General features: G+C 67.8%; 109 protein-coding genes and 2 pseudogenes. 57 read left to right on the forward strand and 54 right to left on the reverse strand.

Going from position 1 to position 112,599, the window contains the following annotated elements:
• Positions 1-144 precede the first annotated feature (144 nt).
• From ACWEQQ_RS35635 to ACWEQQ_RS35645, 3 genes are read right to left on the reverse strand one after another with little or no spacing between them, the layout of a single operon-like run.
• Positions 145-411, reverse strand: a complete 267-nt coding sequence (locus tag ACWEQQ_RS35635) for a hypothetical protein (RefSeq protein ID WP_452351307.1) — start codon at positions 409-411, stop codon at positions 145-147.
• Between the two features lie 43 nt (positions 412-454).
• Complete coding sequence (locus ACWEQQ_RS35640) at positions 455-1,087, reverse strand: MBL fold metallo-hydrolase (protein WP_452351308.1); 633 nt, start codon at positions 1,085-1,087, stop codon at positions 455-457.
• On the reverse strand, positions 1,084-2,169 hold the full coding sequence (locus tag ACWEQQ_RS35645) for an S-(hydroxymethyl)mycothiol dehydrogenase (protein WP_452351309.1): 1,086 nt from the start codon (positions 2,167-2,169) through the stop codon (positions 1,084-1,086). Before ACWEQQ_RS35645 ends, ACWEQQ_RS35640 begins: the two co-directional genes overlap by 4 nt.
• Before the next feature lie 183 nt (positions 2,170-2,352).
• On the opposite strand from ACWEQQ_RS35645, the gene ACWEQQ_RS35650 reads away from it, so the two are divergent.
• The gene (locus tag ACWEQQ_RS35650) at positions 2,353-3,645 is read left to right on the forward strand and encodes a LuxR C-terminal-related transcriptional regulator (RefSeq protein WP_452351310.1); all 1,293 of its coding nucleotides are present in this window, start codon (positions 2,353-2,355) and stop codon (positions 3,643-3,645) included.
• Between the two features lie 273 nt (positions 3,646-3,918).
• Here ACWEQQ_RS35650 and ACWEQQ_RS35655 read toward each other — a convergent pair whose 3' ends face one another.
• On the reverse strand, positions 3,919-4,551 hold the full coding sequence (locus ACWEQQ_RS35655; protein WP_452351311.1) for a TetR/AcrR family transcriptional regulator: 633 nt from the start codon (positions 4,549-4,551) through the stop codon (positions 3,919-3,921).
• A gap of 52 nt (positions 4,552-4,603) precedes the next feature.
• Between ACWEQQ_RS35655 and ACWEQQ_RS35660 the strand changes: the two genes are divergently transcribed.
• Both ACWEQQ_RS35660 and ACWEQQ_RS35665 read left to right on the forward strand, forming a co-directional pair.
• The gene (locus tag ACWEQQ_RS35660; RefSeq protein ID WP_452351312.1) at positions 4,604-7,690 is read left to right on the forward strand and encodes an amino acid permease; all 3,087 of its coding nucleotides are present in this window, start codon (positions 4,604-4,606) and stop codon (positions 7,688-7,690) included.
• Positions 7,690-8,685 carry an NAD-dependent epimerase/dehydratase family protein gene (locus ACWEQQ_RS35665; RefSeq protein ID WP_452351313.1) on the forward strand — a complete coding sequence of 332 codons (996 nt, stop codon included), beginning with the start codon at positions 7,690-7,692 and terminating at the stop codon, positions 8,683-8,685. The genes ACWEQQ_RS35660 and ACWEQQ_RS35665 overlap by 1 nt, the downstream gene beginning before the upstream one ends.
• Before the next feature lie 12 nt (positions 8,686-8,697).
• On the opposite strand, the gene ACWEQQ_RS35670 is transcribed toward ACWEQQ_RS35665, so the two are convergent.
• The 5 genes and pseudogenes from ACWEQQ_RS35670 to ACWEQQ_RS35690 all read right to left on the reverse strand — a co-directional run bounded on the left by ACWEQQ_RS35670 (position 8,698) and on the right by ACWEQQ_RS35690 (position 11,425).
• Complete coding sequence (locus ACWEQQ_RS35670; protein WP_452351414.1) at positions 8,698-9,027, reverse strand: sugar transferase; 330 nt, start codon at positions 9,025-9,027, stop codon at positions 8,698-8,700.
• A 229-nt stretch (positions 9,028-9,256) separates the two neighbouring features.
• Positions 9,257-9,646 (reverse strand): hypothetical protein, encoded by a 390-nt coding sequence (locus tag ACWEQQ_RS35675; protein ID WP_452351314.1) that lies wholly within the window; start codon positions 9,644-9,646, stop codon positions 9,257-9,259.
• Between the two features lie 159 nt (positions 9,647-9,805).
• On the reverse strand, positions 9,806-10,183 hold the full coding sequence (locus ACWEQQ_RS35680) for a hypothetical protein (protein ID WP_452351315.1): 378 nt from the start codon (positions 10,181-10,183) through the stop codon (positions 9,806-9,808).
• Between the two features lie 45 nt (positions 10,184-10,228).
• Positions 10,229-10,342, reverse strand: a pseudogene (locus tag ACWEQQ_RS35685) (3,4-dihydroxy-2-butanone-4-phosphate synthase); the annotation flags it as partial.
• Between the two features lie 426 nt (positions 10,343-10,768).
• Positions 10,769-11,425, reverse strand: a complete 657-nt coding sequence (locus tag ACWEQQ_RS35690; RefSeq protein ID WP_452351316.1) for a flavodoxin family protein — start codon at positions 11,423-11,425, stop codon at positions 10,769-10,771.
• Positions 11,426-11,513: 88 nt separating this feature from the next.
• Between ACWEQQ_RS35690 and ACWEQQ_RS35695 the strand changes: the two genes are divergently transcribed.
• The gene (locus tag ACWEQQ_RS35695) at positions 11,514-12,407 is read left to right on the forward strand and encodes a sigma-70 family RNA polymerase sigma factor (RefSeq protein ID WP_452351317.1); all 894 of its coding nucleotides are present in this window, start codon (positions 11,514-11,516) and stop codon (positions 12,405-12,407) included.
• Between the two features lie 222 nt (positions 12,408-12,629).
• Here ACWEQQ_RS35695 and ACWEQQ_RS35700 read toward each other — a convergent pair whose 3' ends face one another.
• Complete coding sequence (locus ACWEQQ_RS35700) at positions 12,630-14,045, reverse strand: NlpC/P60 family protein (RefSeq protein ID WP_452351318.1); 1,416 nt, start codon at positions 14,043-14,045, stop codon at positions 12,630-12,632.
• A gap of 297 nt (positions 14,046-14,342) precedes the next feature.
• Positions 14,343-14,885 carry an Rv1476 family membrane protein gene (locus ACWEQQ_RS35705; RefSeq protein ID WP_452351319.1) on the reverse strand — a complete coding sequence of 181 codons (543 nt, stop codon included), beginning with the start codon at positions 14,883-14,885 and terminating at the stop codon, positions 14,343-14,345.
• A 249-nt stretch (positions 14,886-15,134) separates the two neighbouring features.
• Between ACWEQQ_RS35705 and acnA the strand changes: the two genes are divergently transcribed.
• Together acnA and ACWEQQ_RS35715 are read left to right on the forward strand one after the other, a co-directional pair.
• Positions 15,135-17,927, forward strand: coding sequence for an aconitate hydratase AcnA (acnA, locus tag ACWEQQ_RS35710; protein ID WP_452343179.1), 2,793 nt, complete (start codon positions 15,135-15,137; stop codon positions 17,925-17,927).
• 201 nt (positions 17,928-18,128) lie between these two features.
• Positions 18,129-18,695: a TetR/AcrR family transcriptional regulator gene (locus tag ACWEQQ_RS35715; protein WP_452343180.1), complete on the forward strand. Its 567-nt coding sequence runs from the start codon at positions 18,129-18,131 to the stop codon at positions 18,693-18,695.
• Positions 18,696-18,723: 28 nt separating this feature from the next.
• On the opposite strand, the gene ACWEQQ_RS35720 is transcribed toward ACWEQQ_RS35715, so the two are convergent.
• Positions 18,724-19,062: a hypothetical protein gene (locus tag ACWEQQ_RS35720; protein ID WP_452351320.1), complete on the reverse strand. Its 339-nt coding sequence runs from the start codon at positions 19,060-19,062 to the stop codon at positions 18,724-18,726.
• An 86-nt stretch (positions 19,063-19,148) separates the two neighbouring features.
• Here ACWEQQ_RS35720 and ACWEQQ_RS35725 point away from each other — a divergent pair, with 86 nt between their 5' ends.
• A complete protein-coding gene (locus ACWEQQ_RS35725; protein WP_452351321.1) occupies positions 19,149-19,727 on the forward strand; it encodes a TetR family transcriptional regulator in 579 nt (192 codons plus the stop codon).
• A 189-nt stretch (positions 19,728-19,916) separates the two neighbouring features.
• Here ACWEQQ_RS35725 and ACWEQQ_RS35730 read toward each other — a convergent pair whose 3' ends face one another.
• On the reverse strand, positions 19,917-20,423 hold the full coding sequence (locus ACWEQQ_RS35730) for a MarR family winged helix-turn-helix transcriptional regulator (RefSeq protein ID WP_452343183.1): 507 nt from the start codon (positions 20,421-20,423) through the stop codon (positions 19,917-19,919).
• A gap of 71 nt (positions 20,424-20,494) precedes the next feature.
• On the opposite strand from ACWEQQ_RS35730, the gene ACWEQQ_RS35735 reads away from it, so the two are divergent.
• The 4 genes from ACWEQQ_RS35735 to ACWEQQ_RS35750 all read left to right on the forward strand — a co-directional run bounded on the left by ACWEQQ_RS35735 (position 20,495) and on the right by ACWEQQ_RS35750 (position 23,374).
• Entirely contained in the window at positions 20,495-20,992 is a 498-nt protein-coding gene (locus ACWEQQ_RS35735) for a cupin domain-containing protein (RefSeq protein WP_452351322.1), read from the forward strand.
• A gap of 337 nt (positions 20,993-21,329) precedes the next feature.
• Positions 21,330-21,746, forward strand: coding sequence for an acyl-CoA thioesterase (locus ACWEQQ_RS35740; protein ID WP_452343185.1), 417 nt, complete (start codon positions 21,330-21,332; stop codon positions 21,744-21,746).
• 291 nt (positions 21,747-22,037) lie between these two features.
• Positions 22,038-22,403, forward strand: a complete 366-nt coding sequence (locus tag ACWEQQ_RS35745; RefSeq protein WP_452351323.1) for a hypothetical protein — start codon at positions 22,038-22,040, stop codon at positions 22,401-22,403.
• Between the two features lie 11 nt (positions 22,404-22,414).
• The gene (locus ACWEQQ_RS35750; protein ID WP_452351324.1) at positions 22,415-23,374 is read left to right on the forward strand and encodes a hypothetical protein; all 960 of its coding nucleotides are present in this window, start codon (positions 22,415-22,417) and stop codon (positions 23,372-23,374) included.
• Positions 23,375-23,511: 137 nt separating this feature from the next.
• Here ACWEQQ_RS35750 and ACWEQQ_RS35755 read toward each other — a convergent pair whose 3' ends face one another.
• Both ACWEQQ_RS35755 and ACWEQQ_RS35760 read right to left on the reverse strand, forming a co-directional pair.
• Complete coding sequence (locus ACWEQQ_RS35755; protein WP_033087059.1) at positions 23,512-23,757, reverse strand: helix-turn-helix domain-containing protein; 246 nt, start codon at positions 23,755-23,757, stop codon at positions 23,512-23,514.
• 130 nt (positions 23,758-23,887) lie between these two features.
• A complete protein-coding gene (locus ACWEQQ_RS35760) occupies positions 23,888-25,519 on the reverse strand; it encodes an ABC-F family ATP-binding cassette domain-containing protein (protein ID WP_354845378.1) in 1,632 nt (543 codons plus the stop codon).
• Between the two features lie 586 nt (positions 25,520-26,105).
• On the opposite strand from ACWEQQ_RS35760, the gene ACWEQQ_RS35765 reads away from it, so the two are divergent.
• Complete coding sequence (locus ACWEQQ_RS35765; protein ID WP_452351325.1) at positions 26,106-26,399, forward strand: hypothetical protein; 294 nt, start codon at positions 26,106-26,108, stop codon at positions 26,397-26,399.
• Between the two features lie 94 nt (positions 26,400-26,493).
• Here ACWEQQ_RS35765 and ACWEQQ_RS35770 read toward each other — a convergent pair whose 3' ends face one another.
• Positions 26,494-26,622 (reverse strand): hypothetical protein, encoded by a 129-nt coding sequence (locus tag ACWEQQ_RS35770; RefSeq protein ID WP_452351326.1) that lies wholly within the window; start codon positions 26,620-26,622, stop codon positions 26,494-26,496.
• Between the two features lie 253 nt (positions 26,623-26,875).
• On the opposite strand from ACWEQQ_RS35770, the gene ACWEQQ_RS35775 reads away from it, so the two are divergent.
• Complete coding sequence (locus ACWEQQ_RS35775; protein WP_452351327.1) at positions 26,876-27,502, forward strand: hypothetical protein; 627 nt, start codon at positions 26,876-26,878, stop codon at positions 27,500-27,502.
• Positions 27,502-29,040: a hypothetical protein gene (locus ACWEQQ_RS35780; RefSeq protein WP_452351328.1), complete on the forward strand. Its 1,539-nt coding sequence runs from the start codon at positions 27,502-27,504 to the stop codon at positions 29,038-29,040. The genes ACWEQQ_RS35775 and ACWEQQ_RS35780 overlap by 1 nt, the downstream gene beginning before the upstream one ends.
• A gap of 214 nt (positions 29,041-29,254) precedes the next feature.
• Here ACWEQQ_RS35780 and ACWEQQ_RS35785 read toward each other — a convergent pair whose 3' ends face one another.
• Entirely contained in the window at positions 29,255-30,559 is a 1,305-nt protein-coding gene (locus ACWEQQ_RS35785; protein ID WP_452351329.1) for a carotenoid oxygenase family protein, read from the reverse strand.
• A gap of 120 nt (positions 30,560-30,679) precedes the next feature.
• On the opposite strand from ACWEQQ_RS35785, the gene ACWEQQ_RS35790 reads away from it, so the two are divergent.
• On the forward strand, positions 30,680-31,204 hold the full coding sequence (locus ACWEQQ_RS35790) for a PadR family transcriptional regulator (RefSeq protein ID WP_452343192.1): 525 nt from the start codon (positions 30,680-30,682) through the stop codon (positions 31,202-31,204).
• Between the two features lie 10 nt (positions 31,205-31,214).
• On the opposite strand, the gene ACWEQQ_RS35795 is transcribed toward ACWEQQ_RS35790, so the two are convergent.
• The gene (locus tag ACWEQQ_RS35795; protein ID WP_452351330.1) at positions 31,215-32,240 is read right to left on the reverse strand and encodes an alpha/beta hydrolase; all 1,026 of its coding nucleotides are present in this window, start codon (positions 32,238-32,240) and stop codon (positions 31,215-31,217) included.
• 214 nt (positions 32,241-32,454) lie between these two features.
• The gene (locus tag ACWEQQ_RS35800) at positions 32,455-32,862 is read right to left on the reverse strand and encodes a hypothetical protein (RefSeq protein ID WP_452351331.1); all 408 of its coding nucleotides are present in this window, start codon (positions 32,860-32,862) and stop codon (positions 32,455-32,457) included.
• Between the two features lie 268 nt (positions 32,863-33,130).
• Here ACWEQQ_RS35800 and ACWEQQ_RS35805 point away from each other — a divergent pair, with 268 nt between their 5' ends.
• Positions 33,131-34,549: an amidase gene (locus tag ACWEQQ_RS35805; RefSeq protein WP_452351332.1), complete on the forward strand. Its 1,419-nt coding sequence runs from the start codon at positions 33,131-33,133 to the stop codon at positions 34,547-34,549.
• Positions 34,550-34,644: 95 nt separating this feature from the next.
• Here ACWEQQ_RS35805 and ACWEQQ_RS35810 read toward each other — a convergent pair whose 3' ends face one another.
• The 3 genes from ACWEQQ_RS35810 to ACWEQQ_RS35820 form a co-directional block, all read right to left on the reverse strand.
• Positions 34,645-35,874 (reverse strand): cytochrome P450 family protein, encoded by a 1,230-nt coding sequence (locus ACWEQQ_RS35810; protein ID WP_452351333.1) that lies wholly within the window; start codon positions 35,872-35,874, stop codon positions 34,645-34,647.
• A gap of 10 nt (positions 35,875-35,884) precedes the next feature.
• Positions 35,885-37,054: a cytochrome P450 gene (locus ACWEQQ_RS35815; RefSeq protein WP_452343197.1), complete on the reverse strand. Its 1,170-nt coding sequence runs from the start codon at positions 37,052-37,054 to the stop codon at positions 35,885-35,887.
• Between the two features lie 223 nt (positions 37,055-37,277).
• Entirely contained in the window at positions 37,278-38,780 is a 1,503-nt protein-coding gene (locus tag ACWEQQ_RS35820) for a serine/threonine-protein kinase (protein ID WP_452351334.1), read from the reverse strand.
• A gap of 250 nt (positions 38,781-39,030) precedes the next feature.
• Here ACWEQQ_RS35820 and ACWEQQ_RS35825 point away from each other — a divergent pair, with 250 nt between their 5' ends.
• Entirely contained in the window at positions 39,031-39,477 is a 447-nt protein-coding gene (locus ACWEQQ_RS35825; protein ID WP_452351335.1) for a hypothetical protein, read from the forward strand.
• Positions 39,478-39,505: 28 nt separating this feature from the next.
• Here ACWEQQ_RS35825 and ACWEQQ_RS35830 read toward each other — a convergent pair whose 3' ends face one another.
• Complete coding sequence (locus ACWEQQ_RS35830) at positions 39,506-40,243, reverse strand: FadR/GntR family transcriptional regulator (protein WP_452351336.1); 738 nt, start codon at positions 40,241-40,243, stop codon at positions 39,506-39,508.
• A gap of 123 nt (positions 40,244-40,366) precedes the next feature.
• On the opposite strand from ACWEQQ_RS35830, the gene ACWEQQ_RS35835 reads away from it, so the two are divergent.
• The 7 genes from ACWEQQ_RS35835 (at position 40,367) to ACWEQQ_RS35865 (ending at position 50,999) form a co-directional block, all read left to right on the forward strand.
• A complete protein-coding gene (locus tag ACWEQQ_RS35835; protein WP_452351337.1) occupies positions 40,367-41,776 on the forward strand; it encodes a GntP family permease in 1,410 nt (469 codons plus the stop codon).
• Positions 41,777-41,784: 8 nt separating this feature from the next.
• Entirely contained in the window at positions 41,785-42,321 is a 537-nt protein-coding gene (locus ACWEQQ_RS35840; RefSeq protein WP_379469520.1) for a gluconokinase, read from the forward strand.
• Between the two features lie 47 nt (positions 42,322-42,368).
• Positions 42,369-43,313 (forward strand): extracellular catalytic domain type 1 short-chain-length polyhydroxyalkanoate depolymerase, encoded by a 945-nt coding sequence (locus ACWEQQ_RS35845; RefSeq protein WP_452351338.1) that lies wholly within the window; start codon positions 42,369-42,371, stop codon positions 43,311-43,313.
• A 164-nt stretch (positions 43,314-43,477) separates the two neighbouring features.
• Positions 43,478-47,377: a Pls/PosA family non-ribosomal peptide synthetase gene (locus ACWEQQ_RS35850; protein WP_452351339.1), complete on the forward strand. Its 3,900-nt coding sequence runs from the start codon at positions 43,478-43,480 to the stop codon at positions 47,375-47,377.
• Positions 47,377-48,732: a M1 family metallopeptidase gene (locus ACWEQQ_RS35855; RefSeq protein WP_452343205.1), complete on the forward strand. Its 1,356-nt coding sequence runs from the start codon at positions 47,377-47,379 to the stop codon at positions 48,730-48,732. Before ACWEQQ_RS35850 ends, ACWEQQ_RS35855 begins: the two co-directional genes overlap by 1 nt.
• Positions 48,733-48,968: 236 nt before the next feature.
• Entirely contained in the window at positions 48,969-50,624 is a 1,656-nt protein-coding gene (locus ACWEQQ_RS35860) for a DEAD/DEAH box helicase (protein WP_452351340.1), read from the forward strand.
• 210 nt (positions 50,625-50,834) lie between these two features.
• Positions 50,835-50,999 carry a hypothetical protein gene (locus ACWEQQ_RS35865; RefSeq protein ID WP_452343207.1) on the forward strand — a complete coding sequence of 55 codons (165 nt, stop codon included), beginning with the start codon at positions 50,835-50,837 and terminating at the stop codon, positions 50,997-50,999.
• Positions 51,000-51,002: 3 nt separating this feature from the next.
• On the opposite strand, the gene ACWEQQ_RS35870 is transcribed toward ACWEQQ_RS35865, so the two are convergent.
• Positions 51,003-51,860, reverse strand: coding sequence for a phytanoyl-CoA dioxygenase family protein (locus ACWEQQ_RS35870; RefSeq protein WP_452351341.1), 858 nt, complete (start codon positions 51,858-51,860; stop codon positions 51,003-51,005).
• A gap of 42 nt (positions 51,861-51,902) precedes the next feature.
• Between ACWEQQ_RS35870 and ACWEQQ_RS35875 the strand changes: the two genes are divergently transcribed.
• Both ACWEQQ_RS35875 and ACWEQQ_RS35880 read left to right on the forward strand, forming a co-directional pair.
• On the forward strand, positions 51,903-52,481 hold the full coding sequence (locus ACWEQQ_RS35875; RefSeq protein WP_452343209.1) for a TetR/AcrR family transcriptional regulator: 579 nt from the start codon (positions 51,903-51,905) through the stop codon (positions 52,479-52,481).
• A 50-nt stretch (positions 52,482-52,531) separates the two neighbouring features.
• A complete protein-coding gene (locus ACWEQQ_RS35880) occupies positions 52,532-52,933 on the forward strand; it encodes a nuclear transport factor 2 family protein (protein WP_452351342.1) in 402 nt (133 codons plus the stop codon).
• A 35-nt stretch (positions 52,934-52,968) separates the two neighbouring features.
• On the opposite strand, the gene ACWEQQ_RS35885 is transcribed toward ACWEQQ_RS35880, so the two are convergent.
• Positions 52,969-53,688, reverse strand: a complete 720-nt coding sequence (locus ACWEQQ_RS35885) for a MerR family transcriptional regulator (protein WP_452351415.1) — start codon at positions 53,686-53,688, stop codon at positions 52,969-52,971.
• A gap of 112 nt (positions 53,689-53,800) precedes the next feature.
• Between ACWEQQ_RS35885 and ACWEQQ_RS35890 the strand changes: the two genes are divergently transcribed.
• On the forward strand, positions 53,801-55,000 hold the full coding sequence (locus ACWEQQ_RS35890) for an erythromycin esterase family protein (protein WP_452351343.1): 1,200 nt from the start codon (positions 53,801-53,803) through the stop codon (positions 54,998-55,000).
• Between the two features lie 27 nt (positions 55,001-55,027).
• On the opposite strand, the gene ACWEQQ_RS35895 is transcribed toward ACWEQQ_RS35890, so the two are convergent.
• The 4 genes from ACWEQQ_RS35895 to ACWEQQ_RS35910 all read right to left on the reverse strand — a co-directional run bounded on the left by ACWEQQ_RS35895 (position 55,028) and on the right by ACWEQQ_RS35910 (position 58,998).
• The gene (locus ACWEQQ_RS35895) at positions 55,028-56,152 is read right to left on the reverse strand and encodes a PLP-dependent cysteine synthase family protein (protein ID WP_452351344.1); all 1,125 of its coding nucleotides are present in this window, start codon (positions 56,150-56,152) and stop codon (positions 55,028-55,030) included.
• 176 nt (positions 56,153-56,328) lie between these two features.
• A complete protein-coding gene (locus tag ACWEQQ_RS35900; RefSeq protein ID WP_452351345.1) occupies positions 56,329-57,288 on the reverse strand; it encodes a LysR family transcriptional regulator in 960 nt (319 codons plus the stop codon).
• Positions 57,289-57,336: 48 nt separating this feature from the next.
• Positions 57,337-57,996 carry an arsenate reductase ArsC gene (locus ACWEQQ_RS35905; protein WP_452351346.1) on the reverse strand — a complete coding sequence of 220 codons (660 nt, stop codon included), beginning with the start codon at positions 57,994-57,996 and terminating at the stop codon, positions 57,337-57,339.
• Between the two features lie 219 nt (positions 57,997-58,215).
• Positions 58,216-58,998: a 2-phosphosulfolactate phosphatase gene (locus tag ACWEQQ_RS35910; protein ID WP_452351347.1), complete on the reverse strand. Its 783-nt coding sequence runs from the start codon at positions 58,996-58,998 to the stop codon at positions 58,216-58,218.
• 125 nt (positions 58,999-59,123) lie between these two features.
• Between ACWEQQ_RS35910 and ACWEQQ_RS35915 the strand changes: the two genes are divergently transcribed.
• Positions 59,124-59,786, forward strand: a complete 663-nt coding sequence (locus ACWEQQ_RS35915) for a hypothetical protein (RefSeq protein ID WP_452351348.1) — start codon at positions 59,124-59,126, stop codon at positions 59,784-59,786.
• A 54-nt stretch (positions 59,787-59,840) separates the two neighbouring features.
• Here ACWEQQ_RS35915 and ACWEQQ_RS35920 read toward each other — a convergent pair whose 3' ends face one another.
• Positions 59,841-60,821 (reverse strand): AraC family transcriptional regulator, encoded by a 981-nt coding sequence (locus tag ACWEQQ_RS35920; protein WP_452343216.1) that lies wholly within the window; start codon positions 60,819-60,821, stop codon positions 59,841-59,843.
• Between the two features lie 88 nt (positions 60,822-60,909).
• Positions 60,910-61,761, reverse strand: a complete 852-nt coding sequence (locus ACWEQQ_RS35925; RefSeq protein WP_452351349.1) for a hypothetical protein — start codon at positions 61,759-61,761, stop codon at positions 60,910-60,912.
• 199 nt (positions 61,762-61,960) lie between these two features.
• Between ACWEQQ_RS35925 and ACWEQQ_RS35930 the strand changes: the two genes are divergently transcribed.
• Positions 61,961-62,989: a terpene synthase family protein gene (locus ACWEQQ_RS35930; RefSeq protein WP_452351350.1), complete on the forward strand. Its 1,029-nt coding sequence runs from the start codon at positions 61,961-61,963 to the stop codon at positions 62,987-62,989.
• Positions 62,990-63,004: 15 nt separating this feature from the next.
• Here the strand turns inward: ACWEQQ_RS35930 and ACWEQQ_RS35935 are convergent, their stop codons facing one another.
• Both ACWEQQ_RS35935 and ACWEQQ_RS35940 read right to left on the reverse strand, forming a co-directional pair.
• Positions 63,005-63,712 carry a response regulator transcription factor gene (locus ACWEQQ_RS35935; protein WP_452351351.1) on the reverse strand — a complete coding sequence of 236 codons (708 nt, stop codon included), beginning with the start codon at positions 63,710-63,712 and terminating at the stop codon, positions 63,005-63,007.
• A gap of 83 nt (positions 63,713-63,795) precedes the next feature.
• Positions 63,796-65,415, reverse strand: coding sequence for a sensor histidine kinase (locus ACWEQQ_RS35940; protein WP_452351352.1), 1,620 nt, complete (start codon positions 65,413-65,415; stop codon positions 63,796-63,798).
• A gap of 784 nt (positions 65,416-66,199) precedes the next feature.
• Here ACWEQQ_RS35940 and ACWEQQ_RS35945 point away from each other — a divergent pair.
• A complete protein-coding gene (locus ACWEQQ_RS35945; RefSeq protein WP_452351353.1) occupies positions 66,200-68,257 on the forward strand; it encodes an ArnT family glycosyltransferase in 2,058 nt (685 codons plus the stop codon).
• Positions 68,254-68,901 (forward strand): DUF47 domain-containing protein, encoded by a 648-nt coding sequence (locus ACWEQQ_RS35950; protein ID WP_452351354.1) that lies wholly within the window; start codon positions 68,254-68,256, stop codon positions 68,899-68,901. Before ACWEQQ_RS35945 ends, ACWEQQ_RS35950 begins: the two co-directional genes overlap by 4 nt.
• 12 nt (positions 68,902-68,913) lie before the next feature.
• Here ACWEQQ_RS35950 and ACWEQQ_RS35955 read toward each other — a convergent pair whose 3' ends face one another.
• Complete coding sequence (locus tag ACWEQQ_RS35955; RefSeq protein WP_452351355.1) at positions 68,914-69,918, reverse strand: oxygenase MpaB family protein; 1,005 nt, start codon at positions 69,916-69,918, stop codon at positions 68,914-68,916.
• Positions 69,919-70,309: 391 nt separating this feature from the next.
• Here ACWEQQ_RS35955 and ACWEQQ_RS35960 point away from each other — a divergent pair, with 391 nt between their 5' ends.
• The 12 genes from ACWEQQ_RS35960 to ACWEQQ_RS36015 are packed head-to-tail and all read left to right on the forward strand — an operon-like array spanning position 70,310 to position 81,346.
• A complete protein-coding gene (locus tag ACWEQQ_RS35960) occupies positions 70,310-70,534 on the forward strand; it encodes a hypothetical protein (protein WP_452343224.1) in 225 nt (74 codons plus the stop codon).
• Positions 70,535-70,723, forward strand: coding sequence for a hypothetical protein (locus ACWEQQ_RS35965; RefSeq protein WP_452351356.1), 189 nt, complete (start codon positions 70,535-70,537; stop codon positions 70,721-70,723).
• The gene (locus tag ACWEQQ_RS35970; protein ID WP_452351357.1) at positions 70,723-71,592 is read left to right on the forward strand and encodes an MlaE family ABC transporter permease; all 870 of its coding nucleotides are present in this window, start codon (positions 70,723-70,725) and stop codon (positions 71,590-71,592) included. Before ACWEQQ_RS35965 ends, ACWEQQ_RS35970 begins: the two co-directional genes overlap by 1 nt.
• Position 71,593: 1 nt before the next feature.
• Positions 71,594-72,457 (forward strand): ABC transporter permease, encoded by an 864-nt coding sequence (locus ACWEQQ_RS35975; protein ID WP_452351358.1) that lies wholly within the window; start codon positions 71,594-71,596, stop codon positions 72,455-72,457.
• 8 nt (positions 72,458-72,465) lie between these two features.
• Positions 72,466-73,869 carry an MCE family protein gene (locus ACWEQQ_RS35980; RefSeq protein WP_452351359.1) on the forward strand — a complete coding sequence of 468 codons (1,404 nt, stop codon included), beginning with the start codon at positions 72,466-72,468 and terminating at the stop codon, positions 73,867-73,869.
• Positions 73,866-74,888 (forward strand): MlaD family protein, encoded by a 1,023-nt coding sequence (locus tag ACWEQQ_RS35985; RefSeq protein WP_452351360.1) that lies wholly within the window; start codon positions 73,866-73,868, stop codon positions 74,886-74,888. The genes ACWEQQ_RS35980 and ACWEQQ_RS35985 overlap by 4 nt, the downstream gene beginning before the upstream one ends.
• Positions 74,885-75,925: an MlaD family protein gene (locus tag ACWEQQ_RS35990; protein WP_452351361.1), complete on the forward strand. Its 1,041-nt coding sequence runs from the start codon at positions 74,885-74,887 to the stop codon at positions 75,923-75,925. Before ACWEQQ_RS35985 ends, ACWEQQ_RS35990 begins: the two co-directional genes overlap by 4 nt.
• Positions 75,925-77,031, forward strand: coding sequence for an MCE family protein (locus ACWEQQ_RS35995; RefSeq protein WP_452351362.1), 1,107 nt, complete (start codon positions 75,925-75,927; stop codon positions 77,029-77,031). The genes ACWEQQ_RS35990 and ACWEQQ_RS35995 overlap by 1 nt, the downstream gene beginning before the upstream one ends.
• Positions 77,028-78,176: an MCE family protein gene (locus ACWEQQ_RS36000; protein ID WP_452351363.1), complete on the forward strand. Its 1,149-nt coding sequence runs from the start codon at positions 77,028-77,030 to the stop codon at positions 78,174-78,176. The genes ACWEQQ_RS35995 and ACWEQQ_RS36000 overlap by 4 nt, the downstream gene beginning before the upstream one ends.
• Positions 78,173-79,348, forward strand: coding sequence for an MCE family protein (locus tag ACWEQQ_RS36005; RefSeq protein ID WP_452351364.1), 1,176 nt, complete (start codon positions 78,173-78,175; stop codon positions 79,346-79,348). The genes ACWEQQ_RS36000 and ACWEQQ_RS36005 overlap by 4 nt, the downstream gene beginning before the upstream one ends.
• A 10-nt stretch (positions 79,349-79,358) precedes the next feature.
• Positions 79,359-80,120, forward strand: a complete 762-nt coding sequence (locus ACWEQQ_RS36010; RefSeq protein WP_452343234.1) for a hypothetical protein — start codon at positions 79,359-79,361, stop codon at positions 80,118-80,120.
• Positions 80,117-81,346, forward strand: coding sequence for a TetR/AcrR family transcriptional regulator (locus ACWEQQ_RS36015; protein WP_452351365.1), 1,230 nt, complete (start codon positions 80,117-80,119; stop codon positions 81,344-81,346). The genes ACWEQQ_RS36010 and ACWEQQ_RS36015 overlap by 4 nt, the downstream gene beginning before the upstream one ends.
• Before the next feature lie 19 nt (positions 81,347-81,365).
• Here ACWEQQ_RS36015 and ACWEQQ_RS36020 read toward each other — a convergent pair whose 3' ends face one another.
• A complete protein-coding gene (locus ACWEQQ_RS36020; protein ID WP_452351366.1) occupies positions 81,366-81,878 on the reverse strand; it encodes a DUF2231 domain-containing protein in 513 nt (170 codons plus the stop codon).
• Positions 81,879-81,998: 120 nt separating this feature from the next.
• The gene (locus ACWEQQ_RS36025; protein ID WP_452351367.1) at positions 81,999-82,763 is read right to left on the reverse strand and encodes a sigma 54 modulation/S30EA ribosomal C-terminal domain-containing protein; all 765 of its coding nucleotides are present in this window, start codon (positions 82,761-82,763) and stop codon (positions 81,999-82,001) included.
• A gap of 243 nt (positions 82,764-83,006) precedes the next feature.
• Here ACWEQQ_RS36025 and ACWEQQ_RS36030 point away from each other — a divergent pair, with 243 nt between their 5' ends.
• The gene (locus tag ACWEQQ_RS36030; protein ID WP_452343238.1) at positions 83,007-83,966 is read left to right on the forward strand and encodes an acyl-ACP desaturase; all 960 of its coding nucleotides are present in this window, start codon (positions 83,007-83,009) and stop codon (positions 83,964-83,966) included.
• Positions 83,967-83,975: 9 nt separating this feature from the next.
• Here the strand turns inward: ACWEQQ_RS36030 and ACWEQQ_RS36035 are convergent, their stop codons facing one another.
• Positions 83,976-84,365: a VOC family protein gene (locus tag ACWEQQ_RS36035; protein WP_452351368.1), complete on the reverse strand. Its 390-nt coding sequence runs from the start codon at positions 84,363-84,365 to the stop codon at positions 83,976-83,978.
• Positions 84,366-84,370: 5 nt separating this feature from the next.
• Positions 84,371-84,649, reverse strand: a complete 279-nt coding sequence (locus ACWEQQ_RS36040) for an ArsR/SmtB family transcription factor (RefSeq protein ID WP_354845514.1) — start codon at positions 84,647-84,649, stop codon at positions 84,371-84,373.
• A gap of 232 nt (positions 84,650-84,881) precedes the next feature.
• Between ACWEQQ_RS36040 and ACWEQQ_RS36045 the strand changes: the two genes are divergently transcribed.
• Both ACWEQQ_RS36045 and ACWEQQ_RS36050 read left to right on the forward strand, forming a co-directional pair.
• Positions 84,882-85,838 (forward strand): DUF1152 domain-containing protein, encoded by a 957-nt coding sequence (locus tag ACWEQQ_RS36045; RefSeq protein WP_452351369.1) that lies wholly within the window; start codon positions 84,882-84,884, stop codon positions 85,836-85,838.
• 65 nt (positions 85,839-85,903) lie between these two features.
• Positions 85,904-86,383, forward strand: a complete 480-nt coding sequence (locus tag ACWEQQ_RS36050) for a nuclear transport factor 2 family protein (RefSeq protein WP_452351370.1) — start codon at positions 85,904-85,906, stop codon at positions 86,381-86,383.
• 92 nt (positions 86,384-86,475) lie between these two features.
• On the opposite strand, the gene ACWEQQ_RS36055 is transcribed toward ACWEQQ_RS36050, so the two are convergent.
• From ACWEQQ_RS36055 to ACWEQQ_RS36065, 3 genes are all read right to left on the reverse strand, one after another.
• Positions 86,476-87,399, reverse strand: a complete 924-nt coding sequence (locus ACWEQQ_RS36055) for a universal stress protein (RefSeq protein WP_452351371.1) — start codon at positions 87,397-87,399, stop codon at positions 86,476-86,478.
• A 157-nt stretch (positions 87,400-87,556) separates the two neighbouring features.
• Positions 87,557-87,688 carry a hypothetical protein gene (locus ACWEQQ_RS36060; protein ID WP_452351372.1) on the reverse strand — a complete coding sequence of 44 codons (132 nt, stop codon included), beginning with the start codon at positions 87,686-87,688 and terminating at the stop codon, positions 87,557-87,559.
• Positions 87,689-87,784: 96 nt separating this feature from the next.
• Positions 87,785-88,267 carry a pyridoxamine 5'-phosphate oxidase family protein gene (locus ACWEQQ_RS36065; RefSeq protein ID WP_452343271.1) on the reverse strand — a complete coding sequence of 161 codons (483 nt, stop codon included), beginning with the start codon at positions 88,265-88,267 and terminating at the stop codon, positions 87,785-87,787.
• A 217-nt stretch (positions 88,268-88,484) separates the two neighbouring features.
• Between ACWEQQ_RS36065 and ACWEQQ_RS36070 the strand changes: the two genes are divergently transcribed.
• The 7 genes from ACWEQQ_RS36070 to ACWEQQ_RS36100 all read left to right on the forward strand — a co-directional run bounded on the left by ACWEQQ_RS36070 (position 88,485) and on the right by ACWEQQ_RS36100 (position 94,046).
• A complete protein-coding gene (locus tag ACWEQQ_RS36070; RefSeq protein ID WP_452351373.1) occupies positions 88,485-89,363 on the forward strand; it encodes a DUF302 domain-containing protein in 879 nt (292 codons plus the stop codon).
• 112 nt (positions 89,364-89,475) lie between these two features.
• Entirely contained in the window at positions 89,476-91,191 is a 1,716-nt protein-coding gene (locus ACWEQQ_RS36075) for a sensor histidine kinase (protein WP_452351374.1), read from the forward strand.
• 136 nt (positions 91,192-91,327) lie between these two features.
• Positions 91,328-92,032: a hypothetical protein gene (locus tag ACWEQQ_RS36080; RefSeq protein WP_452351375.1), complete on the forward strand. Its 705-nt coding sequence runs from the start codon at positions 91,328-91,330 to the stop codon at positions 92,030-92,032.
• A gap of 193 nt (positions 92,033-92,225) precedes the next feature.
• Positions 92,226-92,621 carry a carboxymuconolactone decarboxylase family protein gene (locus ACWEQQ_RS36085; protein ID WP_364611923.1) on the forward strand — a complete coding sequence of 132 codons (396 nt, stop codon included), beginning with the start codon at positions 92,226-92,228 and terminating at the stop codon, positions 92,619-92,621.
• 19 nt (positions 92,622-92,640) lie between these two features.
• Positions 92,641-92,802, forward strand: a complete 162-nt coding sequence (locus tag ACWEQQ_RS36090; protein WP_379445727.1) for a hypothetical protein — start codon at positions 92,641-92,643, stop codon at positions 92,800-92,802.
• A gap of 67 nt (positions 92,803-92,869) precedes the next feature.
• A complete protein-coding gene (locus ACWEQQ_RS36095; protein ID WP_452351376.1) occupies positions 92,870-93,343 on the forward strand; it encodes a MarR family winged helix-turn-helix transcriptional regulator in 474 nt (157 codons plus the stop codon).
• 40 nt (positions 93,344-93,383) lie between these two features.
• Positions 93,384-94,046, forward strand: coding sequence for an SDR family NAD(P)-dependent oxidoreductase (locus tag ACWEQQ_RS36100; protein WP_452351377.1), 663 nt, complete (start codon positions 93,384-93,386; stop codon positions 94,044-94,046).
• A gap of 330 nt (positions 94,047-94,376) precedes the next feature.
• On the opposite strand, the gene ACWEQQ_RS36105 is transcribed toward ACWEQQ_RS36100, so the two are convergent.
• The 4 genes and pseudogenes from ACWEQQ_RS36105 to ACWEQQ_RS36120 form a co-directional block, all read right to left on the reverse strand.
• Entirely contained in the window at positions 94,377-96,884 is a 2,508-nt protein-coding gene (locus ACWEQQ_RS36105; protein ID WP_452351378.1) for a sulfatase-like hydrolase/transferase, read from the reverse strand.
• A gap of 155 nt (positions 96,885-97,039) precedes the next feature.
• Positions 97,040-97,951 (reverse strand): formylglycine-generating enzyme family protein, encoded by a 912-nt coding sequence (locus ACWEQQ_RS36110; protein ID WP_452343250.1) that lies wholly within the window; start codon positions 97,949-97,951, stop codon positions 97,040-97,042.
• 914 nt (positions 97,952-98,865) lie between these two features.
• Positions 98,866-99,051, reverse strand: a pseudogene (locus tag ACWEQQ_RS36115) (Rieske 2Fe-2S domain-containing protein); the annotation flags it as partial.
• Positions 99,052-99,118: 67 nt separating this feature from the next.
• Positions 99,119-100,114, reverse strand: coding sequence for an alpha/beta hydrolase (locus ACWEQQ_RS36120; RefSeq protein ID WP_452351379.1), 996 nt, complete (start codon positions 100,112-100,114; stop codon positions 99,119-99,121).
• Between the two features lie 95 nt (positions 100,115-100,209).
• On the opposite strand from ACWEQQ_RS36120, the gene ACWEQQ_RS36125 reads away from it, so the two are divergent.
• The 4 genes from ACWEQQ_RS36125 (at position 100,210) to ACWEQQ_RS36140 (ending at position 103,845) form a co-directional block, all read left to right on the forward strand.
• Positions 100,210-100,800 carry a TetR/AcrR family transcriptional regulator gene (locus ACWEQQ_RS36125; protein ID WP_452351380.1) on the forward strand — a complete coding sequence of 197 codons (591 nt, stop codon included), beginning with the start codon at positions 100,210-100,212 and terminating at the stop codon, positions 100,798-100,800.
• A 159-nt stretch (positions 100,801-100,959) separates the two neighbouring features.
• The gene (locus ACWEQQ_RS36130) at positions 100,960-102,312 is read left to right on the forward strand and encodes a cytochrome P450 (RefSeq protein ID WP_452351381.1); all 1,353 of its coding nucleotides are present in this window, start codon (positions 100,960-100,962) and stop codon (positions 102,310-102,312) included.
• Positions 102,313-102,356: 44 nt separating this feature from the next.
• Complete coding sequence (locus ACWEQQ_RS36135) at positions 102,357-103,601, forward strand: cytochrome P450 (protein WP_452343253.1); 1,245 nt, start codon at positions 102,357-102,359, stop codon at positions 103,599-103,601.
• Positions 103,602-103,698: 97 nt separating this feature from the next.
• Positions 103,699-103,845, forward strand: a complete 147-nt coding sequence (locus ACWEQQ_RS36140) for a DUF1059 domain-containing protein (protein ID WP_354845559.1) — start codon at positions 103,699-103,701, stop codon at positions 103,843-103,845.
• A 114-nt stretch (positions 103,846-103,959) separates the two neighbouring features.
• On the opposite strand, the gene ACWEQQ_RS36145 is transcribed toward ACWEQQ_RS36140, so the two are convergent.
• From ACWEQQ_RS36145 to ACWEQQ_RS36185, 9 genes are read right to left on the reverse strand one after another with little or no spacing between them, the layout of a single operon-like run.
• On the reverse strand, positions 103,960-104,565 hold the full coding sequence (locus tag ACWEQQ_RS36145; RefSeq protein ID WP_452351382.1) for a hypothetical protein: 606 nt from the start codon (positions 104,563-104,565) through the stop codon (positions 103,960-103,962).
• A 46-nt stretch (positions 104,566-104,611) separates the two neighbouring features.
• Entirely contained in the window at positions 104,612-105,565 is a 954-nt protein-coding gene (locus ACWEQQ_RS36150) for an MlaD family protein (RefSeq protein ID WP_452351383.1), read from the reverse strand.
• Entirely contained in the window at positions 105,562-106,662 is a 1,101-nt protein-coding gene (locus ACWEQQ_RS36155) for an MlaD family protein (protein ID WP_452351384.1), read from the reverse strand. The genes ACWEQQ_RS36150 and ACWEQQ_RS36155 overlap by 4 nt, the downstream gene beginning before the upstream one ends.
• On the reverse strand, positions 106,659-107,765 hold the full coding sequence (locus tag ACWEQQ_RS36160; RefSeq protein WP_452351385.1) for an MlaD family protein: 1,107 nt from the start codon (positions 107,763-107,765) through the stop codon (positions 106,659-106,661). The genes ACWEQQ_RS36155 and ACWEQQ_RS36160 overlap by 4 nt, the downstream gene beginning before the upstream one ends.
• Positions 107,759-108,784 (reverse strand): MlaD family protein, encoded by a 1,026-nt coding sequence (locus ACWEQQ_RS36165; protein ID WP_452351386.1) that lies wholly within the window; start codon positions 108,782-108,784, stop codon positions 107,759-107,761. Before ACWEQQ_RS36165 ends, ACWEQQ_RS36160 begins: the two co-directional genes overlap by 7 nt.
• The gene (locus ACWEQQ_RS36170) at positions 108,772-109,776 is read right to left on the reverse strand and encodes an MlaD family protein (RefSeq protein WP_452351387.1); all 1,005 of its coding nucleotides are present in this window, start codon (positions 109,774-109,776) and stop codon (positions 108,772-108,774) included. The genes ACWEQQ_RS36165 and ACWEQQ_RS36170 overlap by 13 nt, the downstream gene beginning before the upstream one ends.
• On the reverse strand, positions 109,776-110,831 hold the full coding sequence (locus ACWEQQ_RS36175; protein ID WP_452351388.1) for an MlaD family protein: 1,056 nt from the start codon (positions 110,829-110,831) through the stop codon (positions 109,776-109,778). The genes ACWEQQ_RS36170 and ACWEQQ_RS36175 overlap by 1 nt, the downstream gene beginning before the upstream one ends.
• Before the next feature lie 4 nt (positions 110,832-110,835).
• A complete protein-coding gene (locus tag ACWEQQ_RS36180; protein ID WP_452351389.1) occupies positions 110,836-111,693 on the reverse strand; it encodes an ABC transporter permease in 858 nt (285 codons plus the stop codon).
• A complete protein-coding gene (locus ACWEQQ_RS36185; RefSeq protein WP_452351390.1) occupies positions 111,690-112,547 on the reverse strand; it encodes an MlaE family ABC transporter permease in 858 nt (285 codons plus the stop codon). The genes ACWEQQ_RS36180 and ACWEQQ_RS36185 overlap by 4 nt, the downstream gene beginning before the upstream one ends.
• Between the last annotated feature and the right edge of the window lie 52 nt (positions 112,548-112,599).

Raw genomic sequence — 112,599 nt, forward strand, 5'->3', positions numbered from 1 at the left:
GACCCGACGGGACGGCAGACTTGGCGGTGTAGAGGCGGGCAATCAGGTATCTGTTGACGTAGCCGTAGCCCCAGTGGAGTTGACACCCGCGCTGCCACGCCGCTACGAAAGTCGTTGTCCCCGTTCAGAGCTTCATCTCCACCTCTACCACGACAGTTGTATTTTGGTGTGCTGCAGCAGAGTCGCCTTTGCAGGAGGACCTGCTTCAGGTGCGCCGTTCGCGCCGAATATGACCGCGAGTTGGGGTGTGGTGCCGGATTGCAGGCGGCTTGGCCAGGCTTCGATGTTCCTGTAGTCGATCGTGGACGTGTCGACCGGGTAGTCCGAGTTCAACACCGCCGCACGGGTTTTAGGCGCAGTGAGTGCGTGCTCGGTCGCGCCTGCATCTCGAATCGACGCGTTGCGGTGCATGGCCGGGGATCACTCTCATTCGAATTCGAAGGGCTGCAGGGGATCAGAAGCCGCGTGCGATCCACTCCGACAGGTGGGGTGTCTCCACGCCGATGGTCGTGCCGTCACCGTGGCCGGTGTAGACCCGGGTGTGCTCGGGCAGGGTGAACAGGCGCTCGCGGATGGATCCGATGATGGTCGGAAAATCGGAGTACGAGCGCCCTGTGGCTCCCGGCCCTCCGGCGAACAAGGTGTCACCTGAGAACAGGGCGTCGGCCTCGGGTATGTAGAGACAAACCGATCCCGGGGAATGTCCGGGAGCGTGAATCGTGTGAATCTCCGTTCCCGCCAGGGCGATTCGCTGCCCGTCGGCCAGTGACCAGTAGGCCTGACCCGGATGCGTGAGCTGCCACAGCGGGTCATCGCCTGGATGCACCAATACGGGGGCGAACAGGTCTTCGGCAATTTCGGGCGCGAAGGTGATGTGGTCGTTGTGCGCGTGGGTGCATACCACCGCGACGACGGTGCGATCACCGATCGCTTCGATGACCGGCTTGGCATCGTGGGCGGCGTCGATCACCACAACCTGGTCGTCGTCGCCGACCACCCAGACGTTGTTGTCGACATCCCAGCTACCGCCGTCGAGCTCGAACACACCGGAAGTGACGACACGGTCGATGCGCAGTTGCCCGCTCACAGCACCACTACCGACCGCAGGACCTGGCCCTCGTGCATGGTATGGAATGCCTGCTCGACTGCGTCGAGGCCGATGCGCTCGGTGACGAACCGGTCCAGTGGCAGCCGGCCCTGCTGGTACAGGTCGACCAACATCGGGAAGTCCCGCTCGGGCAGGCAGTCGCCGTACCAGGAGGACTTGAGCGATCCACCGCGGGAGAAGAAGTCGAGCAGTGGCATGTCCAGGCGCATGTCGGGCGTGGGTACGCCGACCAGGACCACGGTCCCGGCGAGGTCGCGGGCGTAGAACGCCTGTTTCCAGGTTTCGGGACGACCCACGGCGTCGATGACGACGTCGGCACCGAACCCGCCGGTGAGGTCCTGGATGGAGGCAACGGGATCCAGGTCAGTGGCGTTCACCGTGTGGGTGGCTCCGAGTTCGCTTGCCCAGGTGAGCTTCCGGTCGTCGCGATCGACCGCGATGATTGTCGATGCGCCCGCCAGCCGGGCACCGACGATGGCAGCGTCGCCCACACCACCGCAACCGATGACGGCCACCGAGTCGCCGCGCCCGACGCCACCGGTGTTCACCGCGGCGCCGAGGCCGGCCATGACGCCACAGCCGAGCAGTCCGACGACCGCGGGATCAGCGGCGGGGTCGACCTTTGTGCACTGACCCGCGTGGACGAGGGTCTTGTCGGCGAACGCGCCGATTCCCAGTGCGGGCGTGAGTTCGGTGCCGTCGGTCAAGGTCATCTTCTGGGTGGCGTTGAACGTGTCGAAGCAGTACTGCGGTCGGCCTCGCTTACAGGCGCGGCACTGGCCGCAGACAGCGCGCCAATTGAGTACGACGAAATCTCCGACGGCGACCGAATCCACGCCTGCGCCAATGCTTTCGATGATGCCGGCTGCCTCGTGTCCGAGCAGGAACGGGAATTCGTCGTTGATCCCGCCCTCCCGATAGGTCAGGTCGGTGTGACAGACGCCGCACGCGGAGATGCTGACGACGACCTCCCCCGGGCCTGGGTCCGGAATGATGATGTCGGTCAACTCGACGGGCGATCCCGCCTTGCGGGCGATGACTCCACGGACCTGCTGTGGCATGAGTGGCTGTTCCTCCGATGAATGATCGCGTCATGCGTTCGCGCGCATGCTCAGGCAGCGACGCTAATGCCGGGTGGGTGAACTGCGGACCTGGTCGAAGGGACAGCGCTACCTGTCCTTTTTGACGGGTCCTGCGGCACCCGCGTGTGGTACACCAGTCGTGCCGTTTTTAGACTCGCTGAAATGAGCGATCGGGCCAATGATCATCCCGGGGACCAGAGGTCCGCATTGGCGGGGTTGCGCGCCGTGATCGATGGTCCGCTGCCCGATATCGCGCGCCGTCTCTCGTTCTTCCTGTCCGACCGGTGGCCCCATCGTGCGCTGGTGATCTTCACCCGCGAGTGCACCGGCCGTCCACACAAGGTCGCCGGTGCTGCCGAGATCATTGATCGGATCACCATCGCCGAACTCGAGGAGCTCAAATCGGCTGTCGAGCCCGGTGATTCATACTCCGGACCGGTTGCGCTGGCCGGCGGTAGCCTGCCCGTGTGGGCAGTTCGAGACACGACGAACACCTTGCTGGTGCTGGTTCCCCGAACATTCAGCGAGCTGCTCGCACGCTCGGAACTGTCCGCGGTGTTCGGCATCGTAGCCACCTCGATCCGACAACAGGTGGTCCAAGCCAGCCCGGAATATCTGGCCGAATCGAGAGCGGCGTCGAACGCGCGGGCCCGCGCCAACGCGGAACTGGCCGCCTCGCACGAGGCGGCGCTGGCTGCCATTCTGGTGGCCCTGCGCTCTCCCGGCCTCGACGACCGACAAGCACGGATAGTGGCCACCCAGTCCGCCTCGGATGCCCTGATCGCTCTACGATCACGGCAGGCCACGGATCGGGATCTGGCAGAGGAACCCCCGCTCACCGCCTTCGAGCAGATGCACCGCGAGATGGCCCCGATACTGAGTCATCGCCAGGTGGATGCGGAATTCGTCGCGCCGCGCGTCAGTGGGCAGCCGATCCCGGGCGAAGTCGCGTCCGGCGCGCGGGCGATGACGCAGGTCGCGGTTGTGGCGCTGGCGACCCAATCTGATCTCGATCGCCTGCGGATCGCGTGGACGTGCGAAAGCGGTGGCCTGGTTGTGGATATCCGGGATCGCGGTGCCGGACAGTTGGATCCGGTGGAACTGCGGCGCAGCCTGGAAGGCCGCGGCCGAACGCTCGGAGCCGACCTCGAGATCGAGTCGGTACCGGGGTGGGGGACCCGCGTACAGATCCACCTACCGCTCACACCACCAGCAGTCCTGGGCGAGCAGCCCGAGCTGGCGCGCCTGAACCGCCGCGAGCGTGAGGTCCTCGCATTACTCGCGGCGGGCAAACGCAACAAAGCGATCGGTGCCGAGTTGGGAGTGGCCGAGAGCACCGTCAAGTTTCACGTCGCCGCGGTGCTCAGGAAGCTGGAGGTCTCCTCGCGCGGCGAGGCAGCAGCGATCGGTATGCGCGCCGGTCTGGGCGCGCCCCTCGGCTCGACTGCTGGCTGACAGCGTTCGCAGTCGCAGTCGCCCTCCGTGGTCTCGTTCGCCGATATCGCCTGAACACCAATGGTTTTCACGGAATCTGCGCCACAGCCGAATTGTCAAAGGCCAGCCACATCCGAACTGTTCGGTACGGTGAGTTGGCTGCCGGGGGTCAGCGGTGACCGCACTGCGGTGAAGTTTGAATATTTCGATAGCCAAACTTTGGCCAAATGGTAAGCACAGGTCGAGGTGAACTGCAAGATGGAGCGACTGGGCGACGGTAGTTTTCGAATCGGATCAGTTATCGGCCGACATCCTGGCTGTTCGGTCGGCGTGGTCTGACAGGTTCCGACCAGGGCCCGCGCCCGGATTCAGGGTGAGTCCGGCGGTCAGGGCCGCGAGACCTTCGACCAGATTCACCCGCGGTTCCCCCACAGCGAGGCGTCGCAGTCCGAAACCGTCTATGAGCGCTCCCAGTAGTGGAGCGAATCGTTCGGGTTCAGCGATACCGAGTGTTCGCAACACTGCGGCGGCTAGTTCGTCATAGGCCTGGTAGCAGCGTGAGGCGACGGCACGCAGCTCGGGGCTGCGTGTGGCGTGCAGATACAACTCGAGCTGGGCGACTTGCGCGGCGCGGGTGGTGGAGGCCTCGATCGCCGCGCGGGTCCTGCGCAAGACCTCGTCGACCTCGGTTTCCGAGGTGCTGTCCAATCGCGAGGTGAGTGCGGTCAGCCGCTCTATCTCGTCGTTCACGAAGAGCTCCAGGGCCTGCCCGAGCAGGTCATCCTGAGATGCGAAGTGGTAGGTCAGCGTGCCCAGCGATACACCGGCGGTCCGTGCGATGGCCCGATTGCTGAGTCCGCCGATGCCGTGCTCGCCGATGAGATCGAGAGTGACGTCGAGGATGCGTCGTCGAACATCGGTGCTCATGCAGTCTCCGTAGTAGTCGATCGTCGGGCAGTCCAGGCTGAACGCTACAGCGATGCTGGCCCGGGGGATCCGCTGGCGGCAGAGCTCTCGCCGAGATACGAGTCGGTACCGGTTAATCGCGTGGAAATATTCCATTTCTCGTTCGTTCGAACGAACGGTATGTGATTATCTTTCTTGCACGCCTCGAGCCACTGTGCCGGGGCAGGGAGTAGGACCGGCGACGCATCAGCGGTTCGCGCGGCGGCCAAGCTCCGACTGTCGAGAATTCACGGAGGTCTACATGTCTGCCACTGACGACGGAACCCGGGCCGGACCGGACCCGGCGCGCGCGCTCACCACCAGCCGGGTGGTTTTCCTGGTCATTGCCGCCGCCGCGCCGATGGCCGCGCTGGTCGGCACCATGCCGCTGGCCCTGATTCGCAGCAACAACATCATCCTGCCCACGACTTATCTACTGGCCGGAGTCGCGTTGTTGTGTTTCTGCGCCGCCTATTCGGCGATGACCCGGCGAGTCGCCAACGATGGAGCCTTCTACCTGCTGGTGGCCCGTGCACTGGGCAAGCCATGGGGTGCCGCGTCCGCCTATGTTGCGACGCTGGGATACTGCGCCTTGGCTATCGGGCTGCCGGCGTCCTTCGGCTACTTCACTTCGCTCGTCCTGAACAGCTCCGGGGTGAATGTTCCGTGGTGGGTGTGTACCGCAGTTGCTGTCGCGCTCGTAGCGTTCCTCGGGTACCGCAACGTAGATCTGTCCGCGAAGATTCTCGGTGTCCTGATGGTGCTGGAATTCGCGGTCCTGATCGTGCTGGACCTGCTGGTTGTCGGCAGGCACGGCGCCGCAGCGTTCCCGTTGCAGGCGTTCAGCCCGCACGCGGTGGTGGCTGGTTCGCTGGGTGTGGGTGCGATGTTCGCGTTCACCAGCTTCGTCGGTTTCGAGTCCGCCGCGCTGTACGGTGAGGAGACCCGCAACCCCGAACGCAGCATCCCGCGAGCGGCTTTCACTGCCGTGTCGATCATCGCGGTGTTCTACATCGTCACTTCGCTGATCCTGATCGGCGGCGCCGGTGGTGACGCCGCGCCGGCGATGGCCCGCACCGAGGTCGGCAACTTTGTGTTCGCGCTGGCCCAGCAGTATGGCGGCACTGTGCTGTACGACGCGACGGCGGTGCTGCTGTGCACCAGCGTCCTGGCGTCGTATCTGGCATTGCACAACGCGGGATCCCGATACGTCTTCGCCCTGGGCCGGGACAGCTTCCTGCCGCGGGCGCTGGGGAACTACCACCCGCGCCACCTGTCGCCGCACGCCGCGAGTGTCGCGGTGTCGGCGCTGACGGTCGTGGTCCTGGCAGTGCTGGGTCTGGCCGGTGCGGACCCCTATTTGGCGATCGCCGCTAGCCTGATCGGTCTCGGTACCTTGGGAATCGTTGCGGTGCAATCGATTACCGCGCTGGCGGTGCTGGTGTTCTTCTGGCGCCGGACCGATCGGCACTGGTTCTCCGGTCTGGTCGCGCCGGTTCTCGGCTTCGTCGGTCTCACCACCGGGGTGACTCTGTCCACCGTCAACTATGCCGCGTTGACCGGAACGAGTAATCTCGCAGTCGATCTCGTGCCCGTGCTGCTGATCATGGTGGCGGCGGCGGGCATCGCGGTCGCGGTGCGGATGCGCCGGACCAGCCCTGCGGTCTATGCGGCCTTCGCCGCGAGCAAACTCCGCAAGCGGACCGACGCGGTGCTCACGCGTCCCGCCGTCGAGTACACGCGCAAGTACGTGATCGTCGGCGGCGGCCCGAGTTCGATGATCATGGCGCGAGCCTTGATGAAGGAGGGCGTGCCGTTCGATTGGTTCGAGCGGCACAGCGACTTCGGCGGGATCTGGGACATGGACAACCCGGGGACTCCGATGTACGAATCGGCGCACTTCATCAGTTCCAAGTACACCAGCGGCTTCTACGGAAAGCCGATGCCCGACCGCTTTCCCGACTATCCGGTGTGGTGGCAGGTCCGCGACTACATCCGGGACTTCGCCCGTGACTGGGGCCTCTACGAGAAGATCACTTTCAATACGAATGTCGAACAGGCACAACCACTTCCCGGTGACCGGTGGCGGGTCCGGCTGTCCGACGGCACGGTCCGGGAGTACGACGGGCTGATCGCCGCGCCGGGTGTGACCTGGCACCCGAATTCGCCCAGCTTCAGCGGAATGGACGCATTCGGTGGCGAGATCCGGCACTCGGTTACCTTCCGATCCGGCCAGGAGCTGCTCGGCAAGCGCGTACTGATCGTCGGCGCCGGCAACTCCGGGGTCGATATCGCCAGCGACGCTGCCCGCCATGCCGAGCGGGCCTTCTTCTCCGTCCGCCGCGGCTACCGGTACTTCCCCAAGCACATTGCGGGTCTGCCCACCGACGCGGTGGTCAACGGAATCCTCGAACCCCCACGAGGATTGGCGATTTCCGCGGACGTCAACAAGCTGATCGACGTGCTGGTGGGCGACCTCACCCGGTTCGGGCTGCCCGCGCCGGATCACGACGCGCTGTCCAGCCACCCGATCATGAACTCCCAGGTTCTGCACCATCTCGCGCACGGCGACCTGATCGCGAAACCGGATATCGATCACTTCACCGCGGACGGTGTCGTGTTCACCGACGGGACATCGGAGGATCTCGATGTAGTGCTGCTGTGTACGGGATACGAGTACCGGCTCCCGTTCCTCGACCCGGATCTGTTCACCTGGAAGGTCGGTCATCCGCAGCTGTACCTGAACGTGTTCAACCGGGAACACGACAGTCTCTATGTCCTGGGCTTCATCGAATTCGCCGACGCGGCCTACAAGCGGTTCGACGAGATGGCGCAGCTGATCGTGATGGACATCCGGGCCCGCGAAACCGGCGAACACCGTGCGGAACTGCTCGAGTGCAAGGCGAGTGATCATCCCGATCTGCGGGGCGGCATCGCCTACATCGACAGTCCCCGGCACGCCAATTATGTCGAATCGCAGGCGTACCAGAGCTATCTGGCCAAGCTGCGCGACCGCTTCGGATGGCCCGATCCGGATCACTCGTACTACGACGGCCTCCGCCTCGCGGCGGGCCGCGAGCAGTCCACCGCCACCACACCACAAGCTGAAGGAGTGCACTGATGCGATGCCTCGTCACCGGCGCCACCGGATTCGTCGGCAGCAATCTCGTCCGGACCCTGCTCACCGCGGGACACGACGTATTGGCCACCGGCGCACCGGGATCCACCACCCGCTACCTCGATGATCTGCCGGTCGACGTGAGGCTGGCGAACCTGCTCGATCCCGCCGAACTGCCGGACCTGGTGAAGGACTGCGACTGGGTATTCCACGTCGCCGGCGATACCTCCACCTGGCGCAAGTTCGCGGGCCGACGCCAGGCGGTCAACGTCGTCGCGGCCGACCGCCTTGCTGCGGCGTCCCTGCAGGCGGGCGTCGGCCGATTCGTGCACACCAGCACCCTCGATGTGCACGGCTACAACCGGGACGGATCGGCGCTCCCGGAGCAGCAGGGGGAGCGCAGTCTATGCGGGATCGGTTACGACTACGCCGACACCAAGGCCGCCGGTGAAGCGGCTGTGCTCGGCTACGTGGACAAAGGACTCGACGTCGTCGTGGTCTACCCTGGATTCATGATCGGCCCGTACGACCACACTCTGCAGATCGGCCGCATCATCCGCGAAATGCAGAGCGGGCAGACGACCTTCGCTCCACCGGGCACTTCGTCGTTCTGTGACGTGCGGGCGGTCGCTGACGGCATGCTGGCCGCGGCGGAGCAGGGCCGCAACGGGCAGGGATACAACCTCACCGGATTCAACCGCCCTTACGCCGACGTGTTCACCCGTATGGGCGAGATCGTCGGTGCCCGCAAACGACCGATCCGGCTGTCGGCCGGTGTACTACGCACTTATGCAGCCTTGGCTGATTTCGGTTCTGTCTTCACCGGGAAGACCCCCGAGATGGATCCTGGGATGGCGAAATACCTGTCGGTTCCGCAGGCATCGGACTGGAGCAAAGCAGAACGCGAACTCGGCTACCGCCCCGGCAACATCGACCAGGCGATTCGCGACGCCGCCGCTTGGTACGACACCTACATGCCGATCGGCCGGCCCAGCTGACGGCACCGGTCCCTATGCGGGCCAGCGTAAGCCGTGGACGTCTGCGGCCGGCGTCACAGGTGGCGGTCGATGTCCATGCGCTGGTGCAGGGTCGAGGCTGTACCTGCGCAGGAATTTGCCCACCAGCGTGACGCGCGGATCGTCGCGCATCCTGAACCACAACGGTGAGGTGTCCTCGCGCAGGAGCGTGACGGGGTACTTATCCGCGTCGCGGTACATGGTGCGGAACTTAAACACCCGGAACGGCTCACCGGCTAGGCCAATTCCGGGTGGTCGTCGTGGTCGCTTGGGCCGGGTCCGTCGTCGTAGGTGAATCGGCGGCGATGGGATCGGCTGTGGCAGGTCTGGCGTCCGGCGTCACGGTGTCGATCGGGACAGGCACGTCACTCGGAGTGACCGGGCTCGCTCAGCACCGGGGCGTTGGCAACCACGCCGGAATGGTTGAAACTATGGTTGCCGCAGGGAAACTCGGCGTTGACGTTGTTCTGCTCAACGCGGCCAACGCGGTCGTTGCTGTGCCCCGTGACGGCGAGCTGGCCCGCAATGAGAACGCTGCTCTCCTACACGGCGTTTACCTGAACGCAGCAGGTATTCCCGGTGACGCGATCGGCCTGGCCGCCCACCCGCTCGAGATCATCAATACCCTGCTCGGCGGCCTGACCAGGATTTCGAAGCTCCCGGTGCGGACGATCTCGAGGAAACCGGGCCCCGATGCCGCCACGTCCGCGAACACGGCGGTACTCCCCGTCGACAGTTCGCCGGTGAGTTCGGCGGCGAGCTGGTTGGGTGGCTCACCGATCCGCTTGGCCAGCGGTAGCGCGACGTTGGATTGCAAATCGGCCCGATCCGATCGGCGCACCACCGGGTCCGCTCCCGAGCATTGCGGGCGGACTCGCACGATCGCCTCCGACACAGGGGTAGCGACTTGTGCGAGCGGCGGCACGACAGTGGCAGCACTCACCTCGAGTTCCCTTCATCGACAGGAAGATCGAACAGGGATTGAAGGGTCCAGTATCTCAGTGCCCGCCAGCCGTTTTCGGTTCAGCCAGGCGCCACGGCGGGAGCCGGTGGAAGCGCTGCCCGTCGTCGACACACACCGCTCCGTCGACCGCGAGCGCGGTCATCCCGGCGTGCAGCGCCGAGCACAGGTGTGCGGTCGGCGTGTACCCCAGGAAGTCCTTGCCGTGTTCGCCGCCGGGCCCGCGGGCAGGGCTTGCACGGCCTGGTCAAGGGTCGTATCGGTCGCGAGTGACCGCATCCCCAAAACCTGCCACGCCAGCGCCTTCTCAGCACGGTCGCGGTCGCCGCGATACAGGTCGGCATCGCCGCTTAAGAAGACGTGTTCACTGGTCAGCGCATTGAGCAGCCGCACCGCGAAGCGTTGCGAGTTGAGCCAAGTCGGTTCGGCGCGGACCGGCTCAGGTGTGATCTGATCGCCCGAGCGGTCGAAACAGCCCAGGTTGACCGCGTCTTCGATGTCGGGACGGTCGGCAACCAATTTCGGGCTCGACCTCGATACCGAGGTGGATTACGAATCCAAGCTCGCCGCGAAGATGAGGTCGTCCTCGTTCTCCCGGCCCTCGTCGTCGACGACGACAACCGCCTTACCGGTGGCGATGTCGGCGACTGCGCGCTCTACGGTGTCGAACCTGGTCACGTCTGTTGTGCTCCATCTCGAAAAGCTGTGCACCTGAAACCATCTCACCGAGAAGATGAGGGATCGACATATGTGACTCGATATCAGTAATCGACCAGGAGAACTGCGTCGGACGTTGTGCAACGCAACCACCGGCGTCCCGGATCGACCAAGACCCGCCGCGGCCACCGGTCCGCGCAACCTGACCCGACCACCGGTCCGAGCGATCTCGAAAACGTGATCTATCTCATATGCGGTGAATCGGGTCTGAGCTTGATCGTTCAGCGCCGAACGTGCGTGCTACCAATAGCATTCGTCAGTTGGAGGTCAAATGCGTTCTGCTGCAGTAGACCCACTTCATCAACTGATTTCCGATCGGTCGATTTGCAGGTTGGCGGACCCTTCTGCGCGGCATTGGCCGCCTCGAGGTCGTCCAGCAAAGTGTCCTCACTGCACGGGCTGCAGCTTCGCAGATTGTTGAATTGCGGTCCCGGACCGGTGGATCCAGGTAATCTCGGCGACCCGCTCTCCCAACCGGAACGCCGTGCGCAGGTCCGAGCCAGGAGGTGCGAGTTCTGGGCCTTCATCGGCGTTGGCTTGGGCCATCGCTCCGAGCCAGCTGCCGATCCGATTGAGGTCGTCCTCGGTTCCGTTGCTGGTGGACCATCCGGCGGGTAGATCGAGTCCGACCCAGATCATGCCGTGTTGGGCCGCGAACACCGTCAGATCGACCAGAGTGTTGAACTTGTCACCGCTTTTGCCACCGCTGGTGGTGAAGCCGGCCGCGATCTTGTCCCGCCAGCGCAGGTTGTCGGCCAAGACTTTGCTCGTGCGCTCGGTGAATGCCTTGAACACCGCTGACGGGCTGCCCATGTAGGTGGGAGCGCCGAAAATGATCGCGTCCGCGGCTTCCAACGTCAGCCACAGCGCCTGATCCTCGGGATCATCGACATTCACCAGGTCCACCACAGTGCCCTGCACCGAGCCGGCGCCGGATGCCACCGCTTCCGCTTGTCGGGCAGTGTGGCCGTAGCCGCTGTGGAAGGCCACTGCGATACGCACCGATTCAATTCGGAGGTCCTGTGGTTGCGTCGATTCGGTCATGTAATCATCCTTGGGGTGTTCGAGGACTGACGGCCCGACTGGGTCGGCAGTTGCCCTTATGACGGACCGGGACGCAGAAAGGTGACCGATGGACGAGCGAGACGTGTTGGCCAAGCGTTTCGAGGTTCATCGTGGTCATCTGATGGGTGTCGCTTTCCGACTGCTCGGATCATTGAACGATGCCGAGGACGCTGTACAGGAAACGTGGATTCGGCTTGATCGCGCGGGGGCTGACGGTGTGGAGGAGCTCGCCGCCTGGCTGACCACAGTGGTCGGGCGAATCTGTCTGGACATGCTGCGGGCACGCACAACACGCCGTGAAGTCTCCGGTGACCACGACTTGGCGGCCACCGCCGCCGATGAGAGCTCGGCGGATCCCGCGCACGAGGCGATCCTGGTCGAGTCCGTCGGCCGTGCCCTGCTTGTGGTCCTGGATCGACTTGCCCCTGCAGAACGGGTCGCATTCGTCCTGCACGACATGTTCTCTGTGCCGTTCGACGAGGTCGCCGTTATCGTCAATCGGACACCTGTGGCAGCCAAGAAACTCGCTAGCCGGGCACGGCTTCGAGTCAGCGGCAGCGACACGCGGTCGATCGGAGACATCGATCCAGCACTGCACCGCCGGGTGGTCGAGTCCTTCCTCGCCGCTGCCCGTGGTCGCAACATTGCAGGCCTGCTCGAGGTGTTGGATCCCGACGTCATCCGCCGCGCGGACGCGGCCGCACTGCCGCCCGGCACACAGCTCGAGATCCACGGTGCGACAACCGTTGTCGAGGAAACACTGCTCCTGACCCGCAATGCGATGGCCGCCGACATCATCCTCATCGACGGGAGAGTCGGCCTGGCCGTCGCTCCGCAAGGCCGCCTGCTGCTGGTGCTGACATTCAGCATCAAGAATGGCCTGATCACCGAGTACTCAGTCGTCGCCGACGCAGAACGTCTGCGCCATCTCGACCTGGCGATACCAAGTTCACCTATCTGAGCAACTAGCTGGACATAATCACCCTGGCCGTAGATGACCCGGTCGTCAGGTGGTCTATCCAGGTGCATGATCGGCACTTTGCATGTGGACCAGCCGCCCTGAGCGACCAAGGTGCGCACCGGAACCGATGCTCGGCGGTGCGGCACTGCCGATCAAGCTGGGAATACGCAGGAAACCCAACAACTCTGGACAAAGTGAGAACCTACAGGAGGAGGACGAGGGTCAGGTGACGATGCGGACTGCGTAGGGCATGATGCCGTCTTCGCGGACGGCGGCTACGCGGACGACGTCGCCGCTTTGCGGGGCCTCGATCATCTTGTTGTTGCCGAGGTAGAGGGCGACGTGTTCGCTGCCGCCGGGGCCCCAGAAGAGCATGTCGCCGCGGGCGCGTTCGGCGACGGGAACCCTTGTGCCCATGGTGTATTGGTAGCCGGAGTAGTGGGGTAGGGAGACGCCGATGCCGGCGAAGGCGTAGATCATCAGGCCGGAGCAGTCGAAGCCGGTCTTGTTGTAGTCGCCGTAGCTGTCGGCGGTGCCGCCGTCGCGGATGCCGAGGGTGGGGCCGTTCTCGTCGCCGCCGCCCCAGGCGTAGACGACGCCCAGCTGGGACATGGCACGGTCGACCACGGTCTCGATGAGCTGGGAGTTGGAGCCCGGTGGCCGGTTGGGCTGGATGGAGCGCTTCGGTGGCGGTGAGGTGTCCTGCACGACGTGCGGGCGGTGGCCCTGGCCAACCTGGCTGGCGCGATCGGTGGCGGCGCGGTCGGCGGCCACGCGGGCGGCGGCGGCCACCGCGGCGGCGCGGGCCGCGGCCTCCTCGGCCTTGCGCTGCTGGTCCCAGGCGACGAAGGTGTCGCGCTGGCTCTGCAGGCCCGCCACATTGGCGCGGGCCGCGTCCAGCCGCTGCTGGGCCGAATCACGCTGACCGACAATGTCGTTGCGGCGCAGGTTCTGCTGGTCGAGTTCGGCCTGAGCGGCAGTGACCGCGTTCTGGGCGTCGGTCTTCTTGGCGTCGGCGGCGGCCGCGGCGGCGTCGGCGGCCTGCTGGGCCTGTTTGGCGGCGGAGGTCTTGTTGGCCTGGTCGATCTGGGCGTGGCGCAGGCCGTCGACCACCTGCTGCTGGTTCTTGGAGGCGATGGTCAGCACCTGCGCGCGGTTGAGCGCGATCTCGGGGCTGGGCGCGGCCAGATAGCTGACCAGTGAGGTGGAGCCGGGGCGCATGTAGACCTGGGCGACGTACTTGTCGAAATTCCCGTGCGCGGTATCGACTTTCGCGCCGGCATCGGTCAGATCCTGCTGGCACTGGGTGACGGCGCGGCCGGCGGTGTCGGCGGCGTCGCGGGCCATCTGCAGATCCACCAGGGCCTTGTTGACGGCCTCACGGCGACCGGCGACCGCGTCGTCGAGTTGCTGCAGCTGCTGTTCGGCGGCGGCCACCTGATTGATGAGGGCGCCGACCTCGCCGACACCGGCGTCGACCTGGGCGCCTGCGGCATTGAGGTCGCTGTCGCTGGGGTTGGGGGGCGGCGGTGGTACCGCGTGCCCGCCGGCCATGGGCATTGCCAGCACGATGAGCGCTACGAGCAACTCCGTAGCGACCCGCGCCGGGCGTCGTAGTCGCTTCGCCGGTCGTCGCATCGCACCTCCCTGGAGTCCCATCCGGCACAAAATCCCCAACCGTGCCATCGCGAAACCGTACGGCACGTTCAGGATCCCGCCGCTCAGGCACGCCACAATCACATGCATGTAATTCGCTGGTAGCCAAGAAGTTGCAGGTAAATCCCACAATCACCACGCGTCACAACACGCGACACTCGGTGCGTTTTCGGCGTGTCGCGGACGAACCGGACTCTGCACACCCCGATCCGGGCATGAAAAAGGGGCCGGGACGAACCCGAACCCCGAACGGAGACACCGCCTCCCAGCGTGAACGCGCTACCCGACCGGCGTCGGCGCACCCGACGCACGCTGCCCGCGCCGCACCTTCACCGCGTACAACCCGCCGATCGTCGCAATCAGCACACCGAGGATGACCAGCGTGATCACCGTCCACGACACGGTCTCCGGCTGCTCGAGCCGATCCACGAAAACCCGCGCGGCGTCGGTGGTGTGCTCGGGGCCGCGGTACTTGGCCTTGTCCTCGGCCCACTCCAGGTGCCCGCGGCTGAACTGGTCGCTGTAGGTGCCCACCCAGTCGTCACTGAAGACCACCACGGTGCCGTGCTCGATCTTGCCGACCTCGTTGGCCAGATCGCGCAGGTTCGCCTCGATCCCCGGATTGCCCTGCACCACAATGATGTCGAGCTGAACGCCGTGCTCACGCGCGTCGGCGGCGATGGCGGCGAGGGCCTCCTGATCGCGTCCGGTGGGGGCGGCGACATGATCATCGGCGAGATCGGCGATGATGGCATTCAGGTCGGTGTTCGGCGGTAGTTCCGCCTTCGAGGGCGTGAAAACCGAGGAGTGCGGAGCGGTCACGAAACGCAGGGTACGGGACGGCGTGTCATATCACCTCACCGCGCCGTGCGAATCACCTCACCGATCGCGCGAAATCGTGTCTCGCGCTGGGCGGAATCCCGGGCCCGACGGCCCGATAACCCGCCCCCCGATGTGCTCACAGGACAAGCGTACTGTTAATGTCGGAAAACGGACGAGGCCCGCGCCTCGACGAGCCATCGGCACAGCCCCGCCGGTGGCCCTCCCATTCACAGACGAGTGGAGCTGAACGTGACGAGTATCGATACCTTCGGCGCCAAGGGCACCCTCGAGGTCGGAAGCAACTCTTACGAGATCTTCCGCCTCTCGGCCGTGCCCGGCACCGAGAAGCTGCCCTACGCCCTGAAGGTCCTCGCGGAGAACCTGCTTCGCACCGAGGACGGCGCGAACATCACCGCCGACCAGATCCGCGCCCTCGCGACCTGGGACCCGAACGCCGAGCCGGACACCGAGATCCAGTTCACGCCCGCCCGCGTGATCATGCAGGACTTCACCGGCGTGCCCTGCATCGTCGACCTCGCCACCATGCGTGAGGCCGTCACCACCCTCGGCGGCGACCCGAACAAGGTCAACCCGCTGTCTCCCGCCGACATGGTCATCGACCACTCGGTCATCCTCGACGTGTTCGGCACCGCCGACGCCCTCGAGCGCAACGTCGACCTGGAGTACGAGCGCAACGGCGAGCGTTACCAGTTCCTGCGCTGGGGCCAGGGCGCGTTCGACGACTTCAAGGTCGTCCCGCCGGGCGTCGGCATCGTGCACCAGGTCAACATCGAGTACCTGGCCCCCACCGTCATGGTCCGCAACGGCCAGGCCTACCCCGACACCTGTGTCGGCACCGACTCGCACACCACCATGGTCAACGGCCTGGGCGTGCTGGGCTGGGGCGTCGGCGGCATCGAGGCCGAGGCCGCCATGCTGGGCCAGCCGGTCTCCATGCTGATCCCGCGGGTCGTCGGCTTCAAGCTGACCGGTGAGATCAAGCCGGGCGTGACCGCCACCGACGTCGTGCTCACCGTCACCGACATGCTGCGCAAGCACGGTGTGGTCGGCAAGTTCGTCGAGTTCTACGGCAAGGGCGTCGCCGAGGTGCCGCTGGCCAACCGCGCCACCCTGGGCAACATGTCCCCCGAATTCGGCTCCACCGCCGCGATCTTCCCGATCGACGAGGAGACCATCAACTACCTGCGCCTGACCGGCCGCAGCGACGAGCAGCTCGCGCTCGTCGAGGCGTACGCCAAGGAGCAGGGCCTGTGGCACGACGCCGACAACGAGCCGGCCTACTCGGAGTACCTGGAGCTGGACCTGAGCACCGTGGTGCCGTCCATCGCCGGCCCGAAGCGCCCGCAGGACCGGATCCTGCTGTCGGACAGCAAGACCCAGTTCCGTCAGGACATCCGCACCTACACCAACGACCCCGTCCCGCACACCGCCCTGGACGAGGCGCTGGAAGAGTCCTTCCCGGCCAGCGACCCGGTCGCCTCCGGCACCGCCTCCGACGGTTCGGCCGTGCCGACCGCCGCCAACGGCAGCGCCGGTCGCCCGTCGAAGCCGATCAAGGTCTCCGACCCGGAGCGCGGTGAATTCGTCCTGGATCACGGCGCCGTCGTGGTCGCGGGCATCACCTCCTGCACCAACACCTCCAACCCGTCGGTCATGATCGGCGCGGCCCTGCTGGCCCGTAACGCCGTCGAGAAGGGCCTCGCGTCCAAGCCGTGGGTCAAGACCAACATGGCCCCGGGCTCGCAGGTCGTCGCCGACTACTACGAGAAGGCCGGTCTCTGGCCGTACCTGGAGAAGCTGGGCTTCTACGTGGGTGGCTTCGGCTGCACCACCTGCATCGGCAACACCGGTCCGCTGCCGGAGCAGATCTCGGCCGCGATCAACGACAACGACCTGTCGGTCACCGCGGTGCTCTCGGGCAACCGCAACTTCGAAGGCCGTATCTCCCCCGACGTCAAGATGAACTATCTGGCCTCGCCGCCGCTGGTCATCGCGTACGCGCTCGCGGGCACCATGGACTTCGACTTCGAGACCGACGCCCTGGGCAAGGACCAGAACGGCAACGACGTCTTCCTGAAGGACATCTGGCCGTCCGCGCAGGAGATCGACGACACCATCAAGTCGGCGATCAGCCGGGACATGTTCACCAAGTCCTACGCCACCGTGTTCGACGGTGACCAGCGCTGGCAGGGCCTCAACACCCCCGAGGGCGACACCTTCGCGTGGGACGACAAGTCCACCTACGTCCGCAAGGCCCCCTACTTCGACGGCATGTCGATGGAGCCGGCCCCGGTCGAGGACATCAAGGGCGCGCGCGTGCTGGCGCTGCTGGGCGACTCGGTCACCACCGACCACATCTCCCCCGCCGGTCCGATCAAGCCGGGCACCCCGGCCGCGCAGTACCTGGACGCCAATGGTGTTGCGCGCAAGGACTACAACTCGCTGGGCTCGCGTCGTGGTAACCACGAGGTGATGATCCGCGGCACCTTCGCCAACATCCGGTTGCGCAACCAGCTGCTGGACGACGTCTCGGGCGGCTACACCCGCGACTTCACCCAGGACGGCGGCCCGCAGGCCTTCATCTACGACGCCTCGCAGAACTACCAGGCCGCGGGCATCCCGCTGGTCGTGCTGGGCGGCAAGGAGTACGGCTCGGGTTCCTCGCGTGACTGGGCTGCCAAGGGCACCCGTCTGCTGGGCGTCAAGGCCGTCATCACCGAGTCGTTCGAGCGCATCCACCGCTCGAACCTGATCGGCATGGGCGTTGTGCCGCTGCAGTTCCCGGCCGGCGAGTCCGCCGCGTCGCTGGGCCTGGACGGCACCGAGGTCTTCGACATCGAGGGCATCACCAAGCTGAACGAGGGTGTGACTCCGAAGACCATGAAGGTGACCGCCACCAAGGAGAACGGCGAGAAGGTCGTCTTCGACGCGGTCGTCCGCATCGACACCCCCGGTGAGGCGGACTACTACCGCAACGGCGGCATCCTGCAGTACGTGCTGCGCAACATGATTCGCGGCTAGTCACCGCGATACCGCCTCGGTTTCGAAGGGCTGTTTCGAAGCCGAGACGTGGTGGCAGGCGGTGGATCTCGCGATTGTCGCAGGTCCGCCGCCCGCCACGCGGCCCGCTCCCGGGCCGCTTCGCTCGTCGCTCGTGCGGGTTCCCCGATTTGGTCGCAAGATCGATAAGGAGAACCCGCACAACACGTTTCGGAGGAGCCAGTGCCCAAGGTCAGTGACGACCACCTCGCCGCCCGGCGCAGCCAGATTCTCGACGGAGCCCGCCGCTGCTTCGCCGAGTACGGCTACGAGGGCGCCACCGTGCGTCGACTGGAGGAAGCGACCGGTCTGTCGCGGGGCGCGATCTTCCACCACTTCCGCGACAAGGACGCCCTGTTCCTGGCCCTCGCCCAGGAGGACGCGGGCCGCATGGCCGAGGTCGCGGCCACCCAGGGCCTGATCCAGGTCATGCGCGATATGCTGGCCCGCCCGGAGGATTTCGACTGGCTCGGCACCCGCCTGGAGATCGCCCGCCGCCTGCGCAACGACCCCGAATTCCGGGCCAACTGGGAAGAACGCTCCGAAGAGCTCACCGCCGCCACCGTCGCCCGCCTCGAACGCCGCAAGGCCGCCGGCGCCCTGCGCGACGACGTCCCCACCGAAGTCCTCCTCGGCTACCTCGACCTGGTCCTCGACGGCCTCATTGCCCGCATCGCCTCCGGCCACGCCAACGACAACCTCGAAGCCGTCCTCGACCTGGTGGAAGCCTCCGTCCGCCGCAAGCAGTGACGAACCCGTAGATCGCCGGGCGCAGAGATCATCCCTCGGTGAGTTGCGCCGCGACCCGGCGGGGCGGATTGGGCAGGCCCAGTGCCTCATTCAGGCGATAAGCGCCACCGCGGCCGTGGAAGACGGCCATCACGAACGTTCCGGCACCTATACCGAGGACGGCGGGCCAGGGGTGCGCGGGCAGCTCCGTCGCATAGATCAGCAGGCCGGTGATGATGAGTCCGAGCCAGCCGGCGAGGGCGTTCCGCAGGGGCGAGTTGCCCAGGACGTTCGGGAACTCTTCACCGACAAGACCTTTGATGAAGTGCGGGAGGGCATTCGCACCCATGACTCCGGCGAGAACGGACAGCAGCACCGTGTACCACATGGGGCACCTCTTCAGTTTCAGTCAACAGCGGTAGACCGAAACTACGCCTGGGGGTTGAATCGAGTCAACATCCGTAGACTGAACAAATGGATCCCGCCACCACTCGCGCGCAGCAACGTCGGAATACCGAGGCCCGGATCCTGACGGCCGCGGGGCGGCTGTTCGCCGAATCAGGCTACGACCGCACCACGATTCGCGCCGTGGCAGCCGAGGCCGACACCGATCCCGCGCTGGTGATGCGGTACTTCGGGTCGAAGGAGAATTTGTTCGCACAGGTCGCCGTGGTGGGGAACGTGGAGGCGATCACGGGAACGCCCGAGCAGGCCGCGGAACTACTGCTGAAAGCACTCGCAGCCAAGCTCACCGAGGAACCGGTGAACGCGCTGGCGGCGATTCGGTCCATGCTCACCCACCCGGACGCCACCGGCGAGGTGCGCGCGGCCATGGCCGCGCAACAGCGCCAGGCCGCCGGGCACCTCGCCGAGGGCGAGGCCGAGTTGCGCGCCGGGCTGCTCGGCACGCTCACCCTCGGCGTGGTGATCGGGCGCCACCTGCTGCACCTGGACGGACTCAGTGACGCGCCGCCGGAACGGATCACCGCACTGCTGCGCGCCGCGTTCCACGACATCGCCCACGGCCGCGCCCAGCCCGATCCCCTCGCCTGACCAGTCGCTCGCGGCACGCGTCCGGAACCCGGCCCGGTCAGATCACGCCATGCAGTGGTGGAGGTTGAGTTCGGCTGCGGTACTGCGGGTTCCGCCGACCTCGAACACCGCCGCGGAGACCTCGTCGGCGGCGCGGTCGGCGCGCACCTTCACGCCGGGCGTGTCCGCCGGCCGCACCGTGCGCCCGGGTCAGCCCTCGCGTTCGAGCTCGGTCAGCAGGCGCCGGGTGAGGCGATCGAGGGAGGCGCGCTCCTGGTCGGAAAGCACGGAGAGGATCCGGGTCTCGTTCTCGAAATGCTCGGTGACGACGATGTCGATGAGGTGCAGGCCGCGATCGGTGAGCGCGACCTTGATCGCGCGCCGGTCACCCGGGTCGGCGATCCGCCGGACCAGTCCCGCCTTCTCGAGCCGATCCAAGCGGCCGGTCATGCCGGCTCGCGACATCATGAGGGTGTCCGCGAGGCCGGAGGGGTTGAGCTCGTAGGGCTCGCCCGAACGTCGCAGTGTCGCAAGCACATCGAACTCGCCGCGCTGCAATCCGTGTGCCGTGAACACGGATTCGATCCGCTCGGTCGCCACCACGGTGAGCCGACCCAGCCGCCCGATGATGGCCATGGCCGCGCCGTCCAGGTCCGGTCGCTCCCGCCGCCACTGCTCCTGGATCACGTCCACGGCGTCGGTCTTCTTCTCACCCATGGACAACACTCTATTCGATGCCATATAGTTCGGTAGCGAATTATCTCCCACCGAATCACATGGAGTTCGACATGACCACCGCTTCCCGCCCCGCCGCCATCCGCCAGCCGCAGGACGCCGAGATCATCGGCGGCGAGCCCGTCTCGGTACGGCTGCTCATCGACTCCAATGAGGCGGGCGGGTCGGTGAGCACCGTCGAGGTCACCATGACCCGCGGCGCCGACGGCGCGGCGCCGCACTACCACACCCTGTCCGACGAGCTGTTCTACGTGGCCGACGGCGAACTCCAGGTCATGGCCGGGGACAAGATCGTCACCGTCGGCGCGGGCGGCGCCATCGTCGTCCCCAAGTTCATGCCGCACGCCTTCGGCGCGGCCCCCGACAGCCCGGCCCGCATCCTCATCGCCCTCATGCCCGGCGTCGAACGCCACGGCTACTTCCGCTTCCTCGAGCGGCTCGCCCATGGCGAGACCACCCCGGCCGATATCCAGGCCGCCCAGCAGGAATACGACAACTACTTCATCGACGCACCGCAGTGGTGGGCCGAGCGCAACGGCAACCGCGCCTGACCCCGCGCACCACCCGCGCGGATCCGCGAAAACAGCACTGCCGCAGGCGAATCCGGCGAACCGAATCGGTGATCACGCGATTCCCACGACGGGCCGTGCGGCACACCGGCTACACCGGCCGGTTCCCGTTGCACCGCCACGATCCCGAGCGCGCAATCCAGGGCACGATGACCGATCCGCGGGTCACGCACCGGCACCGAGAGCGGCACGGCAACCCGCCGCTATACGCGAGAACGCCGTCCTGACTCCCCAGTAGCCCGGCGGTCGCCGGCGGAGGTGTGCCACAGACCACCGAAAACGCGGAATGATCATTGCCGCGAGCCGGGTTGGTACGTTCATGGCATTCTCTGTCCCCATCACCGTCCGCGGGTACGAGCTCGATATCAATGGGCACCTGAATCAGGCCGTCTATCTGCAGTACGCCGAGCACGCGCGCTGGGAGCTACTACGGGCGGGCGGGCTGCCGGGCGAGAAGATGGTGGCCGCGGGAATCGGGCCGGTGGTGCTGGAACAGACCGTCAAATACCTGCGCGAACTGCATCTGGGTGACGAGGTCGCGGTGAGCTGCGAATTCGAATGGACCGGCGGCAAGATCTTCCGGATGCGCCAGCAGATTGTGAAACTCGACGGCACGGTGTCGGCGCAGATCGATGTCGTCTCCGGCATTCTCGATCTCGCCGCCCGCAAACTGGTTGCGGATCCCGGTGCGGCCCTGCGGGCGGTGGCCGACTCGCCGGACATCCTCGGCCTCTGATCGCACGCCGACCACACCGGCCGGTCCGGGTTTTTCTGCGAAAATCTTTCGGCGGGAGCGGTTTCCGAAAACCGGTCAGAGTTTGCCGGAGTAGCTGAAATCTTTCGTTGCGGACCGAATTCGGTGCCCAGCGGGATATGATTCAGATCACGCTCGGCCCCGCAGCAAATCCCGAGCAGATCGGAGTTCAGCATGACCGGCGCCCTGCACCGAACGGGATCGGCGATCCTTGCCAGCACCTCGCCATCGCTACCGGGCTATCTTGTCGCAGCGACCGAGCGAAGTATCAGCGTGCGTGTCGGCGACGGCACCACCTGGACCTTCCATCGGACCGATGTCCTCGACATCACCCGGTGGGATGCTGCGACGGCGCAGGGCAGCTGTGACGGCCGCCCGGTGCTGGTGCGCGTACGGTCCGGCGCCACTGCCGATTTCACGCGGCGCCGTCGTGTCGAGGTCACCGATCGTCCCCTCACCCTGTCGCCGGACCACAGTCCCGCACGGGGCGACGACGAACTGCGCGCGCTCACCGAAATCTGGGCCCGCGGACTGGATCTCACCACTCGTCCCGGTGCCGGCGGGGCCACCATGACCTGCTGCCAGACCCGGTCGCACCTCGGCAGCGACGACGGCATCGCCTGCGACAGCCTGGACTGACGGAAGCGCGCATGGCCGCCCGCACCATGGGATCGGTGCTCATCGTCACCGAGGCCGAGGACCTCCACGGCGACGCCCTCGCCGCCACCCTGCGCAAACACCACGGGCACAACCCGATTCGCCTCGATATGCGCGACTTCCCACGCGAGAACGGCACTTTCCGACTCGGCGGGGACGGCTCCTACCGCAGCCTGTCGCACATCTTCGGGCTCGACGACGTCACCTCCGTGTGGTGGCGTCGGCCTCACCCCTGCGCTGTACCGGCCGGTCTGTCCGAGGAGGACGACACCTACCGCCGCGCCGAATGCGACGGCTTCCTCCAGGGACTGCTGTGGTCGATCCCGGCCCTGTGGGTCAACGACCCCGGGGCCGACCGCACCGCGAGCCGCAAGGTCGTGCAGCTGGAGACGGCCCACCGCGCCGGCTTCGCCGTCCCGGAGACCCTCGTCACCAATGATCCCGACGAGGCGCGCGCCTTCATCGAATCCCGGCCCGGGTCAGTGGTTTACAAGCGCACCGGCACCGGGCGCGGCGCGTTCACCGAGACCCGGCTGTTCGCCCCGGCCGATTTCGACCGGCTGGCCACGATCCGCAACTCCCCCACCATCTTTCAGAACTACATCCAGGCCGAGAGCGATCTGCGCATCGTCTGGGTGGACGGCATCGAGTGGGTGGTGCGTATCGACTCGCAATCCGGTGTGGGACGGGTGGATTCGCGCCTGGACACGTCGGTGGCCTTCACCGCCGATCGCCTGCCCGCCTCGGTGAGCAAATCGCTGACCACGCTGATGGGCGCGCTGGGACTGGCTTTCGGCGTGCTCGACCTGCGGGTGGGTCTCGACGGCGAGTTCTACTTCCTGGAGGTGAACCCCCAGGGGCAGTTCGCCTATCTCGAAATCAAGACCGGTCTGCCGATCTTCCAGAGCCTCGCAAACCTACTGGTTCTCGGCGACGGGACCGTGATGCCCTAGCGGCCGCACGCCATCGCGAATCGCCGAACATCGCACCGTATCGTCCGAATTCGCGGCTGGTCGTCCTGAATCGCAAGTCGTCGACCGGCTTTCGCCGGTCGAGAACCCGCAATCCACTCCCGGAAAAGGGAAAGACGCTACTTGCCGGCCTTGGCGGCCTTACGGCGGTTCGCACCGCCCCGGCTGCGGAGTTGCACATGCGACTCCACGAGCACGTTGTGGATGAAGCCGTACGACCGCCCGGTCTCCCGGGCCAGGGACCGGATGCTGGCTCCGGCCTCGTACTGCTTCTTCAACTGGGATTGCAGGCGATCGCGGGATTTCCCGGTGACGCGCGTGCCTTTACCCAATACGGCTTTACCCTGTGCGGGCCTGTCACTCATGGCTTCCTCCGAGTCGCCGTGGGCGCCTCATTCCAGGTTAGAGACTCGGATGCCTATGATCAACGAAACGCTGTGATGTGAGTCACCGACTTTTGGCGACCACGCGTTTTTCCGTGTGGGAGGCGCATTCTCACGCCAGCTGGATCAGTTCCAGGTAGTCCTGCGACCAGTGATCCTCGGTGCCGTCGGGGAGCATGATGACCCGCTCGGGGTTGAGCGCCTCGGCCGCACCCGGGTCGTGGGTCACCAGGACGACCGCGCCCGCGTAACTGCGCAGCGCGTCGAGCACCTGTTCACGCGAGACGGGGTCCAGGTTGTTCGTAGGTTCGTCCAGCAGAAGGACATTCGCGGCCGAGGAGACCAGACCGGCCAGTGCCAGACGGGTCTTCTCACCACCGGACAGGGTGCCGGCGGGCTGCTCCAGCTGCGGGCCGGAGAACATGAACGCGCCGAGCAGACCGCGCAGATCCTGTTCGCCCGCATCGGGTGCGGCGTGGCGGATGTTCTCCCAGACCGTGGCCTGATCGTCCAGAGTGTCGTGCTCCTGGGCGAAATATCCGACCTTCAAGCCGCGTCCGGGCTCGATCTGCCCCGCGGTCAGGGTCTCCACCCCGGCCAGCAGCCGGAGCATGGTGGTCTTGCCCGCACCGTTGAGGCCGAGGATCACGACCCGGCTGCCCTTGTCGATGGCCAGGTTCACGCCGGTGAAGATCTCCAGCGACCCGTAGAGCTTGGTCAGGTTCGTGGCCATCAGCGGCGTCTTGCCGCAGGGGGCCGGCTCGGGGAACTTGATGCGCGCGACCTTGTCGGCCACCCGGATCTCGTCGGCCTCGGCCAGCATGCGCTCGGCGCGCTTGACCATCTGGTGTGCCGCAGCGGCTTTCGTGGCCTTCGCGCCGAGCTTGGCGGCCTGCTGCTTGAGCGCGGACGCCTTCTTCTCGGCATTCGCACGCTCGCGGACACGGCGCTGCTCGTCGGTGGCGCGGGCGTCGAGGTACTTCTTCCAGCCCATGTTGTAGATGTCGGCCTCGCCGCGCACGGCGTCGAGGAACCACACCTTGTTCACCACGTCGCCGAGCAGGTCGACATCGTGGGAGATGACGATGAGGCCGCCGTCGTGGTTCTGCAGGAAGCTGCGCAGCCAGGTGATGGAGTCGGCGTCGAGGTGGTTGGTGGGCTCGTCCAGCAGCAGCGTGGTGTCGGACTTGCCGCCACTGCCGTCGGAGGCGCTGAACAGGATGCGCGCCAATTCGATTCGGCGGCGCTGACCGCCGGAGAGGGTGCGCAGCTGCTGGTTCAGCACCCGATCGGGCAGGCCCAGGCTGTGGCAGATGCGGGCGGCTTCGCTCTCGGCCACGTAGCCGCCGAGGGCGGAGAAACGCTCCTCGAGCCGGCCGTACTTGCGGATGGCCTTCTCGCGTTCGGCGTCGTCGGCGACCTCGGCCATGAGCGCCTGCTGCTTCTCCATATCGCGCAGCAGGGCGTCGAGCCCGCGCGCCGACAGCACGCGATCCTTGGCGAGCACATCGAGATTGCCCTCGCGCGGATCCTGGGGCAGATAGCCGATTTCTCCGGAACGGATGACCTTGCCCGCGTAAGGTTCACCCTCACCGGCGAGAATGCGCAGGGTGGTGGTCTTCCCGGCACCATTGCGCCCCACCAGCCCGATCCGATCCCCGGCCTGCACCCGCAGCGCCGACCCCGGCGCTGTCAGCAGGGTGCGGACTCCGGCCCGGACCTCCAGGTCGGTCGCGGTGATCACAAGCGTCTCCTCGGGTACAGCGGGTGCTGGTAGTTAACTGAACGAGTGTGGGCCATCGCGGCACACAAGAACCACCGATTTTACCGGGGCCACCTCCCTGGGACCGAATCGAGCACATCCCTCGCTACCGCAGACCGGGAACCGGGTAACGGCGGTCACACTCCCGGAGCCGGTCGGCGCGCGGCGGACAACCCCGGCTAGGGCCGCTGGTAAGGCGCATCGCCGGTGGTCGGCGGGGTGCGTGAACAACGCCGTGGCGAATAGGGAACGACATGCATTCCAATCGACGATGAACTGGGATGATGGCGGGCCGGAGTGCCGCGTCGGCACCTATACTCACCCCGGCAAATGTTGGATTCGACACGGGCTTGGTAGCGCAGCTATCGACTCTATTCGATTCAGCTCATGTGGGTCTCTCCAGACTCGGGAAGTGTGAACGTCAGCGTCGCATTCGAATTGGTGAGTCGCGTAATCGAACCGGACGGATCGTAATTTCTACGCAGCGCGCACACCCGAATTCCACTCTGGTCGACAGGGTCCACAATGAACGACTTTCCGCAGGGTGCCGGGCCGCGGCAGGGACCCGATGGCACCTGGCATCCACGCCAGTCCACGCGTCCTCGACGTCGGAGCTCTCACCACCGAACAACAGTTCCTGCGCGATGCCGCGGCCGCCGAGGTCATTTCGAACGACCCGAATGTGAAGGCGGACGTGAATCTCCAGGCGGGATCCGAATCGACCGCCGCCATTTACTCCCTGGCGACCGGCGTCTGCACCGGCCTGAACAATGGCGCGAACAAGTCCGAACGAAGCCGATGGTCGTTATCAGCAAGCGCTGGACGAATCCACCACCACCGAAATTCACCTCTCGCACGATGATGCGGACAAATTGGTCGGCCTCGCAATAAAGGACGTCTGCCCGACAGCAGGAAGATAGTCCGGACGCACCGACCGGTTCTTGAATACTGCGATCTCAGTAGCTGAACCTGACGGCCGGATCGTCACCGATCCACTGCCACATCGGGATGGTGCCCTGGAGTTCGGCATTGCCGGCGAGAGCGGCGGCGTCGAGTTGCTGGGCGTCGAACCAGATCGAATACACGCAATAGCGGCCGCCCGCCGCCTCGTACCGCTTGCACAGCTCGGCCAGCAGCGGAAAGCCGTCGCAGGCGACGCCGACCGCGGTACCGGACCCATGGGGCGAAGGCAGGCGCGGTCCGGCGACGTGTCATCGGGTGTTCGCCCGACGAATCCAGACCGATCCCGGCACTGGCAATTCTGGCTTACATGTTGACATTTCACGTTGATTTGTCACACACTCGCCAGGCTCAACGGTGATGAGGAGGGGTTCGGCGATGACCGATCACGCGCGGGCCGCGCTCGAGCTGTTGCGGGACAGCAGCCAGTTCAAGTGGTACGTGATTCCGCTGCTGCTGGTCGTCATCTACGTCTATGCGACCGAGGTCGAACGGCGGAACTGGAATGTGCTGTTCGCGGGGGTGGCCCTGTGGGGCATGGACTGGTTCAACGAGATCTGGAACTCGCTGGTCTTCCACGCCACCGGGCGCGCGCCGGTGTGGGGCGCGACCGGGCCCACGGCGTATCAGATCCTCATCGGTCTCAATATCGAGATCTGCTTCATGTTCGCCATCATGGGTGTGGCCGCGGCGAAGATGCTGCCGCCCAAGGAGGTTCGCATCCTGGGCCTGCCCAACCGGCCGGTCCTTATTGCAGTGAACTCCGCGGCCGCGGTCGGCGTGGAGGTGCTGCTGAACAAGGCGGGTGTGCTGACCTGGGATTGGTCCTGGTGGCACGCGGGCTTCCCGTACCTCATCTGGCTGTTCGGATACGTGCCGTTCTTCGTCGCCTGCTTCTACGTCCACGACCTGAAGACGGTGCGGGCGAAAGCCATTGCCGTGGGCGCGATTCTGGGGATCGACGCCCTCGCCCTGATCGTCTTCGGCTCCCTCGGGTGGTTGTGATGCCCGAACCCGCAGTGCGGCGCGGCATGCTCGCCGCGGCCGCCGGACTCGCGCTCGCGGTGGCGGCGCCCCCGCAGATCGCGTCCGCCGAACCGCCCGCGTGCACGCTGCTCGGCACGGTCGGCACGCCCGAGCCGGCCGCGGACGAGACCACGGCCGGACTCGACGCATTCCCGGCCGCCACAATCCCGCTACCGGATCAGGTCTTCCTGCGAACCACCGCGGAGACGTTCAACCGCCGCTGGTCCTTCGCCGTGCGCGACGGGTCCGTCTACGTGAAACAGGCGGCCGCGCAGGGCGGTTGGCGCACGCTGCCGCTGCCCGGGTGCATGGCGGGCCGGATCGCCGGCGTCTCGGCGGACGACGACGAACTCATGGCCATCGACGTCGACGGCCGCTTCTTCACCATGGACCACATCCTGAGCGCACCCGCGGACTGGAACTGGAGCAGCCGCTACGGCACACCGCTGTGGACCGGCCCCGGCAACACCCTGCCGCCGGGCACGATCGCCTGGACCTGGTCGGTGCTGTCGCCCAACGAGGATCACCTCTGGCGCGACACCGCCGGCAATGACCACAATGTCGGCGGCGCGAAGGTGTCGCACGTCTTCGCGCTCACCGACGGCGGCCACCGTATCCACTACGTGGACCCGTGGCTGCCGCTGGACCACAGCTACGAGATGTCCACACCCGACCAGGGCCGCTTCCGCGCGGTGGCGCTGTCCACCAGCGGATCGACCACGCTGGTCGTGGATCGGTTCGGCAATCTCTACACGCGGCTCTACGATTTCGACATCTCCGGCGCGGACAAGGTGTTCTTCCGCTACTCCTACGAGGATCAGCGGGGACGGCCCGCGGCGCCCGACATGCTCGGTGAGCGGATCGACGATCACTACGCGGCGATCCAGCTACCCGCGCCGGACTGGCTGCGGCAGCCCAGGATTCCCGGCCGGATCACCGATCGGGTTTCCGTGCACAAGACCGGAACCGGTTCCGACGCACGCGAATTGCGTGTCGAAGGCGTCGACGGCGGGCGCACCGGCTATTGGGTGAAGGAACTCACCGCCGACCATTGGGATTTCGTACCCACCGACCTTCCGCTGGCAGGCCGCCTGCTGGACAATACCGGCACCGACCACTCGGCCGATGACACCGTCGCGGCATCGCCGTACACCTACGCGGGCCGGACCGCGTCGGGCGTCGCCGTGCGGATCGAGTCCTTCGATGTCGCGGTCTCCCCCACCCCGCTGCGCCTGGACTTCGCCGACGGCAGCCACCTCGACCTGGCCCTGCACACCGTGGACGGACTCCGCCAAACGGTCCAGCCGTCCGGAATCACCGATCAGTCCAGGGCTTTCGACGGCACCGTGGAGATCCCCGCGGACACCCTCGCGACACTCCCGGATCAGCCGGCACCGGTCCGCGAGTTCCTCCAGACCGCCCTCGCGGGACGCCGTTTCACCGATACACCGGTCCGCGTCACCACGAACGAGTTCAGTATCGAAGGGCTCGGACTGACACTGTCGCGCACCCGCTGAATCCCCGTGGTGTGACGGTCGACTCGCCCGCGATGACGCTGCGGGTCACAGGTAGATCCAGAAAGGCATACGGGAAGCCGTGATCGACGGCGGTCGCCTCCCTGCAGCCGGGTCGGCTGAGCCGGATCGAGTTCGACGATGACCACCCGGGGTTGTCCGCCAAGGGGCAGGACTGGGAACCGGCAGGGGTCGGTGGCCCGACTACCCCCGCGGCTCAGTGGTCGGGCAGCCAGTTGCCGTGGAAGCCGTACGGGATGCGGCGGGGCAGATGGATGGTGGCCACCGGTGCGGCCGCCAGGTCGGTGGCGTCGAGGATGACGAGGTCGCTGCGGTCCTCGGCGGAGTCGTAGACGTAGGACATGAGATAGCCTGCGCCGCCCGGGGTTTCGTCGGCGGGGGCGAAGGATGCCTCAGCGGGGAGGCGGCCGGGACCGAAGGTGTGGGCGGTGCTCGAACCGGTGCGCAGGTCGTAGCGGAGCAGGGCGCCGGCGCCGCCGTGGGAGACCGACACGTGGCCGTGGCGGGCGTTCAGGCCCGCGAGGCGGTCGTCGATGCGCGGAAATTCGGCGATGCGGTCGTCGAGTTGGTCCTCGCGGACCGCCCCGGTGGCGAGGTCGATGGTCCAGCGCCACAGGGTCGCGCCCTCGTCGAAGTCGCGGGAGTCGTTGCGCCACATGCTCCGATAACGCATGGCGTGCAGCACGATCCGGCCGTCCTCCTCGTGCGCGTTGAGGGTGTGGAAGACGTAGCAGGGTTCGATGGCGAACCAGCGCACCTCACCGTGCGGGTCGTCGCGGCGCAGTACGCCGAGGCGGGCCTGGTAGTCGTCGCTCCACCGGAACGGCATGCCGGCACCGGTCATGGCGGTCGGCAGGTCGAAAACCACCGGCAGATCCATGAATACGACGTGGTTCGCGGTGAGCGCGAAATCGTGGTGCATGGTCGCGGCCGGGACGTCGATCTGGCAGCTGAGCTCGAGCGTGCCGGCCGCGTCGGCGCGGTGATAGGTCAGGTAGGGCTCGAAGAAGTCGTAGCCGAAGAAGTGCAGCTCCCCCGTGACCGGGCAGGTCTTCGGGTGCGCGGTCATGGCGGTGGTGAGCTTGCCGTCGAAATCGTGCGGTCCCAGAGTGTCCAGATCGCAGGTCAATTCGTAGGGAAACGAGGATTCGACGAGCGCGAACGTGCGTCCGGCGTGCCGGATGACGTGCGTGTTCGCCACGCCCGCAGTGAAATCCCGCCGGCCCTGCTCGTCGATGCCCCGGGCGCCGTCGGTGAAGGTGCTGGTGCGCACCCACCGATTGCGATAGGACACCGCGCGCCCGCCTTCGATCCGCACGCCGTGCACCATGCCGTCGCCGAGGAACCAGTGTTTGGAGGCCGCCGCGTGCGGGTTGGGCCCGTTGCGCAGGTACCAGCCGGTGAGTTCCTCGGGAATCGTTCCGGTGCAGGGTAGGTCGTGGGTGGTGAGCTCGTCGGCGACGGGCGCATAGTTGCCGGTGAGGTGGGGAGGTGTGGTCATGTTCGATACCTGCCTGCCGGAGGAGCCGGGCTCCTCGACGTCGCGACATTCCAATTCTGACATGTCCAAGACTGAGCCTCCATGCTCGACATGTCAATACTGGAATGTAAAGTAGGGGGCATGAGTCTCCGGTACGCCCTGCTCGGGCTGCTGTCCGATGGTCCCGCCAGCGGCTACGACCTGCTGCGGACCTTCAAGCACTCGCTGGCCAATGTCTGGCCCGCGACACAGAGCCAGATCTACACCGAGCTCACCAAACTCGCCGACACCGGATTCATCGCCGTCAGCGACGAAGGCCCGCGCGGCCGCAAGGAATACACCATCACCGACGCCGGGCTCGACGACCTGCGCACCTGGCTCACCACCACCCACCCGAAACAGGTGACGCGCAATGACACGCTGTTGCGCGTGTTCTTCCTCGGCATCCTGCCGCCCGAGCAGGCCCGCGCCTACCTGGCCGGCATCGCGGAACGAGCCGAACGCGCCCACGCCGAACTGGGCGAACTCGAGCAGAACATCGACTGGACCGACAGCAACCTGTCGCATTACGGCCACCTGGCGCTGGAATACGGCGCCCGGGCCACCGCCATGAACCGGGACTGGGCCCGATGGGCGCTGGAACAGCTACCGCCGGAACAGGATTGACCGGCTCGCGCTACAACCCGAGCCCGCGCGCCAGCACCGGCCAGGAGGCGGGCAGCTCGTCGTCCCAGTAACCCCAGGAGTGGGTGCCGTAGGGGTGCAGTTCCACGGTGGCCGGGATGCCCAGGTCCGCGAGCCGGTCGGCCATGGCGTGCGTGCACTGGTCGACGGCGGCCTCGAGAATGCCGCCCACCAGGATCTGGTTCGCGAGACTGTCTCCGGCACCGGCGAAGTGGCGGTCCCCCGCCTTGTCGTGCGGCCCGGGCATGCCATTGCCGCTGGACAGGTACAGGTCGAGCCCACGCAGCGCCTCGGCGTGCAGGTAGGGATCGTTGGCCGCCCACATCGGATCACCGGACGGGCCGTACATATTGCCGGCGTCGCCGCCGCCGAACCCGACCGTGATCCGGACAAACATCTCGCCCACCGGATCGGCGATCCGCGCGCAGCCGCTGAAGGCCGCCACCGAGCGGTACAGGCCGGGTTTGGCGATCGGCAGCTGCAGGACCGATGTCCCCGACATCGATACCCCGACCAGACCGTTCACGCCATTGGTCCCCAGCGCGGCATCGATGAGCGGGGGCAGCTCCTCGGTGAGGTAGGTCGACCACTTCATGACGCCCAGTCGCGGATCCGGCTGCCGCCAATCGGCGTAGTAGGACGCCGCGCCGCCGATGGGCTGCACGACATTGACGTCCTTGTCGGCCAGGAAGTCGAAGGCGTTGGTGCGGCGATCCCAGGAAGCCGCGCCCTTGCCGCCGCTGCCGCCGCTGAGCATGTAGAGCACCGGGCGGGGCACGGACCGGTCGGCGGGCAACTGCACGTCCACCGGAAAGTCGAGGTTCATGGCGGCGGAGTGGACGGTGAGTTGGAGGTGCCGCTCGTCGATGCGCCGGGTGCCGACAATGGCCGAACCGTCCCGCGCCGTCGGCGCGGTCCCCGGATCGGCGGGCGTCACCACATCCGGTTGGGCGCGCGCCGCCGGATCGAAGGGTGTCGCGGACAGCGAGACGAGCCCCGCCGCAGCCATTACTGCCATGCTGCACATGATCGAGCGGTAATGCACGTCCTGGGTCCTGGTTCTCGCGTGCCGCCGGCACGCATGACCTGGCGACTGTTCTGCTCGCGACGGCGACGGCCGTCCGCGCGCCCGACGGGATGCTCATCGGGCGCGCGGCGGCAGTCTGGCAGCCGCAGTCTAACGGCAGGTTTCAGAATGTTGTCGGGCAGAAAACAGCTTGCGCACCGAAGGCTCAGCCAAGAGTGAGCAACCTCGCAGTCCCGGAGACGACGGTCTGGCTCTGATCGACCAGCGCGACCCGGACCTGCACGGGGGCGCCCGCTACCAGAGGCGTCTCCCCCGCCACCGGGGTGAGCGCGATGCTCGCGGCATGCTCGGCGCCGTCACAGGTGAACGAGTTCTGCTCGCCGGTGGCGGCCGGCCGGTCCGCGTTCGGATCACCGACCATGGCCAGGATGCCGGCGACGCCCGCGGACGCCTCGCACGTGTAGTCGATGCCGATCGACGAGGCTCCCGCCGACTCGACCGTGATGGAGTTGGCGGCCAGCGCGGGTGCCGCGGCAAGCAGCGCTCCCGAGCCCAGGGCCGCGACGACAGCGGCGGTGACGGTGGAGCGGCGATGGTTCCGAATGATGACCATGGGATTTCGTTCCTCCTGTGTGACGGATCTGGATCGCTGAACACACCTGGAAAGACGCACAGCCAGTATCGCGCCGAAGCTTCGTCGTCCAACCCCCGGCCCCCGGGAAGCGAGAGAACCGCACCACGCGGCGAGTCCCGCATCCACCCCGCAACCACGCGGCAGCCATAGAACCGGGTGTGCAGGTGCGCGACAGGGGTCGAGGATTCGGGCCGCGGGGGTCACTATGGGAGCCGAGGCAATCGCATCCGGATCATGAGGAGCGCCGGTGGATTCCGACATCTGTTACGCGTCCGCGCGGGAGCTGGCCGGCTGGCTGCGCGCCCGCCAGGTCTCGGCCGTCGAGGTGGTACGCACCCACCTGGATCGGATCGAGCGGATCAATCCCAAGGTCAATGCCATCGTCACCCTGGTCGGCGAGCAGGCGCTCGACGCCGCCCGCGCCGCCGACCAGCGAGTGGCCGCCGGGGCCGAACCGGGTCCCCTGCACGGAATTCCAATGGCGCACAAGGACACCCACGACACCGCGGGCATCCGCACCACCTACGGCAGCCCGCTGCTGGCGCAGCAGATCCCCGAGCGCGACGAGCTGCTGATCGAGCGGCTGCACGCGGCCGGGGTCATCACCGTGGGCAAGACCAATGTGCCGGAGTTCGGGGTCGGCTCGCACACCGTGAATCCGATCTTCGGCGCCACCCGCAATCCCTACGATCTCGGCAAGTCGGCGGGCGGCAGCAGCGGCGGCGCCGCGGCCGCGCTGGCGTGCGGTCTGCAGCCGCTGGCCGACGGCAGCGATATGGGCGGGTCGCTGCGCAATCCGGCATCGTTCTGCAATGTGGTGGGCTTCCGACCGTCGCCGGGCCGGGTGCCGACCTGGCCGGATCCCTACGCGTGGGGAACGCTGACGGTGCAGGGGCCGATGGCGCGCACGGTGGCCGATGCGGCGCTGCTGCTGTCGGTGCTGGCGGGCCCGGATCCGCGCAGTCCCATCGCGATCGCCGAACCGGGCTCGATCTTCACCGGATCCCTGGACCGGGATCTGCGCGGGCTGCGGGTCGCGTGGTCGCCGGATCTGGGCGGCGCGGTGCCGGTCGATCGGGCGGTGCGGGACGTGCTCGAACCCGCGGTCCGGGTGTTCTCCGAACTCGGTGCGGTCGTGACCGCGGACTGCCCGGATCTGTCGGGCGCAGAACAGGTTTTCCGGACGCTGCGCGCATGGCTGTTCGCGCTGGCGCTGGAACCGCTACTGGCGCACCGGGATCGGGTCAAGCCGTCGCTGGTGTGGAACATCGAGCAGGGGCTGGCGTTGAGCGGGAGCGACATCGCCGAGGCCGAAGTGCTGCACACGATGCTGTTCCATCGGATGCGGGAGTTCTTCGAACGCTATGACGTGCTGCTGCTACCGGTGAGCCAGGTACCGCCGTTCGATGTGGAGCTCGAGTATCCGGACACGGTGGACGGCGAGCCGATGTACACCTATCTGGATTGGATGAAGTCGGCGTATTTCATCAGTGCCACGGGATGTCCGGCTCTGTCGGTGCCCGCCGGATTCACCACCGCGTGGCTGCCGGTGGGCTTGCAGATCGTCGGACCGCATCGTGCCGACCGCCTGGTTCTGGAGGTCGGGCACGCCTTCGAGCAGGCCACCGGATTCGGCACCGTGCGGCCGCCCATCGCCGCAGGCTGATTCACTCTCGAAGCGCGGGGCCGAGACACTGTCGAGCTTTCCCGCGGAGCCGCATTCGCAGGCCGGGCGCGAACCCGGCCCGCGAACGGTGGTGACTACTCGCCGCCCAGCCGCACCGGCAAACTCGTGTGCCCGTTGGAGATGAAGCTGCCCAGCGGGGTCAATTCCGTTGCGTCCGTGGCCAGCCGGAGGTTCGGGAAGCGCTCGAACAGCGCGGGCAGCGCGATGGCGGCCTCCAGCCGGGCCAGCGGGGCGCCCAGGCAGTGGTGGGCGCCGTAGCCGAAGGCCACGTGCTGGTCCTTGGTGTCACGGTGGATGTCGAAGCTGTCGGCGGTCGCACCGTGGATCCGCGGGTCGCGGCTGGCGCCGGCATAGGAGGCCAGGATGGCCTCGCCCTTGGGGATGGTGAAGCCGTCGATCTCGATGTCCTCCACCGCGTATCGCAGCGGCAGGTGCGCCACCGGCGACTGGAACCGCAGGGTCTCCTCGATGACGTCGTTCCACGACGCCTGCTCGGCGACGACCGCGGCCAGCTGCTCCGGGTGGGTGAGCAGGGCGACGATGGCCTGGTCGAGCAGGTTCACGGTGGTCTCGTGCCCGGCATTGATGACGAGCATGAGGGTTTCGACGAGTTCCTTGTCGGCCAGCTGCGAACCGTCCTCGTCGTCACGGGCGGCGATCATGGCGCTGGTGATGTCGTCGCCCGGATTGTCACGACGGTAGGCGACGAGTTCGCCCACGCGCTCGTACATTTCGAGGAAGTTGGCCATCGACTCCTCGGCGGACAGGGACCCATCGAAGAAGCCGTCGACGCACTTGTGGATGGCGGCGTCGAGGTGCTCGGGCACCCCCATGAGGCCGCTGATCACGCGGATCGGCACCGGGTAGGCGTAGAGCGAGCGCAGGTCGGCGACCGAGCCCGCCGGGAGCGCGGCCAGCTCGTCGAGCAGCTCGGCGACGATGGCCCCGATGCGTTCGCGCATGGCGCTGGTGCGGCGGTGGGTGAAGGCCGGGGACACCAGCTTTCGCAGCCGGCGGTGGTCGGCGCCGTAGGCGGTGAACATGTTCTCCACGGCCACCCAGGGCAGCAGCGGCCAGGCCTCGGTGATCTCGCCGTTGATGAACGCGGACCAGTGCCGGCGCGGATCCTTGGAGACGCGGGCATCGGCCAGCAGGGTCTTGAGCACCGCCTGGTCGGTGACCGACCACGCCATCACGCCGCCGGGCAGCTCGACCAGCGTGACGGGGCCCTGCTCGCGAATCCGGGCGGATTCGCCCTGGATGTCGGTGCCGGTGACATCCAGCACGATCGGGCTCTGGGACATGGAGCGCTCCTTACACCGCGCGCAGCGCGGGACTGATCGGGAATTCGACCGGCAGTGCCACCATGGCTCGGTGGAACGGGCCGGGCCGCCAGGAGATGTCGTGTTTCGGGACGGCCAGCGACAGGTCCGGCACCGCGTCCAGCAACTGGTCGATGGCGGTCTGCGCGACCAGGTAGGCCACCGATCGGGCGGGGCAGGCGTGCGGGCCCGCGCTCCAGGCCAGGTGCGACCGGTTGCCCGTGCGGTCGCCGCCCGCGATGTCGGGATCGTTGTTGCAGGCCGCGAGGCTGATCAGGACCGGCTGATGGGCGGGCAGCCAGGTGGTGTCGATGAGGATGGGCTGACGCGGGTAGCTGATGGAGAAGTTGGCCATCGGCGGATCGTTGAAGAGCACCTCGTCGAGCGCGTCGCGGGTGGATAGGCTGCCGCCCAGCATGTCTCCACCGAAACGCTCGTCGGTGAGCATGAGCAGCAGGGTGTTACTGATCAGGTTCTGCATGGGCTCGAGGCCCGCGCCGTAGAAGCTGACCAGCTGGTACAGCATCTCCTCGTCGTTCAGCGCGGACGGGTGATGGGCCATGCGCGAGGTGACGTCGTCCCCGGGCTCGGCGCGGCGCATGGCGATGAGCTCCATGAGCGCCTCGGCCAGCGTCTGCATGCCCCACGCGGCATTCACGGTGTCGAACAGCGCGGCCATGCCGGTGGCCACCCGCTGGCCGATATCCGCTGGGCAGCCGACCAATTGGTTGAGCACCTCGAACACCAGCGGCAGCGCGTACTGCGACACCAGGTCCGCGCCGCCCTCGGCGGCCAGGCCCGCGATGAGCCGGGCCGCGATCTCCTCGACCGTGGAATGCACGGCGTGCAGATCGATCCCGTCGATACCGGCGGTGTAGGCCTGCCGGTAGCGGGTGTGCTCGGCGCCCGCGTTGCGCAGCGCGTTGGGGTACCACTGCATCATCGGCCGGATGGGCGAATCCTCGGGGATACCCTCCTGCCAGACCCGCGGATCGGCCGGAAAGTGCTCGGGATCATTGAGGATTCGCAGCGCTGTCCGATAGCTCACCACCAGCGTCGCGGGCACCCCGGGCGCCAGCTCGATGGGCACCATGGAGCCGTACTGGCGGCGCATCTCGCGGTACGCACGGTGCGGATCGGCCGCGAATTCGGGTGTCCCCAACAGAATCCGGCGCTCTTCCAGGCCAACCGGCGACCCTCCGCGCACCGGGCAGCCCCCAGCCCCCGAGACCCCGCTCCACGATCCTGTCGACTCCAAGTCCGAAACTCCCTACCGACGAACGACTTTCACCGGACCCACCGGGTCGTCCCCGTCGAGTCAACGCTTCGAACCCTAGCAGCCTCGCAGCACACCCACCCCTTTTGTGAAACGGCAACCGCCGGTCCTACTCCTCGACAATCGAGGTGATGAGTGTGCGGCTGCCGACGGTGCGGGTGGTGACGGTCTGGGTGAAGACGTCCTGGAGTTCGCCGGGACGCTGCTGGGCGACCTTCACCGCCCAGTGGTCGTCGTCGGCGGCGGCGATCCGGCTGACCTGCACGCAGTAGCGGGTGCCGACGGGCAGCGAGTCGATGCCGCTCTGGATCTTGGCGGCGTCCGCGACATTCGCCGCGTCCTCGGCCACGAATTCCCGTGCGACGCTACCGGAGCGGAGCACGTAGTAGGCGTACTCGAAGGCGAGGACGGCGTCGGGGCCGCTGGCGATGCCGCCCGGATCGGTGCCGGTCACCCCATCGGGGGTGCGGCGGGACTGGCAGCCGTCGGCGGCCGCGCCCGCGCCCGCGGACGTACTGATCGAGGTGGGGACGACGCTCGTGCTGCGGCGGGTGGGTACCGCCGCCGTGGAGCTGGTCGGGGCCCCGGCCGCACTGTGCGGGGTGGAGCCGGCGAGCGTGGTCAGGATTCCGACGGCGGCGGCCGCCGCTCCGGCCAGCAGCGCCACGGCCAGGAACACCAGCAGGGTGCGCGAGCGGGTCCACTGGCGCGACGATGGAATCGCCTTGTGGCTGTGTGTCTCCCGAGGCGGGGGCGCCGGTGTCCGAGGCCGCGCGCGCTCGATCGCCTCGCTCACCGCGACCGACAGCTCGGTGCAGGTGGCGAATCGGGCCCGGGGATTCTTCGCCATCGCCCGGGCCAGCACCGGATCCAGGGCGGCGGGCAGTGCCGGATTCCGTTCCCGCACCGAGGGCACCGGCGCCCGGACGTGCCGGTAGATCAGCCGCGGCAGATCCGTGTCGGCAAACGGCGGTGCACCGGTGAGCATTTCGAACAGCGTGCAGCCGAGGGAGTAGACGTCGGCGCGGCGGTCGACCCGGGCCTCGCCACTGAAACGCTCCGGCGCGGTGTACTGGAAACTGGCCACCACCTCACCGTTCTCGGTGAGGCCGCGCACCTCGTGCCGGGACTCGGCGATGCCGAAGTCGGTGAGCAGCGCCCACTCTCGCGGCTGGGCGGTCAGCAGCACATTGGCGGGCTTGACGTCGCGGTGCAGCACGCCCGCCTCGTGGGCGTAGTCCAGGGCGCGCGCCAGGTCGGCGGTGATGGCGGCGGCGCGGGCGGGCTCCAGGGGCCCGTCCAGCAGTTCGGCGGCCAGATCGGAGCCGTCGACATAGGCCATGGCCAGCCACAGCTGTCCCTGTTCCTCGCCGCGGGCGTAGATGGTGACGATGTTCGGATGCGACAGCCGGGCAATGATGTTCGCCTCCCGCAGGAAACGCTGCCGGGTCTCGTCGTCATCACTGGCCACGCGATTGAGCAGCTTCAATGCGACGAACCTGGGTAGGTCCCGATCGTGGGCCAGATACACCTCACCCATCCCACCGGCACCCAGTAGTCGCTCGACCCGATATCCGGCGAAGACCACGCCGGTTCGGAGCTGCTCAGCCAACCAAATCCTCCCGATCCACGTGCACCGCAGACAATACCGGGCACCCGGGGCCGAGTCCGCCGCCCGCCCCAACCGGTTCCGCGGCCCGGTATCCGGCACGAAACGGGGGTAAACGGGGCGTGCGGATTGGATACGCTGGAGGGGAGCGACTTCCGCGCGCAACGGGGCGAGTCGTCGGGGGTCGTCTCGGGCCGGATGGCGGGAGCCGGGCTGTGCGGTCGTGGAATTCGGCCGGCCGGAAGGACATCCGATGATGAGGACTGTACGGATGCTGGCGGGGGCGATCGCGGCCGCCGGGCTCGCGTTGGGCGTCGGCGGGTGGGGCGCGGCCCCGGCGCAGGCGGATTGGCTGCCGCAGTGGGCGCCGTTCGGCACCACGGTGTTCACCTTCGGGGACGCGAATTTCTGCGCGGGGCAGATCGCGGTGGGTCTGGAGGCCGCGCACGGCATGCCCGGCCATGTGACCGCGCACGTGACGCCGCTGGGGTATCTGGGTGGGCCGTGCGGCAATCACATCGTGCTGGGCTGGCTGGGGTCCGCGGGCGGCGGCTCGCGTGATGTCTATGTCCGTACCGGTGCTGGTCCGGGTGAGACCCAGACGGTCGACCTGTGGGTCGGGATGGGACTGGCCAAGCTGTTCGCCAACAGCTGGCCGCTGCAGGGCCCGTGGGCGGAGTGGTATCTGATCGTGCCCTGAACGAGCGCTGTGTGCCCTGGCCGCAGCGCTATTCGGGCGTCGCCGGCCGTAGGCAGGCGATCGCGGTGGCCGATTCGGACACGATCTCGCGCATGGCGGATTCGGCGCCGGGGCCGTCACCGGACTGGATCGCCGCGGCGACGGCGGCGTGCAGCTGCAGGGCCTGCGGATTGGCCTGTGTCGGCATGAGCTCGTGTTCGGTTCTGCCGGTGAGGACTTCGCGAATGATCGGGGCGAAGACCTGTAGCAGTGGATTGCCGGACGCGGCCAGCAGGGTGGCGTGGAAGGCGATGTCGTGGTCGAGATAGGCGGCGGTGTTGGCGGCGCGGGCCGTGGCCGACATACCCATGACCGCCGCGGTCAGGGTCGCGCACTGCTCCGGCGTCGCGTGCGCGGCGGCCCCGCGGGCGGCCAGTGGTTCGATGCCGGAACGGAGTTCGGCCAGCCAGGCCAGCTGGGCGAAGCGGTGGGGGCCGGCGAGCTGCCAGCGGATCAGCTTGGGGTCCAGCGCATGCCAGTGCGCGGGGTCCAGGACGGTGATGCCCGCGCGCCGCCGGATGCTGACCATGCCGAGGGATTCCAGCACCCGCACGACCTCGCGGGCGACGGTGCGGGAGACGTCGAAGCGGGTGGCGATCTCCTCGGAGGAGATGCGCGTGCCGGGCGCGATGCCGCCGGAGGCGATGTCGGCGCCGAGCCGATCCAGCACCGATTCGTGCAGGGGCAAGGACTCGGCGCGGTCGACCATGGCTTCAGTGTCACACATCTGAGGCATATCTATCGGTATCCAGCGGGTAATACGTAGTATTTATTCGCAGCACGGCTTGATATAGTCCTCCATATTGGGCTCTGTGCCCTGGATCACTCCACCTCGACTCGAAGAAGCGTCATGCCCAACCTCGAACCCCTCGCTGCCGCGAACCTGGCCGACGCGGCCACCCGGCACACCGGCAACGCCCAGCTCATCACCGCGGCCGTGCTCGGTGTCGCGCTCATCGTCGGCCTCATCACCTGGCTGAAAATGCATCCGTTCCTGGCGCTGGCCATCGGCGCGGTCGCGGTCGGGCTCGTCGCCCGGCTGGGCGCGGCCGACACCGTGGCTTCCTTCGTGAAGGGCTTCGGCTCGACCATGGGCAGCGTCGGCATCCTGATCGGCTTCGGCGCCATGTTCGGCAAGCTGCTCGCCGATTCCGGCGGCGCGGATCAGGTGGTCGACACCCTGGTGAACCGGGCCGGGCCGCGGGCGCTGCCGTGGGTGATGGGCCTGGTGGGCGCGATCATCGGCCTGCCCATGTTCTTCGAGATCGGCGTGGTGCTGCTGATGCCGGTCATCCTGCTGGTCGCCGGCCGGTCGCGACTTCCCCTGATGGCGGTGGCGATTCCGGCGCTGGCAGGCCTGTCGGCCATGCACGGGCTGGTGCCGCCGCACCCGGGTCCGCTGGTCGCGGTGGCGGCGCTCAAGGCCGATCTCGGACTGACGCTGGGTCTCGGCGTGCTGGTGGCGGTGCCGACGGTGATCATCGCGGGGCCGCTGTTCGGCAAGCTGGCCGCGCGCTGGGTGAATGTGCCGGTGCCGGAACTGTTCTCGACCGGTGAGCCCGCCGGGCGGCCGGTCGAGGAGCAGGGGCCGCGACCGAGCTTCACCGCCACCCTGGCCACCATCCTGCTGCCGGTCGTGCTGATGCTGGGCAGCGCCGTCTTCGACGTGGTCTCGCCGAAGTCCGGGTCCCAGGTGAAGAAGGTCCTGGATGTGCTCGGCACCCCGGTCGTCGCGCTGGGTATCGCGCTGATCGTGGGCATGATCGTGCTCGGCCGTGGCGGCCGCATGACGCGGGACGCCCTGGCGGACACCATGAACAGCGCGCTGCCGCCGGTCGCGGGCATACTGCTGATCGTCGGCGCGGGTGGCGGCTTCAAACAGGTGCTGGTCGACACCGGTATCGCCGGCACCATTGCCGACGCGATTCGGGACAGCAGCCTGCCGGTGCTGCTGCTGGCCTGGTTCGTGGCCGCGTTGATCCGGGTCGCCACCGGGTCGGCCACCGTCGCGACGGTGACGGCGTCGGGCATTCTCGCTCCGGTCGCGGCCGGGCTCAGCACCTCCCACGTGTCGCTCATGGTGCTGGCGATCGGCTCGGGCTCGCTGTTCCTGTCGCACGTCAACGACGCGGGGTTCTGGATGGTCAAGGAGTATCTGCGCCTGGACGTCGTGCAGACGCTGAAGTCGTGGAGCCTGATGGAATGCGTGATCTCACTGGCCGGGCTGGCGGGCGTGCTCGCCCTGAGCGCGATCGTCTAGGAGCAGCGATGGCAACCCCCGCGCGACCGCAGATCGTGGTGCTCATGGGCGTCTCCGGATCCGGGAAGTCCACGGTCGCGGGCATGCTGGTCAGCAGCCTGGGCTGGGATCTCCTGGAGGGCGACGACCTGCACCCGCCCGCCAATATCGCCAAGATGGCCGCGGGCCACGCCCTCACCGACGCCGATCGGGAGCCGTGGCTGGAGGCCATCGCGGCCTGGATGTCCGACGAGTTCACCGCGGGCCGCTCGGCCGTCGTGACCTGCTCGGCCTTGAAGCGCTCCTACCGGGACGTGCTGCGCCGCAGCCTCGCCGGGCACCCCGGCGCGGTGCTGACCTTCCTGCATCTCACGGGATCCCGGGACGAGTTGCAGCGCCGCCTCACCGCGCGCATGGACCATTTCATGCCGCCGGGCCTGCTCGATTCCCAGCTCGGCACCCTGGAGGCGCCGGGTCCCGACGAGCATATTCTCAGCATCGAAATCGGCCCTCCCCCACACGAAGTCGCCGCCGCGGCACTGGCCGCCATCCGGGCTCACAGCTGACACAAAGCTTCAGCCCAGCTTCAGGCTGCCTCTCTACGATCACTCGCGTGAACGCACCGAGATTCGCCGCAGCGATCCTGCTGTCCACCGCCTTCATGGCCGCCGGGTGCGGGCACCCGCAGGCCCGCGCCGCCGGCGATACCACCGTCACCCTCGAATACGGCGGACTGCAGCGGCAATACATCGTCCACTACCCCGCCAACCGACCCCAGGGCCTGCTGCCCGCCGTGCTCGCCTTCCACGGCGGCGGCGGCAATGCCGAGAACATGGCCGGTTCCTTCGGCTTCGACAAGGCCTCCGACGCCGACGGTTTCCTCGCCGTCTACCCGAACGGCTACGAGAAGTCCTGGAACGACGGCCGCGGCGACGACACCAATGCCAGTGCCGCGAATATCGACGACGTGGGTTTCGTTGCGGCCGTGATCGACCGGATCATCGCGAACGACTCCGTGGACCCCACCCGCGTCTACGCCACCGGCATGTCCAATGGCGGCATGTTCACCGAGGACCTCGGCTGCCGCCTGTCCGGGAAGCTGGCGGCCATCGCCCCGGTGGCGGGCCCGCTCCCCCAGGCCGACGTATCCGCTTGCACCCCAACCCATTCCCTGCCGGTGCTGGAGATCCACGGCACCTCCGACCCGATCGTCCCCTACGGCGGCGGTGTCGTGCGTGTCACTTCCGGCCACCACGGCGCGGGCTCGAGCCCGGTGCTCTCGGTCGACGCCACCCAGCAGCTGTGGCGGGAGAAGAACTCCTGCGACGCGGCCACCACGACCACGCTCCCGCAGCGCGCCGACGACGGCACCACCGTGACCGTCCAGTCCTCCGACTGCGCGAACGGCGCCAAGGTCCAGCTCTATTCGATCGCCGAGGGCGGCCACACCTGGCCGGACGGCCCGCAATACCTGCCGCAGGTGATTGTCGGCAAGGTCACCCACCAGTTCGACGCCACCGACGTGATCTGGCAATTCTTCGCACAGTTCCACGCCTAGCCGCCCGGCGAATCCGCGCACAGCCGCCAGGTGAACACAGGATGACCAGGACGTACCGGTACCGTGGACCAATGGCCGCCTCACAGTTTGCCTGTCGGTAACTCTCGTATGAAACAACCAACGCACAAGCGCCGGATGGTTCCCCGAGAGGTGGGCAGCACCTAATGCCGCAACAGCAGGCCGAGACCGAGATAGTCGCGAACCCGATGCTGCGGGCCGCCCTCGCACCGCCGGCCCGCACACTGGTCGATATTCTCGCCGCCACCGCCGCGGCGTACCCCGACGCACCCGCCCTCGACGACGGTGAGGTGGAGCTCGGATACGCGGAACTGCTCGCGGAGATCGCGCTCGAGGTCGAGCGCCTGGCCGCGGCCGGGGTGCGGGCGGGCGACCGGGTCGGGGTGCGGATGCCGTCCGGCACGCGCGGGCTGTACATCACGATCCTGGCGGTCCTGCACGCCGGAGCCGCGTACGTGCCGGTGGACGCCGATGATCCCGACGAACGCGCGCGGCTGGTGTTCGGAGAGGCCCGGGTCTCGGCCATCGTGACCGCGGCCGGGATCGAATCCACCGGAGTGGCAAGGGAATCCGGCGACCGGGTGACGTCGAGGGCCGCGCCCACGCCCGCCGACGACGCGTGGATCATCTTCACCTCCGGCTCCACCGGCACGCCGAAAGGTGTTGCGGTGACCCATCGCAATGCCGCGGCGTTCGTCGATGCCGAGGCGCGGCTGTTCCTCCAGGACGCGCCGATCGGGCCCGGGGATCGCGTGCTGGCCGGACTGTCGGTCGCCTTCGACGCCTCGTGCGAGGAGATGTGGCTGGCGTGGCGCAACGGCGCCTGCCTGGTCCCGGCGCCGCGCGCGCTGGTGCGGACCGGCGCCGATCTGGGTCCGTGGCTGGTCCGCCGGGCGATCAGCATCGTCTCGACCGTGCCCACGCTGGCGGCCACCTGGCCCGCCGAGGCGCTCGAACCCGTGCGGCTGCTCATCTTCGGCGGTGAGGCGGTGCCGCCCGAGCTGGCCGAACGCCTTGCCGGCAACCAGGATTCCGAGCGCGAGGTGTGGAACACCTACGGCCCCACCGAGGCCACCGTGGTGGCCTGCGCCGCGCTGCTGGACGGCGGCTTCCCGATCCGGATCGGGCTGCCGCTGGACGGCTGGGACCTGACCGTCGTCGACGCGGCCGGAGATCCGGTGGGCGAGGGCGAATCCGGTGAGCTGGTCATCGGCGGCGTCGGGCTGGCGCGCTATCTCGACCCGGCCAAGGACGCCGAGAAGTACGCGCCGCTGCCGTCGGTCGGCTGGGAACGCGCCTACCGCAGTGGCGATCTGGTGCGCAACGATCGCGAGGGACTGGTCTTCCTGGGGCGGGCCGACGATCAGATCAAACTGGGCGGCCGCCGCATCGAGCTCGGCGAGATCGACAACGCACTGCAGCATCTGCCGGGTGTGACGGGCGCGGCCGCCGCGATCCGGACCACCAAGGCGGGCAACAAGATCCTGGTCGGCTACCTGACCGGACCGGGCGCCGATTACGACCTCACCGCCGCGAGAACCATTCTCGCCGAACAGCTTCCGGCCCCGCTGGTGCCGCGGCTGGCCGTGGTCGGGGAACTGCCCACCCGGACCTCCGGCAAGGTCGACCGCGACGCGCTGCCCTGGCCGCTGCCCAAGGCCATCACCGCCACTCCCGAGAGCGGTCTGTCCGAGACCGAGCGGTGGGTCGCGGGACTGTGGGATTCGATTCTCGGCGCGGAGGTCACCGACCCGAACGCCGACTTCTTCGATCTGGGCGGCGGCTCGCTGGCGGCCGCCCAGCTGGTGGCGGCGCTGCGGGAACGGCAGCCGCGCATCGCCGTCGCGGACCTCTACGACCATCCGCGGCTGGGCGCCCTGGCCGCCCTGCTCGACGGCTTCGCGCCGACCGCCGCGGTCGAGGAGCGACTGGTCCGGCCGGTGCCCCGGTCGGCGCAGCTGTTCCAGCTGCTGGCGACGATTCCGCTCACCACCCTGACCGGTCTGCAATGGCTGACCTGGCTGGCGATCGTCGGCAATGTCGCCGCCTGGTCGGGTTCGCTGCCGTGGCTGCCGCACCTGTCGTGGTGGTGGATGCTGGTGGCGTTCCTGCTCTTCATCTCCCCGCCCGGCCGGATGGCGCTGTGCGTGGCCGGTTCCCGGCTGCTGCTGCGCGGCGTGCGCGCGGGCACCTACCCGCGTGGCGGGCGGGTGCACCTGCGGCTGTGGACGGCCGTGCGACTGTCCGAGGCCAGCGGCGCCGAGAACCTGTCGGGCGCACCGTGGATGGTGCCCTTCGCGCGGGCGCTGGGCGCGAAGGTGGGCCGCGGCGTCGACCTGCACACGCTGCCGCCGGTCACCGGCATGCTGGAACTGGGCGACGGCTGCAGCGTCGAACCCGAGGTGGATCTGTCCGGCTTCTGGATCGACGGCGATCTCGTGCACATCGGGCCCATCGAGATCGGGCCGGGCGCGGTGGTCGGCGCCCGCTCGATCCTGCTGCCCGGCACCAGGATCGGCCGCAATGCCGAAATCGCGCCCGGCTCCTCGGTATCGGGCAAGGTGAAGGCCGAACAGGAGTGGGCGGGCTCCCCCGCCGTGAAAGTCGGCCGGGCACAGCACCGCTGGCCCGACGAGACGCCCGCCCGGGCCGCGCACTGGGTGGCGATCTTCGGCATCACCTCGATGGCGCTGGCCTCGGTGCCGATTTTCGCGCTGGGTACCGGCGGTCTGCTCATCGCCTGGTGGATTCGCGACACCCGGACGCTCGCAGCCGGATTCGAACGCGCCTTCGCGGTCCTGCCGGTGGCCATGCTGCTGGTGCTGGGCGTGTACGCGGCGGTCACCATCGTGGCCGTGCGACTGCTCGGCATCGGGCTGACCGAGGGCCATCACCCCGTGCGCAGCCGCCAGGGCTGGCAGGCGTGGGCCACCGAACGGCTGCTGGATTCCGCGCGCACCTTCCTGTTCCCGCTCTACGCCAGCCTGCTGACTCCGATGTGGCTGCGTCTGCTGGGCGCGAAGGTCGGCAAGCGCGTGGAGGTTTCGACGGTCCTGCTGCTGCCGAAGTTCACCGTGGTGGCCGACGGGGCGTTCCTGGCCGACGACACCATGGTCGCCAGTTACGAACTCGGCGGCGGCTGGCTGCGCATCGGCGAGGCCAAGGTCGGCAAGCGCGCCTTCCTCGGCAACTCCGGCATGACCGCGCCCGGGCGGCGGGTGCCCAAGAACGGCCTGGTCGCCGTGCTGTCGGCCGCACCGTCCAAGGCGAAGGCCGGCTCGTCGTGGCTGGGCAGCCCGCCGACCCGCCTGCGCCGCGCCGCCGAATCGGGTGACACCGCACGCACCTTCGATCCGCCGTTCCGGCTGCGCGTGGCCCGCGCGGTGGTGGAGACCTGCCGGTTGATCCCGGTGTTCGTGACCTTCGCGATCGGCCTCGGCGTGCTGTTCGCCCTGGCCTGGCTGGCCCAGACCCTCGGCCACCTGCCCGCCGCACTGCTCAGCGGTGTGGTGCTGCTGGCGGCGGGCGCGGTGGCCGGCACGGCCTCGGTGCTCGCGAAATGGCTGCTGGTGGGCCGGATTCGCACCGAGGAGCATCCGCTGTGGAGTTCGTTCGTGTGGCGCAACGAGGTCGCCGACACCTTCGTGGAGCATGTCGCCGCGCCGTGGTTCGCGCGTGCTGCGACCGGTACGCCCGTGCTGAATGTCTGGTTGCGTGGACTCGGCGCCACCATCGGCCGCGGGGTATGGTGCGAATCCTATTGGCTTCCGGAGGCTGACCTGGTGACACTCGGTGACGGCGCGACCGTGGAACGCGGATGTGTGGTGCAAACCCATCTGTTCCACGACCGCATCATGGCCATGGACACCGTCACCCTCGGTGCGGGCGCCACGCTCGGACCGCACTGTGTCGCCCTGCCCGCCAGCGTGATCGGCGCGGGCGCGACCATCGGACCGGCCTCGCTGGTCATGCGCGGCGACAGCGTGCCGCCGTCCACGCGCTGGTGGGGCAACCCCATCGCGCCCTGGCCGGAGGGCGGTCGCTGATGCCCGACCGGCTCGACCAGCCCATCGACGATTACCTGCCGCAGAACGGGAATCGCGGCTACCGGGTCTCCCGCTACGAGCTGGAGCTGGAGTACAAGGTCGCCAGTAACCGGCTGGCCGGGCGGGCCGACATCACCGCGGTCACCACCGGGGTGCGAGATCGGTTCGCGCTGGACCTGTCTCAGGCGCTGGCGGTGTCCAAGGTATTCGTGAACGGGGCCAAGCCCGCCAAATTCACCCATCAGCGCGGCAAATTGGTGATCACGCCGCGACAGCGGATTCCGGCGGGCGGAGCGCTGGCGCTCACCGTGCAGTACGCGGGCCCGCCTCGGCCGCTGCGCGGCCAGTGGGGCGAGGTCGGGTGGGAGGAACTCACCGACGGCGTGCTGGTGGCCAGCCAGCCCAATGGCGCGGCCTCCTGGTTCCCGTGTGACGACCACCCGAGTTCCAAGGCCAGCTACCGGATTTCGATCACCACCGACTCGCCGTACTACGCGCAGGCCAACGGCACCCTGGTGCGCAAGCAGACCAAGGCCAGCCAGACCACCTGGGTGTACGAGCAGCCCGAGCCGATGTCCACGTACCTGGCCACCATCCAGATCGGCCACTACCGCAAGCAGCGGGTCGACGCGCCGCGCGGCGCGGTGCCCATGCAGGCCGTGCTGCCGCCGCGGCTGCGCGCCGCCTTCGAGCACGACTTCGCGCGGCAGCCTCGCATGATGGAGGTCTTCGCCGAGAAGTTCGGGCCGTACCCGTTCGAGGCCTACACGGTGGTGGTCACCGATGACGAACTCGAGATTCCCATTGAGGCGCAGGGCATTTCGGTCTTCGGGGCGAACCACTGCGACGGGCGGCGCGGCTACGAGCGGCTGGTCGCGCACGAGCTGGCCCACCAGTGGTTCGGCAACAGCCTGACCATCGCGCGGTGGCGCGACATCTGGCTGCACGAAGGCTTCGCCTGTTACGCGGAATGGATCTGGTCGGAGGCGGCCGGCGGGCCGAGCGCGGACCAGCTGGCGCGCACCGCACACCGGAATCTGGCGCGGCTGCCGCAGGACCTCCTGCTCGCCGACCCCGGACCGGACCACATGTTCGACGACCGGGTGTACAAGCGCGGCGCGCTGACCCTGCATGCATTGCGACTCACCCTCGGCGATTCCGCCTTCTTCGATCTGCTGCGCGAGTGGACCACGCGGTATCGCCACGCCTCGATCACCACCGAGGAATTCACCGACCTGGCAGGGCATTACAGCACCAGGTCACTGCGATCACTCTGGGACAGCTGGCTGCACGCACGGTCCCTACCCCAACTACCCGCGCTCCCCGCGTTCGGGGCCAATTCCGGTACCGGGTAGACTTCCAGCGAACACGTTGTTGATCATGGATGTGCCGCGCCCGGACAAACGCACGGTCACATCCGCGTCGTAGATCGCTTCGAACTTCCAAGCAGCCCCCACTGCGCGGCTTAGCTTTCCTTACGGCGATCGATTTTGCCCACTGGCAATCTCGCCACCTTGTGCCCCCGGCGCGGATCCGAGATCCGCAGCACGGCTCGGGCACACCCCGATGCCCGAAAGGCACTGCAACACCGATGACTTCTGCCCCTACCTCCTTTGCCGCGCTCGGCGTCCGCGACCCTCTGGTCCGTGCGCTCACCAACGCCGGCATCACCGAGCCCTTCCCCATCCAGGCCGACACCCTGCCCGATTCGTTGGCCGGGCGCGATGTGCTCGGGCGCGGAAGGACCGGCAGCGGAAAGACCCTGGCGTTCTCCATTCCGATGGTGGATCGCCTCGGCGAGCGCGCGCAGCGGTGTGCGCCGAATCGCCCGGCCGGGCTGGTGCTCGCGCCGACCCGGGAACTGGCGACCCAGATCGCGGCCACCCTGGAGCCGCTCGCGGCCGCCTACCGCATGTCGGTGACCACCATCTTCGGCGGCGTCTCGCAGCATCGGCAGGTGCAGGCACTGAAGCGGGGCGTGGACATCGTGATCGCCTGCCCGGGCCGCCTCGAGGATCTGATGCGGCAGGACCTGATCAGCCTGGACTCGGTCGAGATCACCATCATCGACGAGGCCGATCACATGGCCGATCTGGGCTTCCTGCCCGGCGTCACCCGCATCCTGGCCGCGACGCCCGGAGACGGTCAGCGCCTGCTGTTCTCGGCCACCCTGGACAACGGCGTCAACAAGCTGGTCCAGCGCTTCCTCCCCGATGCCGTGAAACACGCTGTGGACGAAGCGAATTCGCCGGTCGCCGCCATGACCCACCACGTGTTCGAGGTGCCGACCGCGGAGGCCAAGCGCGCGGTCGTGCACCGCCTGGCCTCCGGGTCCGAACGCCGAATCCTGTTCACCCGCACCAAACATCAGGCCCGCAAGCTGGCCCGCCAGCTCACCACCGCCGGCATCCCCGCCGTCGACCTGCACGGCAATCTCACCCAGCCGGCCCGCGATCGCAACCTCGCCGCCTTCGCCGCCGGCGCCGCCAAGGTCCTGGTCGCCACCGATGTCGCGGCCCGCGGCGTCCACGTCGACGGCGTCGAACTCGTGGTTCACGTGGATCCGCCCGCCGAGCACAAGGCCTACCTGCACCGCTCCGGCCGGACCGCCCGCGCCGGCAACCACGGCGACGTCATCACCCTGGTCCTCCCCGACCAGCGCACCGACCTCGCCGCCCTCATGCGCAAGGCCAAGATCACCGCCACCCCGCAATCGGTCACCGCCGACTCCCCGGCGGTCACGCAGCTGATCGGCGAGGTGGCCCCGCTGGTCGCCCTCCCCACGGCCGATGCCGCCGCACCGCACCGCGTGGACACGTCGGCCGCCTCGTCCACGCGGGGAGCCCGCCAGCCCAAGAAGCGGACCCGCCCGGCCGCGACCGACGCGAAGCAGACCGCACCTCGGAACCGCCGCAGGCAGGGCTCCCAGCACACCGACGATGCGCGCACCCCCGACCGCCCCGCGGCCCGCAAGCCCGACACCGCCACCGACGGCCGGCCCGCCCGCCGCGCGGGAGGCCGCGCCGGCGGCAAGCCGCGCGCCTCGGCCGCAAGCAGCTCGAACGGTCACAATCCGCGCACCGGCATCACCCGCGACGAGAACCAGGGCACCCGCGCCCGGACCGAGCGCCGCGGCACGGCCAACGCGCGGCAGGGTGCCTCCGCCGAACCGCGTACCCGCGGCACCTCCGGCCGGACCGCATCCCAGCGCACCGACGGCGCCCCGCGCCGTCGTCGCGGCAACTGACACCCCCGACGACCGACGCCGCGGCCACCTCGCCGGTGCGCCCGCGGCGCGGCGGCGCGCGGGAGAGTGCGTCCAGAATGTGACGTTTGCCCGTATCTAGCGGGCGCGGATTTTCCTACAGTTATTGAATAGCAAGCAGCTACCCGCTCTTACCTCGTGAATTCTCATCTGTCGTCCCGGACGCTTTGACAGGGGTCAGGAGAGCAAGTCATGAAGACCGACGCCCCCTTGAGTGAGCGGGTCATCGTCAAGTTCGAACGGGTCGAGAATCGCTATCGGGTCTCGGTGACGCCGATCGATCGGCTGCAGTGGCGGGTGGGGTACGCGCCGGATATGAAAGCGGCCGTGCAGCTGGCCCGGGAACTGGCCCGCTGAGCACTACAGGGCGGGTGCGCCGGGTTCCAGGAGCCGCTTGGGGTGCATGCCGTCGACCTGCCCGATGAAGGGCGGATGAATGCTGTAGCCGAGCATTCGGCGAATATCCTCGGACACCGCGCGGACCGTATCGCGGGTCATGGAGAGCGTGAACGCCTCCTGGGGGCGCAGCCACGGTTCGCAGTATTGGGCGGTGAGTGCTAGGCGGGGATCCGGGGAGCGATTCGCGCCGCCGCCATGCCACAGAGTGCCGACGAAGAATACACAGCTACCTGCCGGCATCACCACCGGTTCGCGACGGTCGGATTCCCCGGGAAGGCGGTCGCCCCACAGGTGGCTGCCCGGAATGATGTCGGTCGCGCCGTTCTCGGCGGTGAAGTCGTCGATGGCCCAGATGGTGGCCGCCCCCAACCCCTTTCGCGGCCGCGGCAGTGGGTAGAAGCCGTCGTCGGTGTGCAGCATCTGTGCCTGCTCGCCGGGCAGGATGTTGATCACCTGCAGCATGGACAGCAGGTAGTTCGGCAGGAAAAGCCGGTCCAGCAGGGCCAGTACTCGCGGGTGGTCGACGATGCGGTCGCAGGCGCGAGTCTTGTTCAGCACGCTGTAGATGCGCTGTGTCGAGTGCCCCTCGAAGTTGTTCCGGCCGATCCGATCCAGCAGTGGCACAACACTTTCCCGGATCCGGTCGAGCTCGGCCGGAGTCAGCATGTCGGGCAGGATCACGTAGCCGTCCCGCTCGACCGCGGCCAGATCGGCCTCGACCACCGCCGGATCCACGCTCGCGCCACTGCTCGCGGTGCGCCGGTAGGTTCCGGCCAGATCGCCGTCCAGATCGCGTAGCGATGTCACCTTCGCGCTCATCCCGCCATCCTTTACATAACTGAGTTCTGTTATTGTTCGACTGTGGCACGAGCACCGATCGGACGTCAACAACTTCTGGACGCCGCCCGTGACGAACTGGTCCATGCCAACGGCACCCTGGAACTGAGCGCGCTGACCCGCCGCACCGGCCTGAGCACCGGTGCGCTCTACCACCACTTCGGCTCCAAAGTCGGTCTGCTGGCGGCCATCTGGGACGACTTCTACGAGGGCCTGAGCCGGGCCATCGCCGACGACCGGCTCCCGGCCGACGGCGACTGGGCCACCCGCGAGCGCGCCCGCACCCACTGTTTCGTGGCCTTCCACTTCGAGCACCCGCTCGCGGCGCTGCTGCTCAACCGCGCGGCTCCCGATCCGGGCCTCACCGAGATCGAGGCCGTCTACATCCGCAATCTCGGCGAGGCGGCCGCCACGAACATCCGCCGCGGGCAGGCCACCGGCGAGATCCCCGCCGATCTCGACTCCGACAGCGCGGGTGCGTATGTCATCGGCGGCCTGCGTCACGGCATCGCCCAGCAGCTGCGCGTGCACCCCCGTCCGCCCGTCGACCTTGCCGCCGAACGCCTTTGGCGTTTCACCGCCGCGTCGCTGTCCCTGCCCTGATCCGCAAAACAACTGGCGATCGCGCCCGCCGCCGCGTATCACTGCGTGCTATGTCGATCTCCACGGCCGACCGGCTGGCCATTCACGAATTGCTCGCCCTGCACGGACATCTCAGCGATGCCGGCGCCTTCGACCGCTTCGGGGAGGTCTTCACCGACGACATCGCCTACGACCTGACCGCCTACGGCGCGGGCGTAGTCACCGGCCGGGATGCCCTGCGCGACATGGCGCTCCAGCTGGGCGACGGCAATCCGCTGGGGCATCACGTCACCAATATCGTGGTGTCGCCCACCACATCCGATACTGTGCGTGCCCTGTCGAAGGGCCTCGCGGTCGCGACCGACGGCACCAACGGCAGTGTCACCTACGAGGACATCGTCGTCCGCACCGCTTCCGGCTGGCGCATCAGCCATCGGCGCGTCGTCCCACGCCGGCAACCCCTCCACCCCTGACGCACCGTCAACTCCTGGGCGGGGCGCCATGGCCGTCACCGATCCCGAATCGCCTCGGGGCCGCGCTGATCGAGCAGGGTGAGGTAGGCGTCGAGTTGGGCTGCGCCGGTGAGGAGGTCGCGGCTGCGGGTGGTCAGGCGTTCTTGCCAGGCGTCGAGGAAGACGGTCAGAGCTGCTGTGCCGCCTGCGGTTCGGAGGGCGTCGAGGAATTGGGTGATCTGGGACAGCTGGTAGTTGCCGCGGCGCAGTTGGCGGGCGATCTCGGCGTCGCGAACGCAGTCCGGGCCGTAGTGGCGGTAGCCGGTGGCGCGATCGCGTTCGGGATGCAGGATGCCCTCGGTTTCCCAGGTGCGCAGGGTCGCCGGGTGCAGGTCGAGGCGGCGGGCGAGTTCGCCCACGGTCAGCGGCCTGCGCGTGGTATCCGGCGGGATCGGGGTGGACAGGCTGTGCAGGGCCCTCGCGACGTCGGCTCGGGTGGCGCGTTCGGTGTGCAGGGCGAGGTGGGTGGCGTCGATGAGCCGGTAGGCGGCTTCGGTGTCGCGGCGGTTGATAGCGCGCATGATGTCGATGGCCGGCTGATGGCTGTGACCACGCCGTAGCGCCAGGAAGGCGCGCAGGGCCTGGGCATGCAGGGGTGTGTAGAGCCGGTAGCCCGTGTCGCTGCGTTCGGTGGGCGGGAGGACGCCTGCCTCGTCGTAATTCCGGATGGCCTGCGCGGACAATCCGTGTTCCCGCGCGAGATCGATGGGTCGCAGATCGCACCTCCGTTTGAGGGTTCGAACACCTGACACGTGGTCACTCTCGGGCAAGTTTCACACGAACCTTCAACGATAGTGTCGAAGGCAGTTCCTTCTGGAAGGGGTCTCCATGTCAACTGCCACCGCAATACAGGCCATCGGCCGCCCGATCGACGACCCGGAAAACCTGGGCCGCGCCCTCGACGACCTGCTCGCCACCCGCACCGAACCGCCCGCCCTGTTCGCGCTCGGCGAGCCGACACATGGCATCGCCGCATTCCCGCTGCTGCGCAACGACGTTCTCGGTCATCTCATCGAACGGGGTTACCGGTCAGTCGTTTTGGAGAGCGACTACTTCGCCGCGTCCATTGTCGACGACTACGTGTGCGGCGCGTCCACCCAGATCGACTCCGTGCTCGCCACCGGGTTCAGCCACGGTTTCGGCGCGGTGCCCGGCAATCGCGAACTCGTCGAATGGCTCCGCGCGCACAACACCTCCCGCGCGCCGGAGGATCGGGTGCATTTCCACGGCTTCGATGCCCCGGTGGAATACGCCGGCGCCCCCGGCCCACGCCATGCCCTCGCCCGGGCCGCCGACTGCCTGCCCGACGCCCTGCGTCCCGAATCACTGAGTAAACTGGACGAATTGGCCGGTGAGGACGCCGACTGGACGAATCCGGCCGCCATGTACGACCCGGCGGCATCCATCGGCAACTCCCCCCGAGCCCAGGCCCTCCGCCTCCTCGCCGACGATCTCGCGAGCGCACTGCACCGCGCCTCCCCCGGCTTGCGCCCCGCCGACCCCGACGCCTACGACCGAGCCGTGTCCTACGCCCGCACCGCCCAGGGCCTGCTCCGCTTCCACGCCGCCATGGCCACCGACACTCCCGACCGCATCGACACCGTCCTCAGCGTCCGCGCCGACATGATGGCCGACTACCTGCTCGCCATAGTCGCCCAGGAGCAACACCGGGGCCCATCCCTGGTCTTCGCCCACAATGCCCACCTGAGCCCCGCCCATGATGACACCAAGTGCTGGGCGAACGCCGGTGCGCTGGTCCACATGACGCTCGCGGACCGCTACCTGTTCGTGGCAACCGACGCCAGCCCCGACCCCGACCCGAACACCCTCCAGCACTCACTGGCAGCAGCCACACCCCACCGCACCCTCTTCCCGGCAGCGCCCCTGCGCGCCGCGCTCTCCCCGTCCACCGGCACGAGCACACCGATTGTGCCCGGCCACATCCCACTCACCCCCGCCGACCTGTCCGGCGCGGCCGCGGTCGTCTTCATCGCCGACACCGACGGAAAGCGCCATCAGTATTGGTAGCGAGACCGCTGGCATCGAACCGATGCCTCAGCGGGAGAGCTCACCCGTGAGCAGAAACTGTTCCAGCCGAACAGAATACGGCGTCGGATCGATGCCCTGTCCCGCGAGCCAGGCCTCGCTGTAGTACTTGTCGAGGTAGCGTTCGCCCGGGTCGCAGAGGAGGGTGACGACGCTGCCCCGGTCGCCTCGGGCGAGCATGCCGGAGATGACGGCGAAGGCGGCCCAGACCCCGGTGCCGGTGGAGGCGCCGCAGCGGCGGCCGAGCAGACGCTGCAGGAGGTGGACGGTGGCGACCGAGGCGGCGTCGGGGACGCGGATCATGCGGTCGATGGCGTGCGGGAGGAAGCTGGGTTCGATGCGCTGCCGGCCGATGCCCTCGATGCGGGATCCCTTGGCGGAGGTGGTATTTCGGTCGAGGGTGCGCCAACCTTCCAGGAACGCCGAGTTTTCGGGGTCGGCGACGCAGATGCCGGTGTCACGCTGGGTGTAGTGGACGTAGCGGGCCAGGGTCGCGGAGGTGCCGCCGGTACCCGCGGTGGCGACGATCCAGCTCGGCTCGGGGTAACGCTCCTGTTCGAGCTGGCGGAAGATCGACTCGGCGATATTGTTGTTGCCCCGCCAGTCGGTGGCGCGCTCGGCGTAGGTGAACTGGTCCATGTAGTGGCCGCCCCGTTCCCGGGCGAGCCGGGCCGCGACCTCGTACACCTCGCTGGGGTCGTCGACGAGATGGCAGGCGCCACCGTGGAATTCGATGAGGTCGATCTTGGACCGCACGGTGGAGCGCGCCATGACGGCGATGAACGGCACGCCGATCAGCTTGGCGAAGTACGCCTCCGACACCGCGGTGGATCCACTGGACGCCTCCACCACCGGGCGGCCGGGCCGCAGCCAGCCGTTGCACAGCGCGTACAGGAACAGTGACCGCGCCAGCCGATGCTTGAGACTGCCGGTGGGATGGGTGGATTCGTCCTTGAGGTAGAGGTCGATGCCCCATTCCGGCGGTAGCGGGATGGTGAGCAGGTGGGTGTCGGCGGAGCGGTTGCCGTCGGCCTGCACCTTGCGTACGGCCTCGCGCAGCCAGCTCCGGTACTCCGGGTCGGAGCGGTCGATGTCGGTCTCGTCGACGAGCGCGTTGTCCTGGATCACAGCCATCTCGGTGTCCTTCTGGTTCAGGCCCGCGAAGCGGAGCAGGGCACCTTCGACGCTAGCCGGGAATCAGGGCCTCCCAGTGTGACCTGGGGCGATATTTCCCAAGCAGCTGTAATAGGGGGTGAAAGCCCCGCTAATGGCCCGGTGCGGTGACCCGTACGCCGAGGCCACCATCGGGGCTAGTGCGAGACGGCGGCCTCCACCAGCCGCGCGGACTCCCGCAGTCCGCCGATGACCGCGCGCACCGCTGGAACCGACTCGAGTTTGGGCAAGGTGACCGCCAGCACCCGCCGCTCCATGGCGGGTTCCACCGGAAGCGAGCGCACCGCCTCCGGCGCAGGCACACCGGACAGCGCGAGTTCGGTGGCGAGCGCGACACCCAGCCCCTCGGCCACCAATCCGGCGACCGCGCCCGGATTCTCGGTGGCATAGGCGATGTCCGGATGGAATCCCGCGTCCGCGCAGGCGTCGACGAGGTGTCCCCGGCACTGCGGACAGCCCGCGATCCACGTCTCCTTCGCCAGTTCCGACAGCTGCATCGGGGTGGTGCGCGCGGTCCCCGCCAGGCGGTGCCCGGCCGGCAGCAGCGCCCGCAGCCGATCGGTGAGCAGGGTGTGCGCATTCAGCTCGGAGAGGTCGGGACTGGCTGCGTCACAGGAGCTTTCGCTGTCCGGCACCTTGCCGTGCGGATAGTCGAAGACGATGGCGATCTCGCACTCCCCCGCCCGCAGCATGGCCACCGATTCCGGCGGCTCGGCCTCGATCAGGGCGACCTTCAGCCGCGGTTCCGCGGCCTGGATGCGCGCAATGGTCTTGGGCACCAGCAGATTACACGCGCTCGGAAACGCCGCCAGCCGCACCGTCCCGGCCCGCAGTTCGGTGAGCGCCCGGATCTCGGCCTCGGCCGCGTCGAGACTGCCGAGCACGGTCGCGGCATGCCGGGCCAGTGCCGCACCGGCCTCGGTGAGCTGCAGTTGATGGCCCGACCGGGTCACCAGCGGGGTGCCGAGCACGCGTTCCATGGCCTTGATCTGCTGGCTGATCGCGGGCTGGGTGTAGCCGAGCTGCCGGGCGGCGGCGGAGTAGGACCCGGTCCGCGCGACCGCCCTGAAGATCTTCAGCTGCCTGATCTCCAGCATGGTCCCCATCCTAGGCACACCAGGTCGTGAGGCCGGGAAAGGCGCAGGTCAGGCCGCCAGACCGAGATTGGCCACCAGGCGGCGAACCCGGAGTTCGATCGCGTCGCGAATGCCGCGGATCTCCTCGATGCCCCCACCCGCCGGATCGGGCAGCGGCCACTGCTCGAAGCGGTGCCCGGCGATGATCGGATCGGTGTCACCGCAGCCCATGTCGACGACCACATCGGCGGCCCGCATCAGCTCATCGGCCCACGGCTTCGGGAATTCGTCGGCGATGTCGACCCCGCGCTCGGCCATCGCAGCGACGACGAGCGGATTGACCACAGTGTTCGGCGCCGAACCGCACGACCACGCCGACGCCCGGTCGCCGGCCAGCCGGTTGAAGAATCCGAGCGCCATCTGTGAACGTCCCGCATTGTGCGTGCACACGAACAGCACCGCCGGACCGGTACGGATGGCGCGTCCCTCGGCGCGGGCCAAGGCCGTCAACCGTTCGCGCGCGAACCGCTCGGCGACCCCGGCCAGCCGGGCACGGTCGATGCCGATGGCGTCGAGGTGCGCGTAAGAGCTGTCGAGGATGCGCTCGACAGTGGCGGCGTCCACCGCCGCGCCGAATTCCTCCGTCAGCCGTTCCGAAACGTCCTCCGCGATCATCGGGTCCGAATCGGGAGCGGTGGAAGGCAGGGCGGCGCCGGATGTCTCGTTCACGATCGCTCCCTCTGCACGTTGGTCAGCCTATCCCCGTCCTCTGGTCGCCGCTGGACCGCGAAACGCCACCGGCTCGCGGTGATAGGCAACCGCTACCGGTACGCAACCATCAAACCCCGGCCCGGCACCGCTCGTCGAACGGCTTCGCGCACAGCGAACATTCGGGCACAACGGGCAAGTGTGATCACGGCCACGCACCGGACATCGACGCGAAACCGGTCACACCCGAGCACCCGGCCCGGCGTCGGCGAAGCTGTCGCCACTCAGCACGGGAACCGCTGCGCTGCTGTCGATCTCGACCGCGATCGCCACATTGTCGCCGAATCCGATGGCGGCCAGCTCCCGTCCGGAGGCGCAGTCACCGATCAGCGCGGGCACATCGGGGATGCCCGAGTAACCGGCCCGCGCGGCCATCGACTCCGGTGACAAGGGCCCGGCTCCGTGCTCCGACAGCGCCGCGATGACCGCACCGGCGCCGAGCCAGTCCTCGATCGCCGGGCGCAGCACCTCCCGACCCGGCCAGTGCTCACCGGCGGCGATCACCCCGACCGGCCGATCCACGGTGCCCCAGCCCTGCTTCACGATCCACCGGCCCACCGCCGGCGCGTTCCGCAGGCAGGCCGCCACCACCGGAATCCCCTCGACGGCAGCGGAAATGGCCGACCCGTTCGGCGACGGCAGCACCAGCCGTTCCGGCGCGGGCGCCCGGCGCAGCGCGGCCGGGGACAGCGACCACGGATTCGCGGCGCTCATCGCAGTGCGGCCGACGGCCAGCCGGGCATCCCGGGACACCGCGAAATCCACTGCCGTGGAATCGCGTGCGGGATACGGGAACACCCGCGTACCGGACTCGGCGGCGACCGACACCGCGGTCGTGAACGACAGCACATCGATCACCACGAGCACCGCACACCCCGGCCCGAGTGCCCGCGCACCGGTCAGCCCCCACTCGAATCGCACTCCGTACCCGTCCTGCCTCGACCATGCGGGCAGCTCCGACATTCCGATTCCCCTCTCCGCGTATGCCGTCCACATGGTTTCCACTGTGCGTCAACCACGATTTCTGGCCAGTAGGAGTGGGCATTGTCGCATGGCGGGGCGTTCGGGGCGCGATTAGCTTGCGGGGCATGGCAGCGGAGAGCAGTGGTCCGGGGGCGGGCCGGGGAGTCAGCCGGCGCGGGTTGTTCACGGCGACGGCCGGGGCCGCGGCGGCGGGGATCGCGGCGGGGGCGGCGGGCACGGTGGCGTTGCGTTCCGAGGGCGGGAGCGGAGCGGCCGAATTATGGCGGAAGCCAACGGATTCGGAGGCTCCCGCGGTGCGCGGGGTGCATCTGCAGTACGGCGCGGACGCGGCCCGGGAGGCGGTGGTGTCGTGGCACACGACGGTGTCGGTCACCGCACCGCGGGTGCGGCTCACCCCGGCCCCCACCGACACCGGCCACGGCCCGTACGACACCTCGAAAGGCACCGTGCACCTGGTGATCGGCGGTGGCGGCACCTCGGCCCCCAGCACCGGTATGCTCTCGCCCGACCCGCACTGCAATGTCATCACCGGCCTCGGCGAGGTCGGCCCGCTGCTGGGGAAACGCCTGCCCACCACTGTCCCCGAGCCCGCGCCCTGGTCCGCCTTCCGGGATATGACCAATCCCTACGGCTTCTGCTGCTTCGACGTCGATCCCGGCAGTCCCGGCGGCCATACGACCATCACCGCCACCTACTACGCCTTGGTGGGTCCCCGCAGCGAACCCACCCCGGTCGACACCTTCACCCCCACCCGACCCCGTCCCTGATCAGGAACCGAGATTCGAGCACAGGTGGTGACGGCTCCCCAATCCTGTTGTGGTTCAGCGCATGCGGTTGCGGGGGCCGAGCTGGTCGCGGAATTGGCCCGGGGTGAGCCCGGTTTCCTCGCGGAACGCCCGATAGAAGTGGCGGTCCGTCGCGAAACCGGACGCGGCGGCGACGGCGGCCAGGGATCGGGAGGGGTCGGCGCGGATGAGGCGGCGGGCATGGGCGATCCGGGTGCGGCGGACGATCCCGCCCGGCTCACCGAAGCCCTCGCAGACCCGGTACAGCGTGCGCCGCGAGATCAGGCAGGCATGCGCGATCTCGTCGACCGTGAGGTCCGAGTTCGTGAAGTTCTTGCGGATGTAGGCCAGCACCTGCTGCCGCGTGTAGAGCGAATCCGATGGGCCGGGCGAACTTTCGCCGTTCGCCAGCAGCAACGCCGACGCCATCATGCCGGCGGCGTCACTGCCGAAGACGGTGACCGCACGCGCGATGTCGTCGGGCGGTAGCTCGGCCAGATTGCGGAAGAAGCCGGCGACCACGCCCAGCGCCCCCGTGGCGGGAACGGCGGTGGCGGTGGGTAGCTGGTCGCGGGTGAGGCCGGAATGCTCGAGCACCAGTTGCAGCGGGGCGCGTACCAGCGTCGACAGGCAATTGTCGGTGGTGCGGCTCTCCAGCGGCACACCGCTGTCGAAGAACGAGATGGTGCCGGGCTTGCATTCGGCCGTCTGGCCGCGCTGCTCGGTCCAATTCGTTCCTTCGAGCACGATATTCACCAGTAAGAACTCACCGGTCGACTGCGCCACCATCTTTTTTGTCCGCAATGCCCGTTGCGCGCTGGCCTGCATGCGCGACACCGCGAATCCGTCGAATTGAGTCGTGGCGACTTGTCCGTGCCAGTGCCCTGTGCGCAATGGCTCGATCACCGACGGTGCGACCGCATCCGCCATCAGGGCTTCCCACTGCTCGAACGCCTGACGTGGCGAAAGGGTCGAGGACGACGAGATCTCGACAGCGCCGAAAACGGCTTGCTCCACGTCGGTAATCCTCCCACCACATATCGCGCAGCAACCACGTTTCGAACGAGTTCCGTCCGTGGTCGGTGACCAAGGTCCCGCCATGGCCTCACCGTAGCGGTGAACCACTCATGAGCAGGGCGGTCAATGTATACAGACGCTCGATTCTAAGCGGCGATCCAAGATCTTTGTAGTGCCACAATGGGGTTCGCGTCGAATCGGCCGTCGCGGCGTCATAGCAATCGGCAAGAAAAATGTGAGACCGGCGCAATGCACGGGCCACCGAACGCTCGGCCGACGGGTTCGCACAGGCGCACAGCGCGTGCACCGCGCACGCGGTCTCCTCCGCGGTGGGATGCCACACGCCCCAGGATCCGCCCGGCCGCTGGGTCGCGAGCAACCAGGCAATCGCCCGGGCCACCGCCAGCAAGGCATCGGCGGAGAACTCCGATTCGATCGCGCGAACCAGCGCCATGGCCGCGGCGGCGGTCGGCGGATACGGCGAGGCCTCCGTCCGGTCGTCCCAATGACCGTCCAGTTCTTGCGTTTCGACGAGCCGGCGCACCGCGGCGACCCGTCTGCCACGGTACGAATCGCGCCCCGCCCATCGCGCGACCGTGTCGGACACCTTCGCGAGTCGTTCCAGCAGAACCGGAATCGTGCACTCGATCGCCTCGAGACTGGGCAGTCGTTCTGGAAGAAAGACTTCCGGATCCGCGAAGAGGAACTCGCTCCCCCGGCTGCCTTCGCCGTTCTGGGTGCGCGCCAACGCATTCAGCCCCAGCCGCGCCGGCGTCGCGGACAGCACTCGGGGTGTTTGCCACAGCCGTCCGACCACGCCGGCCGTAGCGTAGGGCGACCCACTGATCATGCCGTCGGGGTCCTCGTCGACGACCCTGATCAACTGCCACAACGACATCAGCGCGTGCTTGCGGACCGCGGCGGTGGATTCCTCGTACACAATGACTCGCAGGGGTTTGCGGACTGGACGGGAACCCCTTCACCGTACCTCCGGCAGCTGTTGCGCGGCCGTCCGCGGTCCCGGCGAAATTGGTTGCCGCTCTGCGGATCTTGCGAATCCGCGAATATCGCCCGAAATGTCGGTTACGCTGATCGCCGGAGGGATCCCGCCTCCACCCGAGTGAACCCAGGTGTTACCGATGAACGAACACGACTTGCGGCACCTGGAGATCCCGCTTCCGTTCCTGCCGCAGCGGCATTCGATGAGCGACCGAGCGCAGGAAAGAGTTCAGATCTGGGCACAGCGTTTCGGATTGCTCCAGGACGAGGCGGCGGCCCGCAAGTTCGAATCGCTCGGCTACGCGCGATTCTCGGCATATTGGTGCCCCACCTCGTCTTTCGCCGACATGCTCCTGGTCGCCGAATGGATCACCGTATTCTTCGTCTTCGACGATCTGCAGGATCTGGCCATCACCACAGGTCGGCTCGACGACTACGACCGCCTCCGGCACGCCGCACTGCAGGTGGTGCACGAGCGCGGGGTCGCGGGTCCGGTACCACCCGTCATCGCAGCTCTGTCCAATCTCTGCACCCGCACCTTCCCGCGCAATTCCGAGGCCTGGGCGCGCCGATTCGCATTGAACCTGGAATTGTGGCTGGTCGGTCACGCGCGCGAGAATGCATTTCGTCGGGCCGGCAAGTCGCCGAGTCCGGAGGAATATCCGCGACTACGCCGGGACGCATGCACGGTATTGCCGACGGTGGATTTGGCGGAGGTGATCGAGCACACCGAAATTCCCGACGCCCTGTATTACGGTCCCGCGTATCAGGAGATAATCGCCACCACCGCCGATATCATGTGCCTGATCAATGATCTGCATTCGCTGGCAATCGAAACCGATTCCGAGGACACCATCAATCTGGTGACGACTCTGCAGCATCATCTGGGAATGGAACTGCCGCAGGCGGTCACGGAAGTCCGCCGTTCGATAGACGCCCGAATCGCCGACAATCAGGCCGCGGCCCAGGCAATTACGGCAGAAATGGATGCGCTGCAGCTGCCGCCGAGAATCCGAAATGGCGTCCGCCGCTGCATTCGCGACTGCCAGTCCGCCATAGCCGGAATGGAACTGTGGGATCGCACCGACACGGTGCGATTCACGCCGGATACGGATCTGCGTGATGCCCGGAACATCGACTACGGCAACGGTTTCCTCGATCGGGTGTGATCGCCGGAGTCCGCGCTAGGGGGATTCGCGGAGGGTGTAGCCGACGCCGCGCACGGTGTGGATGAGCGGCGGATGGCCGGTGTCGATCTTGCGGCGCAGCTGGCTGACGAAGGTCTCCACCACCCGGTCGGCGCGGCCCTCCTCGGCCTGCCACACGCGATCGAGGATCTGGCGCTTGCTCACCACCTTGCCCGCATTGAGCATCAGGTAGTGCAGCAGCTTGAATTCCGTGGCGGACAGCCAGATCTGTTCACCGGCGCGGAACACCAGGTGGGTGCCGGCGTCGAGTTCCAGGTCGGCGAAGCGCAGCCGGCCGGGTCCGTCCTCGTCGCCGGGCCGGGTCCGGCGCAGGATCGCGTGCAACCGCAGGACCACCTCTTCGAGGCTGAAGGGCTTGCTCACGTAGTCGTCGCCGCCGGCGCTGAGTCCGGCGATGCGGTCCTCGACGGCGTCGCGGGCGGTCAGGAAGAGCACCGGCACCTCGCTGCCCGCCGCGCGCAGCCGCCGGGCGACGCTGAATCCGTCCAGGTCCGGCAGCATGACATCGAGGACCATGACATCGGGTCGCCGCCGGGTCGCCGCCTCCAACGCGCCGCGGCCGGTGTCGGCCGAGTACACCTCGAACCCGCTCAGCCGCAGCGCGGAGCAGAGCAGGTCCAGAATGTAGGGCTCATCGTCGACGACCAGCACGGTCGCCGCCCCCGCCGGGGCGCGATCGCTCACGCTCGACACCCTATGCGCACCCGCGTCCCACACCGATTCATACCGGTCATCCTGGTTGCCGCCACCACCGCTCCAGCTCGGCGTCAGCTGGGCGTTTCCTGTGAACCCCGGCCGGTGGCGCCGGGCGTGTCCGATATCGGGAACACGATCCGGAACGTCGTGCCGGCGCCCGCGCCCGTGAGCAGCTGGATCCGAGCGCCGTGCGCGGTCAGCACGGCCGCGACGATCGCCAGGCCGAGGCCGGAACCACCGGCGCGCGAACGAGATTCGTCCACCCGGTAGAAGCGGTCGAACACGTGCTCGGCCTTCCCCAGCGGGATGCCGGGCCCGGTGTCCGACACCTCGGCGATCACGGCCGCAGCGCCCGCGGGCAGTTCCGCCCCGGCCGCCGCGACCACCCCGGTGCCGCGCGGCTCGACACCGGCCGTCCCGGTCCGGGGCCACTCCGCCCGGCCGCCCGCGGTCTCGGCGGGCACCGCGCCCCACCCGATCCGAACATCGAGCTCCGCTGCGGCGGGGGTGTGCACGAGCGCGTTGCCGACCAGGTTGGTCAGCACCTGACGGAGCCGGTGCTCGTCGCCGACGACGTGCACGGGTTCGTCCGGAAGACGCAGCCGCACAATGCGTTCCGGCTGCCGGACCCGTGCGTCCCGCACCACCTCGTCGGCGACGGTGGACAGGTTCACGTCGGTCAGATCCAGCGGGCGCTGTTCGTCGAGCCGTGCGAGCAGCAGCAGATCGTCGACGAGCACGCCCATGCGCGCGGCCTCGTCCTCGATGCGCCGCATCATGGTGGCGACCTGGGCCGGGTCCGCGCCGCCGCCCATCCGGTACAGCTCGGCGTAGCCGCGGATCGAGGTCAGCGGAGTGCGCAGTTCGTGCGAAGCGTCGGCGACGAAGAGCCGCATGCGCGACTCGGATTCCTCGAGCCGCCGCATGGTGGTGGACAGCCGCTCGAGCATCACATTGAACGCGGTCCCCAGGCGCCCGACCTCGGTATGGGTATCCGCGTGCTCGACTCGGCGATCCAGATCACCGGCCGCGATGGCCTCGGCCGTGTGCTCGATGCGCGACAGCGGCCGCAATCCGACACGCACCAGCCAGGCCGCCACGCCGCCCAGCACCAGGATGAGTCCCGCACCCGCGATCAATTCGATGGTCCGCAGCTCACGGGCGGTCGCGTAATAGCCATCCAGCGGCATGACGACCGCCGCCGTTCCGCCGTCCGGCTGGTCTTCGTTGGGCGGTTGCGCGACTGTGCGCACCCGCCACGGTGTCCCGTGCGAGTCGTCGACCTCGAAGATCTTGCTCCCGCGCGCCTCGACCGCGGACCTGTCCATCGCGGGCAGGGCCAGATCGTTCGCGCCGACCCCGATCTGCCCGACCTGCTGTCCCGCACTGTCGAAGAACTGGATCTGGAACGTCGACGGCAATCCCTGCACCGTCGAGGTGGACCGCGGCGGCGGAGGCGGATGGCTCTGGGCGGCCATATCCACCGCCACCGAATTCAACTGCCCATCGATTCGCGCCAGTTCCGACCGTCCCAGCGCCGCCACACTCAGCACTCCGAACGCCGTCAGCCCGACCACCGCGATGGCCACGACCGCCACCAGCAGCCGCGTCCGCAGGGTCCACCGCCGCAGACCCCGAACCCGCCGCGCAGCACCCGTTGCGGCCGCCTCCCCGGCTGGTAGCTCGCTCACGCCACCCACCTAAACACAGGCACGGCCCGCTCCCGCGCATCCGACAAGTGGCAAGCGGCAACTCGCCGCAGCACCGAACGCGCAGCGCAGACCGGGCGCCTGATCCCTCACGCGCGTCCTCCCCCTGCTGATGCGCGGCCCGCACCAGTCCGTCGACCCCGAATGCTCCGGCTCCCCGACACTCCGATCTCCTTCCGCCCCGCCGCGTTCGCGCGGGCCGGGCCGACGGTATCCGGCCAACCTCTGGCCAACTCGAGAACCACCGCTCAGACCGCAGTCGGGACTTGGTGCATGCCTCGACACCGGGCGGATCGCAGTCGGCGAACATCTCGTGGATCGCGCCGCACGCCGCAGCACTGTCTGTCAGGCAGCCGCGATGCAGCAGGCCGCACGGACTGCGGTGGCCGCGCGCAGCCGCGGTGTCTGCTCGGCAGACTTCTGCTGCCTGTCGGCGATCAGGCCGCCACCCTGGATCGTGAAGTTCGGATCACCCGGTGGAAGACGGTGTCCGCGTAGTGGCGCGCCTTGACGTAGGCCCCCCTAACCGGCCCGAGCGCGTGCGGTGCCCGACCACCAAGGCCGCCCGGCACGGGCGCGACGCCGTGGTTGAATTCGGCCGCGCCCGTGCGCCGGGTTCGGGGCACAGCGGAGGCGCAGGGTGCTCACGCGGCATTGCCAGCTGGTTCCCAGGTTCGCGCCACATTCCCCCGAGGGCGGTCGATCAGGATCGGGTTCGAGAACCGCGCCGGAGCAACGGCATGGCGGTGAATGAAGGGACGTGGAGATGACATCGACGACGCAGCGGCCGGGGGTGGCCGGGGCGCACCGGCTGACCGAGCGCAGCGGATCGGATCGTGAGAACTGGTTCGGGCGAGCGCTTTTCGGGCCTCCGGAGCAACCGCGGTGGGCGCGGCCAGGTCTGCTCGGTCTGCTGGCCGTGACCGCGGTGCTGTATCTGTGGGACCTCACGAATTCAGGATGGGCCAACGAGTACTACTCGGCGGCCGCGCAGGCGGGGTCGCAGAGTTGGAAGGCGTTGCTGTTCGGGTCGTTCGACGCGGGCAATGCCATCACTGTCGACAAGCCGCCCGCCGCGCTGTGGGTGCTGGGGTTGTCCGGCAGGCTGTTCGGGTTCGGGCAGTGGGCGGTGCTGGTGCCACAGGCACTGATGGGTGTCGCCTCGACCGGGCTGCTGGTCGCGACCGTGCGCCGGCTCAGTGGACCGGGCGCGGGACTGGTGGCCGGGGCGATCGCCGCGCTGACCCCGGTGGCAGTGCTCATCTTCCGATTCAACAATCCGGACGCGCTGTTGGTCCTGCTGCTGGTCGCGGCCGCTTACTGCACGGTCCGCGCGATCACGGCCGCCGGCGACCGTCTGCTCTCCGCGCCGACGCTCTGGCTGGTGTCGGCCGGTGTCGCAGTCGGTTTCGGGTTCCTCACCAAGATGATGCAGGCGTTCCTCATCCTGCCCGGTCTCGCACTGGCGTATCTGATCGCGGCCAACGCGCCACTGCGGCAGCGGATCTGGAGCCTGATCCTGGCCGGCTTCGCCGTGGTGGTCTCGGCGGGCTGGTACATCGCGCTGGTGGAGCTGTGGCCGGCGGATTCGCGGCCGTACATCGGCGGTTCCACCACCAACAGCCTCTGGCAGCTGGCGGTCGACTACAACGGCCTGGGCCGGATCTTCGGTGGCCACGGCAACCCGGGCTCCGGCGGGGGCGGGGGCGGCTTCGACCTGCCGGAGGGCATGCACGGCGCCCCCAGCTTCAGCGGCGCCAATGGCATTACCCGCCTGTTCAATTCGGCGATGGGCGCGGAGATCTCCTGGCTGCTGCCCGCCGCGCTGATCGGGCTCGTCGCCGGGCTCTGGCTCACCCGCCGCGCCCCGCGCACGGACCGCACCCGGGCGGCCTTCATCCTGTGGGGCGGCTGGCTGCTGGTCACCGGCCTGACCTTCTCGTACATGAGCGGCATCGTGCACCCCTATTACACGGTCGCCCTGGCCCCGGCCATCGGCGCGCTGGTCGCCCTGTCGGTGCGTGAATTGTGGTCCCGGGCAGGGCATCCCGCCGCACGGCTGACGCTCGCGGCCATGGCCGCCGGCACCGGCGCCTGGTCCTTCGTGCTGCTGCACCGCACTCCCGACTGGCTGCCGTGGCTGCGCTGGACGATCCTCGCCGGCTCGATCCTGGTCGCGCTGGCCCTGGTCGCGGGCACCCGCGGCGCCCGCCGCTACACCCTCGCACTGGCCGCCGCGGGCCTGCTGTTCGGGCTGGGCGGCACCGGAGCCTGGGCGATCGCGACCGCGGGTCAGGGCCACAGCGGCGGCAGTCCGAACTCGGGGCCCACCAGTCAGCCCTTCGGAGCGATGCCCGCCGGCGGTCCCGGCTCGGGCGGGGACGCCTCCGGCGGGTTACCGGCCGATGGCTCCGGCCAACGGGCCGAAGGGTTTCCGAGTGGTGGCCCGGGCGACGCGCCGGGCGGGCAGGGACCGGGTTCCGATACCGGGAACAATGCCGAGCTGGTCAGCCTGCTGGCGCACACCGGCGGACGCTGGTCGGCCGCGTCCGTCGGCTCGATGTCGGCGGCAACGCTCGCCCTGAAGTCCGGAACCTCGGTCATGGCCATCGGTGGCTTCTCCGGCGGCGACAACTCGCCCACGCTCCAGCAGTTCCAGCAGTATGTGTCGGCCGGTCAGGTCCGGTACTTCCTGGAGGGCTTCGCCATGGGCGGTTCGAATTCCACCGCCGCCCAGATCACCGAGTGGGTGAAGTCCCACTTCGCCACCGTCACCGTGGGCGGAACCACCGTCTACGACCTGTCCCAGCCGGTGAGTGCGTGACCCACGAACAGCTGCGCCGGCCCCGCCCGGGGCCGGCGATCGAGCTCTATTTCGCCTCGGCCGCCAACAATCTCGTCGCCGCGGCCCACACCCTCGAGGAGATCCGGCTCGACGTACCCGACCCGCACGGCGTGCGGGTCCGGCTCTCCGCCTTCGCGCGGGTCAGCCACCAGCTGACCGAACAGCTGGTGTGCGTGCTGGTCGCCGAACGCTTCGAGACGCCCGATCGCACCGAGCTCTACCGCGTGGCCAGCGCCCTCGACTACGCGGTGGACCGCCTGGAATCGGTGGGTCACATGATCGAGATCCACGGCCTCACCGGTTTTCCCGACGAGGTCCTCGATCTCATCCGCCGCACCGCCGACGCCGCCTGGGCGACCTCCCAGGCCCTGGCGCTCGTACGGTCACCGCGGACCATGCCGGCGTATTGGCTGGAGCTGAACCGGATCTCCGGCGACACGGACCGGATGCTGCGCGCGCTGTACACCCGCTGCTTCGGGATGGACTGCCCTGCCGAGGCGGCGGCCCTGCGCGACGTGAGTATCGAAATCGCTGACGTCGTCAGGCTTTTGGCCATTTCCGCCCGCACCATGCAGGGCGTGATCGACCGCTGGACCCAGCCGCAGAGGGTGCAATCGAACTGATCGAACCGGCGGTCAGATCAGCGCCCTGTGCCGGTGTATGCGCCGGCGCACGTCGGCCATCATGGTGCGGGTGCCCATGGTGCGCAGGAACTTCGGGATGAAGCGGTTGACGAAGCCGACGAACAGGAACAGGTGCTCGAAGCGGCGTTGGTCGGCGGCCGTCCACTCGACACCGAGCTGCTCGCGGAAGTACGGCGGCAGGTAGCCGACGGTCAGGAAGCGCAGCAGTCCGCCGAAGACGACCCGGAGATACCAGTGGATCATGCGGAGGTGCAGTAGATCCTCGATGAAACGGCGGATCTTGTCGTCGGCGGCCACCTGACGGCACGCCTCGACCCAGTATTCGTCGAACTCGGCGCGGGTCCCGGGCCACATCTCCTCGGTCACCTGCAGCGTGGTGCCCAGCGGCGCGGCCGTGGAGTAGAACGCCTCCGCCTGTTCGGGACTCATCCGGCCGTTGAGCAGCTGGTAGGAGTCCTCGAACCCGATGTAGAGGCAGGCCGCGACCCACATCTGCAGGTCGCGGTCGAAGGCGTTGTACTTCACCGCGGCACCGGGTTCCGACTTCACCTGGCGGTGCGCCACATTGACCGCTTCCCGGAAGGCGATCTTCTCCTCGGGCGTGCCCAGGATGGCCACCGCCAGATAGGAGGCCGTGGTGCGCAACCGCTTCCAGGGATGCACCATGAGCGCGCCGGATTCCACCCTGCTGTCGGCCACCCCGTGGCCGACGCCGGGTCGCGCCATCTGCATGGCGACATTCGCGGCGGCCCCCGAGAACTGCCAGAAGTCCATCGCGTCTTCGAGCTTCGGCGGCCGTTTGGCGTCCGGGCGGTGCACGCCAGGGATGTGGATGCGCGTCTGCTCCAGGGTCAGGGCCGCCGCGCCCCCGGCCGCCGGTGCGGACGCCACCGAGATCCGCCGGACCAGGGGTCTGCCCCGGCCCCCTGCGGGATCCGGATTCGACTGTGCCTCATCATCATTCCAGCCGGACGGCTGCGCTACCCCGGTCGTCATATGGGTTCCCTCTCTCCGTGGCGGTCACGGCGTACCCGACCCCTGCCTGCATCGGACACTCCTCGCCGAACCTGCGCCGAGCACCCCGGCACGGCTGCTATGTTACTGATCATTCTCGCTCTCAGACAGTCGTTTGAAGCAGGAATGGCAAATAACTTAGATACTCGGTTCCGGCAGTAACAAGCCGACACCCGCGTTACTACAGAGCATATCGACCGAAAAAGATCATCGGAACCACTTCCACATACGAGAATCATTAGTAACATACGCTGCTGCGGGCGGCACTCGCGAAGCGGCCCGGGGGCGCACCGGCATCGGGGACAGCGCGGCACCGGCAATGAGGCACGCACCGCGCCCGAGGCCGGCAGGGAAGTGAAAGGACATACGCGACATGCTGAAACGATTGGATCGGCTACTCGGCTACGAGATGAAGGTGTCGGAATTCCTGGGGACCCTCATCATTCTCGGCATCCCCTACGGGCTGGTCGGGGTGATCTGGACCCTCACTCACACCTCGCATCTGAAGCAGCTGCACGGCATCGACGTGATCATCTCGTTCCTGGGATCCATCGTGTGCTGGCCCGTGCTCACCTTCTCGAATGTGTGCATGACGTAGATGATGACCCTGGTCTGGCTCATCGACATCCTGGTAATCGGCATCAAGATCCTCGGTGGGCGTATGGAAGTCAATCCCGTGCTGCGCTTCGGGCTGTGGGCAGCCGTGCTGTGCACCGTGGCCGCAGGCCTCTCGGTGGCCGGGTACCTGCTGGTCCTGCTGCAGCACTATCTCGAGGACATGGCCTGATGACGACACTCGAAAAGCCCTCCGCCGCAGCGAATGCCGAACCCACCGAGCTTGAGCGGATCGGCGAGAGCGTGCGCGGGCTGTGGCGGCGGCATCCGCAGCGTTCGCTGGAAACCCTTGGGCGACAAGTCGATCTGGGCCGCGACGCGCTGCGGCAGCTGGTGGTGTCGATCCTGCGCCGGCGGTTCCCGTATCAGGAGTTCGTCAAACAGTGCGCGTTCATGACGAGCGTGTCGGCCGCGCCGACGGTGCTGGTGGCCATTCCGATCTCGGTGGTGGTGTCGATTCAGCTGGGCGCGCTGGTCAACCAGGTCGGCGCGACCACGTTCATCGGTGCGGTGGCCGGGCTCGGCATCATCCGCCAGGGTGCGCCGCTGGTCACCTCGCTGATGATCGCGGGCGCGGTCGGGTCGGCCATCACCGCCGATCTGGGCTCGCGGACCATTCGCGAGGAAATCGACGCCATGATGGTCATGGGCGTGGACCCGGTCCGGCGGCTGGTCGCGCCGCGCATCGCGGCCGCGGTGCTGGTGAGCATGCTGCTGTGCGGGTTCATCGTCTTCGTCGGCTTCGCCACCGCCTACATGTTCAACGTCTACGCCCAGTCGGGGACGCCGGGTTCGTTCATCGGCTCGTTCGCGTCCTTCGCGGTGGCCAATGATCTGGTCATCGCGGTGCTGAAGGCGGCCGTCTTCGGCCTGCTGACCGCGGTGATCGCCTGCGATATCGGCCTGCACGCGCACGGCGGCCCCGGCGGGGTGGCCAATGCGGTGAACTCGGCGGTGGTGAGCTCGGCGCTCATGCTGTTCGCCACCAATATCGTGCTCACCCAGCTCTACAACACGCTGCTGCCGTCGAAGGTGGTGTGAGGTGGGCACGACCTACACTCCCCCGGCGCTCGAGCCGGTGCGGATGGCCGCGAATGTGATGTCCGTTCCGGTGCGGGCCAATCAGCGCCTCGGCCACCAGGTCATCACCTTCTTCCAGGCCCTGCTCGCGATTCCCTTCGCGCTCAGGCACTATCGCCAGGAGGTGCTGCGCCTGACCGCGGACATCGGCTGGGGCAACGGCTCCCTGGTGGTGGGCGGCGGCACCATCGGCGTGGTGGTGGCGCTGTGCGGCTTCGGCGGCATCACCGTCGGTATGGAGTCGTTCACGGCGCTGAACCTGCTCACCATGTCGCCGCTCACCGGCGCCATTTCCGGTTTCGCCACCACCCGCGAGATCGCGCCGGTCATCGCCACGCTGGCGTTCGCCATTCAGGCCGGGTGCCGGTTCACCGCGCAGCTGGGCGCCATGCGCATCTCCGAGGAGATCGACGCGCTGGAATCCCTTGCCATCCGGCCGCTTCCGTATCTGATCAGCACCCGCATGATCGCCTCCACGCTGACCATCATCCCGCTCTACAGCGTGGGCCTGGCGGTGGCGTACCTGGCGACCAAGCTGTCGGTGCTGTTCCTGGGCGGCACCACCGCCGGCACCTACGACCACTACTTCTTCCAGTTCCTGCTGGGACCGGACGTGTTCTGGTCGCTGCTCAAGGTCATGGTCTTCGTGATGATCTCGACGTTCATCCAGTGCTACCACGGTTTCGTCGCCACCGGCGGGCCGGAGGGCGTCGGGGTGGCGGCCGGGCAGGCCATCAAGATGGTCATCGTCGTCATGGTCTTCGTCAATCTCTTTCTGACCCTTGCGATCTGGGGGATCGACCCCGGCTTCCGCATCTCAGGATAGGTGTTTCGATGATTCTCGATCCCAGCGGGCGGGGCCCCACGGCCCGGCAGCTCACGCTGGCCGGACTCGCCCTGATCGCCACCGTATCGCTGCTGCTGTATCTGCTGGCCATGCGCTACAACGGCCGCTTCGAGGACAAGGTGGCGGTCACCGCCGAGCTCACCAGCACCGGCGACGGGCTGCCCGGCCACGCCGACGTGAAATTCCGGGGCATGGTCGTCGGCCGCGTCGAGGAGGTGTCGGTGGTGGCCAAGGGCGAGCGGCAGCGGGCCGCGCTGGCGCTGAAACCGCAAGTGGCGGGCACCATTCCGGCAACCGTGGCGGCGCGGGTCATTCCCAACAACCTGTTCGGGGTGACCGCCGTCGAACTGGTCGACACCACGCCCACCGGGGACACCCTGCGGGCGGGCGCGACCATTCCCGAGGACACCAGCAGCGCGACCGTGCAGCTGCAGACCACGCTCAATGTGCTGCGCACGGTGCTGACCAACATTCGGCCGGAGAAGCTGGGCCGGGTGCTGTCCACGCTGTCCGCGGCGCTGGATCCGTCGGCGCGCGTGCCCGGTTCCACCGTGGAGCGGCTCGATCACTGGATCACCGAGGTGCGCGGCATCGAGGGCATCGGGGGTCTGCTGGGCGATCTCGGTCGCGCGGCCACCGCCCTGAGCGAGTCGGCCCCGGATCTGGTGGGGACACTGGCGAAGTCGGTGACCACCGCGCGCACCCTCACCGAGCAGCGCGCGGCGCTGATGGACCTGCTCACCAGCGGCGGCACCGCCGTGGACACGGTGAACGGGCTCTTCGCCCGCAATCCCGACTCCGGCAAATTCCTGGTGTCGGGCCTCGACCAGCTGTTCGGCAGCCTGGCCCAGGACCCGCAGGCGATTCCGACCGCCATCGCCAATCTCAATACGGCGCTGCAGCGTCTGCAGGGCACCTTCACCTTCGGACCGAAGAAGCAGATGGTCTGGCGGATGGACGTGACCTTCACGCCGTTCCAGCAGTACACCGCGGCGGACTGCCCGCACTACGGTGACCTCGCCGGGCCCCGCTGCGGCGGTGCGACCGTGCCGGAAACCGCTCCCGCACAGGAGTTTCCGCAGCAGCTCAGGCCCAAGCGACTCGAGGCCGCGGGGCCCGCACCCGTCGAGACCACCCAGCCGGCGGCACCCGGCCTGCCCGCGATCCCGGGCCTGCCCTCGATTCCCGGTCTACCGGCGATCCCGGGGCTCACCGCACCGGCCGCGGCCACCGAGACGAATCCGGCTGCGGCCCAGCCCGCCGGGCTGCGCGGCACCGACGCCATCGCCGCCCTCGTCGGCGGCAGGCCCAATGCCGCACAGGTCCTGCTGCTCACCCCCATTCTGGCCGGTGGATCGCTGGTCCCCGCCGAGCCCGGAGGTGCCTCGTGAAGTCCGGAAAAGCCCTGGCGGGCTTCAGCCTTTTCGCCGTGGTGGCGATCGTGCTGACCTACACCATGTGGTCCACGCTGCAGCGCTCCGTGCCCGGCCGCACACACGACTACTCCGCCGTGTTCTCCGACGTCCTCGGGCTGCGGATCGGCGACGACATCCGCATGGCGGGGGTGCGCGTCGGCCGGGTCGACACCATCGAGTTCACCGACGGCTACCGGGCCAGGGTCGACTTCCGGATCGAGGACGACCAGCATCCGACCACCACGACCAAGGCGCTGGTGCGATATCAGAACCTCATCGGGCAGCGCTATGTCGCGCTGATGCCCGGCAAGGACGCCGGTGAGCCGATGGCGCCGGGCGGACAGATCCCGATCGAGCGCACCGAACCCTCCTTCGACGTCTCCTCACTGCTGTCCGGTTTCGAGCCGCTGTTCAGCGTGCTGCAACCGGATCAGGTGAATTCGCTCTCGGAGACCCTGATTCAGGCCCTGCAGGGCAATGGCGTCTCGCTGAGCGCGCTGGTGACCCAGTCCGCACAGCTGGCCGGCACGTTCGGCCAGCGCGACGAGATTCTAGGACAGGTGGTCGGCAATCTCAGCAGCGTCATCTCCGGGCTGGCCCACCGCAGCAATGAGCTGGAAACGCTGATCACCCAGGCGCGGGCACTCACCGAGGCGCTGTACACGCAGGGCTCCACGCTGAAGTCGTCGGTGGAACGCGTTGCGACGGCAACGAATTCGCTGGTGAACGTGCTCGCCCAGGTGAAGCCCGGCGCGGCCGCGGCCCAGACCGACGCCTCCGCCGGTGTCGCCCTGCTGCTGCTCAACGGCGCCTCACTGGACAAGGCGGCCGTCGAACTGCCCGACATGCTCAATGGCGTGGCGCGTTTCAGCAGTTACGGCGCGTACGGCAATGCCTACCTGTGCAGCCTCGACGTCTCGCTGTGGGGCGTGCTGCTCCCGCCCGGTCTGTTCAATCAGATCGGCGGCCAATCCCATTCGGAGGTGTGCCGATGAGGCGGCCACGCGTTCCGGCGCTGCGCCGGCCCTCGATCCACTATCCCGGCTTCCTGCGCAACCGCTATTTGCGGCTGGGTCTGATCGCCTCGGCGTTCGTGGTGCTACTGCTGGTCGGCTCCACCCTGATCGAGCAGGCGCAGCTGGGCGACAAGACGATTCACGCCGAGTTCGCCCAGGCCGCCGGGTTGCGGCCGGGCGCGACCGTGGACGTGTCGGGCATCGAGGTCGGTCAGGTCAGCGCGGTCAAGCTCGACAACGGCAAGGTGCTGGTGGACATGCGGGTGCACCGCGACATCCAGCTCGGCGACGAGGCGCGCGCGGCCATCAAGATGTCGACGATCCTGGGCCGGTTGCACGTGGATCTGACGCCCGGCGCCGGGCGGGCCCTGCCCGGCGACCGGATCAAGCTCGACCACACCTCGGTGCCCTACAACCTGGGCAAGGTCATCCAGGATCCGCAGTACAAGAACAGCTTCGAGCGCGTCGAGAAGCTGGATCCGCAGAAGCTGCGGCAGGCGCTGGATCTGGTGGATCAGCAGATGGGCAACTCGCCCGAGCTGACCGTGCAGGCACTCGACAGTGTGGGCGCGCTGGCGAAGGTGATCAATGACCGCCGCGATGAGGTGGACACCCTGCTGAAGAGCATGGATACCGTCTCGCAGCTGACCGCTGACAACCAGAACAGCGTGCTGTTGCTGCTCACCCGCGGGGAGGCCATCGGCAGCGCGGTGCAGCAGCGCCAGACGCTGTTGAAGCAGCTGCTGGACAATGTGGCGTCGCTGTCGAAGCTGTTGCAGCAGATGGGGTTGGAGAACAACAACCAGCTCGGCCCGCTCATCACCGACCTGAACACCATGTCGGAGGGCCTGGAGAAGAACAAGGGCAACCTCGACCGGCTGTACCAGATCATGCCGGTGACCTTGCGGCAGTTCAACAATGTGCTCGGCGACGGCCCGTACGGAAATGTGTACGCGCCGTGGCTGTTCCCGGACAACTGGCTGTGCTTCGCGCAGGCCGTGCAGGGGTGCAAGTGATGACACTGCGCAAACGAATGAAGCTGGCCGCGGCCTGCGGCGCGCTCCTGCTCGCCGCGGCGTGCGGCATGCTGCCCGATTCGGTGTCCTCGCTGTCGAAGGAGTATCTCGGCGGGCAGCTGAAGGTCACCGCGGACTTCGAGAACGTGGCGGGCCTGTACGCGGGCAATGATGTTGCGGTGCTCGGGGTTCCGGTCGGAACTGTCGAAACCGTCACGCCCAAGGGCAGTTACGTCCAGGTCACCATGTCGCTGGACCGGGATGTCAAGGTTCCCGCCGATGCCATTGCGGCACTGGTGAATCCGCAGCTGATCACGAATCGTCACGTGGAGCTGGCCCCGGCCTACACCGGCGACGGCCCCACCCTGACCGATGGCGCCTACATTCCGTTGCAGCGCACCAGGGTTCCGGTCGAACTGGACCGCATCCTCGCGACCTTCTCCCAGCTCGGCGATGCGCTCGAGGGCGACAACACCACCGGCCCGATGGCCAGCCGGGTGCTGTTCCCGCTGCTCAACGGCAATGGCGACAAGCTGCGCGAGACCCTCGACCAGCTGTCCTCGGCCTTCGAGGTGACCTTCGCCAACAAGGATCAGATCTCCAACACCATCATCGAACTCAATGACATCACCCAGGTCATCGCCGCCAACGATCAGACGGTGCGGGACTTCAGCGGGCGGCTCACCGAGCTGGTGAACCTGATGGGCGACCAGGCCCCCGGCATCGACGCGGTGTTGCGGCAGCTCGACGATTTCGTCACCAATACCTCGACCCTGGTGGGGCAGAACAGGGACCAGCTGGCCGGGGCGCTCACCCGCTTCGTGGCCATCACCGATCAGATGCGCGCCAATGCCCGCGGTCTGACCGAGATCGTGGACGTCGGGCCGCTGCTGTTCCAGAACATCGCCAATGCCACCAGCAAGGAGGATCAGGCGCTGCGGCTGCACGGCCTGCTGGACAAGTCGCTGCTCGACGGTGAGATCCTGTCGGCCTTCTGCGAGCGCATCCAGATGCGCCTCGATGGCTGCCGCACCGGCAAGGTCCAGGACTTCGGCCCCGACTTCGGCCTCACGGCCGCGCTACTGGGAATCGCGAACCTGAAATGAGACTACGCACAACAGCTCTCGGCGGACTGCTCACCGCCGCCACCCTGCTCGCCACCACCGGGTGCGCGGTCACGGTGGACACGCTCCCCATGCCCAAGCCGGGCCTGGGCGCGCCCGGGTACACGATTCACGCGGCCTTCGCCGATGCGCTGAATCTGCCCGACCACGCGCACGTCAAGATCGGCGGCACCGATATCGGCGTGGTCACCAGGATCAAGAGCACGAACTTCATCGCCGACGTGCAGATGCTCATCCGCGACGACATCCGGCTCCCGAAGGGCACCACGGTCGAGTTGCGGCAGGCGACCCCGCTCGGTGACATGTTCGTGGCCATGACGCTGCCCTCCGCGCCGGAGGCCGGGGATCCGCTGCGCGACGGCGACACCATCGGCACCGATCACACGGCGGCGGGCGCGTCGGTGGAGCAGCTCATGATGTCGATCTCGCTGCTGCTCAACGGCGGCGGCATCAATCAGGCCGCCAAGATCACCGGCGAGATGAACTCCATGTTCGCGGGCCGGGCGCCGGAGCTGTCCCATCTGATCACCGAGATGACCGCCGCCATCGCAGCGCTCAATGCCCGGACCGGGGATATCGACCAGGTGCTGGGCGGGATGAACTCGCTCTCGGGTGAATTGGCCCGGCGCAAGACGCAACTCGGCGCCGCCGCCGACACCTTTCCCGCGCTGATCGCCCTGCTGACCGAGAACAATCAGCAGATCGTGGACCTGCTGTCGAAGGTGGCCACCACCACCGACGCGCTCGGCGACTTCGCCGACACCAGCGGCGGGGATTTCGTGAGCCTGTTCAACAGCATTCAGGCGCTCATGTCCGGATTCGCGCAGAGCGATCAGCTGACCGGGGCGCTCGACGGGCTGCACACCATCTACCCGTCGCTCACGGCCAGCCTGCGCGGACCCGCGCTGGCGGTCGCGGCGACCGTGTCGTATCTGAGCGTCGGCGCGCTCACCGACCCCAGCGGCAGCCGCTGGCCCGAACTCGGCGACGCCGGGCAGTTCATCGGCAGCCTGACGCAGGTGCTGGAGAAGGTGTTCGGCCGGCTCACCAGCCCGCCGCGGCAACCGGACCCACAACCGGACCCGGCGCAGCCCGGCCCGGCACAGCAGGGAGGGGAGGGTCGATGAATCCGCCACTGTGGCACTGGGTGGTGCGGCATCGCATCGTCATCGCGAACATCGGGCTCATCGTCGTGCTGGTGCTCGGGTCGGGCTACATCGGCGGATATGTGCTGCGGTTCAACCCGATTCCGCACACCTACCAGGTGACCGTCGAGCTGGCGTCCTCGGGCGGGCTGCTGCCCGGCAATGACGTCACCTTCCGGGGCAGCCGGATCGGCAAGGTCACCGACGTGCACGTCGCCGGGGACGGTGTGGCCGCGGTCGCCGAGATCGACGACAGCGCACAGCTTCCCATCGGCGGCACCGTCGCGGTCGGGCGACTCTCGGCGGCCGGCGAGCAGTACCTGGACTTCCGGCCCGACTCCGACACCGGGCCCTATCTGCACGACGGCTCGCTGGTCGAGCGGGCGCGCACCAGCGTGCCCGTGCCGATCCAATCGGTGTTCACCAATCTCAGCGATCTGATCGGCGGCATGAACCCGGACCGGCTCGACGTCATCATCGACGAGCTGGACAAGGCGCTGACCGGCGGCCCGGATCGGCTGCGCAACGTGATCTCCGGCATCAGCCGGGCCATGAACGGGCTCGACGACCTGCTCCCCCAGACCCGCCGGCTCATCGAGAACCTCGAGGTCATCGCGGGCACCACCCAGCATGCCCAGCCCGACCTGGGCACACTGACCAAGGCGGGCAGCGTGCTGTTCGACCAGTTCGCCTCCGCCGACCAGGAATTGCGCACACTGCTCCAGCAGGGGCCGGGACAGCTGGCCACCCTCAACGGGTTCATCACCCAGACCCAGGACCCGATCACCAATCTGGTGACCAACTTCGTGGCCGTCACCAAGGCCGCCAAGCTGCACGCGCCGGCCATCGCCGCGCTGTTCCCCGCCCTGCGGGTGGGCACCGAGGCGCTCGGAATCCCCGCGCACGACGGCGCATACAACACCCTGGTCGACCCCTGGCCCCGGCCGAGTTGCGACTACGACACCATCCCGGTGGTGCCGACCGATGTCCAGGCCGATACCCGGGTCCGGCTCTACAACTACTGCGTCACCTCGAATCCGGCACTACAGATCCGCGGCTCGGCCGACGCGCCACGGCCCGACGTGCCCGACAACGGGGTCACCAAACCGCCGGGGGCCACCGGCGACGAAATGTCCCAGCCCGTTCCCCGTTAGGAGACTTCCCATGAGCGAGAACACGATTCAGCACGATACGGCTGCGAGCGCCGAGAACGTCGAGATGAGCACCGACGCCGCGCACACGAGCGCTGCAACCATCGAACCGGATACCGAGACCGTCAGCGGTGCTGCGGACAAGGCCACCGTAGAAGCAGAGCAGGCCGGGCCTGCGGAGACCGAGTCGGCGCAAGAGCCCGCCGACGCTCCGAAAGCCGCTGCGCGCGTGAAGAAGTCGCGGCTGCCGCGATCAATACCCGTACTGGGCAAGCGCGGCCGCATCGTGGCCCGGGCCGCGGTCGTGCTCGCGCTCGCGGGGTCGATCGGCTCGAGCATCGTCTTCCACCAGCAGGACGCGCACCATCGCGAGCTGCTGGCCGCCCAGGAACAGGCCCGGGCCGCGGCCTGCACGTACGCGCCGCTGCTGGCCACCTACGACGCCAAGAACCTCGACGCCTACTTCACCGCCGTCCTGGACGGCGCGACCGGCGACTGGCGCAAGCAATTCGATTCCACCAGCAAGGATCTGCGGGACGTGCTGACCCAGGGCCAGGTGGTGTCCAAGGCCACCGACGTGCAGTGCGCGGTCCGCACTGCCGACCGCGATTCCGCCGAGGCCATCGTGGTGATCGGGCAGACCATCACCAGCCTCGGCACCCAGGGCAAGCCCGCGCCCGGGCAGCTGTCCATGGTCATGCGGCTGCAGCGGTCCGGCGACCGGTGGCTGGTGAACAAGGTGAATTCGCCGCTGGCACAACAGCCGCAGTCGTGAACCGCGCCACCACGCCCGCCTCCGACCCGGGAGCGCGGGCGGTGCGGCGACGCCCCAAGAACCGGCGGGCCCAGATCGCCGCGGTGTCCGCGGCCGAGTTCGCCGCACTCGGGTATCACCGGGTGAGCATGGAGGACATCGCGGCCCGGCTCGGAATCACCTCCACGGCGCTGTATCGGCACTACCCGAGCAAATACGCGCTGTTCGCCAGCGAACTGCTGCGGCTGGGCGCACTGACCGTGGCCGCGGTGCGCCTGCCGCCGGAGGCCGCGGCCTGGCCCGCCCGGCGGCGGCTCGGGCACGCCATCGACGGGATCATTGCGGGCACCATCGCCAACCGGACCACGGTCGGGCTGGCGCGCTGGGAGTTCCGCTACCTCGACGACGCCGACAAACGCACGGTGGACGGGAACTTCGCGACTGCTCTCACCGCGCTCGGCGGTCTGGTGGGTGAGGTGCGGCCCGAACTGTCCGATCACGAGCGGCGGGTCCGGGCGGTGGGCGTCCTCAGCACGGCGAGCGGCCTGGGCGATCACCGCATCACACTCGGCGCGAAAGCCACTGCCGCCCTGTTGAATTCGGCCTGCTGGGCGCTGGTCGAGGCCGATCTGCCCGCGCCCGGACACCCGGCGGCCGCGCCGCGCGCGGTGGAGGTGCCGCCGATACTCGAGCACGAACTGCTGCTGCACCGGGCGATCCGGCTGTTTTACGAACGCGGCTACCCGAATGTCAGTGTCGAGGACATCGCCACCGCGGCGGGCCTGCCCTCGCCCTCAGCGGTGTACCGCTACTACCGCGGCAAGAGCGACCTGCTCGATGCCGCGTTCCGGCGGGCTGCCGACCGTATGTCGGCGGTCATCGGCCCGACCCTGGCCGAATCCTCCGGTCCTGCCGACGCTCTGGCCAAACTCGTCGACATGTACGTGGCCGGAGCGTTCGACGAACGCGAACTGATCTTCGTCTACTTCGCCGAATTCGGCCACGTCCCCGACGACGAACGCGCGACGCTGCGGGTCGTGCAACGCCTCGTCGTCGCCGAATGGGCGACCCTGCTGGCCCGGGTCCGCCCCGAGCTCAGTCGCGCCGAAGGGCAGATCCTCGTGCACGCCGCCCTCGGGCTGGTCGTCGACTACGGCCGCGTCTTCGGCGACGACGAGCGAATCTACCCGCGCCAGTGGGTGATCCGCCTCATGGAGTCCGTCCTCTTCGGCCACGTCGCACCCTGACATGCCGGGCCACCGGGGATCACCTGGCCTGGGAGACGGTTCGATCGTGCCAGGCGGCCTTCGCCCCGCTGTCCCCGATGCGATAGACCTGCACGACGGATCCGACGGACACGGCGAGGGCAGCCACCGCGACCATGGCCGCGATCGCACGGCGACCGGAGACCGCATCGACCCGCGGCACCCGCCGCCGCAGCTGGTCCCGCGCGCGCTCACTGTGCATCGCCCACCACACGGTGGCGAACACGAACGTCGCCGCCGACCAGACGAGCAGATCGTCACCGAGGTGAGTGTGGACGCGCAACAGCGGATCTCGCGGCGTGCGGTGTTCGAGCCATTCACCGGAGTGGGTGGTCAGCGGCACGAACACCAACGTGAGGAAGGCGACCACCGGCAACAGCACGCCGATCCGGCGCCGCGCCGAGGGCCACAGCACCGCGGCCCCGACGAGTAGTGCGGTCACCGGCACCAGCACGACCACAGCGTGAACGAACAGAACGTGGGCCGGCAGCCCATTGATGGTCGTGGGTCCCATGATGATCCGCACTCTCCTGTCGTGACGTCGGCGGTGAGCCTACGAGGCCGTCCTCGAGGTTTAGCGGAACGTCGCTGAGAGGACGCTGTGATCGATCGCCCGACCCGGTGCGGGCCGCCGCTACGAAACCGGGAGAGCCGACGTCGCGACCACCAGCCCGAGATCGCCGTCGTAGCGCCGGTAGAGCAGGCGGCCGCGGCCGTCCTCGGCGTCGGTGAAGAAGAGGAACGGGAGTCCGTAGCCGCACAGGCGGAGGGCGGCGGCCGACTCGGTGAGGATGCGGGTCGGGTGGGGGTTCATGGTCAGTGGGAGATGCTCGAAATCGCGTGGTGGGCAGGCTCGGCGCTGGCGGGCCATCCGGACGCCCAGGGGCCCGGCCCAATACACGATGGCGTCCTCGCCGGTGTCGAGGTCGGTGAAGAGGTGGGCGTCGTAGTCCAGGGCGTCCATGGTCGCGACGGCGGCCGCCGGGTCGCACCGGTGTGGCACGCAGTGCTTGCGGCGGACGATGGGGCGTTCCTCGCCGACGGTGACCAGTGGCGCGCGGTCCGGGTCGGGCGCCCAGCGCGGGGGTGCTTGCGCCAGTTGGCGATTCAGCGAGCGGTCGAGACGTTCGGCGGCGAAGCGGGGGACGAGAGTGCCGGGGCCGTCGATCTGGCAGCGCACCGGTGTCCCGGCGATGCACAGGTTGACCTGCGCGACGGACGTGCCGTCGATGCGGGCGTCGTGGGTGAGCCGCAGGTGTACGCTGCCGGCCAGGCCGTGGCGGCGCAGTACGTCCGTGAGCTCAGCGCGGGCCCGGTCCGCCTCCTGCGCGGAGGCCGTGCCGTCCGCGATCACCTCGACGAACGATTCCGGCATGGTGGCGACCTCGTCCGCGTACACGCTGCACGACCTCCTGGTGGTGATCGACCTTGATGTCGACGCGTCCATGTCACCACCGGTCACTGCGGCGCAAACAGGGCCGAAGGTCCCGGATCAGGTGGCGAGCCGCACCTTTCACCGATTTCAAGATCCAAGTCCCGGTCCGGTGAGGACCTTCGGCTCTGTCGCCGCCGGGCGCGGCGCGGAACGGTGGGCGGTGGCCGCATGGCCTCCACTCATCGGACAGGAAGGCGGACAGGACTCGTGGCGCGTGAGCTGACGCAGCGGGAGATTCTCGTGGAACTGGAGCCGGTCGCCGGGCAGGCGCTGGACCGGCATCTGTCGGTGTTCAAGGATTGGCATCCGCACGATTACGTGCCCTGGGACGAAGGTCGAAATTTCGCGCAGCTCGGTGGAATCGATTGGGATCCGGACCAATCCGGGCTCTCCGAGGTGGCGAAGGCCGCGCTCATCACGAATCTGCTCACCGAGGACAATCTGCCCTCCTATCACCGCGAGATCGCCGAGAACTTCTCCCGCGACGGGGCGTGGGGCACGTGGGTGGGCCGCTGGACCGCGGAGGAGAACCGGCACAGCGTCGTCCTGCGCGACTATCTGGTGGTCACCCGCGGCGTCGATCCGGTCGCGCTGGAGAACGACCGGATGACCCATATGACCAATGGTTTCGCCGCGCCCGTCGATCCGGGCACCGCGGCCGCGCATGCCGGTTTCCTCTACTCGGTGGCCTATGTCAGCTTCCAGGAGCTGGCCACCCGGATCAGCCACCGCAATACCGCCGAGGTCTGCGCGGACCCGATCGCCGACCGCATCATGCAGCGGTTGGCCCTGGACGAGAACCTGCACATGATCTTCTATCGCACCCTGTGCGGCGCGGCCCTGGACCTCGTGCCCGACCAGGCCATGGCGGCCATCGACCTGATCGTCGAGAACTTCCGCATGCCCGGCACCGGCATGCCCAACTTCCGCCGCCACGGGGTCCTCATGGCCAAGCACGGGATCTACGATCTGCGCCAGCACTACGAGGACGTGCTGATGCCGGTACTGCGGCACTGGAATGTCTTCGGCCGCACCGACTTCGGGCCCCAGGGTGAACAGGCGCGGGAGCGGCTGGCGCGCTACCTCGACAATCTCCACCAGGTGCAGATTCCGCGTTTCGAGGAGCAGCGCGACCGCTCCCTCGCCCGTGAGCGCGCCCGCGTCTGAGCGGACGGGTCAGGCCGGGGTGACGATCTGGATGAGATTCCCGCAGGTGTCGTCGAATACGGCGGTGGTGACGGGTCCCGCCGTCAGCGGCTGCTGCGTGAACGTCACCCCGAGGCCGCTCAGCCGCTCGAATTCGGCCTGCACATCCGGCACCTGGAACGAGGCGGCCGGAATACCGTCATCGACGAGCGCGTCCTTGTACGGCTTGACCGCCGGATGCCCATCCGGTTCGAGCAGCAATTCCGCGCCCTCCGGGTCCTCCGGCGACACCACGGTCAGCCAGCGGGCCCCCGGGCCCAGCGGCACATCATGCTTCTTGGTGAAGCCCAGTACACCGGTGTAGAAGTCGAGCGCCTTCTGCTGGTCGTCCACGAACACGCTGGTGATGTAAATCCGCACGGCCCTTACCCTTTCCTGTGCACCGGCCACCGTTCCTGAATGGCGGCCAGCGGAGTCGTATCGAGGTGGTGGAACTTGTACCTGCCCTGCTTCCGCGTCTCGACCAGCCCGGCCTCCTCCAGCACGGCCAAATGCTGCGACACGGCCTGCCGCGTCAAACTCAGCTGATGCCGCCCACTGAGCCGGGCACAAATCTCGAACAGCGTCTGCCCATCCCGCTCGGCCAATTCATCGAGAATGATCCGCCGCGTGGGATCGGCGAGGGCCTTGAAAATATCGCCCACCACCCGACCATAGGCAAGTGACTACTTGCCTGTCAAGAACGCCCCGCCAACCCCGCGATTCAGCCCGTACCAGCAAGAACCGAACGATTCCGGATCAACTACATGCCGGCGAGGTCTGATTACCCAACGACAGCATGTTGCACAGCCACTCCTTCTGCACCTTCCATCTACCGTCCTCGGCGACGAACGGACGGCTCACACAGTTGCCGACCGGAGCCCCTACGCTGGCGGGGTGTTCTCGCTCGCCGAACCGCCCCTGTTCAGCCGGTTGAAGTCCGCAACGAGTGTGCTGATCGCCGGTGCGGGTGGAGGTTTCGATGTGTACGCCGGTCTCCCGCTGGCGATCGCACTGCGTGCCCAGGGCAAACAGGTTCACCTGGCGAACCTGTCCTTCAGCGATCTCGATCGACTCGAGCTCGACGATTGGGCAGCGCCGGCGCTCGCCGCGATCGGACCGCACAGCACCGGACCCGACGACTACTTCCCGGAACGAACCCTGGCCCGCTGGCTCGAAGTCCAGGCAATGCCCGCGACCGTATATGCCTTCCCCGGCACCGGTGTTCGACCGCTGCGAGTCGCCTACCGGGCACTGGTCGAACGGCTGGCACTGGACGCGATCGTGCTGATCGACGGCGGCACGGATATCCTGCTGCGCGGCGACGAGACCGGCCTCGGGACGCCCGAGGAGGACATGACCAGTCTCGCGGCGGTGGCCGGACTCGACGACATACCGCGGATCGTGGCTTGCCTGGGCTTCGGAATCGATGCCTACCACGGGGTTTGCCACGCGCACGTGCTCGAGAATCTCGCGGCGCTGGATCGTGCGGACGGTTATCTGGGCGCGCTGTCGATCCCCTCGAATTCGCCCGAGGCGCAGGGCTATCGGGATGCGGTGGCGCATGCCCGCGCGGCGACACCGGCGCGACCGAGCATTGTGAACAGTCAGATCGCGGCCGCGCTGCGCGGCGAATTCGGCAATGTGGGTGCGACTCCGGACACCGCGGGTAGCGAGCTGTTCGTCAATCCGCTGATGGGCGTGTATTTCAGCGTCGATCTGCCGACGCTGGCCGCGTCCGTGGGATACCTGGATCGGCTGCGGGATACCGAGACCATGTTCGATGTTCATCGGGTGATCGAAGAGTATCGGGGGCAGGTGGATCGACGGGAGCGGCGCAGTTTTCCGCATTGATGGCGCGGACTTGAAGCTGACGTCGGGTCAGGATCTAGCGTCGGGGGGAGAGCTAGGGGGAGCTTGTGCCGAGAATCGATCAGGACGAAGTCCGGTGCTGCGTCGACACCGCGCGGATCACCAAGGTATTCAACGGCTATTTTCGCGCTCTGGATGAGATGTGCTTCGACGTAACACGTTTCGAGCAGATCTTTACCGGCGATGGGCGAATCGTGCGGCCGAACGGGGTGGCTGTGGCGGGTCCCGCGCGTATCGCGGGCAGTCATGCGGTGAGCTCCGCTCGCTTCGACGCCACCCAGCATCTGCTCACCGGTCATGATGTCGCGATCGACGGTGACACGGCCGACGTGCGGGCCAATCTCGTTGCGATACATCTGCGGAAGGGCATGCCCGTCGAGTCGAGCATGCTCGAGCGGTCGTTCACGGTAGGCGGCATCGTAACCGCGGATCTGGCCCGCACCCCCGATGGGTGGCGTATGACCGAGGTGCGGAACCGCAACGTCTGGCGTACGGGACACTTCGGGAACATGATCGAAACCCGCTGACGGCGGGGATGCGCCCGGTACCGCGGAGTGACGGTGGCCGAACGGGTTTCACGAGGGTGCGGGCCGGCCGAGGGTTATCGGCGGTGCGGGCGTCAGCCGGCCGCGTGGACGACCATGACGGGGCAGTGGGCGTGCTGCACCAGCGAGTGCGCGGTCGACCCGAGCAGCAGGCCCAGGAATCCCCCGCGGCCGCGATTGCCGACCACGACCAGCTGTGCGTGCTTGGACCAATCCTGCAGGTGCGCCGCCGGAGCGGAGAAGTGGACGCGGCGGATCACGGTCACGTCGGGGTATTTCTCCTGCCACCCGGCGAGCCGCTCGGCCAGGACCGACTCCTCGACGGCTTCGACGTCGTCGAGCATCGGAGTCGGATGATCGCCGGCGAACACCCCTGCACTCCAGTCACTCCAGACGTGCACCGCCACCAGGTCCGTGCCCCGCTCCGACGCCTCGGCGAACGCGGCGGCGATGGCGGGCTCGCTCACCGGGCCGCAATCGATGCCGACCACCACCGGACCGGAATCGCGAACGATGTTGTCCGCCTGGTGATCCGGGCGCACCACGAACACGGTGCCCGCGGCGTGCGAGGTGACCGACAGCAGCGTCGAGCCCAGATGCGCGAAGGTTCCGGTGGTCCCGGTGGCGCCGAGCACCACGGCGTAGGCGCGGGCGCTGAAGTCGATCAGCAATCCCGCGGCGGAATCGTTGAACAGGTGCGCTGTCACCTGCAGATCGGGGTGCGCGGCCCGCGCGGTCTCGACCGCATGCCGAACCACGTCCCGGCCCTTGGCCTGTGCAGCGTCGATCACCTCGGGTGTCACCACCGCGTACGGGCCCATCACGGCACTGGTGCCCACCAGGTCCAGCCCGTGGACGACCTGCAGCGTACGTCCCCGGCGCGCCGCCAGGTCGGCTGCCCAGCGCAGCGCGATGTCCGATCCCGACGACCCGTCCACGCCGACGACCACTCCCGCGGAGACCAGTCGGTGCGGATCGTCGTATTCCTGCTCAGCCATTGCCATCTCCCGGCGGTGCGGTTTACCGGGCGGCGGATCACCGCCCACCCTCACGGTATGAATCACCGGGGTGCCGACACTGCGGCCGATGGTCATGGGACCAGGGGCCAAAAGACCGCCTCGCCGCGGGCCGATGGTCGCGGGAGGCGATCGGCGGCTACTTGCCGGCGGTCTCGTGCTCGCCGTCGCACCACTGCTCGGCGGGGACGCTGACCTTGACCTGGTCGATGTGCTCGCCGCAGCCGGCCCAGGTGATCCTGCCGCACTCGCAAGGGGTCGGTTGACACATGATGGTGGTCCTCTCGGGATCGGTCGGGTCGGACGGCGTCGTCGGATCGGCACATCATCCGAGACGCGGCAGCGTGGATGGTAGCCGGAGCGCCGCTCACCGGAGCGGCTCGGCCCCGATCGATTCCCGCTCGACCAACCGGATACCGGTGACCAGCGTCGGCTCGATGACCACGATGGTGTCCATGATCCCGTCCACCCACGGCCGTACCAGCGCATCGTATCGGGCCACCAGGTCCGGGGCCGTGATGGTCCGCGCGAGGCCGGTCACCACGACCGACCAGCCCAATCGGGTCACCCGATCGATATCGTCGGCCTCGTAGGCGACCACCACATCGGAGTCGGCCCGCACGGTGGAGGTCAGCCGCGACGTCAGCCGGGTTCGCACGATGAGGGTCTCTCCGTCGACGATGTGATTCACGGGCCGGATCGCCGGCAACGCGTCACGGGTGAACACCACCCGGCCGAACGGGACACTGGCCAGCAGGCGCATCGACTCATCCCGGGAGAGGTCCACCACGCTGCGTGTGGCCTCCTCGGCCATGCTCCGCGTAGCCTCCTCGGCCCGGAAACGGTTCATGCCGTCATCTCCCGTCATGGTTCATCGATTCGATGGGCATTCGATCTCCATAGGACCATTGAATGCTCCTGCCCGGCAGGGCCTAAGGTCCTCGATGACCGTCCTGACTTCCGAGTGGCACTGCGTTTCTGCCTCAGGCGCGGGGACATTCGCCTCTGTGGCGGACCCGGGCCCGAGTCGGACTCTGAAGAAACACCCGTCGAACAGGAGGCACGTGATGAACTATCGAATCGGTCTGTGCGAGACGGCGCCGCAGACCGTCGTGCAGATCCCCCTCGAGATCCCGCCCGATCGACTCAGCGACGCCATCGTCGCCGGCGTCGAGCGCATGGCGGAAGTGGCCGACCGTGCCGGTCTGACAGCCTCCGGCGCACCCACCATTACGTTTCATCACCAGTCGCCTGCCGGGGATTCCATCAAGGTCGATTTCGGACTACCCATCGAACCCGCGCCCAATCTCGGGCCCGCGTCCGGGGCGCAGCTGGCGGTGCTGCCGTCGACACTGGTCGCACGCACCTGCCACCGCGGTGGCTACGGCGGATTGGACGCCGCCTACCGCGCGCTGGCCGACTGGGTGCGGGAGTCGGGCTGCACACCGATCGGGCCACCGACCGAGGCATATCTGATCGGCCCGGACGAGGTCAGCGATCCGGGGCAGTTGATCACCGAAATCCGGGTCCCGGTCGCACCCGCACCGGCGATTGCTGTACACCTCGACGGCAACCTCACCGATGCCGCCGTTCGGACGCGAGAAGCGTTGCACCGGCAGGGCTTCGGAGTCGTCGCCGAGATCGACATGCAGGCGATGCTGCGGGAGAAGACCGGTGAGCACATCGGGGCATACCTGATTCTCGAGGTGTGCCATCCGCGGCTTGCCGCGCGAGCGCTGGAGGTCGACCAGCGTGCCGGTCTGCTGCTGCCCAGCCGGATCGTGCTGCGCGAGGACGAGACCGGGGTGCTGATCGAAGCAGCCGATCCCGAGGTTCAGGTAGGTACGCTTGCGCAACCCGCGCTCAACGGTATTGCCGCCGAAGCACACCGGGCTCTCGGTGCGGCGCTCGCCGCGCTGCACCACCCGGCCGCGGTAGCCGGGTGAGTTGATCCGGCTCCGGCGCCTGCGGCTCCGGAGCGGTATCCGGCGCAGCGCCAATACACTGTGAGCGAGCGAGAGCTCGGATTCGCCCGCAACAGCCCCAGGATGCCTTCAGATGACTTCCCCCTCCGATGCCGAGCACTCGGTGCGAAGCACGTTGTCGCAGTTGCGACTGCGTGAACTGCTGACCGAGGTCAAGGATCGGGTCGATCAGATCATCGACGCGCGCGACCGGATGGACGGACTCGTCGAGGCCATGCTGTCGGTGACCGCCGGGCTGGATCTGGACCAGACCCTGCGCACCATCGTGCGCACCGCCATCAGCCTTGTCGACGCCCGCTACGGCGCACTCGGCGTGCGCGGCCTGGACGCGAACCTCATCCAGTTCGTGCACGAGGGCATCGATGACGACACCGCTGATGCCATCGGCGACCTCCCGGCCGGGCGCGGTGTGCTGGGGGTGCTGTTCCATCAGCCTGAGCCGATCCGGCTCGACGACATCGCCGGTCATCCTGCGTCGGTGGGGTTTCCGGCCAATCACCCGCCCATGCACACCTTCCTCGGGGTGCCGGTGCGGATCCGGGACGAGATTTTCGGCAATCTGTATCTGACCGAGAAGAAGAACGGGATGCCGTTCAACGAGGACGACGAGGTGATAGTCCAGGCGCTGGCCGCGGCGGCCGGCATCGCCATCGACAATGCGCGGCTGTACGAGTCGGCCCGCGCCCGTCAGGCATGGATCGAGGCCACCCGCGACACCGCCACCGCGTTCCTCGCCGGGACCGCCGCCGACGAGGTGCTCGCGCACGTGGTCGAGCATGTCCGGACGCTGACCCAGGCCGAACGCGCGTTCCTGGCGATCGAGGACGATCCGGATATTCCGGCAGAGGACACACTGGAGCTGCGGATCGCACGCTGGGCTGGGCCCGGCGCCGGGCCCAGCAGCCTGGTCGTCCGGACCACCGGCACCGCGATCGGACGGGCGATCACCGAGGGCACGCCGCTGAGCTTCGACGACGCGAGCGATATCGATCTGGGCAAACCGATCGCCGATCCCGGCCCGACGCTGATTCTCCCGCTGCACGCCCAGGGCGCCACCTTCGGCGTGCTGGTGATCGTCCGACCGATCTCCGCTCCCCCGTTCTCGGCCGAAACTCTGGAATTGGCAACGGCCTTCACCGAGCAGGCGGCGCTGGCCATCCAGCTGGCCGAGGCCCAGCAGCGAGTGCGCGAACTCGACATCCTCAGCGACCGCGACCGCATCGCGCGCGACCTGCACGACCACGTGATCCAGCGTCTGTTCGCCGCGGGCCTGAGCCTGCAGGGCACCATCGCCCGTACCCGCGCCCCCGAGATCCGACAGCGCCTGTCGGATGTGGTCAGCGACCTCCAGGACGTGGTGCAGGAGATCCGTACCTCGATCTTCGACCTGCACGGCGCCAATGCCCAATCTCCGGGCCTGCGTCAACGGCTCGAACAGGTGATCGCCCAGCACACCGCCGACATCGGCCTGCGTACCTCCCTGCGCACCTCCGGCCCCCTCTCCGTCGTCACCCCCGTCCTGGCCGACCACGCCGAAGCCGTTGTCCGAGAAGCGGTTTCCAACGCCATCCGCCACGCCAACGCCCGCTCCCTCGCCGTCACCCTCGACGTGGCCGACGACCTCACCATCACCGTCTCCGACGACGGCACCGGCATCCCCGACAACATCACCCCCAGCGGCCTCTCCAACCTCGCCCGCAGAGCCCAGGAACTGGGCGGCACCTTCACCATCCTCCCCAACCCGGACGACACCGGCACCCGCCTCCGCTGGTCGGCCCCGCTCCAATGACCGGCCGCCTCGGAACCCATCGGTCCGAGGCTTCCTCGGGCGTAACGGTCTTCTGGTCGGCCTTTCTCTGCTAAGACCTGTGGATCGTCGGTGAAAGGTGAATATGTTGTCTCGCTCTGTCATTCGGGTTCGGTCGATGTCGTTGGCGGTGGCTGCGGTGGCGGTTGTCGTGATGGCGCCGGGGGCCGCCGCGCTGCCGAGCGGATCGTCCGATCTGCCGACCGGGACGTCCCAGAGTTCGACGGGGACGCCGCCGGCGGCGGGGACGAGCGTCTCGACGGCGTACGGGTCGATCGGGGTGTGGATGTTGCAGTCGAACGGCGATGTGGCGGACTGGCTGGGGCAGCAGTATCAGGGCAAGTCGTTGTTCGAGCCCATCGATGTGCTGCTGGTCGATCGGACCTCCACCACGGCCGATGCCGCGACTTCGAAGCTGACGAGCCAGCTTTCGGCGGCGGGGTTCCCGGTGCGGTGGCTGCACAGTACGGGATATCAGGGCCGCATCAATGGTCAGCTTTATGCGCAGCAGCCGCCGGACGGCAGTGACTCGGCCTTCTCCGACGCGATCGCGATCGAAACCAACGACCACGGCAGGGTTTTCGGCCCGGCCCCGCTGCCCGGCGGCGGATTCGTGTGGTCTGCGGCCTTCAGTCGCGAGAAGTTCGAAGTGGTCACCCATGCCTACGTGTCCTTCACCCAGGCCCGCGACAATGTCCGCACCGCGGTGCTCGCCAAGGGCGGAACCGATCTCGGGACGGTGCCGCTGGGTAACACGTACAACACCGCCACCGCCTCCACCGGCGATCACGACGGCAACGCCGTGATCCTCGGGTTGAACTGACTGTCGGCGCCCGGATTCGGAACCGACCCCGAGCCGGGCGAGTCGGGTCACCTCGCTCGGGACGGCCGGTGTGAGGCATATCGCGGCAGATACCCCTGGGGGTATGCTAGCTTGGGTTCATACCCCATGGGGTATCCGCGACGCGGCTGATCGGACGATGCCGCGCTTCGCCGAAGCAACCGAAGGAGTAGCCATGTCCGCACCGACCGACGTCGCCCACGCCTCGCCGCACGGCAAGGCCGTCCTCAACGAGCTGTCCCCTCTCCATCGGGAGCTGCGACGCGCGATTCCCGAGGTGTACAAGGGTTTCGGCGAGCTCAGCAAGGCGGCGTTCGCGCCGGGCGCGCTGGATCGCAAGACCAAGGAGCTGATCGCGCTGGCCATCGGGGTGGTCGAGGGCTGCGATGGCTGCATCGCCTCGCACGGCCAGGCCGCAGCGCGCGCCGGTGCGACCAGGCAGGAGGCCGCCGAGGCCATCGGCGTCACCTTCCTCATGCACGGCGGCCCCGCCACCATCCACGGGGCCCGCGCCTACGAGGCGTTCTGCGAATTCGCCGACGCCATCGAATCCGGCGAATCCCCCGCCTGACCCCCCGGAGAAACCACCCATGTGCCATCCCGCCCGATGCCGGACCTGCGGCAAGACCACCTGGTCCGGCTGCGGCGCCCACGTCGCCCAGGTCCGCGCCGCCGTCCCGGCCGACCAGTGGTGCCCGGGCCATCAGGACACCGCCCGCGACAGCTGGATCCGGCGAATCCTCACCCGCTGACCAGTAACTTCAACTTTGTAGTGAAAGCCACTTCCAAATGCTTCAAGTTTGAAGCTATGGTGGGCTCATGGGAGAGCAGAGCGAACCGCATTGGCTGGATGCCGACGAGCAGCAGATCTGGCATGCCTTCGCGTATCTGCTGATCCGGCTGCCCGCCGCACTGGACACCCAGATCCAGCGAGACGCCGATATCAGCCATTTCGACTACCTGGTGCTGTCGGCACTGTCCTCGGATCCCGGGGGCGCGCTGCGGATGAGCAGGCTCTCGCTTTTCACGGGCGGTTCGCTGTCGCGGCTGTCCAATGTGGTCGCCAAGCTGGAGAAGCGCGGCTGGGTGCGGCGTGAACCGGATCCGGGCGACGGGCGCGCCACGCGCGCGATCCTCACCCGGGACGGGTGGGCCAAGGTGGCCGCCAGCGCGCCCGCTCATGTCGAGGAGGTGCGCCGCCTCGTCTTCGATGCTCTGACCAAGCCTCAGCAGCGGCAGCTCGGCGTGATCTCCGAACGCGTCCTGGCCGCCATCGACCCCGAGCGTCCCTGATTCGGCGGCCGTTCCTATCAGATCATCGAGGAGTATCCGCATGCCCACCATCGCCATCGTCGGAGCCGGACCCGGCCTCGGACTGTCCATCGCGAAAGTCTTCGGCAGCAAAGGATTCGGCGTCGCACTGATCGCCCGCAACCGGGACTCGCTCGACGGCTTGGTCCGCGAGCTGGCCGAATCCGGTATCACCGCCGCCGGATTCGCCGCCGACACCGGCGATCACACCGGTCTCACCGCCGCATTGACCGACGCCGCAGCACATTTCGGCGCGATCGACGTCCTGGAGTTCTCCCCGCACGCCGGCCTGGTCCTGGTCGAACCCAAGGATGTCACCATCGACAACCTGCGACTCCAGATCGACCACTACCTCTACGGCGCGGTCGCCGCCACGCAGGCGGTACTGCCCGCCATGCAGGCCGCAGGCGCCGGCACACTGCTGTTCACCACCGGCGGCGGCGCGATCTCCCCGTACCCCCAACTGGCCACCCTGAACATCGCCCAGGCAGGACTCCGCAACTGGGCACTCAACCTCCACAACACACTCGCGGGCACCGGCATCTACGCCGCCACCATCGCCATCAATCTCATGATCGCGGCGACCGCGCCCGACGGCATCCCCCACCTCGCCCCCGACGAGATCGCCCAGACCTACTGGACCCTCTACACCGAACGCGAACGGTCCGAACTTGTCATCGCCTGACTACGTCCCCGGACCGTCGGCTTCCGCCACAGGGTCGCGTCCGCCCGCCAGCTCAACCGCTCGATGACGGTGACGTTTGCGGTGCCGCCGCCTTCGTATCGGCGACGGGCACGCTGTAATCCTGTTGCGGGGCACTATGTCTGGTGAGCGTTCGGGTGGCCATCCCCTGTAGTTTGTCGACCACGGCAGGGTCGACCTCGGCCAGGGAGCGGTCAGGGCCCGCCGCCCACGACAGGAAGGCGTTCATCCACGATCCGGAGGTCGAGATCGGTGACGAAGTCGCGGTCGCCCTTGGAATGAACCTGCGCCGTTGTCGCAAGACTCTCGGTACTAGTTTCCTTCCAGTACAGCCTCGGCTTCCTTTTGAAGGTCGTTGAAGGATTCCTTGCCGATGTCGACGGTGACGTCCCGGATGGTTCCTCCGACAAAGGCGGCTGGGCTCTGGTATTGCGGAGATACTGTGTCGCCACTGTTGTAGCCGACGCTGAGTCCCCCGGCGAGGCCGAATCTGGCGGGTTGGGCGCGCATCGGACCCTTGCCGACGGGTTGGCCGTCGATGTACAAGGTCGTGGTGCCTTCGGATTCGCCATGTTTCCCGGTCTTCTCGCGACTGAATTCCATGCCGAGAGTGTGTTTTCCCGGGGTGATCAGTGCCGCGGCGACGAAGTCCTGTTCGGGTTGGATGCCGAGGAAGTTGTAGACGTAGTGCAGCCTGCCGTCCTTGATGAACAGGGAATGCCCACCGAAGCGGGAGCCGTGGGCGAAGATGACGCCTCGGGCATCGGAGGTGAGATCGACGTTGGCGACGATCTTGTAGGACCTCCCGCAGACATTGACGGCGGCGCCGTCCGGGACCGGCGAGGTGCCCGGGTAATAGACGTAGCGGTCGCGGGGTGGTTCGGCCTTTGGTCGTTCGAGGCCGAGTTGTTCGACGGCGGAACGATCGTCGAGGGGGAGGACGTAGTTGTCCTTGGCTTCCTCGTTCCAGGCGTTGATCAGTTCTTTGAGCTTGCCGGGGTACTGGCCGGCGAGATCCTTGGATTCGGAGCGGTCCTCGTCGACATGGTAGAGCTCCCATTTATCCTGGTCGAAGTGGCCCTTGTTGCTGAGTGCGGCGTGCAGCGAGGCGGCTTTCCATCCGTTCTCCCAGATGCCGCGGGTGCCCAGCATTGCGTAGTACTGGCGTTTCTTTGTCGTGGGTGCGTCGGCGTTGTCGAAGCTGTAGCGCATCGACACACCATTGATGGGGTATTGCTTCACCCCGCGGAACTCATCGGGCATCTGAATGCCAGCGACCTCGAGAATGGTCGGCACGATGTCGGTGCAATGGTGGTATTGATGCCGGATCTGCCCTTTGGCCTTGATTCCTTTGGGCCAGTGGATCACCATCGGGTCGCAGGTGCCGCCGGAGTACTGCGAGTAACGTTTGAACATCTGGAACGGGGTGGAGAATGCCGCAGCCCAGCCGGTCGGATAATGATTGTAGGTGTCGGGGCTGCCGAGCCGGTCCAGATATCGCATGTTTTCGGCGGGATCGTCGGGATAGCCGTTGAAGAATTTGTTCTCGTTGACCGACCCGTTCGGCGAACCTTCACCGGAAGCTCCATTGTCGGCGCAGTAGAAGATGACAGTGTTGTCGAGCTGGCCGGTCTGTTCCAGATAGTCGACGATTCGCCCGATCTGGACGTCGGTGTACTCGGAGAATCCAGCGAAAACCTCGGCCATCCGCGAGAACAATCGTTTCTCGTCGGGATTCAGCGAATCCCAGGGGCGTACCGAGTCCGCTGGGTTTGCAACATCTTTGGGTAGCGGGTTGATCGGCGTGAGGGGGGTGCCCTTCGGCATGATGCCCTTGTCGATCATGCGCGCGAGTACCCATTCTCGGTACGCCTCGTAACCGTCGTCGAACTGGCCTTTATATTTGTCGGCGTATTCGGCCGGGCTGTGGTGCGGGGCGTGACTGGCACCGGGGCAGAACCACATGTACCAGGGTTTGGACGGATTGCTCGACCGCTGGTCGCGCAGCATCTTCAGAGCGTTGTCTGCCAGGTCCTTCGACAAGTGATAGCCCTGTTCTGGGCTATAGGGCGTCTCGATGAACCGGTTGTCCTCCACCAGGTTCGGGTACCAGTTGTTGGTTTCACCGCCGAGGAATCCGTAGAAGCGGTCGAAACCTTTCTGCAACGGCCATTCCGACTTGGTGCCTCCGCTGGATATCTCGCTTTCGGGTACGTTGTGGTTCTTGCCGAGCCAGAACGTACTGTAGCCGTTTTCCTGGAGCACCTCTGCGACTGTCGCACATTGTGCGGGCAAGCGGCCGGCCGCGCCAGGAAAACCGTTGGTGCCCTCGACGATCGATGCGAATCTGTTGACATGATGGTTGCGGCCGGTCAAGAAGCAGGATCGGGTAGGCGAGCACAGGGCCGTGGTATGCCACTGGGTGTAGGTCAGTCCATCGTTGGCGAGGCGTTGCAATACCGGCATATTGATCCGGCCGCCATACGGTGACCAGGTCGCCAACCCTACGTCGTCGAACAGCACCACCAGGACATTCGGGGCGCCGACGGGCGCCTTCTTGATCTCGTACGGGGTCCAGTCCGGCTTGGAGTCGCGCGCGTCGAGTTCGACCTTGCCGTGAAATCCATCATCGATCCCGGTTCCGTAATCGGGTGGAGTGTCATTCTTGGAGTTTTCGGACGCGACGATCAGCGGGATGGCTGCGGCAGTTGCCCCTGCCGCGGCGAAACCGCCCAGAATCGAACGCCTGGAGAGTCTTTTGCGGGAAGGTGGAGGGGCGGAATTGGATTCGGGCGAGGACTGCTCGTTGGACCGTTCCATAACTGAGAGAAGAACCTTTCGGTATCAATCCTGCGGAAAACCATTGCGTCAAGCGGATCAAAGGGTTTGAACCGGAGACAGAAACTGAAGAGCGGCCGGCCGATATCGCTATGACGGTTACCCGTCGCTGCGGCCGTGGTACCGGATCACCGCGGTCATATGGGCAAGGCGCAACGGAACCCGAGGTGACATGTCGCCGTGTCCTCGGTCTGGCCTTGGCGCGCTGCGGGCCGGTACCGCAAGCAGTAGTTCGGTGCACACAGATACGAACCGCCCTTGACAACCCGCCGTCGGAACCGCTCACCGGCCTCCGGTTCGGGTGGCGCGTCAGCACCGGTGGCGCCGCCTCCCGGGGCGCAGCACGAGCCCGTCGGAGCACGGTGTTCGGGGCGGAAGTAGTCGGTAGTCCACTCCCAGACGTTGCCCGACACATCGAACAGTCCGTACCCGTTCGGCGGGTAGGTCCCGACCTTGGTCGTGCCCGGCTGCGCAGCCTGGCCTTTGCCCGGCAAGAACTCCCACGGAAAGCGGCCCATCCACGTGTTGGCCATCCGCCGCCCTCGCGGGGCGAACTCCTCGCCCCACGGGAAAGTCGTAGCGTCCAATCCGCCGCGGGCTGCGAATTCCCACTGGGCCTCGCTCGGCAGCGCCTTGCCCGCCCACTCGGCATAGGCGACAGCATCGGCGTAGGCGACATGGGTCACGGGGTGGTGGGTGCGCCCATCCAGAGTCGTGCCCGGCCCGCCCGGATGCCGCCAGCTTGCGCCCGGCACCCACGACCACCACTGCCGCCAATCATCCAGTGGGACTGGTCCGCCCGGGGAACGGAACACCAATGCGCCCGGTACGAGATCCGCAGGATCGGCACCAGGGAAGTCCGTCGGATCAAGTTCCCGCTCGGCCACCGTCAGATATCCCGTCTCACGTACGAACCGGTGAAATGCCGCGTTCGTGACCGGGTGGATGTCGATCCAGAACGGCTTCACCACAACCTCACGCACCGGCTGTTCCTCGGGAAAGAAATCCAGCGAACCCATTGCGAACCTGCCGCCCGGGATCCACGTCATACCTTTAGGCGCACCCGCTGCCGCATCACCTGACATCGCCCGAGCCTCCCGTTGAATCGATCAGAACCTCGTGCATCCTCGAACAGGGTTGAGGCAATCTACTGCGGTCATCTGGCTCGGTTGGCGACCCGCGAAGGCAGTCTTCGTCGAGTCCGTCATCGTTCGAGAGGCTGCGGCATCGTCCGAACAACCGGGAGAGCCCGCGGCCCTGATCGCCCCATCCGATGAGGGTGGGCCGTCGATGTCCGGCAACGGCCGAAAGCAGTTCGGACCGCCAATCCAGCCTGATGCTCATCACTGTGGGGCCAAGGCGATCTTGCGGCCAGCAGCGTGCACCGATTCGACCGAGCCAGCCGGGGCCGCTTCGGCTGATGTCCCACCGGGCTAGGTTCACCTCGCGGGCGGCGCACCGGAGGGCGAGTCCGCTGCCGCTGCCGGTGATGGTCGCAACACGGCCCGACAGGTCGGTTCTGAACGAGGAAGCGCGTGTTGGCACAGCCACGAAGCTAGGTGTGCCACGATGCAGAGCGCTCGTCGTCGAGAGCCAAGCTTGGTGCCACTCCTTGTTGCGCCACGACAAACATGGGTAGATTCGGCGGCCGTGCAGACGGAGTGACCGCCGGATTTGACGGTGAACGCCGAGCGCCCATGGCGGACGGTTCGACGAGCATGACCGTCGGGCCTTGTTGAAAAGGGGCCTGATCTCGACGGTCCAGCGGCGGTGTCGATCTGGCTGTACGCCACGTCGCGGTGCGCTAGTTCGAATTTGGAGACAATCTGCTCGAAAACGTCTATCGGCGAACTGATTCCGGCTTAAGCCCCATCGCCCCTGGCTCCGGCGCCCACCAGAACGCGTTGATCACCGGATCAGCGCGGCCCCACGGATCCAGGAAGAACGGTCTTCCGTCCATCGCGCCGTTGTGCCGCCCGAGATGCGCGCAGTAGGCGTCCATCACGGTCACCGCGCCCGCCGCGGAACGCCAGGCGATCAGGTCGCGGCCGAAGTAGGTCATCCAGTGCACGTCCCCGACGGCGATCTCGGGCGACCAGGCCACTTGGAACCGTCCCGTCGGTTTCATCGATAGCGGCGGCTTGACCATGCCTGCTGCCCTCCCACTGCGCACAGAGAGTCGTGTATTCGTTTATCCGGAAGGGAGCGGGATGCCCTCAGGCCCGGTCCCGGTCCGCTCCGGGTTGTGGTGCGACGTAGGTGTCCAGCGCATGTCGCAGCCACCGTTCCCGCGATCGAAACGCCCGCCGGCTCACCTCGGCGCGGGGAACGAGCCGGTCGAAGCCGTGCCAGCAGCCGGGATGGACCTCGAATTCCACCGGCACGCCGCAGGATCGCAGGTCATTCACGTAGGCGATCGTCTCGTCCCGGAACGGCTCGAGGCCCCCGACATAGGTGAAGGTCGGCGGCAGACCTCGCAGATCACCGGCCCGCGCGGGCGCCGCGTACACCGGAACCCGCTGCGTCCCATGCAGATCCCGCAGATACAGCTTCCACGCCGACGCCAGCGTGACCGAATCGAGCAGGGGCGCGTCGTTGTCACGAGCCGATTCGGTGGACTGCCGGTCATCGAGCATCGGATAGATCGGCATCTGGAAGGCGATGTTCACCTCGCCCCGATCCCGCGCCAGCAGGGTGAGCGCGGCGGTCAGTCCCCCGCCCGCGCTCTCCCCCGCGACCGCCAGCTGGTCCTCGCGGATGCCGAGCCGAATCGCATTGTCGCGCATCCAGATCAAGGCGGTGTAGCAGTCGTCGAGGGCCGCGGGATACGGGTGGGCGACGCTGAGCCGATAGTCGGGCGCGACGACCACGCATCCGGTCCGCTCGGCCAAACGCCGGTAGATCCGCATGTCCTGTTCCGGTCGCCCGAGGAAGTATCCGCCCCCGTGCAGCCAGAGCAGTCCGGCAGCGGCGGTGGTGGGCGCCGGCGGCGAATAGACGACCACGCGCAGCCGCGTTCCGTCGCCGCGATCGATTCCGAACTCCTCGACCCGCAGGGTCTTCGGGCGGCGGGCCCGCGCGAGCCACAGCAGCCCGCCGACCAGAGCCCCGCCGACGCGAAGCCGCCTCTCACTGTGCCGAGACCCCAAGCGCCGCAACCACACACCGGTCGCACGCAGCTGACCGTCCATCATCGCGTCGGTGATCTGCATGCCGGCCCTTTCGCAGGTCCAGCGACGTTATCACAGACCTGGAAGCTGATACAGACACTAGTCCAGACTTCATGGCGTCAGTATCATCCAGACACATGTCCGAACTCGCATCCACCGGTTTCGAGGCAACCCGGCGGCGACTCACCGAGAAGCAGGCCGACACCGTCGACCGCCTCACCACGGCGGCAGTCGAGGTATTGTCCCGGGAAGGCTTCTCCGGCACGACGATTCGGCTGGTCGCCGCGGCCGCGGGAGTCGGCACCGCCACCGCCTACACCTACTTCTCGTCCAAGGAGCACCTGATCTCGGAGGTGTTCTGGCGGCGACTGGTCGCGGCCCCGAAACTGGACACCGGCACCGGGGATCCGGCCACCCGGGTGGTCGCCGTGCTGCGTCAGGTATCCCTGCTCGTGGCCAATGACCCGGCCCTCGCCGGTGCGGTCAGCAACGCACTGCTGGGCGACGATCCCGATGTCCGGCATCTGCGGGTGCGCATCGGCCGGGAGATTCGCGGCCGGCTCGCCGAGGCATTGGGATCCGATGACCCAGAACGGGTTTCGATGCTGGAGCTGCTCTACGCGGGCGCGCTGCTGCAGGCCGGGATGGGCCTGCTCTCCTACGAGCAGGTCGCCGACCTGCTGGAACGGTCCGCGCGCCGACTGCTGGCAGATCCCTCGGCCGAGTGATCGACGGGCACCGAACACAGGCCTGCACAGCACGCGGCCGCCGAATCGATTCACCGTCCGAAACCGGCCGCGGACCTTGTCGCGCGCCGCCGACCATAGTACCGTCCAGACACATGTCCATCACGTGTCTGGACAAGATTATTCGTGGAGGGATTTCCAATGACGCTGGTCAAGCCGCAGCGAGTGTCCGGGGGCGCGGATGAGCACGGACACCTGGAGGAGTTCCGCACCGATCCCATCGCGCTGATGCGGCGGGTGCGCGCCGAATGCGGCGATGTCGGGGCCTTCGAGCTCGCGGGGCGCGATGTGATCCTGCTGTCGGGCGCCGAGGCCAACGAGTTCTTCTTCCGCGCCAGCGACGAGGACCTCGATCAGGGCGCGGCCTACCCGTTCATGAAGCCGATCTTCGGCGAGGGCGTGGTCTTCGACGCGCCGCCCGAACGCCGCAAGGAGATGCTGCACAATCAGGCGCTGCGTGCCGACCACATGCGCGGGCACGCGGCCACCATTGCCCGCGAGGTGGATCGCATGCTGGCCCGCTGGACCGACGAGGGCGAGATCGATCTGCTCGAATTCTTCGCCGAGCTGACCATTTACACGTCCTCGGCCTGCCTGATCGGCCCCAAGTTCCGGGAGCAGCTGGACTCCCGGTTCGCGCATCTCTACCACGAACTCGAGCAGGGCACCGACGCACTGGCCTACGTCGACCCCTACGCGCCGATCGAGAGCTTCCGCCGCCGCGACGAGGCCCGCGCCGCACTGGTCGAGCTCGTACAGGCGATCATGGATCAGCGCGAGGCGAATCCGCCGACCGAAAAGGACGATCGCGACATGCTCGACGTCCTGATCTCGGTGAAGGACGAGCACGGCGTGCCGCGTTTCTCGGCCAGCGAGATCACCGGCATCTTCATCTCCATGATGTTCGCCGGGCACCACACCACCTCCGGCACGGCGGCCTGGACCATCATCGAGCTGCTGCGCCATCCGGACACGCTGGCCACGGTGGTGACCGAGCTCGACGAGCTGTACGCCGACGGCGCGGAGGTCAGTCACCATGCGCTGCGCCAGATTCCGAATCTGGAGGCCGCGCTCAAGGAGGCGCTGCGCCTACACCCGCCGCTGATCATCCTCATGCGTATCGCCCGGGCCCGGTTCGAGGTGTGCGGGCATCGGATCGAGGCGGGCGACATGGTGGCCGCAACGCCCGCCATCTCCAACCGGATACCGGAGGACTTCCCGGACCCCGACACCTTCGACCCGGGCCGCTATCTGGATCCGCGGCAGGAGGATCTGGTCAATCGCTGGACCTGGATCCCCTTCGGTGCGGGCCGCCACCGCTGTGTGGGCGCACCGTTCGCGCTCATGCAGCTCAAGGCGATCTTCTCGATCCTGTTGCGGGACTGGGAATTCGAGCTGGCCCAGCCATCGGAGACCTATCGCAACGACCACTCCAAGATGGTGGTGCAGTTGCAGCAGCCGTGCCGCGTCCGCTACCGGCGCCGCCGTCGCTGAGTCCGTCCCGGTCCACAATGATGCCGGCCCCTCAGGAGGCAGCCGTGTCCGCGCCGTCCATTCCCCCCGGATTCGATTTCACCGATCCGGCGCTGTGGGAGACCCGAAACCCCGTCGCAGAATTCGCCAGGCTGCGCCGCACCGCCCCGGTGTGGTGGAACCCGCAGACCGACGCCCAGTCCGGCGGATTCCGCGACGGCGGCTACTGGGTGGTCACCAAACACGAGGACATCAAGGAGATCTCGCGCAACGCGGAGCTGTTCTCCGCCCGGTCCAAGGGCGCGGTGATCCGCCTGCCCGGCGAGATCACGCCCGAGCAGATCGAGCTCACCGGCGCGCTGTTGCTGAACATGGATCCGCCCAAGCACACCAAGATCCGGCGCATCATCTCGAAGGGCTTCAGCCCGCGCGCGATCGAGGGATTGCGCGGCGCACTGGCCGAGCGGGCGGCCGCGATCGTGCGCGCGGCACGGGAAACCGGCGGCGGCGACTTCGTCGAGCAGGTGGCGTGCGAGCTGCCGTTGCAGGCGATCGCCGAATTGCTGGGCGTGCCACAGGAGGATCGGCGCAAACTGTTCGACTGGTCCAATCAGATGCTCAACTACGATGACCCGGAATACGGGGACAACACCAGCACGACCTCGTCGACCATCGCGTCGATGGAGATCCTCGGTTACGCCTGGACCATGGCCGAGCAGCGCCGCGCCGATCCGCTCGACGATATCGTCAGCCGGCTCGTGCACGCCGATCTCGACGGGGAAGCCCTGGGATCGGACGAATTCGGCTTCTTCGTCATCCTTCTCGCGGTGGCGGGCAACGAGACCACCCGCAATGCCATCACCCACGGGATGAAGGCGTTCATCGATCACCCCGAGCAGTGGGAGCTCTACCGGCGGCAGCGCCCGCGCACCGCGCCCGACGAGATCGTGCGCTGGGCGACGCCGGTGACCGCGTTCCAGCGCACCGCCACCGCCGACACCGAACTGGGCGGGCAGCCGATCCGGCGGGGCCAGCGGCTCGGATTGTTCTACAGCTCCGCCAATTTCGACGAGGACGCCTTCGACGACCCGTACCGGTTCGACATTCTCCGCGACCCCAATCCGCATCTGGCCTTCGGCGGCACCGGCGCGCACTACTGTGTCGGCGCGAATCTCGCCCGGCTGGAGATCGATCTGATGTTCAATGCCATCGCCGACGCGATGCCCGACCTGTCCGAGGTCGCCGCGCCCGAGCGGCTGCGGTCGGGGTGGATCAACGGCATCAAGCACTGGCGGGTCCGGTACGAGTAGCCGGGCCGCCGTATCGCCGGAGAGATCGCCCGGTGCATACTCGATCGGCGCGGATCGGACGAGAAGCTGTCCCCCGCAATCACATTGGGAGTAGATGATGAAGACCCGCCTGAGCTGCCCCTGCGGCGAATACATTCGCGGCGAGAACGAGGACGACCTGGTCGAGAAGACCCAGGCCCACCTCGCCGAGCGGCACCCCGATCACGACTATTCCCGCGACGAGATCCTCTTCCTCGCGTACTGATCGCGCATTCGGGGAAGTAGCTCATCAGGGCCCGGGGCGCGCCCAGGCGTGGCTCGCCTTCGCCGAGATCCTCGAGAGCGGTCGGCCCGGCTCCGAATGAGCCGGGCTCCCCCACTACTTCGACGGCAACGCGTTCTGCAGGCCGCCCACGTCGGTGATCTTCCATCCCGAATTGCGGTCGACGGTCAGCGAATACGTGACGGTGGTCTGGGCGCCGTCGGGAGTCTGCGCGCTCGTGGACGTCACCGTGAGGTAGGCGTTGACCTTGTAGATTCCGCCGGATTCGGAGATCACGGCCGCGGACAGGGGCGCTGCCTTGGAGCTCCACTGCAGCGGCAGCAGAATCTGTTCGAGTTGCGGTGCGGTGGCGTCGAATTTGGCCGAGAGTTGCGGCGTCGTGCCGGATTGCAGGCGGCCGATCCAGCCCTTCACGTCGTGATAGTCGATGGTGGAGGCACCCAGCGAGTAGTCCGTCGCGATCTGTTCGGCGTGCCGGTCGTCTGCCGCCTTCCCGTCACGGTCGGCGAGAGTGGATCTGGCCGACCAGTACAGCGATGCGAACGTCACCGCTACGGCGGTGAGCAGTGCGATACCGACGCTGACCAGGACCGTCGACAGTCGTATCGACACCGTCCGCGGCGCAGCCGCGCGATCGCCGGAAGCTGGTGAACTGCTTTCCGTTTCGACCGAGGCGGGTGCTTCATCGGTGAGTGCGCTCATGGTTGTGTCCTTCCGCCCGCGCGGTGATGCCCGACGGTGTCTGCGTTCATTTGATGGCGATCCGGAAATGCACTGCGCCGTCCTCACCGACGCCCTGCAGGGCCTGGTCGATCAACGCGCTGATATCGATGGCGGGTGCGCGACCGACCGCGTCACGCATCGGTTCGAGCACCGGCGCCAGCGGCGCGATGGCGGGACCGATCTTGTCCAGCAGCGCGTTCAGATCGGTGAGGAACGGGACGAGCCCGTCGCCGGTGAAGTAGTCGGGGACCGGCCGGCTTTCGGCCAGCAGTGAGCCCGAGGCGACGATCTGGTTGAGGGTGATGCCGAATTCGCCGAACTTCGGCCCGGCATCGGCGAGCGAGGGGCCGAGCCACTCCATATTGCCGCCGATGGCCTGCATGTCGGCGAACAGCTGCCGCAGGGCGGCGGTGCGGCTGAGCAGCGCGGCGGCGAGCAGGGTCGTCGATCGCTGCAGGGTCTGCACGGCCGCGTCCGTTCCGGCCAGCGCGGTATCGAAAGTGCCGACCAGGCGCGAAATCGACTCGGGATGAACCTGATTCAGCAGCTCCACCACCCGAGTGGACAGAGCCGTGATCGTCATCGGCGTCCTGATCCGGTCGGCCGCGATGGTCTGACCGTTCTGGAGATACGGCCCGGCGGCGGTACCGGGCGCGAATTCGATGTAGGGCTCGCCCAGCGCCGACAGCTGTTCGATGCGCACATCGCCGGCCACGGGGATGCGGTACCGATCGTCGATGCGCAGCCGAACCAGCACACCGGCGGGCTGCTTGCGAACCGACTCGGCGCGCCCCACCTGGATGCCCGACAGCAGGACCGGCGTATTCGGCCCCACACCACCCGAATCGGGCAGATGCATCTCGGCGACGATGAACGACCGCCGCGGATCCAGGTGGAGGACGCCCACCGACATGTAGCCGACGCCGAGGACCAGCACCGCGGCGATCGCCGAGAGCGACACTGTCGCACGCAGATTCATCGGACCACACCGATCATCCGGAGGGTGTCGAGAATCCGGCCGGTCTGCTCATCGGGTGACATCGCGGAACCCGCAGCAGGGTCGACGGCGACCTGGACCAGATCGACCTTCGGGCCCCGGTCGACGAAGGGAATGATCCGGTTCTGGATGAGATCCACCAGCCGCTTCATATTGGACGGGGAATCGGTGTCGAGCGGGTGCGCGCCGAAGAGCACGGGCACCACCGCCCGCACACTGCCGTCGAGCGATTGCAGCAGCGGCGCCAGCCATTTCGCGGCGGGTGCGAGCGGGTCCAGCGAGGTGAGCACGAAGATCACGCCGATCTCCGCGTTCACCGCATCGGTGGTGTGCTGCACGCCGTACGGGGTGAGCAGATCGTCGAGCACGGGTGCGTTCTTCCGTAATCCGTCGTCCACCGTCGCCTGCAGGCCGTCGAGCACCGCGTCGATCGAACCCAGGTGATCACCCAGATCCGACAGATCCGAGCCCAGGATCCCGGCGATGCGCGCCGTGTCCGCCGGATCCTTGGGGAGTATCGCGTTCGCCTGGCGGACGATGCTCTGCATGTCCGACACCGCACCGCTGCCCACAAAGGTGGACAGGCCCGCGAGAATGTCCTCGATGGAGGCCGATTGGGTAGTGTTCGCGAGCGGGATCGTCGCGCCCACCGCCAGCTCGCCTCCGGCCGGCGCGGCCGGTTCGGTGAGCGCGATGTGCACATCGCCGAGCGGAGTGTCCTGTCGCAGTTCTGCCGTGGTGCCCATCGGCAGTCGCACCGAGGTCCGGATGGCGATGTCGGCGATGGCGTATCCCCGGCGGGCGGGCCGGTCCGCAGCGGCGGCCACGGGGTCGACGAGCGTCACCCGGGTCAGCTGTCCCACCCGGACGCCATCAGCGATCACTTTGGCGCCCTGGGGAAGATTGAGCACGTTGGCGAATTCGATGTGCAGCGCATAGGTCGGGCCACCCACTCCGGCGCCGGGGACGGGCAGGTCCGCGGGCTGGAAGCCGCACCCGGCGGCGCAAGCCACGGTGAGCGCTGCGACCACCGACCGCGCCACGCGGCGTGACGCCTTGCTTGCGCGCCCGGCCGTCATCGCGCACCCGCCGCAGCCAGCAGCACGGGCAGGGCGGGCACCGTCACCACGCCGCCGGAGTTCCGGCACTCCTGACCGGTGAGTGCCCGCACGGCGGTGCAGATCTGATCCGTGTCCTGTTGCGCGAGCGCGAGTTTCGGCGGTGCGTAGCCGATGGTCGGCTTGCCGGACACCGGGTCGACAGCACTCGCGAACCCGTTCGCCACCGCGGGCGCCATCCGGATCACGTCCGCCAGCGAGCCGACCCCGGACGCGATCAGGTGCGGCAGGTCGGGAATCGACTCCAGTGCGCGCAGCGCGGGCGACCCCAGCATCATGAGCGCGTCGTTGGCCTGTGGCAGGACCTCCGCCAGCGCGGCGACGAGATCGATGATGGGCGGGAACGCGATCGTATCGATATCACCGAAGGTCTGCGGCAAGCCGGTCACGGTGTCCTGCACCCGATCCCATCCGCCGCGGGCGCGATGCGCGAGTTCGGTGAGCGCGTCCAGCAGCTTGCCGAGATGGCCGATCGCCGCATCGGGCGCCTGCAGCGCCCGGGACAGCGCGAGCAGGATGGCTTTGATCTGGTCGCCGGTGCCCGCGGTGGCGTTGTCCAGCGCGTCCAGCCCGTCGGCGAGGGCGGTGCGCTGACTCGGGTCCCGGGTGCCGTCGAGCTTGTCGACCAGGCCCGCGAGGGCCGCGAAGGTCTCCGAAAGGCTCTTGGGTGTCAGGGTTTTGGTGATGCAGTGGTCTGCGTCCCAGCCTGGCCCCGCGGGTTCGGCGCCGATCAGGGCCAGCTTCCGATCGGCGACCAGGGTGTCGCTGACCGTGACCGCGCCGACCTCCGGCGGCAGTTTGCGATCGGCCCGTATCTCGAATCGCACGCGTGCCGAGGTGCCGTCGGGCCGAATGTCGGTGACCCGGCCGACCGGCACTCCCATGATGGTGACCGCGCTGCCCTGGTACAGGCCGATGCTGTCGGGCATGTCGGCGCAGTAGCCGCGGAGCTGCGGATGCGGTCGGCTCAGTTTCAGGCCGATGGCGGCGGCCAATACGAGGGTCACGACCACCGTGGCCGACATCAGCCCGCGCGAGGCCAGGATTCTCCTCACCGTCAACATCCCCCTCCCGGAACGGGTACGCACACCGCCGAAACCGCGAGCGTGGCGGCGGACTGGTCGACGCTCACGCCGCCGCCGGCGGGCAGCAGCGGAAGCAGACGTTGTTCGAAGCCGCGCAGGGAATCCACCAGTGCGCCCAGCCGGCCGCCGAGTTCCGACAGCTTCGGGATCGCGTCGGCGAGCGGTTGCGCCCGCTGTTTCAGCGACACGTCCCACGCCCGGCCCAGCGGGGTCAGATCACGCAGCACCGCGGCCAGATCCCGCAGCGCCTGAGCCACCTGCACCTTGTTGTTCTGGACGATCGTCTCGAGGGTGCCCAGTGTGGTCAGCAGCCGCGCCAGCACATCCGAATTCTGGTGCAGCGCGGTCAGATACTCGTCGGCGAGGGACAGGGTGCGGGAGATGGCGGCGTTCTGTTTGTCCAGGATTCCCACCAGATCCCCGGCCGCACGGACGGCGACGCGGACCGAGTCCGGGTTCGCGCCGATCGACTGGCCCACGGCGGCGAGATCCTGCCGCAGGACCTCACCGTCGATCCGCTGGACCGGTTGTATCGCGTCCTGGAAAGCCTGAGTGAGGTTGTAGGGCACGATGACTCGATCAGACGGTATCACCGACGACCCGAGTGGCTTGCCCCCGGCGGGTTCGACCGCGACGTAGTAGCCGCCGACGACCGTGAGCATGCGGATGTCGAGGGTGGTCTGATCGCCGAGGAACGCCCACTCCGAGACGGTGAACTCCATGCGGACCCGATCCGCCAGCAGGGTCAGCGATTTCACCTTGCCGACCGGAATGCCCGCGATTCGGACATCGTCGCCGGGCCGGACGGCACCGGCCTGGGCCATCTCCGCCGTATAGGTTCGCTCCGGGGAGGTCCCGGAGATGTAGACGGCGCTGATCGCGATCACCAGCACGACCGCGGCGCAGATGCCGGCGATCCCCCAACGAAGGTCGCGGGCGGACTCTCCCATCGGCGTGCGGTGCGGGGTGCGTCGCCGCCACGAAATCATCTGTGACATAGGACGATCCTTTGTCCGGCGATCAGCATGCGCAGGGGTTCGGGTGCGGTGGCAGCGCCATGTGAGCAGGTCATGGCGGCTTCCGGGCCGGTCGCCGGGACGGCGGCCGTCATTGCCTGGATCAGGCCGGGCAGGCGGTCGAAGACGGCTACCGCCTCCCGAGGATCCGGGAACGCCTGTTTCAGTACGGCGTCCAGGTCGTGATCGGGGGCGCCGGTGACGCCCAGCACGGTCAGCATGCTCCGAAGTGGTTGCAGCACCGGGGGAATCTGGTCGGAGAAGCTGACCAGACCGGGCAGCTTGTCGCTGATGGTGACGAACAGGTCGGTGAGGTTCGTCAGCAGTTTCATCGCATTGCCCGATCTGCCGCCGAGGTGATCGGAGATCTGCGACAGGTTGGCCACCAGGGTCGAGAGCACCGCCTGCCGGTCCGAGGCGTAGTGGCTCAGCTTCTCGATGGCGCCCAGCGCCGGTCCGAGCCCGGTCCCGTCACCCTGGATGACGGCGAGCATGCCGGCGCCGAACTGGTTCAGGTCCTCCGGTGACAGTTGCGCCAGCACCGGTTGCAGGCCCTTGAACAGGGTCGTGATGTCGAAAGCGGGGACGGTCTCCGCGGTGCCGAAGACCATTGCCGGACTCCGGTGTACGCCGGGCTTATCCGGCTGTTCGATGTCGAGATAGCGGAATCCGGTGAGGTTCTGGTACCGGATGGCGATCTTGCTGTTGACGAACAGCGGGTGGGCGCGGGTGACGCTGAACCGCACCCGCGCCAGCGTGCCGTCCAGCCCGACGTCGCCGACCTTGCCGACCTGAACGCCGTAGAGGCGCACGTCGTCACCGGGGCGCAGACCGTTCGCATCGGTGAACAGTGCTGTGTAGGAGTCGGTTTTGCCGCTGATGGGTCGTTCGACGACGCGGAACACGCCCGCCAGCACCACACCCATCAGCGCGGTTGCGAGGGCCACGCGCAGTAGCAGGGCACGGGTGGACATCAGCGGCCTCCCGTCACCGGGTGCGAGCCGAGGACCGCCGCGAGCGGCGTCGCCAAACCGGGCACGCCCGTCAGTTCCACGGATGCGTTCAGCACCGGTCCATCCGGTGTGTCGTGGAACGCCGCGCCGAGCCGGGTGAGCAGTTCGGTGAGCTCGCTCGCGGTGCGGTCCGGCGTGCTGATCGACGCGGACACCTGGTCGAGAATCGTTGTGCCGATGGGCAACAGGCCGGAGAAGTAGCGTTGCGAGGTGCCGAGCAGGGTCGTGGCGGTAGGCAGCAGATCGGTGCGGATGCCGGAGAACATGGCGCCGAATCGGGCCAGCTGTTCCGGGGAGGCGAGCTGCTTGTTCACATAGCTCGCCTCCAGGACGGCCAGACCGCCGGTCAGCATGGGCGGCAGTCCCGCCAGTGCCGAGCCGAATCGGTCGAACAGCAGCGACGGCGGCAGCTGCTGGGTTTCGGCGAACGCCCGGGCGATGGCGCCGATGGCCTGCAACAGCGGGGTGAACGCGCTGAGGTCGTGTGCGATGGTGCGCAGCAACTCGGTCAGCTGCGGTGTGAGCACGGTGCCGGTGAGTTTGCCGGTGGACTTCAGCAGGGTCGCCAGCGTCGCGTCCCGGACCCGATCGGCCGTCCCGGTCAGATCGACGGTCATCCCGTCGGTGAGCACCGTGCCGCCCGTCGCCGAGTGCAGGTCCAGGGCGCTGATACCGAACAGGTTGCCCGGCGCGTAGTCGACGGTCACCGCGTCGGTGAGGCCGAACAGCTGGGAACCGGTCAGGCTCAGCATGATTCGCTGGCGACCACGCCCGGCGACGTCGATGGCGCCGACCGATCCGACGCGCACGCCGTCGAGCCGCACATCGGTCCCGGGCCCGACGCCCGCGCCGACCTGGCTCACCACCAACGCCACATGGATCTCGTCGGCCGGTGCGGATACCGGCCACGCTTGCCGGCCGATGCCGGTGCACACGGCGAGCACGAGCGCGCACACGCCGAATATCCGCGCCCGGCGCGGGCCGACTTCGGTTCCGGGCAGTGCATAAGGTGGCATGGCGTTACCCGGTGAAGGAGATGGGCGAGCGGAATCCCCACAGCACGATGGTGGCGACCATGTCGAGGGCGATGATCGACACCAGGCTCGCCCGGATCGCGCGCCCCGAGCCGATCCCGACGCCCTCGGGCCCGCCGGTGGCGAAAAACCCTTGGTAGCAGTGGATCAGCACAACCGACACCGCGAACAGCATCACCTTGATGGTCGCGGCGATCACGTCCCAGCCGGCGACGAACTGATCGAAGTAATGGTCGTAGGTGCCCGAGGGCGTGCTGTGGACGGTGGTCACGATCACCTCGCACGAGAAGTAGCTGAGTATCAGGGCGACGACGAATGCCGGTGCGACGGCGACGATTCCGGCGACGACCCGGGTGGTCACCACGAACGGCACCGACCGGATGCCGAGCGATTCGAGAGCGTCGATCTCCTCGGAGATGCGCATCGAGCCGATCTCCGCGGTCATCCGGCACCCGGCCTGCGCCGCGAAGCCGACGCCCGCGGCGATCGGCGCGAGCTCGCGCGTCACCCCGAACGCCGAGATGAGGCCGCTGAGCTGGCCGAGGGACAGCAGATTCAGGGCGCTGAAGGCCTCGATGCCGATGGACGCGCCCATCGCCGCACCCAGCAGCAGCATCAGCGGCACCACACCGCCGCCGATGATCACCGAGCCGCGTCCCCAGGTCATGTCGGTGATCACCGCGATCGTCTCGCGCCGGTAGTGGACCAGCGTGTACGGCAGCGACGCGAGCACCTGCCAGCCGAAACCCAGTGCGAAACCGATGGATTCGATCGGGTGCAGCGGATGTACGAGACCGCGGCGGGCCCACCGCGATCCGGCCGGGAGGTAGGACGCCGCCATCACGCCATCCTCACCGGGAAGAACATGGTGACCACCTGGGTGATCGCGGTGTTCAGCACCGCGACCGCCGCCACCGACATCACGACCGCGGCATTCACCCCGTCCGCAACACCGCGCGGGCCGCCCTTGGCCTCGAGCCCGCGCTGACAGGCGATCACCACCACCAGCAGCCCGAAGATCAGGGCCTTGGCCAGCGACACCCAGATGTCGATGGGTGTGGTGAAGGCGCCGAACGATTGCCAGTAGCTGCCCGGAGTGACATCGAGCGCGGCCACCGCCACAGCGAATCCCGAGGCGATGCCGATGCACACGATCAGCACATTGAGCAGCGGGGCGACCAGCATCATCGCGGCGATGCGCGGAACAACCAGGCGCTGAATGGGATCCACGCCCATGACCCGCATCGCATCGACCTCCTCGCGAATGGTCCGCGCCCCGAGATCGGCCGCGATCGCGGCCGCGCCCGCACCACCGAGCAGCATCGCGGTGGCCATCGGCGCACCCTGCTTGATCACCCCGAGCCCACCGGCCGCGCCGATCATCGAGTCGGCGCCCAGCTGCGAGACGATATTGCCGACCTGCGCGGAGACGATGACCCCGAACGGAATCGCCATCAGCACGCTGGGAATGGCGGTCACCCGGATCAAAAACCAAGCCTGCGTGAGCGTTTCGTGCACTGGGAAGCGCAGCCGCACGACATCGATGACACCGATGTGGATCGCGCCGGCGCCGATCCGCAACGCGCGCCCCAGTGTGGCCAGGCTCGACAGCACGGTCTCGGCGAAGTTTCGGCGCAGTACCCGCGCCACGGTCATCCCCTCGGCATCCGGCCGCACCGGCATCTCAGCCGTCGACATCGAACCTCCTCGTACGACCGGTCTTTCAACCCTCGAGGGCTAGTCGGACGCC

The organism is Nocardia sp. NPDC004123, from assembly GCF_053603795.1.

Bases quoted from the DNA above. Each gene is read 5' to 3' on its own strand.
- ACWEQQ_RS35835 (WP_452351337.1), top strand. From the start codon at position 40,367: ATGCCCAACCTCGAACCCCTCGCTGCCGCGAACCTGGCCGACGCGGCC.
- ACWEQQ_RS35735 (WP_452351322.1), top strand. From the start codon at position 20,495: ATGACCACCGCTTCCCGCCCCGCCGCCATCCGCCAGCCGCAGGACGCC.
- ACWEQQ_RS35800 (WP_452351331.1), bottom strand. From the start codon at position 32,862: ATGGTCATCATTCGGAACCATCGCCGCTCCACCGTCACCGCCGCTGTC.
- ACWEQQ_RS35830 (WP_452351336.1), bottom strand. From the start codon at position 40,243: ATGTGTGACACTGAAGCCATGGTCGACCGCGCCGAGTCCTTGCCCCTG.
- ACWEQQ_RS36100 (WP_452351377.1), top strand. From the start codon at position 93,384: ATGCCCACCATCGCCATCGTCGGAGCCGGACCCGGCCTCGGACTGTCC.
- ACWEQQ_RS35955 (WP_452351355.1), bottom strand. From the start codon at position 69,918: ATGACGACCGGGGTAGCGCAGCCGTCCGGCTGGAATGATGATGAGGCA.
- ACWEQQ_RS36065 (WP_452343271.1), bottom strand. From the start codon at position 88,267: ATGAACCGTTTCCGGGCCGAGGAGGCTACGCGGAGCATGGCCGAGGAG.
- ACWEQQ_RS36090 (WP_379445727.1), top strand. From the start codon at position 92,641: ATGTGCCATCCCGCCCGATGCCGGACCTGCGGCAAGACCACCTGGTCC.
- ACWEQQ_RS35645 (WP_452351309.1), bottom strand. From the start codon at position 2,169: ATGCCACAGCAGGTCCGTGGAGTCATCGCCCGCAAGGCGGGATCGCCC.
- ACWEQQ_RS36060 (WP_452351372.1), bottom strand. From the start codon at position 87,688: ATGTGTCAACCGACCCCTTGCGAGTGCGGCAGGATCACCTGGGCCGGC.
- ACWEQQ_RS36120 (WP_452351379.1), bottom strand. From the start codon at position 100,114: ATGCAGATCACCGACGCGATGATGGACGGTCAGCTGCGTGCGACCGGT.
- ACWEQQ_RS35690 (WP_452351316.1), bottom strand. From the start codon at position 11,425: ATGACCGAATCGACGCAACCACAGGACCTCCGAATTGAATCGGTGCGT.
- ACWEQQ_RS35900 (WP_452351345.1), bottom strand. From the start codon at position 57,288: ATGCTGGAGATCAGGCAGCTGAAGATCTTCAGGGCGGTCGCGCGGACC.
- ACWEQQ_RS35825 (WP_452351335.1), top strand. From the start codon at position 39,031: ATGATGAGGACTGTACGGATGCTGGCGGGGGCGATCGCGGCCGCCGGG.
- ACWEQQ_RS35865 (WP_452343207.1), top strand. From the start codon at position 50,835: ATGAAGACCGACGCCCCCTTGAGTGAGCGGGTCATCGTCAAGTTCGAA.
- ACWEQQ_RS35720 (WP_452351320.1), bottom strand. From the start codon at position 19,062: ATGTGGTACACGGTGCTGCTGTCCGTTCTCGCCGGAGTCATGGGTGCG.
- ACWEQQ_RS36150 (WP_452351383.1), bottom strand. From the start codon at position 105,565: ATGAATCTGCGTGCGACAGTGTCGCTCTCGGCGATCGCCGCGGTGCTG.
- ACWEQQ_RS35930 (WP_452351350.1), top strand. From the start codon at position 61,961: ATGAACGAACACGACTTGCGGCACCTGGAGATCCCGCTTCCGTTCCTG.
- ACWEQQ_RS35995 (WP_452351362.1), top strand. From the start codon at position 75,925: ATGACACTGCGCAAACGAATGAAGCTGGCCGCGGCCTGCGGCGCGCTC.
- ACWEQQ_RS35890 (WP_452351343.1), top strand. From the start codon at position 53,801: ATGTCAACTGCCACCGCAATACAGGCCATCGGCCGCCCGATCGACGAC.
- ACWEQQ_RS35755 (WP_033087059.1), bottom strand. From the start codon at position 23,757: ATGAGTGACAGGCCCGCACAGGGTAAAGCCGTATTGGGTAAAGGCACG.
- ACWEQQ_RS35655 (WP_452351311.1), bottom strand. From the start codon at position 4,551: ATGAGCACCGATGTTCGACGACGCATCCTCGACGTCACTCTCGATCTC.
- ACWEQQ_RS35810 (WP_452351333.1), bottom strand. From the start codon at position 35,874: ATGTCCCAGAGCCCGATCGTGCTGGATGTCACCGGCACCGACATCCAG.
- ACWEQQ_RS35840 (WP_379469520.1), top strand. From the start codon at position 41,785: ATGGCAACCCCCGCGCGACCGCAGATCGTGGTGCTCATGGGCGTCTCC.
- ACWEQQ_RS35880 (WP_452351342.1), top strand. From the start codon at position 52,532: ATGTCGATCTCCACGGCCGACCGGCTGGCCATTCACGAATTGCTCGCC.
- ACWEQQ_RS35915 (WP_452351348.1), top strand. From the start codon at position 59,124: ATGGCAGCGGAGAGCAGTGGTCCGGGGGCGGGCCGGGGAGTCAGCCGG.
- ACWEQQ_RS35780 (WP_452351328.1), top strand. From the start codon at position 27,502: ATGCCCGAACCCGCAGTGCGGCGCGGCATGCTCGCCGCGGCCGCCGGA.
- ACWEQQ_RS35965 (WP_452351356.1), top strand. From the start codon at position 70,535: ATGATGACCCTGGTCTGGCTCATCGACATCCTGGTAATCGGCATCAAG.
- ACWEQQ_RS35980 (WP_452351359.1), top strand. From the start codon at position 72,466: ATGATTCTCGATCCCAGCGGGCGGGGCCCCACGGCCCGGCAGCTCACG.
- ACWEQQ_RS35665 (WP_452351313.1), top strand. From the start codon at position 7,690: ATGCGATGCCTCGTCACCGGCGCCACCGGATTCGTCGGCAGCAATCTC.
- ACWEQQ_RS35960 (WP_452343224.1), top strand. From the start codon at position 70,310: ATGCTGAAACGATTGGATCGGCTACTCGGCTACGAGATGAAGGTGTCG.
- ACWEQQ_RS36085 (WP_364611923.1), top strand. From the start codon at position 92,226: ATGTCCGCACCGACCGACGTCGCCCACGCCTCGCCGCACGGCAAGGCC.
- ACWEQQ_RS35850 (WP_452351339.1), top strand. From the start codon at position 43,478: ATGCCGCAACAGCAGGCCGAGACCGAGATAGTCGCGAACCCGATGCTG.
- ACWEQQ_RS35650 (WP_452351310.1), top strand. From the start codon at position 2,353: ATGAGCGATCGGGCCAATGATCATCCCGGGGACCAGAGGTCCGCATTG.
- ACWEQQ_RS36080 (WP_452351375.1), top strand. From the start codon at position 91,328: ATGTCGTTGGCGGTGGCTGCGGTGGCGGTTGTCGTGATGGCGCCGGGG.
- ACWEQQ_RS35660 (WP_452351312.1), top strand. From the start codon at position 4,604: ATGCTGGCCCGGGGGATCCGCTGGCGGCAGAGCTCTCGCCGAGATACG.
- ACWEQQ_RS35860 (WP_452351340.1), top strand. From the start codon at position 48,969: ATGACTTCTGCCCCTACCTCCTTTGCCGCGCTCGGCGTCCGCGACCCT.
- ACWEQQ_RS35730 (WP_452343183.1), bottom strand. From the start codon at position 20,423: ATGGGTGAGAAGAAGACCGACGCCGTGGACGTGATCCAGGAGCAGTGG.
- ACWEQQ_RS36105 (WP_452351378.1), bottom strand. From the start codon at position 96,884: ATGGAACGGTCCAACGAGCAGTCCTCGCCCGAATCCAATTCCGCCCCT.
- ACWEQQ_RS36155 (WP_452351384.1), bottom strand. From the start codon at position 106,662: ATGACGGCCGGGCGCGCAAGCAAGGCGTCACGCCGCGTGGCGCGGTCG.
- ACWEQQ_RS36170 (WP_452351387.1), bottom strand. From the start codon at position 109,776: ATGTCCACCCGTGCCCTGCTACTGCGCGTGGCCCTCGCAACCGCGCTG.
- ACWEQQ_RS35695 (WP_452351317.1), top strand. From the start codon at position 11,514: ATGGACGAGCGAGACGTGTTGGCCAAGCGTTTCGAGGTTCATCGTGGT.
- ACWEQQ_RS36000 (WP_452351363.1), top strand. From the start codon at position 77,028: ATGAGACTACGCACAACAGCTCTCGGCGGACTGCTCACCGCCGCCACC.
- ACWEQQ_RS36165 (WP_452351386.1), bottom strand. From the start codon at position 108,784: ATGTCACAGATGATTTCGTGGCGGCGACGCACCCCGCACCGCACGCCG.
- ACWEQQ_RS35750 (WP_452351324.1), top strand. From the start codon at position 22,415: ATGGCCGCCCGCACCATGGGATCGGTGCTCATCGTCACCGAGGCCGAG.
- ACWEQQ_RS36145 (WP_452351382.1), bottom strand. From the start codon at position 104,565: ATGAGCGCACTCACCGATGAAGCACCCGCCTCGGTCGAAACGGAAAGC.
- ACWEQQ_RS35970 (WP_452351357.1), top strand. From the start codon at position 70,723: ATGACGACACTCGAAAAGCCCTCCGCCGCAGCGAATGCCGAACCCACC.
- ACWEQQ_RS36075 (WP_452351374.1), top strand. From the start codon at position 89,476: ATGACTTCCCCCTCCGATGCCGAGCACTCGGTGCGAAGCACGTTGTCG.
- ACWEQQ_RS35700 (WP_452351318.1), bottom strand. From the start codon at position 14,045: ATGCGACGACCGGCGAAGCGACTACGACGCCCGGCGCGGGTCGCTACG.
- ACWEQQ_RS35855 (WP_452343205.1), top strand. From the start codon at position 47,377: ATGCCCGACCGGCTCGACCAGCCCATCGACGATTACCTGCCGCAGAAC.
- ACWEQQ_RS36125 (WP_452351380.1), top strand. From the start codon at position 100,210: ATGTCCGAACTCGCATCCACCGGTTTCGAGGCAACCCGGCGGCGACTC.
- ACWEQQ_RS35910 (WP_452351347.1), bottom strand. From the start codon at position 58,998: ATGTCGGAGCTGCCCGCATGGTCGAGGCAGGACGGGTACGGAGTGCGA.
- ACWEQQ_RS35740 (WP_452343185.1), top strand. From the start codon at position 21,330: ATGGCATTCTCTGTCCCCATCACCGTCCGCGGGTACGAGCTCGATATC.
- ACWEQQ_RS35725 (WP_452351321.1), top strand. From the start codon at position 19,149: ATGGATCCCGCCACCACTCGCGCGCAGCAACGTCGGAATACCGAGGCC.
- ACWEQQ_RS36070 (WP_452351373.1), top strand. From the start codon at position 88,485: ATGAACTATCGAATCGGTCTGTGCGAGACGGCGCCGCAGACCGTCGTG.
- ACWEQQ_RS36160 (WP_452351385.1), bottom strand. From the start codon at position 107,765: ATGTTGACGGTGAGGAGAATCCTGGCCTCGCGCGGGCTGATGTCGGCC.
- ACWEQQ_RS36010 (WP_452343234.1), top strand. From the start codon at position 79,359: ATGAGCGAGAACACGATTCAGCACGATACGGCTGCGAGCGCCGAGAAC.
- ACWEQQ_RS35990 (WP_452351361.1), top strand. From the start codon at position 74,885: ATGAGGCGGCCACGCGTTCCGGCGCTGCGCCGGCCCTCGATCCACTAT.
- ACWEQQ_RS36130 (WP_452351381.1), top strand. From the start codon at position 100,960: ATGACGCTGGTCAAGCCGCAGCGAGTGTCCGGGGGCGCGGATGAGCAC.
- ACWEQQ_RS36095 (WP_452351376.1), top strand. From the start codon at position 92,870: ATGGGAGAGCAGAGCGAACCGCATTGGCTGGATGCCGACGAGCAGCAG.
- ACWEQQ_RS35870 (WP_452351341.1), bottom strand. From the start codon at position 51,860: ATGAGCGCGAAGGTGACATCGCTACGCGATCTGGACGGCGATCTGGCC.
- ACWEQQ_RS35775 (WP_452351327.1), top strand. From the start codon at position 26,876: ATGACCGATCACGCGCGGGCCGCGCTCGAGCTGTTGCGGGACAGCAGC.
- ACWEQQ_RS36140 (WP_354845559.1), top strand. From the start codon at position 103,699: ATGAAGACCCGCCTGAGCTGCCCCTGCGGCGAATACATTCGCGGCGAG.
- ACWEQQ_RS35895 (WP_452351344.1), bottom strand. From the start codon at position 56,152: ATGGCTGTGATCCAGGACAACGCGCTCGTCGACGAGACCGACATCGAC.
- ACWEQQ_RS36020 (WP_452351366.1), bottom strand. From the start codon at position 81,878: ATGGGACCCACGACCATCAATGGGCTGCCGGCCCACGTTCTGTTCGTT.
- ACWEQQ_RS35765 (WP_452351325.1), top strand. From the start codon at position 26,106: ATGGCACCTGGCATCCACGCCAGTCCACGCGTCCTCGACGTCGGAGCT.
- ACWEQQ_RS36055 (WP_452351371.1), bottom strand. From the start codon at position 87,399: ATGGCTGAGCAGGAATACGACGATCCGCACCGACTGGTCTCCGCGGGA.
- ACWEQQ_RS35795 (WP_452351330.1), bottom strand. From the start codon at position 32,240: ATGGCAGTAATGGCTGCGGCGGGGCTCGTCTCGCTGTCCGCGACACCC.
- ACWEQQ_RS36110 (WP_452343250.1), bottom strand. From the start codon at position 97,951: ATGACGTGGATCCCGGGCGGCAGGTTCGCAATGGGTTCGCTGGATTTC.
- ACWEQQ_RS35635 (WP_452351307.1), bottom strand. From the start codon at position 411: ATGCACCGCAACGCGTCGATTCGAGATGCAGGCGCGACCGAGCACGCA.
- ACWEQQ_RS35945 (WP_452351353.1), top strand. From the start codon at position 66,200: ATGACATCGACGACGCAGCGGCCGGGGGTGGCCGGGGCGCACCGGCTG.
- ACWEQQ_RS36185 (WP_452351390.1), bottom strand. From the start codon at position 112,547: ATGTCGACGGCTGAGATGCCGGTGCGGCCGGATGCCGAGGGGATGACC.
- ACWEQQ_RS35790 (WP_452343192.1), top strand. From the start codon at position 30,680: ATGAGTCTCCGGTACGCCCTGCTCGGGCTGCTGTCCGATGGTCCCGCC.
- ACWEQQ_RS36005 (WP_452351364.1), top strand. From the start codon at position 78,173: ATGAATCCGCCACTGTGGCACTGGGTGGTGCGGCATCGCATCGTCATC.
- ACWEQQ_RS36175 (WP_452351388.1), bottom strand. From the start codon at position 110,831: ATGCCACCTTATGCACTGCCCGGAACCGAAGTCGGCCCGCGCCGGGCG.
- ACWEQQ_RS35785 (WP_452351329.1), bottom strand. From the start codon at position 30,559: ATGACCACACCTCCCCACCTCACCGGCAACTATGCGCCCGTCGCCGAC.